At 34.0% G+C, this 90254-nt stretch carries 78 protein-coding genes and 1 riboswitch (1 of these 79 running past the window's edge); of the genes, 46 read left to right on the top strand and 32 right to left on the bottom strand.

The window, feature by feature from the left end; genetic code table 11:
* The 3 genes from RC62_RS03885 to RC62_RS22975 all read right to left on the bottom strand — a co-directional run.
* Positions 1-243: the start of an aminotransferase class V-fold PLP-dependent enzyme gene (locus RC62_RS03885; protein ID WP_055092778.1), read on the bottom strand. It extends 1239 nt beyond the left edge of the window; 243 of the gene's 1482 nt are visible here — the first part of the coding sequence; the start codon lies at positions 241-243; its stop codon lies beyond the left edge, outside the window.
* 64 nt (positions 244-307) lie between these two features.
* Positions 308-1291, bottom strand: a complete 984-nt coding sequence (locus tag RC62_RS03890) for a TlpA disulfide reductase family protein (protein WP_055092972.1) — start codon at positions 1289-1291, stop codon at positions 308-310.
* A gap of 258 nt (positions 1292-1549) precedes the next feature.
* Positions 1550-1649, bottom strand: a riboswitch (SAM riboswitch).
* A gap of 300 nt (positions 1650-1949) precedes the next feature.
* Entirely contained in the window at positions 1950-2120 is a 171-nt protein-coding gene (locus tag RC62_RS22975; RefSeq protein ID WP_167343844.1) for a hypothetical protein, read from the bottom strand.
* A gap of 306 nt (positions 2121-2426) precedes the next feature.
* Between RC62_RS22975 and RC62_RS03895 the strand changes: the two genes are divergently transcribed.
* The 4 genes from RC62_RS03895 (at position 2427) to RC62_RS03910 (ending at position 6851) form a co-directional block, all read left to right on the top strand.
* Entirely contained in the window at positions 2427-3476 is a 1050-nt protein-coding gene (locus RC62_RS03895; RefSeq protein ID WP_055092780.1) for a glycoside hydrolase family 130 protein, read from the top strand.
* Positions 3477-3555: 79 nt separating this feature from the next.
* Positions 3556-4296 carry a transporter gene (locus RC62_RS03900; protein WP_055092782.1) on the top strand — a complete coding sequence of 247 codons (741 nt, stop codon included), beginning with the start codon at positions 3556-3558 and terminating at the stop codon, positions 4294-4296.
* 35 nt (positions 4297-4331) lie between these two features.
* The gene (locus RC62_RS03905) at positions 4332-6506 is read left to right on the top strand and encodes a hypothetical protein (RefSeq protein WP_055092784.1); all 2175 of its coding nucleotides are present in this window, start codon (positions 4332-4334) and stop codon (positions 6504-6506) included.
* A gap of 174 nt (positions 6507-6680) precedes the next feature.
* On the top strand, positions 6681-6851 hold the full coding sequence (locus RC62_RS03910; RefSeq protein WP_209435087.1) for a hypothetical protein: 171 nt from the start codon (positions 6681-6683) through the stop codon (positions 6849-6851).
* Positions 6852-6944: 93 nt separating this feature from the next.
* On the opposite strand, the gene RC62_RS03915 is transcribed toward RC62_RS03910, so the two are convergent.
* From RC62_RS03915 to RC62_RS03945, 7 genes are all read right to left on the bottom strand, one after another.
* Positions 6945-7241: a hypothetical protein gene (locus RC62_RS03915; protein ID WP_055092788.1), complete on the bottom strand. Its 297-nt coding sequence runs from the start codon at positions 7239-7241 to the stop codon at positions 6945-6947.
* 142 nt (positions 7242-7383) lie between these two features.
* The gene (locus RC62_RS03920) at positions 7384-9015 is read right to left on the bottom strand and encodes a sensor histidine kinase (protein ID WP_055092790.1); all 1632 of its coding nucleotides are present in this window, start codon (positions 9013-9015) and stop codon (positions 7384-7386) included.
* A 5-nt stretch (positions 9016-9020) separates the two neighbouring features.
* Positions 9021-10034 carry a SpoIIE family protein phosphatase gene (locus RC62_RS03925; RefSeq protein WP_055092792.1) on the bottom strand — a complete coding sequence of 338 codons (1014 nt, stop codon included), beginning with the start codon at positions 10032-10034 and terminating at the stop codon, positions 9021-9023.
* The gene (locus tag RC62_RS03930; protein ID WP_055092794.1) at positions 10027-10443 is read right to left on the bottom strand and encodes an anti-sigma regulatory factor; all 417 of its coding nucleotides are present in this window, start codon (positions 10441-10443) and stop codon (positions 10027-10029) included. Before RC62_RS03930 ends, RC62_RS03925 begins: the two co-directional genes overlap by 8 nt.
* Positions 10424-10822 (bottom strand): STAS domain-containing protein, encoded by a 399-nt coding sequence (locus tag RC62_RS03935; protein WP_055092796.1) that lies wholly within the window; start codon positions 10820-10822, stop codon positions 10424-10426. Before RC62_RS03935 ends, RC62_RS03930 begins: the two co-directional genes overlap by 20 nt.
* Before the next feature lie 18 nt (positions 10823-10840).
* Positions 10841-11671: an STAS domain-containing protein gene (locus RC62_RS03940; protein WP_055092974.1), complete on the bottom strand. Its 831-nt coding sequence runs from the start codon at positions 11669-11671 to the stop codon at positions 10841-10843.
* Between the two features lie 447 nt (positions 11672-12118).
* Positions 12119-12739 carry a ferritin-like domain-containing protein gene (locus RC62_RS03945; RefSeq protein ID WP_055092799.1) on the bottom strand — a complete coding sequence of 207 codons (621 nt, stop codon included), beginning with the start codon at positions 12737-12739 and terminating at the stop codon, positions 12119-12121.
* Positions 12740-13024: 285 nt separating this feature from the next.
* Between RC62_RS03945 and RC62_RS03950 the strand changes: the two genes are divergently transcribed.
* The 4 genes from RC62_RS03950 (at position 13025) to RC62_RS23075 (ending at position 15485) form a co-directional block, all read left to right on the top strand.
* Positions 13025-13453: a hypothetical protein gene (locus RC62_RS03950; RefSeq protein WP_055092801.1), complete on the top strand. Its 429-nt coding sequence runs from the start codon at positions 13025-13027 to the stop codon at positions 13451-13453.
* A 120-nt stretch (positions 13454-13573) separates the two neighbouring features.
* Positions 13574-14137 (top strand): Crp/Fnr family transcriptional regulator, encoded by a 564-nt coding sequence (locus RC62_RS03955; RefSeq protein ID WP_055092803.1) that lies wholly within the window; start codon positions 13574-13576, stop codon positions 14135-14137.
* A 175-nt stretch (positions 14138-14312) separates the two neighbouring features.
* Positions 14313-14702, top strand: a complete 390-nt coding sequence (locus RC62_RS03960) for a RidA family protein (RefSeq protein ID WP_055092976.1) — start codon at positions 14313-14315, stop codon at positions 14700-14702.
* 642 nt (positions 14703-15344) lie between these two features.
* Positions 15345-15485 (top strand): hypothetical protein, encoded by a 141-nt coding sequence (locus RC62_RS23075; protein ID WP_245176776.1) that lies wholly within the window; start codon positions 15345-15347, stop codon positions 15483-15485.
* 25 nt (positions 15486-15510) lie between these two features.
* On the opposite strand, the gene RC62_RS03970 is transcribed toward RC62_RS23075, so the two are convergent.
* The 3 genes from RC62_RS03970 to RC62_RS03980 form a co-directional block, all read right to left on the bottom strand.
* On the bottom strand, positions 15511-17019 hold the full coding sequence (locus RC62_RS03970; RefSeq protein ID WP_055092806.1) for a glycosyl hydrolase family 32: 1509 nt from the start codon (positions 17017-17019) through the stop codon (positions 15511-15513).
* Positions 17020-17108: 89 nt separating this feature from the next.
* The gene (locus tag RC62_RS03975) at positions 17109-19289 is read right to left on the bottom strand and encodes an HAD-IIB family hydrolase (RefSeq protein ID WP_055092808.1); all 2181 of its coding nucleotides are present in this window, start codon (positions 19287-19289) and stop codon (positions 17109-17111) included.
* A 520-nt stretch (positions 19290-19809) separates the two neighbouring features.
* Complete coding sequence (locus RC62_RS03980; RefSeq protein WP_245176777.1) at positions 19810-20514, bottom strand: polysaccharide deacetylase family protein; 705 nt, start codon at positions 20512-20514, stop codon at positions 19810-19812.
* A gap of 336 nt (positions 20515-20850) precedes the next feature.
* On the opposite strand from RC62_RS03980, the gene RC62_RS03985 reads away from it, so the two are divergent.
* The 3 genes from RC62_RS03985 (at position 20851) to RC62_RS03995 (ending at position 26702) form a co-directional block, all read left to right on the top strand.
* Complete coding sequence (locus RC62_RS03985; protein WP_055092811.1) at positions 20851-21543, top strand: response regulator transcription factor; 693 nt, start codon at positions 20851-20853, stop codon at positions 21541-21543.
* Positions 21533-22900 carry a sensor histidine kinase gene (locus RC62_RS03990; protein WP_245176778.1) on the top strand — a complete coding sequence of 456 codons (1368 nt, stop codon included), beginning with the start codon at positions 21533-21535 and terminating at the stop codon, positions 22898-22900. The genes RC62_RS03985 and RC62_RS03990 overlap by 11 nt, the downstream gene beginning before the upstream one ends.
* A gap of 586 nt (positions 22901-23486) precedes the next feature.
* Positions 23487-26702, top strand: coding sequence for a TonB-dependent receptor (locus RC62_RS03995; protein ID WP_055092813.1), 3216 nt, complete (start codon positions 23487-23489; stop codon positions 26700-26702).
* 138 nt (positions 26703-26840) lie between these two features.
* Here RC62_RS03995 and RC62_RS04000 read toward each other — a convergent pair whose 3' ends face one another.
* Positions 26841-27296, bottom strand: coding sequence for a hypothetical protein (locus RC62_RS04000; RefSeq protein ID WP_055092814.1), 456 nt, complete (start codon positions 27294-27296; stop codon positions 26841-26843).
* Between the two features lie 319 nt (positions 27297-27615).
* Between RC62_RS04000 and RC62_RS23175 the strand changes: the two genes are divergently transcribed.
* From RC62_RS23175 to ligD, 4 genes are all read left to right on the top strand, one after another.
* Positions 27616-27741 (top strand): hypothetical protein, encoded by a 126-nt coding sequence (locus tag RC62_RS23175; RefSeq protein ID WP_262494058.1) that lies wholly within the window; start codon positions 27616-27618, stop codon positions 27739-27741.
* An 18-nt stretch (positions 27742-27759) separates the two neighbouring features.
* A complete protein-coding gene (locus tag RC62_RS04005; RefSeq protein WP_055092816.1) occupies positions 27760-28233 on the top strand; it encodes a hypothetical protein in 474 nt (157 codons plus the stop codon).
* A 109-nt stretch (positions 28234-28342) separates the two neighbouring features.
* Positions 28343-28825 (top strand): hypothetical protein, encoded by a 483-nt coding sequence (locus RC62_RS04010; protein ID WP_055092981.1) that lies wholly within the window; start codon positions 28343-28345, stop codon positions 28823-28825.
* Positions 28812-31364, top strand: coding sequence for a DNA ligase D (gene ligD / locus RC62_RS04015; RefSeq protein ID WP_055092817.1), 2553 nt, complete (start codon positions 28812-28814; stop codon positions 31362-31364). The genes RC62_RS04010 and ligD overlap by 14 nt, the downstream gene beginning before the upstream one ends.
* On the opposite strand, the gene RC62_RS04020 is transcribed toward ligD, so the two are convergent.
* The 5 genes from RC62_RS04020 to RC62_RS04040 all read right to left on the bottom strand — a co-directional run bounded on the left by RC62_RS04020 (position 31361) and on the right by RC62_RS04040 (position 35221).
* On the bottom strand, positions 31361-32131 hold the full coding sequence (locus tag RC62_RS04020; protein ID WP_055092819.1) for a Ku protein: 771 nt from the start codon (positions 32129-32131) through the stop codon (positions 31361-31363). The two genes, ligD and RC62_RS04020, sit on opposite strands and share 4 nt — an antisense overlap.
* Positions 32132-32140: 9 nt before the next feature.
* Positions 32141-32509 (bottom strand): STAS/SEC14 domain-containing protein, encoded by a 369-nt coding sequence (locus RC62_RS04025; RefSeq protein WP_055092821.1) that lies wholly within the window; start codon positions 32507-32509, stop codon positions 32141-32143.
* A 484-nt stretch (positions 32510-32993) separates the two neighbouring features.
* A complete protein-coding gene (locus RC62_RS04030; RefSeq protein WP_082421211.1) occupies positions 32994-33755 on the bottom strand; it encodes an alpha/beta hydrolase in 762 nt (253 codons plus the stop codon).
* A gap of 33 nt (positions 33756-33788) precedes the next feature.
* Positions 33789-34262 carry a hypothetical protein gene (locus RC62_RS04035; protein WP_055092823.1) on the bottom strand — a complete coding sequence of 158 codons (474 nt, stop codon included), beginning with the start codon at positions 34260-34262 and terminating at the stop codon, positions 33789-33791.
* 2 nt (positions 34263-34264) lie between these two features.
* A complete protein-coding gene (locus RC62_RS04040; RefSeq protein WP_055092825.1) occupies positions 34265-35221 on the bottom strand; it encodes a heme-binding domain-containing protein in 957 nt (318 codons plus the stop codon).
* A 333-nt stretch (positions 35222-35554) separates the two neighbouring features.
* Between RC62_RS04040 and RC62_RS04045 the strand changes: the two genes are divergently transcribed.
* The gene (locus RC62_RS04045; protein ID WP_082421212.1) at positions 35555-36673 is read left to right on the top strand and encodes a LytTR family transcriptional regulator; all 1119 of its coding nucleotides are present in this window, start codon (positions 35555-35557) and stop codon (positions 36671-36673) included.
* A 228-nt stretch (positions 36674-36901) separates the two neighbouring features.
* On the opposite strand, the gene RC62_RS04050 is transcribed toward RC62_RS04045, so the two are convergent.
* The 7 genes from RC62_RS04050 to RC62_RS04080 form a co-directional block, all read right to left on the bottom strand.
* The gene (locus tag RC62_RS04050) at positions 36902-39316 is read right to left on the bottom strand and encodes a TonB-dependent siderophore receptor (RefSeq protein ID WP_082421213.1); all 2415 of its coding nucleotides are present in this window, start codon (positions 39314-39316) and stop codon (positions 36902-36904) included.
* Between the two features lie 358 nt (positions 39317-39674).
* Positions 39675-40442: a methyltransferase domain-containing protein gene (locus tag RC62_RS04055; protein WP_055092830.1), complete on the bottom strand. Its 768-nt coding sequence runs from the start codon at positions 40440-40442 to the stop codon at positions 39675-39677.
* 89 nt (positions 40443-40531) lie between these two features.
* Complete coding sequence (locus RC62_RS04060) at positions 40532-41095, bottom strand: hypothetical protein (RefSeq protein ID WP_055092832.1); 564 nt, start codon at positions 41093-41095, stop codon at positions 40532-40534.
* A 10-nt stretch (positions 41096-41105) separates the two neighbouring features.
* Entirely contained in the window at positions 41106-41669 is a 564-nt protein-coding gene (locus tag RC62_RS04065) for a hypothetical protein (RefSeq protein ID WP_055092834.1), read from the bottom strand.
* Between the two features lie 177 nt (positions 41670-41846).
* Positions 41847-42656 (bottom strand): hypothetical protein, encoded by an 810-nt coding sequence (locus RC62_RS04070; protein WP_055092836.1) that lies wholly within the window; start codon positions 42654-42656, stop codon positions 41847-41849.
* Positions 42653-43735 (bottom strand): PAAR-like protein, encoded by a 1083-nt coding sequence (locus tag RC62_RS04075; RefSeq protein WP_055092837.1) that lies wholly within the window; start codon positions 43733-43735, stop codon positions 42653-42655. Before RC62_RS04075 ends, RC62_RS04070 begins: the two co-directional genes overlap by 4 nt.
* Positions 43735-44481 carry a hypothetical protein gene (locus tag RC62_RS04080; protein WP_055092839.1) on the bottom strand — a complete coding sequence of 249 codons (747 nt, stop codon included), beginning with the start codon at positions 44479-44481 and terminating at the stop codon, positions 43735-43737. Before RC62_RS04080 ends, RC62_RS04075 begins: the two co-directional genes overlap by 1 nt.
* Before the next feature lie 436 nt (positions 44482-44917).
* Between RC62_RS04080 and RC62_RS04085 the strand changes: the two genes are divergently transcribed.
* Complete coding sequence (locus RC62_RS04085) at positions 44918-45331, top strand: helix-turn-helix domain-containing protein (protein WP_055092841.1); 414 nt, start codon at positions 44918-44920, stop codon at positions 45329-45331.
* Between the two features lie 309 nt (positions 45332-45640).
* On the opposite strand, the gene RC62_RS04090 is transcribed toward RC62_RS04085, so the two are convergent.
* The 3 genes from RC62_RS04090 to RC62_RS04100 all read right to left on the bottom strand — a co-directional run bounded on the left by RC62_RS04090 (position 45641) and on the right by RC62_RS04100 (position 51058).
* Positions 45641-46912, bottom strand: a complete 1272-nt coding sequence (locus tag RC62_RS04090) for a Shedu immune nuclease family protein (RefSeq protein ID WP_055092843.1) — start codon at positions 46910-46912, stop codon at positions 45641-45643.
* A 255-nt stretch (positions 46913-47167) separates the two neighbouring features.
* Positions 47168-50533, bottom strand: coding sequence for a CheR family methyltransferase (locus RC62_RS04095; RefSeq protein WP_055092845.1), 3366 nt, complete (start codon positions 50531-50533; stop codon positions 47168-47170).
* Between the two features lie 72 nt (positions 50534-50605).
* Positions 50606-51058, bottom strand: coding sequence for a response regulator (locus RC62_RS04100; RefSeq protein ID WP_055092847.1), 453 nt, complete (start codon positions 51056-51058; stop codon positions 50606-50608).
* A gap of 331 nt (positions 51059-51389) precedes the next feature.
* Between RC62_RS04100 and RC62_RS04105 the strand changes: the two genes are divergently transcribed.
* From RC62_RS04105 to RC62_RS04150, 10 genes are all read left to right on the top strand, one after another.
* Complete coding sequence (locus RC62_RS04105; RefSeq protein WP_055092848.1) at positions 51390-52352, top strand: GlxA family transcriptional regulator; 963 nt, start codon at positions 51390-51392, stop codon at positions 52350-52352.
* Positions 52353-52427: 75 nt separating this feature from the next.
* Entirely contained in the window at positions 52428-52994 is a 567-nt protein-coding gene (locus tag RC62_RS04110; RefSeq protein ID WP_055092850.1) for a cysteine hydrolase family protein, read from the top strand.
* Positions 52995-53099: 105 nt separating this feature from the next.
* Positions 53100-53762: a 3,4-dihydroxy-2-butanone-4-phosphate synthase gene (ribB, locus tag RC62_RS04115; protein WP_055092852.1), complete on the top strand. Its 663-nt coding sequence runs from the start codon at positions 53100-53102 to the stop codon at positions 53760-53762.
* 3 nt (positions 53763-53765) lie between these two features.
* A complete protein-coding gene (locus tag RC62_RS04120) occupies positions 53766-54338 on the top strand; it encodes a Crp/Fnr family transcriptional regulator (protein WP_209435088.1) in 573 nt (190 codons plus the stop codon).
* Between the two features lie 201 nt (positions 54339-54539).
* A complete protein-coding gene (locus RC62_RS04125; protein ID WP_245176779.1) occupies positions 54540-54857 on the top strand; it encodes a hypothetical protein in 318 nt (105 codons plus the stop codon).
* 475 nt (positions 54858-55332) lie between these two features.
* Entirely contained in the window at positions 55333-55806 is a 474-nt protein-coding gene (locus RC62_RS04130) for a DUF4625 domain-containing protein (RefSeq protein WP_055092856.1), read from the top strand.
* Positions 55807-55815: 9 nt separating this feature from the next.
* Complete coding sequence (locus tag RC62_RS04135; protein WP_055092857.1) at positions 55816-58011, top strand: TonB-dependent receptor; 2196 nt, start codon at positions 55816-55818, stop codon at positions 58009-58011.
* 31 nt (positions 58012-58042) lie between these two features.
* Positions 58043-58945 (top strand): DUF4625 domain-containing protein, encoded by a 903-nt coding sequence (locus RC62_RS04140; protein ID WP_055092989.1) that lies wholly within the window; start codon positions 58043-58045, stop codon positions 58943-58945.
* 53 nt (positions 58946-58998) lie between these two features.
* Positions 58999-59802, top strand: coding sequence for a 5'-nucleotidase, lipoprotein e(P4) family (locus tag RC62_RS04145; RefSeq protein WP_055092860.1), 804 nt, complete (start codon positions 58999-59001; stop codon positions 59800-59802).
* Between the two features lie 67 nt (positions 59803-59869).
* Positions 59870-61084, top strand: coding sequence for a hypothetical protein (locus RC62_RS04150; RefSeq protein ID WP_055092862.1), 1215 nt, complete (start codon positions 59870-59872; stop codon positions 61082-61084).
* Between the two features lie 315 nt (positions 61085-61399).
* On the opposite strand, the gene RC62_RS04160 is transcribed toward RC62_RS04150, so the two are convergent.
* Positions 61400-63097 (bottom strand): ribonucleoside-diphosphate reductase subunit alpha, encoded by a 1698-nt coding sequence (locus tag RC62_RS04160; protein ID WP_055092866.1) that lies wholly within the window; start codon positions 63095-63097, stop codon positions 61400-61402.
* 16 nt (positions 63098-63113) lie between these two features.
* The gene (locus tag RC62_RS04165; protein ID WP_055092868.1) at positions 63114-64088 is read right to left on the bottom strand and encodes a ribonucleotide-diphosphate reductase subunit beta; all 975 of its coding nucleotides are present in this window, start codon (positions 64086-64088) and stop codon (positions 63114-63116) included.
* A gap of 601 nt (positions 64089-64689) precedes the next feature.
* On the opposite strand from RC62_RS04165, the gene RC62_RS04170 reads away from it, so the two are divergent.
* From RC62_RS04170 to RC62_RS04255, 18 genes are all read left to right on the top strand, one after another.
* Positions 64690-65244: a GNAT family N-acetyltransferase gene (locus RC62_RS04170; protein ID WP_055092870.1), complete on the top strand. Its 555-nt coding sequence runs from the start codon at positions 64690-64692 to the stop codon at positions 65242-65244.
* Between the two features lie 283 nt (positions 65245-65527).
* Entirely contained in the window at positions 65528-66739 is a 1212-nt protein-coding gene (hmpA, locus tag RC62_RS04175; protein ID WP_055092872.1) for an NO-inducible flavohemoprotein, read from the top strand.
* Between the two features lie 281 nt (positions 66740-67020).
* Positions 67021-68583: a sensor histidine kinase gene (locus RC62_RS04180; RefSeq protein WP_055092874.1), complete on the top strand. Its 1563-nt coding sequence runs from the start codon at positions 67021-67023 to the stop codon at positions 68581-68583.
* Positions 68584-68688: 105 nt separating this feature from the next.
* Positions 68689-71289, top strand: coding sequence for a zinc-dependent metalloprotease (locus tag RC62_RS04185; RefSeq protein ID WP_055092876.1), 2601 nt, complete (start codon positions 68689-68691; stop codon positions 71287-71289).
* Between the two features lie 25 nt (positions 71290-71314).
* Complete coding sequence (locus tag RC62_RS04190) at positions 71315-74650, top strand: SusC/RagA family TonB-linked outer membrane protein (protein WP_055092878.1); 3336 nt, start codon at positions 71315-71317, stop codon at positions 74648-74650.
* A gap of 11 nt (positions 74651-74661) precedes the next feature.
* Positions 74662-75981, top strand: a complete 1320-nt coding sequence (locus RC62_RS04195; protein ID WP_055092880.1) for a RagB/SusD family nutrient uptake outer membrane protein — start codon at positions 74662-74664, stop codon at positions 75979-75981.
* Positions 75982-76040: 59 nt separating this feature from the next.
* Positions 76041-76799: a LytR/AlgR family response regulator transcription factor gene (locus tag RC62_RS04200; RefSeq protein ID WP_055092882.1), complete on the top strand. Its 759-nt coding sequence runs from the start codon at positions 76041-76043 to the stop codon at positions 76797-76799.
* A gap of 389 nt (positions 76800-77188) precedes the next feature.
* Positions 77189-77833, top strand: a complete 645-nt coding sequence (locus tag RC62_RS04205) for a hypothetical protein (protein WP_055092884.1) — start codon at positions 77189-77191, stop codon at positions 77831-77833.
* Positions 77834-77962: 129 nt separating this feature from the next.
* Positions 77963-78415 carry a carboxymuconolactone decarboxylase family protein gene (locus RC62_RS04210; protein ID WP_055092886.1) on the top strand — a complete coding sequence of 151 codons (453 nt, stop codon included), beginning with the start codon at positions 77963-77965 and terminating at the stop codon, positions 78413-78415.
* A 110-nt stretch (positions 78416-78525) separates the two neighbouring features.
* Positions 78526-78864: a YciI family protein gene (locus RC62_RS04215; protein ID WP_055092888.1), complete on the top strand. Its 339-nt coding sequence runs from the start codon at positions 78526-78528 to the stop codon at positions 78862-78864.
* Between the two features lie 262 nt (positions 78865-79126).
* Complete coding sequence (locus tag RC62_RS04220) at positions 79127-80365, top strand: RNA polymerase sigma factor (RefSeq protein ID WP_055092890.1); 1239 nt, start codon at positions 79127-79129, stop codon at positions 80363-80365.
* 191 nt (positions 80366-80556) lie between these two features.
* Complete coding sequence (kaiC, locus tag RC62_RS04225; protein WP_055092892.1) at positions 80557-82230, top strand: circadian clock protein KaiC; 1674 nt, start codon at positions 80557-80559, stop codon at positions 82228-82230.
* Between the two features lie 6 nt (positions 82231-82236).
* A complete protein-coding gene (locus RC62_RS04230) occupies positions 82237-82533 on the top strand; it encodes a circadian clock KaiB family protein (protein ID WP_055092894.1) in 297 nt (98 codons plus the stop codon).
* A 4-nt stretch (positions 82534-82537) separates the two neighbouring features.
* Positions 82538-82837, top strand: a complete 300-nt coding sequence (locus RC62_RS04235; protein ID WP_055092896.1) for a circadian clock KaiB family protein — start codon at positions 82538-82540, stop codon at positions 82835-82837.
* Position 82838: 1 nt separating this feature from the next.
* Complete coding sequence (locus RC62_RS04240; RefSeq protein ID WP_055092899.1) at positions 82839-84095, top strand: sensor histidine kinase; 1257 nt, start codon at positions 82839-82841, stop codon at positions 84093-84095.
* Positions 84095-84499 carry a response regulator gene (locus RC62_RS04245; protein WP_055092901.1) on the top strand — a complete coding sequence of 135 codons (405 nt, stop codon included), beginning with the start codon at positions 84095-84097 and terminating at the stop codon, positions 84497-84499. The genes RC62_RS04240 and RC62_RS04245 overlap by 1 nt, the downstream gene beginning before the upstream one ends.
* 782 nt (positions 84500-85281) lie before the next feature.
* On the top strand, positions 85282-87093 hold the full coding sequence (locus RC62_RS04250) for a T9SS type A sorting domain-containing protein (RefSeq protein WP_055092903.1): 1812 nt from the start codon (positions 85282-85284) through the stop codon (positions 87091-87093).
* A gap of 45 nt (positions 87094-87138) precedes the next feature.
* Positions 87139-88635 (top strand): hypothetical protein, encoded by a 1497-nt coding sequence (locus RC62_RS04255; RefSeq protein ID WP_055092905.1) that lies wholly within the window; start codon positions 87139-87141, stop codon positions 88633-88635.
* Positions 88636-88697: 62 nt separating this feature from the next.
* Here RC62_RS04255 and RC62_RS04260 read toward each other — a convergent pair whose 3' ends face one another.
* A complete protein-coding gene (locus RC62_RS04260; RefSeq protein WP_055092907.1) occupies positions 88698-89576 on the bottom strand; it encodes an NAD(P)H-binding protein in 879 nt (292 codons plus the stop codon).
* Positions 89577-89659: 83 nt separating this feature from the next.
* Between RC62_RS04260 and RC62_RS04265 the strand changes: the two genes are divergently transcribed.
* Positions 89660-90025 (top strand): winged helix-turn-helix transcriptional regulator, encoded by a 366-nt coding sequence (locus RC62_RS04265; RefSeq protein ID WP_055092909.1) that lies wholly within the window; start codon positions 89660-89662, stop codon positions 90023-90025.
* Positions 90026-90254: the final 229 nt, after the last annotated feature.

A 90254-nucleotide genomic window follows, 5' to 3' on the forward strand; every position in this document is an offset into this window, starting at 1 on the left:
AGAAGCCTTGCCTGTTTCGCTCGAAAAAGAATGCGTATTGGCAATCATAGGCCCTATTTTATTGCGCATGATATCTTCAATCGGGGTATATAATCTTCCGCTGGCAACCCAGTCTGCATAAAGCAAATTTTGTACGCCATAAGCAGATTCAAAGGTGTGGTTTACTCCAATTGTATTTTCTCTGAATTTAGAAAAATACTGCTCTGACTGACTTGGTTTCGTTTTCTTATCTGTAGCATTCATTTCCGTATCATTTTTAAGTTAACTTATTTTTGTTGTCGTTTCCCAGAATAAATAACCTGTACGTTTATTTATTCAAAAGCGCTTTAAGCGTCGTTTGAAGTTCTTCGCCACGAAGGTTTCTTGCTACGATAATACCTTTTGAATCTACCAGGTAATTAGACGGAATTGCCCTTACTCCGTATAGTTTTGCAATCTCGCTGTTCCAGTAAATGAGCTCTGAAACTTGCAGCCAGTCTAAGTGATCGTCCTGAATTCCTTTTATCCAGTTTTCTTTCTTTTTGTCCAGGGAAACTCCAAATACATTAAACCCTTTATCATGATATTCTTTGTAGGCTGCAACGATATTTGGATTTTCTTTTCGGCAAGGCGCACACCATGAAGCCCAGAAATCAACTAATGTATATCCTTTCAGATTTTCTGAAAGACGAACTGATTTTCCTTCAGGATCTTTAGATACAAAATCCGGTGCTTTTTTACCTACTTGTAACCCGTTTAAAACTTTTACCAGCTCCTGAAGTTCTTTTACATAAGTTGTATTCTGCTGACTTTTATCTAAGAGTGCAATGTTTTGCGTGATCTGTTCCGGCGTTAATCTATACGACCAATTTCTATACAATACATATGCAGAAACTATAGAGCTGGGATGTTCTGCTATAAATTTAGTTATATCAATATCCTGGTTTTTTCTGTAAACATCAAACAAATCCTGAGATGCAGAACCTTCTACAACAGATGTGCTGTAATATTTAACCGGACTTAATTTTACCGTAATAGGCGTTTTTTCTAAAAAAATGTACAACGGATTATTTGCTGTGTTTACGCTTAAACCATACAATTCAGGAAGTTTTACTTTTGTTTTAAAACTAAATTTTCCGTCTGTAACTTTTACTGAATCTATGGTAGTAAACATCTTATTGTGAAACTTTTGCAGGTAAACATATTTTGCCACAGTATCTGTAACTGTTCCTTTTAACTGCACATTTGCTTCTTGAGCCTGAGTTGTTACTGCAGTAAGACATAAAGCCAGAATTACTATTATTTTTTTCATTTTTATTGGATTTTGATTTGATTTATTTAAAGCATAGAAATTTCCTGACCTGCAAAAATGGCCTATCATTAAGCGATAAAAAAGGGTATGGTTTAAAAAAGTCTAAGTGTATTGCATTGAGAAAACCTTAAAGTGGTTTGCTTCTTTTAAAAACAAGTTGTGTTTTTGAGTATTGTCGTGTAATAATAATTCCGTTTTCATTCTAAAAAATAAATGATTTACTAATAATGATCTTATTCAGATTTACTAAAGAAATCTTTCTTATCTGTCCGCCGCAGCGGAAGGATTTAGCACCTTATTTGGCAACAGGTTGCTAAGACATCATTGGGCCTATTCCCTCAGTCTTTCTGGATAAGTTCACGTAGATTTTTTCTACTCTGCAAATATATATATAAATTCTATGTAATTAGTATAGTTTGAAATTATTTTTAAACTATTTATTCATTAAGTGCTTAATATATAATTTGTATGAAAGCTTTTTTAACAATAAAAATCACAATTAAGCCCACATTATCAAACACTTATAAAATAACATGATTTTAAAAATAGTAAAAAGATAAAAAAAAAATTATGCTTCTATTTTAAGCAATGATGAGCAAAGCAAAAAAAAGATTATAAAACACGGGGGTTATTTCAGGATTGGTGAAGCTTTCCAGATTTATTCATCTGCGATTACAAGCTGCGATTCTGTAAATTTTCCTGTCATGATATTTCCCAATTCATCCTCCCATTGGGTAATAATATTCTCAATTAATTCCGGTTCAAAATCAATTACTTTCATAACCTGATTACCAAATTCCTGTTTTACATTTTGTCCTTTCTTAAACATAACATCAATTTTTAAATTAGAAAAATATGAAGCATGAATTCTTATTCTTGCTCTGATGGTAAAATTAAGATTAGATCATCTGCTTATTTTATACAATTTTAAAATCCTTTTATATTATTAAAATTTTGGGTTATATAACCAATAACTTATCATTAAATCAATTAATTACTATTTTTTTTAAAGGAATAATATGGTCTTAAATTTTATAAAATCTCCATTAGATTATATAAGAATTATGATTTATGAATAAGATAATTTTATACTATTCATCAAGTTCCTTAAAACAATTCTAATACAGAGACAATTATGAGTGATATAGCCCGTCGTTTTCCGGAAAATCCTTTATTAATGCCAAAAGATTTACACGCAAGCAGTAATGAATTGCAAATTATAAGTTTGTTAAATCCGGGAGCTTTTATTTTCGAAAACAAGGTCTGGCTATTGGTTCGGGTTGCGGAGTCGATTACACAAAAAGAAGGTGTAATTTTTTTTCCGGTTATTAATGCCCTGGGCAAAGTCGAAATAATAGAAGTGCCACTTAACGATCCGGATTTGATTGCCAATGATGCAAGGGTCATAAAATATAAAGGTCTCGATTATCTCACCACACTTTCGCATTTAAGACTGGTTTGCAGCGATGACGGCGTTCATTTTTACGAACCTGAAAATACACTGCCTATAATGGGTAATGGAATTCTGGAACAATTTGGCATAGAAGATTGCAGGGTAAGTAAAGTAAATGACACCTATTATTTAACGTATACGGCTGTATCTGACAATGGTGTTGGTGTTGGGCTTCGTACGACCAAAGACTGGAAAAATTTCGAATCAAAAGGAATGATTCTTTCTCCTCATAATAAAGATTGTGCCATTTTTGAAGAAACGATAAACGGCAAATTCTATGCTTTGCACCGCCCTTCAAGTCCTGAAATTGGAGGTAATTTTATCTGGCTCGCTGAATCACCGGATGGTGTGCATTGGGGAAATCACAAATGCATTATAAAAACACGTCAGGATTTATGGGACAGTGCAAGAGTTGGCGCGGGAGCTGCACCAATCCGGACAGAAGAAGGATGGCTCGAAATTTATCATGGTGCAAATGCAGCACATCAATATTGTCTTGGCGCATTTTTAATGGATCTCGAAGATCCGTCTAAAGTAATTGCGAGATCGACAGAACCCATAATGGTTCCTATGGAAAATTATGAATTAAGCGGATTTTTTGGGTATGTCGTTTTTACAAATGGTCATGTCGTTGAAGGGGACAAACTAACGGTGTATTATGGAGCTGCAGATGAATTTGTGTGTGGCGCGCATTTCTCGATAAAGGAAATTCTATCGACTTTAAAATATTAAAAAAAACATATTAAAAACATATTAAGTCCAGATTTTAGAATCCCGGACAGGATTTGTATGAGCTTAAAAAAATTAAATTATGAAAATATTCTACTCTCTTACTGCTTTGGCATTATTTTGTTTTTCTCCGGATATTCTGGCGCAGCAAATGCAAACTGACCGCCCAAATGAAACCGAAGGCCCAAATACGGTTATTGCGAAACATTTGCAAATAGAAAGCGGGTTTTCGTTTGAGCAGGATCACAGCGAACATACTTTTGAAATTCCTGAACTTGTATTGCGTTACGGCATCATTAAAAACTTAGAAGTCCGTGTGGAAACTGCTTTAAAGATATCGCATGAAGATGATGACAATGTCACTGGTATAGAACCTGTTGTGATAGGCGCAAAATATCATATTATAGATCATAAAGGAGCCGTTCCTGATGTTGGTGTTCTGGCTCGTGTAAGCATTCCGTGGATGGCTGATAATGCCTATCAGGAAAAAAAGTACAGTCCTGAAATCAGGGTTCTTGCCCAGCATGAGCTTTCAAAAGTAACACGTCTGGGGTATAATTTAGGGATTCACTGGCTTCCGGATACTTTACAGCCTGAATATGTTTATACGCTTTCTGCAGATCATTCCATAACCAAAAAAATAAAAATATTCGTAGAATCGTATGGTTTTGCTGTACCTCAACATCATGCAGAGAATACTGTAGATACAGGTCTTTTATTTGTTGTGAACAAAAATGTACAGTTGGATTTTATAACCGGAACGGGAATTATGCATGCCAACTCAGAAAAATTTGCTGAAATAGGATTATCAGTCCGCATTTAATCAGTCATTCTTTTTTATTAATTAAACTTATTATTATGAACACAGTTACACCTTGGAGCGCAACTGCGCAGGCAGATATTGAAAATAGTGAGGTATTATTAGAAAGAAAAATTTTTGATTATACCTATCAACTGTATAATACAGGAGACTCTTTGTGGATTGTCGCGCTGCTGCCTGAAAACAGAAAAATGGCATTTCGTGCCGCATTTGGAATGAACAGTTGCTTTGAAGTTGTCAATCTTTTTGATGATGGAGATACTATCGTAATTATGCTCAACTCAAGACTGGGCAGTTATGAAGTCAAAATTGATTTTCCTGACAATTATTTACATTATACAACCGCTTTTACAGCAAATATGCCCTTAATGATTCCGTTCTGGCCTCGTGATATAATGCCGCTTACCCAAAACGGAAGTGTCGAAAACACTAACGGAAAAATTCATATACACCAGAAAGGTACCAGATCAGGATTGCTTTATGCAACGATGACGAATCCTAAGAGCGGTTCGATATTTTATTTCCAAAATCTTACGTCACTTTCACCATATTGCGAGGCTACCCAAACTTCGGCAGCAGAAACTGTTGGTGGAGACTGGCCGGAAATTGGCTTTAAATTGCCTGTTACAAAAGAGCTGCCAATACCTTCCGGCAAGCCTTTTATAATTTCTGATGCGTATGTTATTTTCGAAGATACAGCGGAAGATCCTTCATTACTATGTCAAAATTTTTTAAATAATCTGAGTAAAATATATAGCGTAATTCCCCATCCAAAAATTGAATATCACAATTGGCCGGAAATTGCCCAAAAAGTATCAAAAGATTTATACCATAACAAAGGAGCCTGGACACAAACTAACGGTTTTCCATATCTCAATGCTTATTTGTGCGATTATAAAACTCCTGCAGAAAGTATGGTACAGCTTGCCGTAGCTGTTCCCTGCAAAGAATTTGAAAAATGGACTGGCGAAAAACAACCGCTATGTGTTGATCTCATTAGTGGACTTCCGGAGTTTTATGACCCAAAAATTAAGTGCATCAATCGCTGGCTTCCTGCATTATGCGATGAGCTGGACAACTCTGAGGAGCAAAAAAAAGAAATGGTTATGGATTCCTGGTATCTCCATCACCCATTAATGAATCTTGCCAGATTAGCATTGCACAAGGATAAAACTGCAGAAAAACTAGTAATCGATTCTATTGATTATGTAATTAAGGTTGCGCATCATTTTAAATATGAATGGCCGGTATTTTATGACATGGAGACATTTGAGGTTATAAAAAAAGAAACTGCACCGGGAGATGGCGGAGAAAAAGATGTACCTGGAGCATATGCACATTTAATGCTGTTGCTTTACCGCCTGACAAAAGAAAAACGTTATTTGAACGAAGCAGAAAAAGCCGCTAAAAAACTAACAGATATAGGATCTGATATTTTTTATCAGGCAAACAATACTTCTTTTGCTGCCGGCGCACTTTTAGAACTTTATAAAATAACCAACAAAAAGCTTTATTTGAATATTAGTTATACCTGTCTAGCGGGTTTGTTCAAAAACATGCAAATATGGGATTGCCAATATGGGTATGGAAAAAATTTTAATAATTTCTTTTCTGTTTTTCCGCTTAACGATGCGCCTTACACATCTGCTTATGAAGAAATGGAAGTTTATGCTGCATTATCAGAGTATTTGATTCAGGCGAAAGACGTAGCAATATTACCTTCTTTAAGAATTTTGATTCCTGAATTTATTAAATATGCGATTAATAGAATTGCTTATTATTATCCGTCTATGTTACCAAAGGAAATGCTTTCTGAAGAAGTAAAAACCGGAGAATTACAACCTGATCTCTGGATTCCACTAGAGGATTTATACAACGGCTGGGAACAGAGTGGTCAAGTAGGCCAAGAAGTTTATGGTGCCGGAATTGCGTTTGGCATCGTACCGCGACAATACATAAAAGTAAAGGAAGATTTTCTGGTTTTTGTAGATTATCCTGTTACTCATTATACACAGAAAGGAAAATCAGTAACAATAGTATTGGATGGTGATCCGGACATGCATTGCAATTTGAAAATTATTGCACTTAATACAATCAATCATAAAATAGATGTACTTCAGGATCGGGAAATCCTGAAAGGCAGGAAGAAAAATAAAAAAGTGAAAGAATACGAAGTTTCAGGAAAAGGTGTACTAAAAATACAATGGAAATAAACTAAAGCTTATTGATAATGTGATACACCTGCAACTGGCAATCTTACAAACTCTAACATCAAATCTATAAGTATTAGACACTGATATGTATTAGCCTAAATTATAAAAGATAAAAAAGAAAAACTTTTAGGCTGGCAATCACTTGATAATTCTACTATTAAGAATGTGGGAAAAGTGATTTTTAAACCAAAAGGCAAGGCTACTGAAATCGATGTAACCATTTCTTATCAGGCTCCATTGGGCATTGCGGGAGAACGCATCGCATCATTCTTTAATCCTTATTTCGAAAAATTGGTCAAAGACAATATTACTAATTTCAAATCCTATTTAGAATCAGGTCACTAATTTATGATATTAAAAAAAAGGCATTAAAAAACCTGTAGCAATTGCTACAGGTTTTTTTTGACATTAAATAAAGCTTCAGTAATTATTTAATGCCTATTTTCCTTTTGCTGTACTTGTAGAATCTGTTCGCACACTAGTGTTTCCTTTTTGTAATGTTCCTGCAGAGCCTGAACCCGTAGAACCTTCACCAGTTGCACCGGTTGTTCCGGTTGTACTTGTATTAAGATTTGTTGTGTCTGAGTTAGGAGAAATACTATCCACCGTTGTTTGAGTCGAATCGCTTTCGTTTGTATAATTATCTGCGGGAGCAGTTTCATTTTTTTTACAAGAAAAAGCAAGTCCAACAAATAGAACAAGTGCCGCCATTTTGATCTTGAATAAGTTTTTCATGATAGTTTTTTTAGTTTATAATATTAATACGAAGTTAAAACACTGATTGTGTTATAATTTACATCATTTATCAGATATGTTACACAATACGTATTATGACAGACTATTACTTTCAATTTGATAATATTTAAACCTTACATCATTATTTTTTTGGCAAATAAATATAAAACGTTGTTCCTTGTCCGGGTTGGCTTGTAAAATTAATTGCTCCGTTATGGTTTTCTATGATTCGTTTGCATAAAGCAAGACCAATTCCGTTACCGCCATATTGATCGCGTTGGTGAAGTCTTTGAAACATATCAAATATTCGACCAGAATAATCACTGTCCATCCCGATACCATTATCAGCAATCGAAATCAGGTGATATTCTCCAAACGGAATTAAATTACTGTCAGGAAGAGAATTATTAGCAGAAAAAGTTGTTGCAGTAATACTCACAGAGGGTTGTGCCGCATTAAATTTAAGTGCATTATTGACCAGATTATAAAATAACTGACGCAACTGTGTACTTAATCCGGTAACTTCCGGCAATGGACTTATGTGAATCAGGGCATTTTTTTCTTCAATAACCATGCTTAGGTCATTTAAGGTTTCTGTGATAATTTCGTTAAGATCAACCTGCGTAAGCTGATGAATTTTATTATCTATTCTGGAATAATTTAAAACGTCTGAAATCAAATCAGATAACCTTCCGGCTGCAAGACTGATTCTGTCAAAATAATATTGTTTTCGCTGTTCTTCAGATAAATGTTCTCCTGCACGCGATAGCATAATCATAATTTTACGAAGTGGTTCTTGTAAATCATGACTGGCAATAAAGGCAAATTGCTCCAGTTCTTTATTTTTAAATAATAATTTTGAATTCGCACTTTCTAATTCACGCTGAATCATTTTTAATTCAGAATTATCCTTAAGTGTTTCTACTACTGTTTTTTGAGCATTGATATCAACAAAATAAATAAGCCAGCTATTAAAAGATCCGTCTTCTGCTTTATTGGGTACAATCGAAATAAGATGCCAGACATATACTGAATCTTTTTTGATTCTGGTTTCTCCAAAAAAGTCAGATCTTGTTTTCTTTGCCTTGCTCCACCCTTCTCCTATTGCTTCAAGATCATCAGGATGAATAAAATTGCCCAACGCTTTTTTATCAAAAACTGTTAAAGGCAATTGCAAATAATTTTTAAGGGAATCATTGGTTACCAAAACATTATTTCGCTCATTCACTATACATATTAAAACCGGAAGCGTATTGGCAAGCTGTCTGTACCTGTTCTCGCTTTCTCCCAGTTTTTCTGATAATGCTATAAGCTCAATATTCTTTTTTCTGATTTCGTCATAAGGTGATAAAGGAGGTTCGTATTTAAAATAATCGACTAAACTCTTGATTTTTATATCAGACAAAAGTCCAGGAGCTAATACCGGCTGGCTCAATTTAGTCACAGATTGATTGTTTGCAAATGTATACTCGATATCGCCTGATATTTTTGCAGCATATTCAAATGCTTCAGGGCTGCATTTTTTTAGATCTACAGTATCGGTAAGTATCGCCAGTATCTCTTTTTGAGTTGGTCTGATGACGTTTATTCCAATAACTAAAACTGAGTTTTTCCCTTTGGCAATAGAACATCTGGCCACTTCAGATACGGCTGTCGAAAATCTTGTCTGCGCTGATGATGGCATACCGCACATTTCGGCAATTTTCATTGCTCGTTTATGGGCAAGAATTAAGTCCATTTCGTTATCAAGATTAATTTTTACAATCTCCTTCATAGCACTTAAATTATTTTTCCAACAAGAACTGTTGCATCATCAGTACCTCTGATATTATCTTTATATAAAGAGGAAGCGATCACACCCGGATTTTGCTTAATGATCGAAGTAAGATCGTTTAAGTTCCATCTGGTACGCAGTCCGTCACTATGCATTACTATAATCTGATGTTTTTGATAAGGTACAATCGTGCTGTTTAAGGTACGCGGAATATTATGGCCTATAATCCCATTATACGGGGTATAGGTTTTATTTTCTAAGCCGCGATAAATACGTGTATTGATATTACCAACACCACAAATGTTCCAGTTTTCAGATTTATAATCTACTGCTGCAATGGTAGCCACCAATCCCCTGCTTTTTTTTACTTTTTCGTGAATTTCTCTAAGAATAGCTGTTGGTTCATGCTCTGTCGTTTGTTTAAACGCTTTTATAGCTTGTTGTACGGCCTCATGAGCATTTGCTCCGTGACCTAAACCGTCTCCTACAAAAATGTAAAAACCTTTTTTTGAATATTTAATATAATATCCGTCACCACAAAAGCGTTCTCCGGGATAGTTTACACTAACGGCAGAAAAATTGAATCCGCTTGCCATTAATGGAATGTCAAAATCCAATTTATCACAAATTTTAACATATTGAACAGTTCCCCAATTTCTCAGGGAATAAATCTGAAAATCATTACTCAGTCTTTTTATGGCGCCTAAGCCGTGGCCAAGCGTATTGGATGAAGAATAACCGTCATTCATTATTTTGGCTATATTATCAATCCCTACTCCTTTATCCAGGCAATAAATCTCGATCTGGTTATGTCCATCGGCATGGTGTGCCCTGTATAAGAGTTCACCGCCTTGTGCATATTTAATTAAATTAGAAGTTAGTTCAGCAACTATTATATCTGTTTCTGCCGCTCTGTGAGGCGTAAATCCCAATTGAAGCGCCAAATTATGTATTTCTCGTTTTATAAAAGCGATCAGACTGCGATCGTCGATTTTATAACTCGAAAATGTATTATCCATTTTTCCATTTTGTTATGGTAACAGTTGTTCCGTTTCCCAGTTCTGTTTTAATATCAAACTCATTTACAAGTCTTTTTGTACCCGGCAAGCCAAGGCCCAAACTTTTTCCTGTACTATATCCGTCTTTCATGGCTAATGTAATATCTGGTATTCCAGGGCCATTATCAATAAAAGTAACACGAACACCATTGTCGCGCCCGTTGCTGACAGATTCTATAACGACTTTTCCGCCGCCTCCATATTTCAAAAGGTTACGAACAAGTTCACTTGTAGCAGTAATTAACTTGGTTTGATTTAAGATACTCATTCCAACTTTTACGCCATAATCCCTCACGCGGTTACGCAATGGCACCACATCCTGTTCTTTTATGATAAGTATCTCTTCTTTATTATTCGTTGTCGTCGTCATAAGTCTGCTCCTGATTATCGCCATTGTACATTTTTGCGCGAAGCAGATCCATGCCTTTTTCAACATTCAGGGCACTTATAACACCATTTAAGGACAATCCAAGTTCTACAAGGGTAATAGCAACTGCAGGCTGCATTCCTACTACCACTGTTTGGGCATCCATAATTTTAGACATAACGGCAATATTCCCAAGGATACGCCCCATGAACGAATCAATTATAGAAACTGCTGATATATCAATTAGTACACCTTTTGAGCTGTATTTATTTATAGTATTTATTAAGTCTGATTCCAGGTTTTCTGCCAGTTGATCATACAAATCTACTTGTATGGTAACCAACAAAAAATCTCCCATCTTAAGTATAGGAATTCTTTCCATGTTCTAAATCTTATTGAATTATTTTCTCTTTACCACAGTAAGCTGCAGCATGTCAAATGCTGTTTGAAGCGCACTTGCAAGTGATGCTTTTGTGATAATACCGGTAAGATCTATACCTAAATGTACAACCGTTTGGGCAATTTCAGGACGAATACCGCTTATGATACATTCTGCTCCCATTAAACGTGTTGCACTTACCGTTTTTATTAAATGCTGTGCTACTAAAGAATCTACTGCCGGTACACCTGAAATATCAAGAATAGCAATAGAACTTCCTGTATCAACGATTTGCTGTAAAAGATTTTCCATTACAACCTGAGTTCTTGAACTGTCAAGTGTCCCAATGATTGGTAAAGCAACAACACCATCCCAAACTCTGATAACCGGAGTCGAAATCTCACTAATTTCGTCAATTTGTCTTGAAATTACATCTTCACGACCTTTCATATACGCCTCAAAAGTCATGATAGTCATGTTATCTATAACGCTGCCTAATATTAAATTAGCATCATAAAGCTTTACAGGATCTCTTTCTAATTCTGAAAGAATTTGTGAAGCCGCTTCTTTAAACGAAATAAGGTATTGTGCATTTTCTCTTGGCGAAAAACCTCTTTTTGCTCTTGAACTTGAAATTCCGATAAGTAAATCATGTACTTTTTCGAATTCTTCTGATTCCTGGTTGTTGCCATTTGAGATACGTAAAGCATCCAATAACAGTGAGGTAAATTCTTTTGATTCTTCTTCTTCAGTTATCCCATCAGTTGATCCGTTTTCCAGAAGAAGTTGAGACCATATGGTTAGTAATTTGTTTTCGTGCTCTTTTAAGCTGCTTAGGACATTATTTTGCATTTGTTTTAAATTTGGATTTGGATGGAACAATATATTTGTATAGGTGTGGATTTATTAAATTTAAAAAAATGCTTTAAAACCTATCAAAAATAAAATCTTTTAGAAATTATTTTCTCAGGTTAAACTATAGCAATCTCAAAATAAAGAACTTACATTTTCAATTTTACATTAAAAAAAAATTAATCGCTAATTCTGGCTTTTAATATAATTTTATTTAAAAAAATGAAGGTCTTATACTCTAAAATGCTTATCAAATGTATATTACACGTTAATAATAATTTTATAAAATTACCTCTTAATCTTACACTATTAACATGTAAAATTAGCTTAATAACATTAAATATAAAAAACCAAATCTACTAATAATTTTCTTGCTAAAAGTAAAAAAACCTGCGAATTAAATAATTGCAGGTTTTTTTAATATAAAGAACTGATTACCAATTAATTTTACTCTTCAGTAGCATCAAAATTAATAGTATTGTAAGCCGCTTCTGTAAGAGTTACGTCTGCTTCTTTTTCTTCATTTAAAGTTTGAACTAACAATTCTACTGCTTCATCCTCTCCCAGAGTTTTTGCAAATGCAGCAAGAGTTCCGTAAGTAGCGATTTCGTAGTGCTCAATTTTTTGAGATGCAGCAATAATTCCGGCATCACGTACTGCCCCTACTTCTGTTTCTTCCATAATACCTTCACCTTCTTTAATAAGGCCTTCCATAGCATCACATTTTTTTGCTGCTGCTTTTTCTCCAATAGATGCAAAAACCTGCTCTAATCTTGTTACCTGATTTTCTGTAACTGTAAGGTGGTCATTGATCGCATCAATTAAGTTTTGAGAAGTTGCATTTTTAGCCATTTTAGGAAGTGCTTTTGTCAAAGCTTTCTCTGCCCAGTAAATGTCTTTTAATGAATCTACAAATAATTCTCTCAATCCATCTGCTGCAGATGATTTTGCTTTAACAACTCCTTTTGGTGTTGTAGTTTTTGATGTACTTGCAGTTTTTGTTGCAGTTGTAGATTTTGCCGTAGCAGTTGTTTTCTTAGCCGGTGTTTTTGTGTTTGAATCTTTCATGATGTTTTTTTTTTAAAATTTTATAAGTCAAATGTATAACTCATGTCTTATGAGAATCTTATAGAATTAAATCTCAATCTTACATCTTTTAAACCCTTATAAATCAATACATAACAAAGTTTTAATTGTATAACAAACAAATATAATTATGTAATTCGATAACAATCTTCCATCCTTACTTTTGAGTCTATTGTGGTATTTAGAGACAAGCTTAGTTTTTGTTTTTATTGCCTTAATTATAGTACTTCATTCAAATAAAAAATATTGTAAAAACAATTCCTTATTATGACAAATAATACAACAACTAAAACACAAAATTTTTTTAGAATCCTTTTAGGTCTCTTTATGATAATGGCTGCTATTGGACATTTTACTTTTCAGCGACAAGATTTTCAGGCACAAGTCCCTAACTGGGTTCCTCTGGATAAAGATCTTGTTGTGATACTGTCCGGTATAGTAGAGATTGCTCTGGGACTTGCAATGGTTTTTCTAACAAAATATAAAATACAAACAGGCCTGGCACTGGCCATTTTTTATGTCTTGGTGTTTCCGGGTAATATTGCCCAATATATAAATGGTACTGATGCTTTTGGTCTTGATACAGACAGGGCCAGATTGATCAGGCTAATTTTTCAGCCTGTATTAATTTTGGTTACATTATGGTCTACTGGTGCCCTTGATTATATTAAAAGAAAATTAGCACACGTATTATAGGCATCATCCTTTGATAAAACGAGAAAGTCCGCATTTCGATTGAATTGAACTGCGGACTTTTTATTTATAAATCATAAATACATTCTGATTCTTAAAATTTCGATAACTTTGAATTTTAATATGCCGGCAAACCTTAGAGAACATATCGAAAAAATAATACCATTGACAGATGCTGAATTTGCCTTTGTGTATGCTCACTTTACAACCAAAAAATTTAAGAAGCATCAATATCTAATTCAGGAAGGTGATCCTGTAAAATATTCCTTTTTTATAATTTCAGGTCTTTTAAAATTGGTCTATACAGATCATAAAGCCAAAGAACATATTGTTTCTTTTGCCTTAGAGGATTGGTGGGAAAGTGATTATTATGCTTTTTTTACCCAAACAGAAGCTACAATGTCATTAGAATGTCTTGAAGATACTGAGGTTCTTTGCTGTACACTTGAAGATTATAAAAAACTTTGCGATGGCCTGCAAAAAATGGAACGTTTTTTTCTGGAGAAAGCTACTTTTGGTTTTCTGGGATCACAACGCCGTATTATATCCTGGCAAACATCAAACTCAAAAGAGCGTTACGAGCAGCTTTTAAAACAATATCCGTCACTTATTCAGCGTGTTCCTAAAAGTCTTATTGCTTCATATCTGGGCGTATCGCGTGAAACCTTAAGCAGATTATCTTCCTGATGTGACATACCTCACATAAAATTCGTGAGAAATGTCAAGACTCCGTTCCGGTTGTTATTCTCAATTTTGCAGTATAAATTTTAAACTGTAATCATGAAAAAAAACAGCAAAACTTTTAGCATTTCTATTATTAATTACGATGCCAATATTGGCACAATCTAAAAAAGCTAAACAAATGGAAAAAAGAGCAATCAATCCCTGGCAATGGCAGGACCAACGCAGTTATGTACAAGCCGTAGAAGTAAAAAATCCCGAAGGAACTTTGTATGTTTCAGGACAAACCGCTATTGATGCAAACGGAATTTCAAGCAATGAAAATATGGAATCCCAGATCATTCTTGCTCTAAAAAATCTGGAACAGGTAATCACAGAAGCAGGTTATGAATGCAAAGGAATTGTAAGATTAAATATCTACACGACAAATACCAGTGAACTCTGGCCCCATTTTAATATTATTCAGGATTGGGTTTCAAAACACGGCATGAAACAAGCCACTACTTTACTAGAAGTCAAAAGCCTTTTTGAAACTTTAAAAGTCGAATTAGAAGCTACTGTGGTAAAGTAGATCGATATCTTTTTTTGGATTTTTGGATTTTTGGATTGTTAGATTGTTGGACTGTTAGATTGTTGGACTGTTAGATTTTGATTGTTGAACTATTGGATTCTTACAATTTATTTTTTATTGTGTTTTATTAATACTCATTTGTAATGATCTGTTACAAGCATTTTTTTACACCAATTTTAATCTCTCCAGATCTCATTTTTTTGTCTTGTATCTTTTATCTTTCAATCCAAAAGTCCAATAATCTAACAGTCTAAAGTCTAAAAACCAACAATCGAATAATTTTTCAGACCGTAGATTTTTCTTATAAATAATAGTGTATCAATTCGTTAGAGTGAAAAATTTAAAAATCTTACAAATATTTTTAATTTTTTGCATTATATTTCAAAACTAAAAAGTCAATTATAACGTAATTACATGAAACGATAGTCTTGTAATAAGATAAATTCAATTCACTGTTACGTTTTTGGAAAAATATTGAATTTTATCTTATTCCTGATTATCGTTTATTTTTTATTAAATTAAAGAAAATTAAGTGTGGACAAAATTAATGTACTAAGATTAAAAAAGACTTTAGCTTACCTTGAAAGCAAACAACGGGAATTAAAAAGACATAAAGATAGTGATACCCGAAGTATTGAATCAATGATAAAGTATATTAAAAAAGATATGCTGGAGCAATTTAAATTAACAGATTATGATGTTTATATAAAAGGTGAAATCAACAATACTGAAACCTTTATTCAAAGTGTAAAAAGCATTATAGAAAGTAATTCTAATGCATAAACTCACAATCTGCCAATAAACCAACCTACTGTGCTATTTTATTATATTCATCAAAAGCTTTATTAGGATCTGCGGTTGCATATTCATTTTCAGGTTCCGGAATAACGTGAATTTTTGAATCACTCAGCGATACAATTGCAGAACAAACATATACTCCAATTTTGCCTTCACTGTATTTATAGTCCAGCAAAGTTAGCTTGACGACATCATTGATCGAAAGTTCATAATAATTTCCGTAGCGAATAATCTTAAAATAAATTTCTTTGTTTTCTACTATTTCGAACTGATTGGTTTGTATATTTTCAAATACAAAATTATTTTTAACATCTTTTTCATTAAATCCCCAAGCTCTGAATTGCACAAAACCATTTACAAAATCAATTGATATATAATAGGCTGTTCCTTCTTCATCACATTCGATAACAAAACCTGTTTTTCCCATTCCTTCAACTGCGAGCGTACCTTCCCAGACAAAATTTTCTGAAGGTTTTTCGAAACAAAAAACTTCGTATCCGCTTCTGCAGCCAATGCGCCATTTGCTCTCATTTTCTACCTCAAAATTTGCCGATGGATTTCCTAAAATAGGAACCGGAACTGGTAAGTTTCTTTGGTAAATTGTCCTTTGATAAAGCGTTCGCCAATGGTGGTAGGTTTTTAATAATAGTCTGCCATTACTATCAACATCAAGCTGTTTTGGCGGCGGAATTACCCGAAGCGTGTTAACATTTCCTCCAACGAAGTAGAAATTATAAATCAAATAATATTCGCCTTCTTTTACAATTCTTGCAGCATAATTACCTTGCGGCATTAATACATTATTATGAAATGCATGATATTCTCCTTTAAAATCAGGAGAAAACCAATATCGCACTTTTATGTCTTCACGAATAGAACCCAATAAATAATGCATTCCTTTTATTTCTACCACACAAGGACATTCTATATCATCATATACATACGCGACATGCAATGGTTTTTGAAGTACAAAACCCTTCTCGCCTCTTTTTGCAACACCAATACAGCCTCTTCTATAAGTTGGTCCTACGGCACTGCGCGCACAAATTAGTAAATAATCTTCTCCTTCAAATTCATATTTATAAGGATCCCTGAAACTCAGCCATTCCCTTGGGTTATTGTCCCTGCTTTCATAATACGGTGCATCACTTCGCAACGGCAAACCATATTGATTGTCTTTTGTCCAGTGAATTAAATCCGGAGAAACTGCCCGCCCTACTTTTTGCGTAATTCCTTTGTCCTGACGTTTTAAGCCTGTATAATACATTTCGTAACCTTCTCCCGCAGAATTTTTACTCACATGCATTGTCCATAACATATCATCATCCCACTCGCCGGGATCTCCTACAAACAAAGCATTTTTTACTCTTTTCCAAGAAAGACCATCTTTTGATACTGCATGTGCAATATAATCGTGATTAGGAATAATAAGATGAAATAGATGATGGACTCCGTTTTCATCGATAAATACATCAACGTCTCCTATTTCCCAATTGCTAAATCCTGAACCTGAATACATATTCTATACTTTTTTATTTAATTTGTTGAGTGTAATTTTTTCTAACCACCAGAAACATAGGTTATATATTAAATTCTCCTCAACAAACTTTACTTAATTATTTTATAATGTTTTAGCCCTTCCAGAATACCGGACGAAGCAGCATCTTTTGCCACATAAATACTTTTTGTAGTTTCATAATTGGCCAGTTCTATACTTCGGTTGCCTACAATAATTCCTTTTATAGAACCTCTGAACATATCGATATCGTTTCCTGAATCTCCTGCTGCGATAACATTAGATAACGGAATAGACCACTTGCGGCATAAAAATTTAATTGCATTTCCTTTTGATGCTCTTTTGGGAATAAAATCAATAAATTCTCCGTGACTCGGAATAATGTTTACTTTATACCATCCTACACCCAAAACAGCAATTAGTTGATCATAATCGTAATTTTCTTTATCATAATAATAAGATATTTTATAAGGATTTTGGGCTTCTTCTTCCTGCATTCGCAACCACGGAATCTCTTTTAAACGATTTACAATATCGTCTCTTTTCCATCGACCGGCTAAAAATTTTGCCCAGCCTTTGTCTAAGATGTACTCTTTTCCGTTTGTATAATAAATTTCGGTACCCACAGAGCAAATAATAAAATCCGGAACCGGAAATTGTTCTTCTTCAATAACTTGCTTAACCAATGCTAAATTTCGTCCGGATGCCAGGGCAAATGCCATTTTATCCGTACGGTTAACTAAATGTTCTTTTAACTCTATAAGTCCCGGATTATTTAATTTTGGTTCTATTAATGTACCGTCAATATCCGACACAAATAAATGCGCCACTTTTCTTTTTAACCGTTCGATATTAATATTAGGATAATGCTGCTTTTTTATTCCTGAACCGGAAGATGCTGATAAGTTTTCATTTACCAACTCAACATATTGATTAACGTGGCTTAACCAGCTGTAATGTTTCTGGATATTTATGGCGCCGTTATTCGAGTAATATTTCCATTGGTTTTCATTGGTCAAAATATTTCGCAATGCTTTTTTGATTTCATTTTCATCCAGTGGATTTACCAGTTCTCCGTTCTGGCATGTTGGAATAATTTCAGATGGACCTCCGTTTTTAGTTACTACAACGGGCAAACCTGAACTTGCAGATTCAATTACGGTTAAACCGAAATTTTCATGCAAAGCCAAATTCACAAAAACACCTCTTTTTTCTGCTGCATAACGATAGATAATCGAAACTTCATTTTCGACATCATGTTTTTTAGGAATAGCCATTTTACCGTACAAATCATATTTGTCCATTAGCAACAAAAGATCTGTCAGAACATCTTTTTCTGATTCAGGCATTTTCGAAATATCCTTTCTGATTCCGGCAAAAATAACCAGATTGGCAATACTCTGCAGTTCCTTGTCCTTGCCGTAAACCTCGATAAGTGTATGAAGGTTTTTATGACGATCAGGTCTTGAAAGCGCCAGAATAAATGGTTTATGCGGATTGATTAAAAATTTAGAAATGGTTTCTGCCACCCAATATTTTCTCTGCTCCTCTTCCATTTGTTTGTCAGAGTCTTGTTCCCTATGATAGTAAGGAACAAATTTGCTGGTATCGATTCCAGGAGAAATGGCGTGGTATTTACCCAAATCGAAGTTTAGGTAAGGTTTATAAGTTTCGATTTCCTGCTCTGTAGAAGTTACAATAAATTCAGATAATTCTAATGTTTTTTCCTCGGCAGCAATTCTTTGCTTAAACTTAAATTTCTTTTCAATTTCTTCTTCACTTATACCGCTTTCGAGCAGTTTTTTCTTTTTATGAAAACCAAGTGAATGTCCCGTGTGGGCAAATGGAATATTTAAGATTGTTGATAATTCACTGGCAACATATCCTGCGTCTCCGTAATGTGAGTGAATCCAGTTTGGAAATATATCATGAAGTTTGATATGCTGGACAATTCCGTTTACAAAAGTGTCTAAACCGTCCCATAATTGTTCTTTAGGCTTGTATTTTTTTCCTAAAAAAGGAATGCGCCTTATGTCTAATTTATCATTAATGATTTCGATTGGTACGGCATATTCCGGCGAAAGATTGGGATCGTCAATTAATCTTGTAAATACATGAACGTGTTCGACATCTTCATGTTGTGATAAAAACTCAGCAAGTTCATATACATATTTTGTTTGTCCGCCATTATCAGCATCTCTACCAATCTCCAAACCTGAACCTTTAAGCAGTCCATGAATGTTGATTAATGAAATTCGTAATTTTGTCATCATTGTACTTTATTTGTTAGAAATTTTAAGGTACGAAAAATCGAGCAGTTTTGCCCGGGCTAATGAAAAAAATAACAGGATTCTTAACATTTAATAACAAAACTGTAAGAATGATGGTGGTCGCGAAGTAAATTTTATGATTTTCGAAAAACACGAAAAAAAGGTTTTGCCACAGATTAAAAGGATTGAAATGATTCAATAATATGTGGGTAATTATCCGTATCATTTGTCATTTCGAGGAACGAGAAATCTCCGTGAGTAACTCTACAAAGATTGGGATTTCGTTGCGGAGTTTCTGGTGGAGATTTCTCGTTCCTCGAAATGACAAACTAAATGAAAATAGTATTATGAAAACGATTGTCCTAGCCCCGATAGAAGTGGAAATCCTTTTGTGCCGGTCCCGAGGCTTCGGGAGGCACAAAAGATTGTAACGGATAGCGGGAATTAGCTCCTGAAAAAAAAGATTAATTTTTATCGAAAAAATCCAATGGAAGTTATAAAAAACGTCTTATTATGGTTTACTTTATTCTTCAGGCAGTAAATCATCTAAGTCAGATAACTTATAAAACTTAAGATCATTCTGTTTCATATACCTACAAATAAACTCCAGGGTTTCAATTTTTGTCTGATAATTTTCGGTTACATTTTTAACCGGTTTATGACCGCATAGGAGTAAAATTTTATGATGCTTTTTAGCATAATCCAATAATTCTAAAACATACGGAATACTAAAATGAATGTGACTGTTGTCGATATCAAAAGCAAAAACAATTTTAGAATTATTAAAAAAGCTATCTTGTTTTTCAGGTGCTTCACCTCCAAAAGCTCTTCCTCTTATGATTTTAAAATCCTTGGATAATTCTTTATCCAAAGCCTGAGATCTTTCGCCATAAGGATAAGCAAATGAGGTAACATTAAAATTAAGTCTTTTCATTGAAACAATCATAGGATCTATTTCCTGTTTCATATAAGCATCGATCCCATGCTGCTGAACAAACTTCACGGCATTATAATGATGGTATCCATGACCTGCAATTTCATGTCCTTCTTTTTGCATTTCAAGAAGTTTTTTTATTTGGGGAGCTCCTATAGAATCTATTCGGCACACATTGAAGGTCGCTTTCCATCCGTATTTTTTCAAGGCCTGATCAGCTTCGTACCATTCATCGACATAAGCATCATCAAAAGATAAAAGCACGCCCGCTTTATAAGGTTTGGGTTCTGGCATTTGCTTTTTGGTTTCGCAGGAAAAAAAGGTTAAGAACAGTAAAAAAAGTATTGCTTTTGTGTAGAATAGCTTCATATAGTACTTGTCGTTTAATAGTTTTGGCTCTTAAAAAAGTATTTTTCTACTTCAAATATATAACATTCCAATACAGCATTTATTCTTGTTTCAGTAATTTTTTAATATCAGCCAGTATTATATTCCCGCACCATTTTTTTGCAATAGCGATTACTTTTTAATTACTTTTATAACGACAAATTTCACACAATGCGCTGGGTTTACAGACGATTTTGCAAATGGTAGAAAATCCACTATTAAAGATTCCTATTATATTTGGTTATGAATAAAGTATTATTAGTTGAAGACGATCCCAGAGTTGCTTCTTTTATTACAAGAGGACTTGAGGAACATTTATATGAAATCAAAACAATTGCAAAAGGTTTTGAAGCTATAAAAGAGGTTATGGAAAATGACTATAATATCATTATTCTCGATATTATGCTTCCTGATATAACTGGATTTGAAGTTTGCGAAGTACTAAGAAGCCGGAAAATAATAGTTCCAATATTAATTTTGAGTGCGCTCGATACACCACACGAAAAAGTAAAAGGTTTACAAGCCGGTGCCGATGATTATCTGGCAAAGCCTTTTTTGTTTGAAGAATTATTGGCCAGAATAAACGCCCAGCTTCGTCGTGCAGAGTTTAGCACCGGAATTCTGGATTTTCAGTCGTATGCCGGAGTCCAAATTAATATGAAAGAACAAAGCGCGACAAGAGATGGAAAAGAACTTAACTTATCTTCCCGGGAATTAAAGCTTTTGATTTTTTTTATGAAAAACCGCGAAAAAGCATTATCTCGAATCGCTATCGCACAAGCTGTATGGAATATCGATTTTGATACTACATCAAATACTGTGGATGTTTATATAAATTATTTACGCAACAAAATAGATAAAAACTTCCCTACTCCGCTCATTCATACTATCAAAGGAACGGGATATATGCTGAAACAAAAGAGTCATGAATCTTAAAAATAAATTAGCGGTTAATTCTACTTTGCTGTTTGCTTTTATAGTGGGATTGCTTATGGCGGGTTCTTTCCTTTTTTTTAGAAGTCATATGAAAGACCTTTATTTTGACAATCTGGAAGATCATGCGATGACAACAGCATTATTTTATTTTGAAAAAGATGAAATAAAAGAGATGAACAGCTCGCGATATAAACAAATTGAACTTCAGTACAAACGAATCAATAATGAATCTATTCGGGTTTATGATGCTAAAACAAGTAAGATTTATGTAAATGATACTGTAGATTTTGCTTTAAGTGATAAAGACCTGAAAAGTATTGAAAAAGAAAAACTGCAAACTTTTACAAGAGGCAAAAGGCAATTTGTAGCATTATTTTATAAAGACAATCAGGGCGATTTTATCATTGTCGTTTCAGGAATCGATCGTGCGGGTAACCGACAGCTTGAGATTCTTGGATGTATGTTTATTCTGTTTTATCTGGCGGGAATTCCGTTAAATTATCTTTTAGGAACATTTCTGGCAAAGCAGACTTTTCGTCCGTTTACAGAAGTTATTGAAAAAGTAAATACTATAACAACACAAAATCTTCATTCCAGATTAGATGTGCCTAACAAAAATGGTAAAGACGAAATTAAAGAACTCGTTACTACCTTTAATTATCTTCTGGAAAGATTAGAAAGCGGCATCATGATTCAGAATAATTTTCTGAAAAATGCTTCACACGAACTAAAAACCCCGCTTACCATTATTATTGGAGACATTGATGTATCACTGCAGCAGCCAAGAACAAACGAGCAATACGAGCAAATATTAAAATCTCTTAGAAAAGATACTTTACATCTCAAAGCTACACTTGAAGGCCTTCTTGTATTATCAGGACTTGAATTGTCTGAACCTCAGCAAATGGAAACCGTAAGAATAGATGAAATCTTATGGAATGTTCTCGAAAAGAAAGCCATAGAATATCCGGAATCTAAGATCTCTGTGAATCTCGATGCTATTGCCAATCAGGAAGATTTACTTTCTGTCTCTGCCAATAAACACATGCTTTTTATAGCGTTGTACAATATTGTGGATAATGCCGTAAAATTCTCCTTTGCTAAACCAGTAGAAATATTTGCACTTTCAGACCAAAATAAACTGGTAATTAAAATTACAGATTATGGTTCCGGAATTTCAGAAAATGATCAAAAATCTATTTTTGATCTTTTTTACAGAAGCGATAATACGCGCCACATTCAGGGACAGGGATTGGGTCTTTTTATCACGATGCAAATACTCAAACTTCATCATATTAAGTTAATAGTAGATTCAGATTTAGGAAAAGGAACTTCGTTTTCTTTGGTGTTTCCTTGAATAAAATAGCTTTCGAAGGAACGACATATATTTATTATAAAATCGATAAATATGTCACCCCGATGGGGCTATTTTGAAATATGGATATTTAATTTTCTATAAATATATCGTCCCTCCGGGACTTTATTAACAGCCTAAAAAGAGAGCTCCGGAGGAGCCTAATATTTATAGCAAATATATACCCGCCCAATTCTAAGCTCCAGCGGAGCGATATATTTTTATTATCTAATTCTTAAAAATGTCACGATAAGGTTTTGTTTAAATATTTTTAAATTACACTCAGCACGTTAAATAATCATTTATTTTCATTAGGATACTTCTCCCTTAGATTACCAATTTTTGCGATCGGTAACATTTGCTTAACACTCTAATCTTTTTCTAATCTACTTTAAATCTAGCTTTAATCTACTTATTTTTAGCTTTTTACACAAGTAGTTGATTTTAAAGAGCTAATTCCTTTCTCTTGAAATAACATCTTGATAATCCTAAGTTAACAATGAATTGTTTTATGATTTTAAGTTAACAAAAGCGTTAAATCTGATCGAAACAAAGGGAGTTTCTTTGTCAAATAAAAACTAAAAACAACATGACAAAACTAAAACTCTTTTTTTCGGCGGTAATGCTTCTCGTAATGGGAAACATTTTTGCCCAAATTACAACCTCATCCTTATCTGCAAAAGTAAATGATGGTACAAGCCCTCTTAACGGAGCTGAGGCTACATTAACACATTTACCTACCAATTCAGTTTACACAGCTGTAACTGATAAGCAAGGCAGATTTAGTTTCGAAAATTTAAATGCCGGTGGTCCTTACCAATTAGAAATTAAAAGTGCGGGCGCCAAAGATTACTCTAATGCACAAATACATTTAGCGCTTGGCGATAACGATTTGCCTACAATTGTGGTTAGTAAAGCAGATGACAATGTTTTGGAAGAAGTGGTAATAACAAGTTCTAAACCGTCTTCTAAAAACAACGGTACAAGTATTAATGAGAAAAAAATTAATGGTTTACCGCTAATCAACAGAGGAATTCAGGATGTTACAAAACTGGTTCCGCAAAGTTCTAACAACTCATTTGCAGGAACCAATTTCAGATACAACAACGTAACTATTGACGGTTCGATAAATAATGATGCGATTGGTTTTAGTCCTTCTTTAGGAGGGCAATCCGGAACATCAGGAATGCCGGGAAGCAGTACACGCTCGAATTCTATAAGTTTGGATGCAATACAGGATATTCAGGTTTATATTGCTCCTTATGACATTAAATTAGGTAACTTTTTAGGAGGAAGCGTAAATGCCGTTACCAGAAGCGGTACAAATGAAGTAACCGGATCTATTTACAGTTATGGAAGAAATGCTGCCATGACAGGTCCTAATAACGCAGGTGATGGTTCTAAAATGCCTAAATCTTTTGGTGATTACCAAGTTGGTTTTAGATTAGGTTTACCAATTATTAAAGACAAATTGTTCTTTTTTACCAATATGGAATACGCAGAACGAACAGATCCTTTGTTTTATAATGCCGGACAAACAGATTCTAACGGAAAATTAACTTCATTGGTTGATAATGCTACGGCACAACAAATTTCGAATTTCGTTAAAACAAATTACGGATTTGATCCGGGAAGTTATGGCGCATACAACAACTTTGCAAAGAGCCAGAAATTCTTCAATAAATTAGATTGGAAAATTAATGACAAACATTCTCTTTCGTTAAGAAACAATACGGTTATTTCTCAGGCTTCAAACTTAGAGCGTGATGCAGCAAATTTCAGGTTTTCAAGCATGGATTTCACTCAAAAAAACCAATCCAGCAGTACGGTTTTAGAATTAAAAAGTCATTTTAACAACCAATGGTCCAACTCTTTTATTGCAAGTTACTCCGCCATTAAAGATTACCGTGATCCAAAATCAGGCAATGCAATGTTTCCCCAAGCAGAAATTGGTTATAACGGAGGAACTATTTTCTTAGGAAATGATCGTGAAGCAACTGTTTTTAACATGAAACAAAATACAGCCGAAATCACAGACAACCTTACGTATAAAACAGGAAACCACACTTTATTGTTTGGTACACACAACGAATTCTACGACATTAATTACGGATTTGTAAATGCCCTTAACGGAAGAGTTTCATACAAATCCCTGGCAGATTTCTACAGCAAAACCCCTACCCGAGTTCGCGGAACCTATCCTTTTGACGGTTCTACTAGAGATGAGATTTTTAATAATCCATATGCTAAATTCAAAGTAAATCTTTATAGCGTTTATGTTCAGGATGAGATTAGAATTGGCAACAAATTAAAAGTTACTCCGGGTGTGAGAGTTGATTATACAGATTTGCCAAATAAACCAAAATTAAGTCCACAAGTTCAAAATTCTCCTGCTGATCCTAATTATGGCACTACATACAGTTATACGCCATTAAATCAAATTAGCAACAACTTTTTTACAACTGCATTAGTTTCTCCAAGAGTAGGATTTACATATAATGTAGACGAGGATAAAACGCTTGTTTTAAGAGGCGGATCCGGAGTATTTACAGGCAGGATTCCGTTTGCATGGTTAGGATATGCCTACTATAATGATGGTGTAGGTTACGGAAGTTATGACAAAAATAACCTTACTCCTGCTCAGGTTGCAGCAGCAGGTGATCCTTTGGCAACGAATGGATTAAACGGATATCACGACGCAACGCCAAAAGTACAGGCAGATTTAGTAGATAATAAATTTAAAATGCCGGCAGTTTTAAGAAACTCATTGGCTATTGATAAAATCATTAACGGGTATAAATTTACAACCGAAGGTATTTATACTAAAGTAATTCGTGATCTTGAATTTCAACAAGTAAATAAACTGGATAATCCAACTTATTTCTCTTATGATACCAATCACCAAATGCCAATTTATGCAGCTAATATCAATTCTGCTTTCTCAAATGCTTATTTGTTATCAAATACAAGCAAAGGATATAGATACAGCATTACAGAGATGATCTCAAAATCATATGATTTTGGTTTTAACTTTATGGTGGCGTATACTTATGGAGATTCTCGTGATGTAACAAACGGAATTCGTAATTCTATGGAAAGTAACTTCCAGATGAACCAGTCTTTGACGCCTAATGATCCTCAATTGGCAACTTCAAATTTTAATATCAAACACAGAATCGTTTCTAATGTAGGATATGCAGTAAAATTAGCTGATAACAATACTTTCTCTGCCAATGTATATTTTAATGCACAATCAGGAAATCCGTTTTCATGGGGATTTGTAAACTCTACAATTGCAGGAACCGGACAAGCAGGAGGATTAGCTTATATTTTTAAAGATGCAGCAGAAGCAGCTAAATATATTGGGGTAAATGCAGCGGGAGTTCCATCAGCTACAGCAGCTCAACAAGTGGCAGATTACGAAGCTTTCATCAACGGAAATGACTATCTAAAAAGCCGAAGAGGAACCTTCACACAAAGAAATGGTGATACGACTCCATGGAACATTCAGGCAGATTTGAAATTAATGGATGAAATAAAAGTGGCAAAAGTGGGTACATTTCAAGTTTCATTTAGCATGGCAAATATTGGAAACCTTATCAATAAAGATTGGGGAAGAAGTTATTTTGTTCCCAATACCTATAACTCAACAGCAAACCTTGGTTTAACAAAATCAGGAAACTTAGGCGGAGTTGCTACTGGCGACCCAACATATACTTTCCAGAAACCTACGGCAACACCTTATACTATAGATCAATTAGCCTCAAGATTTCAAGGACAACTTGGCGTTAGGTATTCTTTCTAAAGATTGTGTTTTTATTTTTTTACTATCCCCCAGTTTCATGCGGTTTGAAACTGGGGGATTTTTTTTATGAATTTCTCCCTAAATATCTTCCTGATAGTCAAAAAAAAAGATACCATTTACGATATCTTTTTTCTTTGACTATTCAATTTTCACTGACTTAATCTCTATTTTATTATACTGGGCAATAGATTTTGGCTGGCTCCAGTATTCTATAATGGTCTTGATTACCTGCTTGAATTTAACATAATCAAAAGGCTTCACAAAATAGCTGTGCGTAGGCAGCGAATAGGGATCGATTACAAAACTCTGCTCAAATAATGTTGTAAAAAACAAATACGGACAGTTAAACATCGTTCCTACACCATTATCAGGGTTAGTTTCCATAACCTTGTAGTTCATAACATTCAGCAAAACAATATCAGAGAAAACCAAAAAAGGTTTTATTTTATTGCGCAACATATAATTGCAGGCTGCTTCGGCAGTATTAAAATATATAATCGAGTTGGCGTAATTTAATTCCATAAAAACCTCAATAAATAACTTTCGGTCTTCTTGTTTATTCTCGATTATTACTATAGGTCCTTTTTTATTCATAGTAATAAGTTTAAATTCTTATTTAAAATGTGCCGTAATTAAACGCACAAATTCTATGTAAATATTTTAAAATAAGCGCAGAATAACTTACAAAATCCTTTTTTCAAATTATATAATTTTCATTCTATACCCTTTTTATAATCTCTTGTCGTAATATGCTGAAAATTATATAATTACTCTACAAAATCGTATAATTAAATATGTATGTGTTGATATTAATTTTGATTTAACCTTTTAACATTCAATGAAATGAATTTAACATTCGATGAAATGAATTAAAAGGAATTTTATTTTATCTATTAATTTAACATCTAACATTATGAACACTTCAAACCACAAAAACAGCAGTACTACGAGTACAAAATCAACAGATAAAAAAACAGGTACTTCAAAAAGTACTACAAAATCTGCCGATACTAAAAAGTCTCCAATGACTAAAAAGTAAACCTTTAATTCATTATATATGATAATAGGAAATAGTGAGAATTACGGTCGGGATGACCGTAATTTTTATCATCCAGAAGATGATGTCCGTCAGAATCCTGATAAAAAAGAAAACGATCTTTATGCTGTAAGTCACAATAATGACGAAAGTTATGTTGATGAATATCAAAAAAGAAACGATGAAGAATACGAAGACGATGAGGAAATCTTTAATCAGACTGAAGATGAAAACCAGGATGATTTAGATCAAAATTTCTCTAATGCTCTTGACAGGGAAAACGAAGACGACGATTATGCTGAAGATGATGATCTCGATGAAGACCTTGATGAAAGTGATTTAGATGATGATCTTGTAGAAAATTATGATGAAAATGATCGCGATCCTGACAGTTTTGCTACAGATAACCTGAAGCAGGATGAACTGGACCAGGAATACGACATTGATCAGGATCTTGAAGAAAAAGATCCTGTAAATAATCCCAGAAAATTTTAAGCATTGCGCTTTAAAAATAAACCATTCGCAACGAATGGTTTATTTTATTTTACCCCAATTACAGACCAAAATCAGATTCGCAAGTTATCAATGTACAAATCAATTTACTATGGATATTTATATTATTTTACAACTAATAATAGTTTCGATCGCAGCCACATCGGCGATGACGTTATTTAGCTATGCAGCATCAGCAAGCTTTCGGGAATTATATAAAGAACCTGTTTTGCTGACATTCATGCTAACCAAACTTCATATGGAATTAGCTCCTTTGACAAAATCAATATTAGCCTGGTTACTTCATTATTTTATAGGTTTACTTTTCGTGCTGGCGTACTATTTTTTATGGGTAAGGAATATTTTACCTGTTTCGTTCCTGAGCGCATTTTTACTGGGATTTATAAGCGGCATTATTGGCATTCTGGGCTGGATGATCATGTTTAAAATGAGTGATCATAAACCTGAAATTGATTTTAAAGGCTATTATTTTCAGCTGCTGTTGGCACACATTATTTTCGGTCTTATTGCAACCGCAGTTTACTCCCTTTCAATAACTATATTAATATTAGCAAAATCATATGTCACTGTCTAAATACAATCAAAAAAGAGATTTTAAACAAACTAAAGAACCCAAAGGTAAAGTCGAAAAATCAGCAAGCGAATTGATTTTTGTAGTTCAAAAACATGCTGCTTCACATTTGCATTATGATTTTAGGCTTGAGATGGATGGGGTTCTTAAAAGCTGGGCAGTTCCTAAAGGTCCGTCGATGAATCCTGATGATAAACGTTTGGCGATGATGGTAGAAGATCATCCCTATAGTTATAAAGATTTTGAAGGAACGATTCCTGCCGGAAATTACGGTGCCGGAAATGTTATCGTTTGGGATAATGGTACTTATACTCCGGATGAAAAAATGGCAAATCCTGAAAAAACTTTATTGGCTGGTCTTAAAAAAGGACATTTAAGTTTTAGTCTAAAAGGAAAAAAACTCAAAGGCGAATTCTCACTGATAAAACTCAAAGGAAAACAGGAAAATGCCTGGTTACTTATTAAAAAAAGTGATCCGCATGCATCTGAAAGTGATGTATTGAATAAAAACAAATCAGTACTTTCTGAGAGAACATTAGAGGAACTCGAAAAGAATTCTAAAAAATTAAATAAAGAGATCACGGAAAAGAAAAGTACAAAAAAAGAGAATCATTCATCTCAAAAACCGGCTGTTTTTATCAAACCTATGCTCGCCACTATACGAGAAAAAGCATTTGATGATGCTGACTGGGTTTTTGAAAACAAATATGATGGTTACAGGGCAATAGCTGTAATTAATCCTGGTGATGTACAATTGTTTAGCCGAAATGAATTGTCTTTTAATACCAATTTTAAACCCATTGCAGATGAATTGCATAAAGTAGATCATATTGCGGTGTTAGATGGCGAAATTGTTGTTGAAGAAGAAAATGGAAAAGCGAATTTTCAGCTGCTTCAGAATTATCTTAAAACAGGTTTGGGTACTTTGAAATATTATGTTTTTGATTTGCTGAATTTAGACGGAAATCCAATTACGGATTTATCACTTCTGGAAAGGAAAGAATTGCTTAAAATTCTGTTCAATAAATATGATTTTAAAAATATTTTTTACTCGGAACATACTGTTGAAAAAGGTCTTAACCAATTTGAACTTTCGATAAAAAGCAAAGACGAAGGTATAATTGCAAAAAAAGCCGACAGTACTTATATTTCTAATAAAAGAAGCAATGACTGGCTTAAAATTAAAACTTCGAATGCAGAAGAAGCTATAATTATTGGAATTACTGAACCTAAGAAATCCAGAAAATACTTTGGCGCAATTTTACTTGGGCAATATTATGGAAAAAGACTTCAGTTTATTGGAAAATGCGGAACAGGTTTTACAGATCCTACACTTAAGGAATTGTATACGACCTTAAAGCCCTATTTTGTAAATGAATCTCCACTTAACGAAAAAATTGCGTTAAAAGATGAAATTCAGTGGGTGAAACCTAAATTAGTGTGTCAGGTTAAGTTCTCAGAATGGACAAATGACAAACATTTGAGACATCCTGTGTATTTGGGTTTGCGAATTGATAAAAAACCAAATGAGGTTTTTGTGCCTTCGAACATTAAAGCAGATGTTACACCAAAAACGAAATTCAAAGAAGATACAATGAAAGAAAAACCAACTCAGAAAACTGAAAACGATTATGATTTGAAAATAGGAAAAACCACTTTGCACCTCACCAATCAAAACAAAATTTATTTTCCTGATGATGGTATTACCAAGGGAGAAATTGTGCAATATTATAACGAAGTGGCTGATTTAATCCTTCCGTATCTCAAAGACCGCCCGCAATCCATGAATCGTTTTCCTAACGGAATTGACGGTTCTAGTTTTTATCAAAAAGATGTCGATGTAGATAAAGTACCAACCTGGTTAAAAACAGAAAAAGTTTTTTCAGAATCGAATGAAGAATACCTTAATTATTTGATTTGCAATGACAAAGCAACACTACTTTATATGGCAAATTTAGGCTGTATTGAAATGAATCCGTGGAATTCTACTATAAAACAGATCGAAAATCCGGATTGGCTGGTTATAGATATCGATCCTGAAAAAGATAATTTTGAAGAAGTGGTAAAAACGGCTTTAACGGTAAAAGAAGTTCTGGACGAGCTTGAAACCGAATGCTACTGCAAAACTTCGGGCGCCACAGGATTACATGTATATATTCCGCTTGGAGCGCAATATGACTACGATTCTATCAAAATTTTAGGTGAATTACTGGCAACAGAAATACAATCGCGATTGCCAAAAACAACTTCTCTGGAACGAAGTATCAAGAAAAGAAAACATAAAATATACATTGATTATTTACAAAACCGACGCGGACAAACGCTCGCAGCACCTTATTCTGTAAGACCTAAACCTGGAGCAACGGTTTCAACACCACTAGAATGGAGCGAAGTAAACCTGCAATTGCATCCATCACAGTTTACGATTAAAAATGTGATGAAACGTTTTGAGAAAAAAGGAGATTTATGGAAGCCTGTTTTAGGAAAAGGCGCTAATATTAAAAAAATATTACACAAACTGGAAAATAGAAATCCCCATTAAGAGGATTTCTTTTTTTCCAGACTTGCTTTTAGCATCGCCATTAAATCATCGTTTTGTTTGTGAACGACTTTTAATTTTGGAGCGGTTTGTTTTTTGCCTTTTGATTTATTCTTAATGATTTGCAAAAGTTTGGCGGTATATTCGTCTTTATAAGCGCTGATATCAAATTTTTCAGTAAGCTGATCGATTAACTTTTCGGCCATATCCATTTCCTTAGTGGCTTTTTTTGAAGCCGCAGGAAGTTTTAAGTCAGATGTGTCCCTGATTTCCTGTTCAAACCTGATTCGGTTTAATAAAATCACGTTTTTATATGGTTTTAAAATCGCCAGGCTTTCTTTGTTACGCAATACAAAACTCGTTACCCCTACTTTACCGGATGCTTCAAGCGCATCACGAAGCAAAGCATACGCATTCATGGCACCTTTATCAGGCTCCAGATAATACGGTTGTTCGTAGTAAATACTATTGATTTCGCTTTCTAAAGCAAAACTCTGAATGTTGATAGTTTTCGTTTTTTCGGCATCGGCGGCTTCAAAATCAGCATCTTCAAGAATGACATATTTATCATCAATTTTATAGCCCTTTACAATATTGGCATAAGAAACTTCTTTGCCCGTATTTTCATTCACTCTTTTGAATTTAATGTTGGCATGATCCTTTTCATCCAGCATATCCATATCGATACTGCTTTCCTGCACGGCAGAAAATATTTTAATGGGAATATTAATTAACCCAAAACTAATTGATCCTGTCCATATTGCTCTCATAACTTTATTTTATAAAATTGAATTTCCTTCGACCCATTTTAAGGCTTTATTGAAAGCTAATTTTTTAAAACCACGTAATTCACCTGTACTGTTAAATGTAAATCCGTCATTAAAATTAATTTCTTCAGAGTCAGAAACAATGGCAACCCTGTTCCAGTTGTCAAATTGCTGTAATCCCAGAACAGCATCCTGAAACCATACATTTTCAGTAAAATTCTGAACATCCGTATCCAGTGCAAACAAAAAATTAATTTCATTTGATTGTTTCGATAATCCTTCTAATTCAGGCAAAATGACGCTTTTAAAATCATCTGTTGTAACCTGACCAAGTGCTCTAAAAGCAATTAAATTATTTGCTGTTTCTATTTTATGTATCATATCGATTATGGTTTAATATTGTATCTAATAAATTCTTTTTCAGAAGGTTAAAATTACTTTACTTCTGATCTTAAAATTTTACACGATTATGAGCGGATATTACAAAACTTCAATAATGTATTTATCAGTTAAAACAACGCAAGATTTTTTCACGCAGATATAGCAGATACAGCAGATTTTATTTAAATAATAATCCGCGTGAATCTGCATAAGTCCTTTTAAATCTGCGGGAAAACTTTATTAAAAAAACATTCCGAAATAAAACTTCAATAATGTATTTATCAGTCAAAACAACGCAAGATTTTTTCACGCAGACATAGCAGATTACAGCAGATTTTATTTAAATAATAATCCACGGGAATCTGCATAAATCCTTTTAAATCTGCGTGAAAACTTTATTTAAAAAAACATTCCGAAATAAAACTTCATAAAAAAAGCTCCAAATCAAAAAGACCTTGGAGCTTATAATTAAATTTAAAAAAAATTATTTCTTTGCTGTAGCTGCTTCTTCAATAATACGCAATACTTCTGTTGGGTGCGAAAGCATTACTACGTGGCTTGCTTCGATTTCTGTAGTTTTAGAGTGCGCTCTTTTTGCCATAAATCTTTCTAATTCCGGGCTTATTGCTTTATCGCTTTTTGCTAAAATATACCAGCTTGGTTTTGTTTTCCATGCAGGTTCACCACTTTTGTCTGCAAATACACCTTGCGCTGCAGGAGTTTGTGTTGCATGAATCAGGTTTTGATCTTTTTCTTTAAGATCCTGTGCAAAAACGGTTTTCACACCTTCTTTAGACAAATAAATAAAACCATCAACCGGTTCCAGATAATTACTTAAAGTAACTGCCGGACCTTGCGCAGATAATGATGGAAGTGTCTCTCCTAAATCAGGAACTAAAGCTGCTACAAAAACCAAACCTTTTACCTTAGGATCATTTCCGGCTTGTGTAATGACAAAACCTCCCCAGGAATGCCCTACTAAAATCACATTTCCTTTTGCCTGAGCAATGGCTCTTTTGGTAGCAGCAACATCATCAGCTAATGAAGTAATCGGGTTTTGAACTGAAATTACCGGATATCCTTTTGCCTGCAAAGCGACAATTTGGTTTGTAAAAGAGGATCCGTCAGCCCAGATTCCGTGTACAAAAATAATAGTTGGTTTAGTAGATGATGCTTCTTGAGAATACATTTTAGTAGTACTAAAAGAGACCAAAAGTGCGAAAGCTAAAATTTTAATTGTTTTCATTTTTTAATTATTTAGTGTTTAATTTATTTATAGTTATGGCAGGATTGCCATTTTTTGTTTAAGTATTATTTTAATGCTGTGATCGTTGCCAAGCGTATCATTTTTAAGAGACATTCTATTTCCTTCAAATTTTTGATAATTGGAATTTTGATTTTTCGGCAGCCATTCTAAAATTTCGAAGGCTATTAACTTTCCGGAAATAATTGCCCCAATCCAGTTAGGATCTGATTGTTGCTGCCAAGTAATCCGTACTAATTTCTCTCCTTTCTTTAGATCCGTTTTGTTAGCTCTGATTCTTTCTATTGCAATTTGATTTCCGTACAATAATGATGTTGTATGTTTTTTATTATTGATCGAAGAATTAATAACATGCAGACCTGAAACCTTATTCAGTAATGCATCCGGAAGTGAAGCCTCGTTATTCAAACCCTTATCACTCGTTTTATCTGAGCAGGCAAACAGAAAAAATAAAGAAAGAATTGCTGTAAAATATAATATCGTTTTCATATTTATTGACGTATTGGAAGTGTGAATACATAATCGTTTTTCTCCATAGGTTTATGGCAATTCATGCATTCAATAACAAAATCAGCACTTTTACCATACGGAATCAATTCTGTTGTTTTGAATCTCGAAAATCCCCAACCATTTGTTTTCTTGTATTTATTATGATCCTTAATCATAAATTCTACTTGTTTAAAAGCGCCCTGAGAAATATTTCCATCTTCATCTTCAATTTCATCATACGCAGCTTTGGCTATAATAGTACCATCCGGCCACGGACTAATTTTCTTTTCCCTGATTGCTTTTACGGCGATATCATTACCAAAAATTATACGCATTGTACCATTATCAAGACGTTGCGTTGTACTTATCACCGCCCAGTTTTTATAATTGGCTATATAAGCGATTCCGTTTGGAGCTTTTGGTATTTGTGCCAGTTTTTGAGTTTTCTTTATAGCTTCTGTCTGTTGATGCAATGCATTAATTTTTGCAGTATCCTGAGGTTTATTGTTTATCCTTAAACTCCAAATATAATTCTGAAGCACTTTCAGGTCTTTTTGAGATACTTTTGCTTCAGGATGTGCAAAGGTGTAACTCTCTAATGGCATTGCTCCCTGAGAAACCTGATTGACAGACTCCCATAGTTTTGCTTTTTGATCTGCCGGTGATAATTTATCCCATTCAGAAAAATTAAGTCCGTTTCTGCCATCTTTTATATGTTGTGCTACCAACCAGTAAGCCGGAACTACTTTATCATACCAACTTAAATTAGTTTCATTAGAATGACAATCGTAACAAGAGTTTCTCAAAATAGTTTGTACTTCATGAGGTACTTTTAAATCTCCTGTAACTGGTGGATTTGTAATTTCAGGATGTATAAATTGTATTGCCGCAAAAATCACAACCAATATGGCTAAAGGAATCATGATGACTTTTCTTTTGTATATTTTCTGCTTTTTCATATCGTTGGTTTTTCTGTAATCACTAAAATTGGAACTTGATTTAACCTGTAAAAATCAAAATCAGAGAGAATAAAAATAATCTCGTTTTGAAATTTGATACTGCAAATGAACGACTGTTTACCGCCTGAAATCAAAGAAAACTGCGCGAAAGGGAAAAAATGAACTTAAAAGGGAATAAAAAGAAGGGAACAGAATTTGGCCTTATCCTCAAAATAATAATTCATGAAATTTTAATCTCTCGTTTGAAATTTTTGCTGCTTTTTTGTCTTAAAAATAATTGTATCCAACCCATTATTATTAATTAAATTTGGCTGTTGAATACAAAACCTTCCCATGAAAAAAGACAAACTTTATCTTTTTACTTTTTTATCCTTACTCGTTGTCGTTTACATCTGCGGTTATTTTAGCATGAACTATCTCGTAGGTTTAAGTACAGAACAATTTTTGAAAATACAGATCGAATCCAGTAAAAGAGAAGCCAAAGAAATGGCAAATCTGATTTCGTATCAGGCACAGCAAAACAAAGATAAACAAGTCATTATCAATAACGTACAGAAAAGCATTGAAAAAACCGACATGCAAACCGGATTTATCTGTATGTTTGACCAGAACGGCAAAGAAATTTGTCATCCTGATCCGGCAAGAATTGGCGCCATGACATTGCCTAATGAATCGTATATTTCTAAAACACACAACGAAGTAAACTCTGAAGACTTTTATACCTATTTAAAAAATAAAACAGAAGGCGGCGGTGTCAGGAATTTTAATAATCCTGAGATCGATTCTGAAATTATATATCTCTATCCCGTTAAAAATACCGATTGGATTATTGCCTCACACGCTAATCTGCAAAGTATTAACAAACAAGTCCAGGATTTAAAATTCTACTTTATACTCGTTTATATTAGTACCGGAGCTTTGATCGTTTTACTTTCTTTTTTTATGATCCGCCTTTTTGGAAGCCGTTACGAAAGAAAACTGGAACAGAAAAACGAAACACTTTTTAATGAAGTATTAAGCCTTTCGAAACTGAATTATGACCTGACGAGTTACAAATCGAAATTAGAATCGAATGAACACCTAAAAACTACGGATATCTCTGCTCCTGCTTTAAATAAAAAACGGATCCTAACGAACCTGAAAAATGAAATCGTTACGCTCGAAATAGAACAAATCGCCTATATCTACATGGAAAACACGATCACTTACGTGAAAGATATAAACGGAAAAATTTCAACCAGCAACAATAGTCTTGAGGAAATTTACAGCGAATTAGACAACACGATCTTTTTTAGGGCCAACAGACAATTTATTCTGGCTATAAAATCGATAGACAAGATTTTGAAATATGGCAACAATCAACTAAAAATTGAAGTCGTACCAAAATCTGCCATCGATGTAATTATCAGTAAAAACAAAGCCGCCGAATTTAAAGCGTGGTTAAATAAATAGAGAAAAGGAATATTTCAAGTCCCACACGGACGACATATTTGTAGAAAATAAAAAATCATAATCATTTTCTAGTCCCAGAGGGACGACCTATTTATAGAAAATTGACCCACACACACAGAGCCCCAGCGAGGCGAAATATTAAATTCAAAAAATAGAAAAGGGAATATTTCAATTGTGAAATATTCCCTTTTCTTATAACTCCTTGATATTTATCTACAATAAATGATCTTAGAATTTAAACGTTACGTTTGCCGTTATACGCGTTGGGTTTTGAGCGGCAAGTCTATAAGACCAATATTTTTCATTCGTTAAATTATCTACTTTAAGACCAATTCTGTACTTGGGCTGATCGTAAAAAAGTGATGCGTCTAATACGGTATAAGACGGAATAGAAAATTTGAAAGTCGTAGTATTCGTCTGGTAATATTCGCTGCCATAAATACCTCCAAAACCAAATCCTAAACCTTGCGCAGTACCATTTACAACCCTGTAACTTGCCCATAAGTTTGCTGTTCTTGGCGAACCTGCCGTTGTGGGACGTAAGCCCTGAACACTTGCATTACTTTTTTCGTATTTGCTGTCGTTGTACGTATAACCCGCGACAATATTTAATCCGGAAATTGGGTTGGCGATCAACTCGGCTTCAAAACCTTTACTCACTTGCGTTCCGTCCTGAATTGAGAAATTTGCATGATCCGGATCATCACGTGTAATTTCTGTAACACTAATATCATAATAACTAAGCGTAGCCGATATTTTGTTGAGATCAAATTTAAAACCTCCTTCTAACTGATTTGCCTGATTGGGTTTGAATGTGTTTCCGTTAAAATCTGAACCGGAAACATTACTGAATCCGTTCATGTAATTACCAAAAACAGAGATTTTGTCTTTCATGATTTGATATACCAATCCAAATTTTGGTGATAATGCCGTTTGATTGTAGTTTCCTGCAATCGAATCCTTGCTTGGATAATACGTTCCTTTATTCTCATAACGATCCACACGAAGACCAGCCATTGCCAGTAATCTGTCTGTTACATTCAAAACATCAGAAACATAAGCGCTATAGGTATTTTCATCATTAGATACAAAATTATTGAATTTGGCATTCGCAAACATTGGCGCCACTTTTTCCAGATTGAAATTGTTGTAAGCGTCACCCGGTTTTTTATAATTCAATGCAGGCATATTTACAATTGCATCGTTACGTGTCGCACGCAGACTATAAAAATCTAATCCGGCTACTACCCTGTTTTTAAGTTTCCCAATTTTAAAATTTCCAATAAAATTTTGTTGGATATCCGTTCCGTAAAAAGGAGATTCCTGATACGTAACCTGTTGTCTTAATGTTGTTGCAGACATCATTTGTAAAGCCACAACATACCCATCAGAGGATGATCTTGTTCTGGACAAAACAGTTTGAGACGTCCATTGCTCTGACATTTTATATTTTAACTGCGCAAAAATATTGTATTGCTGGCTGGTATAATTGATCGTATTATTAGCAAAAGATAGTTTATACGGAATCTCCAGCTGCTCAATACTGCTTTCTGTTCCTTTTACCACAAACGGTGCCAGTCTGGTTGGCGAAGTTGCTTTATAAATACTAAATTCAGCATCGATCAAAAGCGTTAAACGGTCGTTTATTTCATAGGAGAAACTTGGAGCAAAAGAAAAATTTCTATTAAATCCCGCATCCTGAAAACTTCTCTCGCTATGCAAAGCCGTATTAATTCTTAACAAAGCAGTTTTATCGGCGTTTATTGGTGTATTAATATCAGCGGTCAATCGGTTTAGATCCCAACTCGCGGCTGAATAGGATATTTCACCCTTAAAAGTATCAAAAGGTTTTTTGGTCACACGGTTAAACAAACCTCCAAAAGACGATAATGTACTTCCAAAAAGTGTTGCCGATGGTCCTTTGATTACCTCGATACGTTCCAGATTTGATGGATCGATTGTAGTATACGTAAAACTTCCTACCCCATTTCTAACCACTTGTGGCGTTGGGAAACCTCTTGAAATAGAAGTCGTACGACCTTGATTTCTGACCTCTGCAATTCCGGCGCCGGGAACATTCTTAAAAGCACTATTATAATCCGTGATTACTTGTTCCTTCATTAATTCCTTGCTTACAATGATATAAACCTGTGAATTTTCGATATTCTTTAAAGGCATTTTAGCCACATCGATACTTTCTTTCTTTGCAAATCGATTTCCTCCTGTTCGAATTACAACATCTTCAAGATTCTGAACAGATGAGTTTACCCTTATATCTACAACAACTGACGAAGCTTGTGCCGTAAGTTCAGCCGTTTCTGTAGAAGACGCGTATCCTGACATCGTAACTTCAAGCGTATAAGTTCCCAATGGCACTTTTTTAAACTCATAATTACCGGATATGTTCGTTACAGCGCTTTTATTAATCTCGATTAATTTTACAATAACGCCCTGACCTGCGTTCCCGTCATTGGTTATAATACTTCCCGAAATTTGTCCTGTTGTTTCTGTTTGAGCCTTTACAGATCCTGCGCTTAAAAGCAAAAATAGGAGTATGATAAAAGCGCTTTTTTGTTTTAAAGCAAAAATCCTCTGAACAAGTGTTCTTCTAAAAAAGACTTTTGATTGTAGTATTGTTGTCATGCAATTCTTATTTAAACTAATTCTAAATTGAAGCGCAAATGAACAATATTTTTTCTTATGTATCAACTGTAATTGTGTAATTTTTGAAGAAAAATTACATTTAAAGAAACGTTGAAACCAAACTCAAACAAGTATTTAAGAATTTTATTACTTTAATAAGAGATTGGTCTGTGATGAAAAGCTATGTTTCTATTTAATTATTTTCTCTCGCAGATTTGGCAGATTAAGCAGATTCTTTTTTCGCCTAAAAACACAATACCCTATGCGGTATTATTACAAGTGAAACACCTTTTTTGAAACATTCTTAAAAGCTATGTCTCTATGTGTTAAAAAAAACTCACACATTAAGCAAGAACCACTATCGTTTCCTGCCATAAAGCAAAATTCTCTTAAAAGAATAAATCGCCGGAAGTTTTGGGAAATGCGTTGCGATTCGCTCTTTATAAATCTTAATAAAAAGCTCTTTGTTTTCACCCTCCAAACGCTCTATATACGGAATCAAAGCCGAGCCCGAAATAAAATTGTAAAGCGTTTCGTGATCGTTCGCGATTATAGGATATACTTTTTGCAGGATCTGAAGATTTTCCAGTCCGCCATCAAAGAGGATTTGTGCGTATGCGTCGATGCTCAAAACCGGTGAATCTCTTTTGTAACCTTTCAGATAAGATTTAAAAGGTTCTTCATCAACCAGATCAGCCAGTATTTTATTAAGTATATTTTCCGGCTGAACAGGCATTTGAACTGCAAATTGCCCTTTTGGATTAACCAGTTTTATCAATTCTGTAAATAATGTTTCATGATCGTCCGACCATTGCAAAGCGGCGTTACTAAAAATTAAATCCCATTTTTCACCAGATGCTATTATTTCTTCTGTAGTTGCTTTTCTAAAATGCAAATTATCCATTTCTAAAGCCTTTGATTGTTCCAGCATTTCGACCGAAGAATCTACGCCCAGAAAATTAGCATCTTTGAATTTATCAGCTAAAATTGCCGTTTGTTCGCCCGTTCCGCAACCCAAATCAATTGCTTTCATTCCGTTTACGGGCTCAATAAATTCAGCCAAATCATAAAATGGCTTATAACGTATATTTTTAAACTTATTATATATTTCAGGATTCCAAGGCATTTGTCTCTATTTATATTTTATTTTGATCTGATAAAAGTTCCCGATCAAGCAAAATTGGGTTAATATGACTAAGATACAAAATTTGTTTACTATCTATCTTGTCCTGTAGCTTTCAAATAATCTTTAAACTGTTGTTCCCAAATTGGGCTTTCATAACTAATGCCTCCATAGAGATAGTTGGCATCAGAACTTGATTGTAATCCAAAACTTTTTTTACAAGTGTTATTTATCATTATATTATTATATCCTTTTCCTTTTATAAAATTATTTTTGTTCTCATTTTTTTGCAATAATTTTAAAACTTCATTATAATATATTGGTCCTTTTCTAAAATTTCCTATATTCATCTTAAAAGAATAAGCCATAATAATATTATTTTTAAATTTTAGATTGTATTCAACTATTCTTTTTTGTTTAATAAGGTTAATGTGTTCATTAAATGTTACTATTTCGATCCCGTAGACGGTTTCTTTCTTAAATTTTCTTTTTAATGATTTACTTTCTTTTACAAATTGGGTATAATTTGACCCTAATATAAAGTCTCTTATACCTATTTCTTTAAAGAATAATTGACAACTGTCTTGCTTGACGTTTTGTGAAATTGCTGGAAAACAGAATAAACTTAAAACTATAATAATTGTTTTTAACTTCATGATCAGTTTACTATTTGTCTTGTACTGTAGCTTTCAAATAATCTTTAAATTGTTGTTCCCAAATTGGGCTTTCATACCTAATGCCTCCATATATTGATTGAGTTTCATTTTTACTAGAAATAATATCAAAAAATTTTGTGCATTTTTCAGTTTTTTTCATAAAAGAATATCCTCCTTTTTTAATAAAATAATTTTTGTCATTATTATTAATCAATTTTAAAACTTTTTCATAATAATTAGGTGCCTTTCTGAAATTACCAATATTAATTTTGAAGGTGTATGCCATTAGAATATTATCTTTAAATTTTAAATTATACTCTACAGTTTTTCTTTCCTTGAGAAGAATAATATTTTCATTAAAAGTTACAATTTCGATTCCATAGACATTTTCTTTCTTAATTTTTTTTTTCAAGTCTTTAATTTCATTTACAAATTGTTTGTAATTTGAATTCAATATAAAATCTCTTATTCCTATTTCTTTAAAGAATAATTGACAGCTGTCTTGCTTGACGTTTTGAGAAACTGCAGGAAAACAGAATAAATTTAAAACTATAATAATTGTTTTTAACTTCATGATAAGTTTACTTTTTGTCTTGTTCTGTAGCTTTCAAATAATCTCTAAACTGCTGTTCCCAAATTGGGCTTTCATAGCATATTCCTACATATAAATCTGTCTTCCTTATGATTACTTTCTAATCAAAAATTTTTGAATTCTTTTGTTGTTTTCATATAATAGTAATCAAATATTCCATTAAAGTTTATAAAACCATTTTGAGTTTTTTCTATCAAATAAATCATAAAGCATTATAATACCTGTTTCTTTTACCAACTCTGTTTGTTCTTTTGATTGCTTTAACTTCACATAATGCTCTTTATCAATTTCAAATTTATCATTCCTTAAAGAATGTAAAGTGATTTTTCTTTTATTGAAATCCCAATTCATATAATCTAACAAACCATCATTATTAAAATCTCCAAAACAATCATTATTCGATGTATATCCATCAATAAAAGCAAAAGAATTTACAATGTCTTTATTTTCTACCTGTAATAAAATCCAATAATTTCGTTGTAAGTTTCTAAAAAATCTTCTATCTTTTGCTGATAATAAAATAAAATCTTGTCCATTAAATTTAAAGAAATCAATGCTACTTGTAAAAACAATATAAACTTCATTTGAGTTTATTAGTTTATCTAAATTCATTTTTAAAAGTGAACTGATATTTATTTTTTTATCATAAAATTGAATATATTCTCCATTTCCGACATCTACGCTATTTGGAATAGAATCATAACAACCATGGTATATTGGGAAAGTGTTACTTATTTTTATAGAATAAATCTTAGATCCAATATTTTTAGCCTCAACAATAGCTGAAATTCGATCATCGTAAATTTGATATCCATTTCCTAAGCTTATATCTTTAAATACTATTTTCTCATTTCTTAACTTGTCAAAACTAAATTCCTGATAATATTTGTGTTGAGTAAAATTGCTAAAAAAAAATATAAAAATTAGACTTACTAATACATATATTCTCTTTATATTAAAATCTTTCATAATGTTATAATTTTAGCTTGTCCTGTATATTGTTTTTTTAATTTAAAAAATCTATGCCAATACTTTGATCCTATAGGCAGATTTAATTGCATCTCGCCAGAACCTTTTCCTCCGCGCCATTGGTTGGAACCATTTGTTGGATCATTGTCAGGCTGTAATTGTGTTTTGAATACTGCCGCAATTTCTCCAATCATATCAGAAGTCATTTTTGAAAGATCTTTTCTTGTATCCCAAAATGATTTACCACTTTGATTTTCATATCCTCCTGACAAGTACTTATCTTTATCTAATCTTCTTACTTTTTGTGTAACGGGATCAGTATCTTGCATACCGTAGAAATACATGTTTTTTTCACTTTTGGCTACTTTCTGGAAATTATTCATTGCATATGCATAATATTCTGGTATGTAACCTTTTCCTTCTGCGTAGGCCCAATTTGCCCTATCTAAAAGCTGAGTATTATTCAATCCATATTTTTCAGTGAAATAAATGACTTTTTCTTTCTCAACATTCTTTCCTTTTTCCAATTCTAAAAATGATAATTGATCCGTAATATAAACATTTTCACCTGAACTTATTTTACCTAAATAAATTCCATCGTTACTATAAAAATATCCATTTACATATACTATCGGTGTATATTCAGGAACCGGCGCGCCCAAGGTATCCAGATTTGTAATTACATTTCGTTGTCCGCAATCCCAAATGGTGATATCAACTCCTCCGTATTCACATTTTATGGTGCTGCGTAAAAGTACTGCCAGTTCATCCTGAAAATAAACCGTTCCGGGATTTTTCCATTCTCCCAGTTTCATTACAGAGGCGCAAGGACTTAAATTCATAAAGCTTTTTTTGCAATTTCCCTTAAAGATCAAACTTCTCATGTCTTTCTCAACCACTGTAACAACACGTTTATCCTGTATACTTGCTGTATCATAATTTGCTTTTAAATCTCCATCAGGAATGGTGCATGAATTGCATCTAATTTTGGCGCCGTCAATAACAAATTTCAATCCATTTTTAGCTTCCTGCTTTTCCTCTCGTTCTTTTCGTCGTAAACTATTATCCCGTTTGTCCATTATAGTGCTGTTTTGTAAATGTTATATATAGTGGTCGAGTTTTCTTTTTCTATTTCTATTGTGGCTAAATCTATTTGGTCTTCCCTGTATTCGATAATACCTTCATATTTTATAAAATCATTGTTTTCACTGCTCTCTACCGGAATTCCTTCTAATATATAAGTGCTGAATTTTTCATCTTTTGGATAAAAGCGCTCTGTTATCATTGTTTTGCCACAATCGATTAGTTTTCTTTTTCGCTCGATATCGTACGAGTTTCTGTATAGGCTGGAAAAATATAATCCGAAGATTTTATAGTCTGAAAAAAAGGAGATCAGTCGTCGTTCTTCCTTTAATAAATCTGTAATATTTTGCATATAGACTTCTACAGTTCGACCTTCGTTATCGATTACCAGTTTTGCTTGCATGGTTTTCCATCGATCCTGCAGTTCCTTAAAATTTAAGATGTTGATGATCTTGCCGTAATCATTTATCTCAACTTCTACTTCGTCAAAGACAGATCCTATTTCTTCAAGAAAAAAAATGTTTTCTATAGATAAATTGCTTGTGATCTTTATTTCAGAAAGAAACAACTCAAATAGCATATCGTTTCCGTCGCGTTTGAATCTGGTGATAGCGACTTTCTTTGTATAATTTATTTTTTTTGCTTTTTTGGGGTTCGAAAAATCTGTTGTAATATTTTCAAATAGAAAATTGTTCGTTTTACCAGGTTCCGGAAGTATAATATTGTAGTCTAAATAATTCATCCTTTTGTAGTTTTTGATCTTTATACTTTTTTACTTGTATGATGACTATTTTATCAGGATCATTTTTACAAATAAGAATCTAGTAAATCTCAAAAAACACAATATCTCAATTGACCTAAATAAGTTATATAAATAACAGAATAAGGTATTTTTTTATAAATAGAATATTAGAAATAAGTTATTAGAAAGACTTTTTAAAACCATAGAAGTGTATTTTGGTTTTAACGGAAAGTGCAGCACGCAACTATTTAATCGATTTGATTTTAAATCGATTCATCAGGATATTTTTTTGCTTTTAACCATTTCATGTCTCAAAAATCGTACTTTTGTTTAGCAGAAAATTGTGATTGTACCAAATCATTTTGCTTGTATCATACCCGGCAAAATATGTTTTTTATATATTGCCTGTTATTACCCTTAATATTATCTTTGAATTATGAGCACACTAACAAAACAAAATCATATAGGGCGAAAAATTAGCCGTATTCGTGAACTTCGTGACATGAAGCAAGAAGCTTTGGCACAAGCTTTAGGAATTAGCCAACAGACGATATCTGCTCTGGAAAACAGCGAAACCATAGACGATGATAAACTGGTAGATGTAGCAAATGCTTTGGGAGTAAGTGTTGAAGCGATTAAGAATTTTTCAGACGAAGGAATAATTAATTATTTCAATAGTTTTAATAATTTTACTGATAATACTACTGCAACATTCAACAATCATTGTACATTTAATCCTTTAGATAAATTGGTTGAAACTTACGAAGAAAATAAAAAACTTTACGAACGTTTAGTTCAGGCTGAAAAAGACAAAGTTGAATTTTTACAAAATATATTAAACACTAAATAATACTTTGTAAAACATATATAAAAGAAAAAAAGAGACTTGTGGGTCTCTTTTTTTTTATGTAGGATTGTTTGATTTGGTTTTTGGGGATGGATTGTAAGTCTGGGGTATTGGGATGTAGAAATTAAAGAAAAACTTTGTCCAAAATATATCTACTTCGGATGCAAAATCAGCAAATAATAAACTTCTACTTAATTTGTCATAAATAAAAATGCTTTTTCGATAATCGTTTCGAAAAATGTCTTTTTCATAAGAAATGTAATAATACCAAATACAATTTATGTCATCATAAGACTTTTCCCCAGTAGTATCCTATTTATTTTTTTTATTCAATACTTTTTGTAAACTTTCAATTTTATTTTGAAGTTCATCAAAAGTTAAGATTTCTACATCTCTGCTATTACTACGAAAAAGTTCAAATGAGTAACTTTGATTTTCGTCCAAATCCTTAGTCGAACCAATTAAAACTACACACTTGGAATTAAAAGTCTCAAAATTTTGTTTGTCTTTATTTTTACCTTTTATTGCATAAAATTCTTTCTGGAAATTATCACGTTGATTTAGTACTTGAACTATACATCCCGTAAGTTCTTTGGTTGCATTATAAACATCATCACCCCTATATTTTGAGCTATCAAGGAGCTTTGTTTTATGTGTTTTTATTTCTAGAAATGAAACATTGTCGCTTAAACTATTTTTAATCAAGAAATCGTTGAATTTACCATTTTTATTATCAATATTTTTACCCCCAACATATGCTTCTCTTTTATATAAAATGACTGGCTGTGCAAATATTGAAGAAAATATCCAGCTATTATCTTTTAGAAATTCTTGCCATTGCTTTTCTAAACTGTCACCATCAGTTTTCAGTCCCATTAGTATTTTATATTTTTTTAATGTTTCTTGTATATACTTATTATCAACTATTTCTTTAGTTTTTGCAAGTGCATCTTTTGTTAAAAAATCAGTTCCAATTGATAATTTATCAAATAGTTCTTTTATAGCATTTTTATCATCGTCAGAAAATTCATCAATAGAATTCCCCCAAGATGATAAAGACGAAGCTAATGCATTTGCAATATAGGTTTGTTCTGGTTTCGAAATTACAGAAGGAAAAAGATTATATAAATTTGTATTTAATACTAATTCAATTTCTGCTTTATTCTTCTTAAAAATTACATTAAATGACTGTAATAGAATTTCTAAACTTACTTCTGATAAATAGAGCTTCTTATTTGCTACGTCAAATGCTACTTTTCCTCCTTTTTCAATTATTACTTCTTCAAAATTGCATTTATTAATATAATCGGAAAATGGATAAAGAGGTTTAGTAAAACCCCAACCGTATGTTACAGACTTAAATACACCGACCGGTAATTTTCCATTAAATCCTCGAAAAATAAACTTTCTAATTGTTTTATATTTTTCGCCACCTTCAAAACCTCTCGGATAATGAATTATTTCATCCTTATTTTTAAATACTTCTCTTGAAATTTGTTTAATTTTATTTTCTGTATCGACATACTCGTAAACCTCTTTTGTCTTTAGGTCGTTTATAAGTTTTTCACCTTTGAAATCTGACATAATAAGTTTTTTTTATATTAATCAAATAGTTTAATGTATTATATAAGATAATCATTATAAATAACAAATATCAGCATTCACCAATTCCCTACTTTACGGAAATCCATAATCCGCTAAAATTTATTTTAAGCAAGTATAATAACTAAATAAAAACCTAACAATACGTATAAATACCTGTTTTAAAAGTCATAAAAAAAAGACGATACACCATTAGGCATATCGTCTTTTAATTAATTAACAAAATAGTAAAATTCTTTAAACAGGTAATATGATATGAAACTCGGCACCAATATTTTCTTCGGCTCTGGAGAAGATGATGCCTTTATGGTTTTCTACGATTTTCTTGCCTATGGCCAGACCTATTCCGGTTCCGGTGTAGACTTCGTTGTTGTGCAGGCGTTGGAAAATGGTAAAAATCTTGTTTTCGTATTCTTTGTTAAAACCTATTCCGTTGTCTTTTATAATGATTTCGCAATATGTTAAAGCGGGATTCAATGACGGATATTTTTTAAGCTGGGCTGTTGTCATTTTACTCGAGTTTATTTCGACTGTAGAAATAGAACCGTCGTTTTTATAGAACTTAAGTGCATTACTGATTAAATTATAAAAAAGCTGGTTCATTTGCAGCGGAATCGCATTGATAACAGGCAAAGGCCCAACTTTTATTTCAAGTTCGCGTTCTTCGATCAGTAGCTCAAAATCAATCAGGATATTGGCTAAAATAACATTCAGGTCTGTGGCCACAAATTGCCTGTCGGGATTATTAAGGTACGAATACGCCAGTAAATCCTTGATAAGTGTATTCATGCGGACAGACGATTTGCTGATTTTTCCGATGAGCATAAATGCTTCGGCAGAAAAATCTTCGTTCATTTCCAGAAGTCGGCTTATAAACATCAATATTTTACGCAATGGTTCCTGCAAATCGTGACTTGCCACATAGGCATATTCCTGCAACTGCACATTGGCGCCATGCAAATTAATGTTGGAACTTTCGAGTTCCTTATTTGCAGTTAACAAATCTTCAGTGCGTTCTTCTACTTTTGCTTCTAGTTCGCTCGATAATACTTGCAGTCTTTTTTCGATGATCCGGCGTTCTGTTATGTCTTCAATGGCCAATAAAATCAGTTGTTCTTTACTGTTTTCATTGGTTACCTGCCTGGCATTTAGCAGCATAATACTTTCTCCATACGGCAACAGGTTTACTGAGATCTGATAATCGTCGAGCTGTGTTTTTTCGGGCAATATTTTTTCAAGCATCGCACGCATTGGGATATTATCAAAAAGATGGTTCTGAATTTCATAGATCAGTTTTCCCGTTGCTTCTTCTTTTGTAATATTGTATTTTTTAGAGAAAGCCCTGTTGATGTTTTTTATTCTTAAACTGGTATCTAAAACCACAATAGGTTCCCTGAGTGTTGCTACAATAGCCTCTGTATAATTTTTAGAAATATTTATTTGCTGTTGTTTGTTCAGGAGTTCCTGATTAATCTGCAAAAGCTCTTCGTTGCTCGATTGCAGTTCTTCTTTAGAGGTTTCTAGTTCTTCATTGAGGCTTTGCAGCTCTTCGCTCCCACTCAGCAATTCTTCATTGGCACTTTGCAATTCTTCGTTTGATGCTTCCTGTTCTTCGCTAATGGCGTTTACATCGTCATGTATTTTGGCAAGCTCTTTTTCGAGTTGTGCAATTCGTCTTAAATTAATATTCTCGCGAATTTCGTCTGCTGTAAATTGAGATGAAGAGGCATCTTCTTTTTTAATAATACTTTTATAGAACACGACTAAAAAATAAGGTTCAAGCGTATCTTCAAGCAAACGTATTTCGATCGTAATCTCGCTAATTGTTCCTCTGGTTTTGACCTGAATTCCTTCTTTTTTTATGATCGAACCGGCTTCTTTGGCTTTATGCCAGGTATTTCTAAGTTCAAAAGCCAGTCCTTCGCGGGCCATTTTGAGAAGATTGAAGGTAGGTTTTCCTGCCGAAAGTTCTATAAACTCGGCTATGGAACCATTGATGTGTACGATGTCCATTTGTTCGTTTACAATGACACTTGCCGGAGTATAGGAAGAAAGCAAAACAGCATCGGCACTTTTTCTAAAGTCTTCTTTTACAATCTCTTTTCTTGGTATATTATTTTTTAATGTTTTTAATTTATCATTCGATTCCATTCCGGAATGTACAAATCTGCCGGAAACCTGTTTGCGGGTATAAATTTTACCTGCTTTCTCAAACGGCTGAAAAAGTTCTGCGGCAGGAACCGCGGTTTCTGATTTTCCTAAAAGCAGAAATCCGTTTTCTTTTAAGGCATAATGAAACGTGGTGAGCGATTTTTTCTGCAAAAGCGAATCCATGTAAATAAATACATTTCTACAGGTAATTAAATCCATTCTGGCAAAAGGCGGATCTGTTAGAAAATTATGAACGGCAAAAATGCATAAATCCCTAATTTGTCTTTTTATTTTATAGCCGTTTGTGCTGGCCGTAAAATATTTGGTCAGGATGGTTTCAGAAACATTTCGCATTTGCGATTTTCGGTAAAACCCAATTCTGGCTTTGGCTATGGCAATTTCTGAAATATCCGAAGCAAAAATCTGAATCTCCTTTCCCTCCAGGTTTTCGCCCAGATATTCATGAAGCGCAATCGCGATTGTATACGCTTCTTCGCCGGTAGAACATCCTGCAATCCAGATACGAATCGCATTTTCGTCGGTTATTCTGCTTGTCAGCAACGGAAAAACTTTTTCTCTCATTGTCTGAAATATCTTCGTATCCCTAAAAAATTCAGTTACAGGAATCAATAAGTCATTGAACAAATCCTCAGGGGCAAGTTTATCACTCTGAAGTACTTTTAGGTAATCTCTTAAACTCGCTATTTTACTCAATGCCATTCGTCTGGCAATACGTCTGCGTATGGTGGTTTGCTTGTAATACGTAAAATCTACACCGCTGTGATGGCGCAAAATTTTAATGATTTCCTGAAATATGACTTCATCATTTGGGTCATTTTGTTCGGTATAATGATCTTTTGCTTTGGTAATTTCTATTAGTTTCAGGACGATTTCTGCGGGAGATAATACATAATCAACCACTCCTGCATTTATCGCATTTTGTGGCATTTCGTTATTAGCGGCATTAATATCCTGGGCAAAAGTAATGCCTCCGTGTTTTTTGATGGCTTTAAGACCAATGGTTCCATCAGATCCGTTTCCTGAAAGCAATACGCCATAGGCCAGGTCAAGATGAACCTCTGCCAGAGAATTAAAGAAAACATCTATCGCCTGGTTTTTAGTGTCTTTTACTCTGGGGCTGAGCTTTAAAACGCCATCAAATGAGGTGAGCATTTTATTCTCAGGAATAACATATATATTATTGGGGGCCAGATGAATATCATCTGTAATTTCGTTTATGGGAATCCTGGCTACAGAGGACAAAAGTTCTGTAAGCATACTATCATGCAATGGGTGCAGATGTTGTACAATGACGAATGCCATTTCAGAATGTAAAGGAACTGCTTCTATAAACTGTGTAAAAGCTTCCAGTCCTCCTGCCGAAGCACCAATACCTACAATGGGGAAATCCTGGCGGGTAGCCTTTGGCAAATCTTTATTTTGTTTATGCATGATCTCATTTTTTAAAATATTAAATATTATCAATCATTGCATAATATTACAATTGTATCCTTTTATGAAAAACTAAAGGCTAATGACAAAAGATTCTAATTTTACATTTTGAATTCTCTCGTTCCAGTCAATTTCAATAACTTTCTTTAATAATTTTTTTAAATCACCAAAAGCGATGGGTTTTACGATGTAAGCATTGGCGCCTAACCCAAAGGTGTTTTTAACACCATCTACAGTCGCCGAAGTGGAATAAATCGCAATTACCGGAATATTTTCAAATCGAATGTCTTCGCGAATTTGCTGCAAAGTTTCGAAACCTGATAAAATAGGCATGTTAAGATCCAGAAAAATAATGTCCGGAATATCCAAACTTTTATCGCCAAGACGTTCCAGAAGTTCGATACCATTTTTACAAAATTCGACAGGATGACTCAAATGAAGATCTTCTATTGCCTCTGCAAAAAAATCCCTGTCATCTTCATCATCATCCGTGAGTAAAATCCTTATATTCGCGTTAACGTTCATTATTGAGTAGTGTTTATCTCAAATGTACACTTAAATAAACACGAACTGCAAAAACATCATAATTTACTTATTTTTTTGCCAACCGGATTTTTATTTTATTTCAAATAAAGGTTTAAAAATCACTGTACCAGTGATAAATACTTCTGTTAAGCAAGTACAAATAATTTTTCAAAAAAAAATAAATTTAAATAGTATTTTAGCTACATAAATTTCAAGTAATTATAGTTTGATAGTAAATCATAATTCAGGCAGAGTCAGGGCTGTATTTGAAGCTTTAAAATAAAATTAAACCATTATTTTTGTTACACTAAAAGCATTTAGAAACTCTAAAATGGAAAAAGCGATATCTACGGTTTATTTTTACATTCCCAGGCAAGTTACATTACTTGATTTAAGTGGCGTTTTGCAGGTATTTCAGGAAGCAATACTTTTAGGATTCAAATATAAGCTGCAGTTTATCAGCAGTCAATCGTCTGTAATTTGTTCTTCGGGATTAGAGTTGGCTTCACTTACTCACTTTTCTAAAACGAAACCGCAGAAAGATGATATTATTTTTATTTCGGGATTTAGCACGCATCAAATCGATTTGGATCATGAAGACGCTTCTTTTTTTGAATGGCTTCAGGAAATAAATATCAATCCAACCACGATTTGCAGTATTTGTTCCGGAGCATTTCTTTTGGCAAAAGCCGGACTTTTAGATCATAAAAAATGTACAACGCACTGGAAACTGGTTGATAAACTCCAAAAAGATTTTCCGCTTACACAAACGCAAAGCAATACTTTGTTCTCGCAATCCGGAAATATGTATACCAGCGCCGGAATCACAACCGGAATCGATCTGGCTTTGCATATTATCGAAGAACGTCACGGAAAACAAACTGCCGCAATAATTGCCAAAGAATTGGTGGTGTATAAACGAAGACATGCAAATGACGAACAGGAAAGTGTTTATTTGCAAAACAGAAACCATCATGACGAAAAAATCCATATTATTCAGGATTGGATTATCTCTAATCTGGATAAAACATCTACAATCGATTTTCTTGCTGATTTAGTACACATTGGTCCCAGAAACCTAACCCGAATTTTCAAGAAACAAACCGGAATTACAATCGCCGAATACCGAACGAAACTAAGAATCGAAAAAGCAAAAAGCCTGCTCACCAATACTGATTACAAAATAGAACATATCGCACATTTATGCGGTTACAAAACCTCTAAACAATTGCGCATTGTTCTTGAAACTCATCTAGATGCTTTGCCTACAACGATCAAAAACAGGTTGTCCTGAAACGACTATTGTTTGTCCTTTTTTGATTGGGTATACAACGGTAATTTTGTATCTAACAATCTAATTTATAAAAAGATGAAACTTAGAGACCAAAATACAGCCTTGATTTTAATTGATGTCCAGAAAGGTTTTAATGAAGAAGATTTTTGGGGCGGAAACCGAAATAATAAAGATGCCGAAACCAAAATGTCCCAAATTCTGGAGCAATGGAGAAAACTGAAATTACCTGTTTTTCATATCGTTCACAGTTCCATACATCCAGACTCAAAACTACATCCTTCGCATCCGGGATTTGAAATAAAAGACGAAGTAAAACCTGTTACCGGCGAACCTGTGATTACAAAAAATGTCAACAGTGCTTTTATAGGAACTGACTTAAAAGAAAGATTAGACATATTAGGGATTCGCAAACTGGTTATTGCGGGTCTTACCACGAATCATTGCGTTTCGACAACGACCAGAATGGCAGGAAATTTAGGGTTTGATGTCTATTTAATTGCTGATGCAACGGCAACTTTTGACCGAATTGGAATTAACGGCGAAAAATATGATTCAGAGTTAGTGCATCAAATATCTCTGGCAAGTTTGCACAAAGAATTTGCAGAAGTTATAGCTACCCAAACACTGCTGGAATTAGTATAAAGACAAAAAAATCAAAAGCTCATTTATTGACCTATATCAAACTTTTGTGTGTGAAACAACTTTAGATTTGCCGCTTATTAATTTCAAAAAAGTATTCAAAATAAAATGATAAGCACACTAACATATCCACTTGAAAAATTTGGTTTAACCAGCATAGAACGTGTAGAAAATGCATTAAAACATTTACAAAACGGAAAAGGAATTTTATTGACCGATGATGAAAACCGCGAAAACGAAGGCGATTTGATTTTTTCTGCGCAGCATATAACTGTTCCCAATATGGCGATGATGATACGCGAATGCAGTGGAATTGTATGTCTTTGCCTCACAAACGAAAAAGCAGATCAACTGGAATTGCCTTATATGGTCAAAGAAAACACCAGCAGTTTCCAGACTCCGTTTACTATTACAATCGAAGCAAAAAATGGCGTTACAACCGGAGTTTCTGCAGCAGATCGAATTACGACTATCAAGACGGCTTCTGCTGTGAATGCAAAAGCATCAGATTTGGCAAGACCGGGACATATTTTTCCGTTACGGGCTAAAAATAATGGTGTTCTGGAACGTAACGGACATACTGAAGGCAGTGTAGATTTAATGAAATTAGCCGGTTTACAGCCTGAAGCTGTTTTATGTGAGTTAATGAATGAAGACGGCAGCATGGCAAAACTGGACAAAATCATTAGCTTTGCACAAGAACAGGATTTGGTAGTATTGTCTATAGAAGATATTATTTACTACCGCAAATTTGTGAGAGATTATAAATAACAAATGATATACGAACAACTTGGTGATTATATAAAAAATCGTATTGAGGTTTCTGATGAAAACCTCAATACGATTTTATCTTATTTTAAACCTTTAAAACACGATAAAAACGAACTACTGGTTTCAGCCGGACAAACCAGTCAGAATACTTATTTTGTGGGTAAAGGCTGTTTAAGGATCTATTATATCAACGAAGAAGGAAAAGATGTAACCCGATATATTGCTTTCGAAAACCAGATTGCAACAGCATTGGTGAGTTTTATTACTAAAGCGCCTTCGGCAGAATATATTCAGGTGATCGAAAAATCTGAACTCTTGTATATTAGTCACGAAGATTTTAATCACCTGCTTCAAACCATTCCGGAATGGATGCCCTTTTATTGTCGCTATTTAGAAAGGGCTTATGTCAATAATACCAACAGGCTTATGTCATTTACCACAATGGATGCTTTAGAACGGTATCAGTTATTACTTAAAATAAATCCAACAATTGTAAAGCGTTTGCCTAATAAAATTGTGGCTTCGTATATTAATGTCTCACAAGAAACGTTGAGCAGATTAAAATCAAAAGTTTGAGTTTATAATTCGTGCCGTTAGGCACATCTCAGCTTTTGATTTACCTAAATTAATTTTTCAACTATTAATTATTAGATTCAGAATTATTTTTAATGAAACAATGTTGCATTTACAAATAAGAATTTTATATTTGCAACAACATTGCATTATCAATGTCAATTCATCAGAATGAAAAAGAAGTTTAAATTCCTTAATCTTTTTATGCCGCTAATAGTAGTATTTGCTATACTATTTCCGGTATTACATTCGTATGAACACATACAAGGCCATAATGCTTCGCACAAAAGTATAAAGCAGGTTTATCATTCTGATAAAAGCGAATTTAAAATACTGGATCATTCAAATGAAGAATGTGCCATTTGTCATTTTAAATTTAGTCCTGTTGGAACTTTTTCTTTTGAAACTTTTCAGTTCTACAAAAGCAGTTCTTTAATATGTTCTGTACATTTTTACTCAAAATCACTTTCTGAGTTTTTTAAAGGTTCTTTATTTTCCCTTCGAGCACCTCCTATTTTCTAAAACCATAAAAAGTAAATCAATTCAATTTTGACTTGATGTGCATTTATATATTTTAGATTTAATAATGTAGAAAAAGCAATTCGCTTTTTCCAAATCCATACTATTTAGTTTTCTCGCAATTATAGCCTGAAAAACAGCTTTTTCTTTTTCTGATACTGAAAGTTTTTCCCTTTTCGGAATAAAACTATTGTGCTCAAAATCAGATCAAAAACTTTAGTATTACACATTACTTTCTATCGTTATTAAATTCAATATCAACAACTTGAACCTTTCCAAACGACAGTTCTAATCGTCTTGCATTTTACTTTTTACATTTTTACCTCTTTCTTATTTACTATCTCAAATCGATAAAAGAAAATTCCTTTTCTGACCATTTTCTGTGCATTAAAGTCAATATTCCTATGTCATTTTCGATATAAAATCCCTTGTTTAATAACCCAATTTTTACATATGAATCACATCAAAATCAAACAAAATGAAGAAAACTAAAATTCTCTTTACCGTTCTAATCCACGTTTATATTCTGGCATCCTGCAGCAGCGACCATAACGAAATTGACACAGAATATCCTGTTATCGATATTTCGGCAACAAATGCATTTCCCATACAATGCAGTGAAATTATCCGTGGACAAAAAATCACGTTTCGGGCAAAATTTACAGATAATGTTGCTTTAGGCTCCTACAGTCTGGACATTCACCACAATTTTGATCACCATACACACAGCACCGAAGTCAATAATTGTACAGCCGATCCTGTAAAAAAACCGGTGAATCCGCTGTTGTATATTAATTCGGTTACGATTGTAAATGGAGAAAAAAATTACGAAGCAGTTCAGGAAATTAATATCCCTGCAGATATTGATCCGGGCGATTATCATTTCATGATTCGTTTAACCGACAAAGAAGGCTGGCAAACGATTAAAGGTTTAAGTATTAAAATTTTATAGTTGGTTTTGATGAACAAAAACAAACCGAATCGATTACGGATTTTTTTCCTACTGCTTTCATGTTTTGCTGTAATCACAAGTGTTTCGGCGCAATCTGATGCAAAAGAATTGCAGGAAGTTGTGATTAAAGATGATTATGAAAACCGTCGTAAAAAAGAAGAATCCCTCAATATCGAAACCGTCAACAGTGGTTTTATCCAGCGAAATCTTGGCGGAAGCCTGATGCAATCGTTGCAAAGGCTTCCTGGAGTTAAAACTATTTCGATAGGTTCCGGAGGTTCGAAACCTTTAATTAGAGGATTGAGTTTTAATCAGGTTATTGTTGTAGAAAACGGCATTAAACACGAAGGCCAGCAATGGGGCGCAGATCATGGTCTTGAAATCGATCAATATGCCGTAAACAGGGTTGAAATTATCAAAGGTCCGGCTTCGTTTGTTTACGGATCTGATGCCATTGGCGGTGCCATTAATATTAAGCCCGTACCTTTTCCTGCTCAGAATATCTTAGGCGGAAGTGTTGATTTTACAGGCAAAAGTAATAACGAACAATATGGAGGATCGTTTAATTTATTTGGCCGAAGTAAAAAATGGTTTTTCGATTCCAGAATAACCGCTATGGAATACGGCGATTATCGTGTTCCCACAAATATGGTCCATGTTTACAACTACGCCGTTCCTTTATACAAAAATCATTTGCGCAATACTGCAGGAAAAGAACTGGATTTGCACGGAAGTTTGGGTTATGTTACAGATCGCTTTAAATCGGTTTTTTATGCAAGTTCTGTTTATACCAAAAGCGGCTTTTTTGCCAACGCCCACGGGCTCGAACCCCGAAACGTTGATATGGAACTTCATGATAAATCGAGTCGTGATATTCTCATGCCTTTTCAGGAAGTTACGCATACTAAAATAAGCAATACAACTTCGTTTTCTTTAGGTATACACCAACTGGAATCACAATTGGGTTTTCAGAAAAATTTTCGTCGTGAATGGAGCCATTATGTCAATCATGGCTATATGCCGCCTATTTATCCGGACGATATGTATGCGCCAGAAGATTTAGAAAGACAATATGATAAAGAGGTTTTTTCGATTGCAATAAAAGATGTGTTTTCGTTAGGTCAGCATCAATTTACAGCAGGTTTAAATGGCGAGCAACAAGAAAATGCCATTAATGGCTGGAGTTTTCTGATTCCTGCTTTTAAGCAATCGAATGCCGGATTGTTTGTTTATGATAAATTTCGGGTAAATGATTTGTGGCTGGTTCATGGCGCAATTCGTCTGGATTATGCCAGAATCGAAATGAAACAATATACAGATTGGTTTCAAAGCGAAATCACAGAAAACGGTCAGACTACCCAGCAATTCTTAAAACGATCTGAAGAACTTACCAGAACATTCGACAGTTTCAACTGGTCAGCTGGCGTCAATTATACGCCGGGACAATGGTCGCTTAAAGCCAATCTGGGAACGAGTTTTAGAATGCCAATTGCCAAAGAACTGGCTTCAAACGGTGTTAATTATCATTATTTCAGATTCGAAAAAGGAAATCCCAATTTAGCAGCAGAACGTTCGTATCAATTAGATCTGGGCATGGAATGGCAGGAGAATAAATGGTTTGTACAAGTGAGTCCGTTTTTTAATTATTTCCCTAATTACATTTACCTCAATCCTACTTCGCAACATGATATTTATTACGGCGCAGGTAATCAGGTATTTGAATATGAGCAAAGTAAAGTCATGCGTTATGGCGGTGAATTGCAAGCCCGCTACAATTTCCTGAAAAATTTAAGCGGAGAGATTCTGGCAGAATATCTATACTCAGAACAATTATCCGGAAGCAAAAAAGGATACACACTCCCCTTTTCTCCGCCTGCTTCGGTTTTATTTGGTTTAACCTATAATCCCGAAATAAAGCACTTAAAAGACACTTATTTCTCACTGGATTATCGCTATACGGCTGAGCAAAATCAAATCGTTCCGCCAGAAAAGAAAACCGCCAGCAGTAATGTCTTCAATCTCGCAATAGGAACCAAAGCAAAAGCCGGACAACAGGATTTTATCATAAGCCTGCAGGTTCAGAATTTGTTTAACACAAAATACCTCAATCATACCAGTTTCTATAGACTGATTGACTTACCTGAAGCCAGCAGAAACATTATTCTATCCGTTAAAATTCCCTTTTTAATACATAAATCAAATTAATATGAATTCAATTACCAAACCCAAATTCCTTATGAAAAAAGCAAAATTATTTTTTCTGTTTTTTGCTGTCACCGCTCTATTTACGGCTTGTGACAACGATGACAACAACGAAGTTTTAAAACCAACTGCCACAAATGTCGAAATTGGAACGGCCAATAATAAACGGGCTTTAATTGGCCGTGATTTTCATTTTAATGCTGATGTTATTGCCGGTGATAAAATTACCGATGTACAAATTAAAATACTTCCTAAAAAAGGAGATACTTATACCAAAGACTGGAAGTTCGAATTCTCTTTTGCAGAATACAAAGGAGTAAAAAACACAAACGTACACAAGCATTTTAATATTCCTGCCGATGCTCCGGAAGGTAAATATGATTTCTCTTTTATTGTTTTGGATGAAAACGGATCCCAGCTCGAAATCAAAGAAGAAATTACCATTACAGATCCCGCAAATATGCCTGTTGATCCGTTAATTGGTCGTGATATGCTTTCGCGAAATGATGACTTGATTTACTATATGGAAACCTGGACAGAACCGGAATTAATATTCAAAAAGGGTGATAAAATAACGGCTCACGCTCAAGTAAGCCAGATTATGGGCGACGGAATTCTTTTTTCTGTGTTAATTAAAAAAAGCCTCAATTATCATCCGGAAAGCATTGATAATCTTGACCTTAAAAAAGTTATCGTGATTACAAAAGTAGAACACAAAGGACTTTCTCCAGCTTCAAAAATTGCTACGTTACAAAAGATCAATGATGTTTGGGGAGGCGAAAGTATTGTTGTTGGCGCTGAAAAAGATGCAGACGGAAACCCAACAACAGCAGATAAATCTTGGCAATCCGGACAATACAATTGGGTAATTCTCTATAAAAACACGACGTATAATATGAGTGTTTACAAATCAATGCCTATTACTATTAATTATTAATCAGTACACTTTTTCCTGCCGGGAATTCAAAAATCTGATAAAAAAGTTTGATTATGAAAACAAAAAAAATGATTCCGTTTTATTTTAAAGCGATAATTCTTTTGTTGTTGCTAAGTTCAAAACAAAGCTTTGGACAGCAGCAAATACAAGAAACGAATATAAAAATATTGCCTGTTTTATGGCAACAAACCTCAGCAGAATATCGGGCATTATGTTATCAGGCTTTTAATTTAGCTTCGCTTCGTCTTAAAGAAATTCCCAACCAACAAATTAAAAAGCGAAACTTAGCCATTATCACTGATCTGGATGAAACGATACTGGATAACAGTGGTTTTGAAGCGCATTTGATTAAAGAAAAAATACAAATCAGCGATCGTGAATGGAATCTCTGGACAGATCAATCAAGAGCATTAGCAGTACCCGGAGCTGTATCTTTTTTGCAGGAAGCCAGCAAAATGGGGATTACTATTTTCTATGTTTCAAATAGGGATACAAGTGCAGTAAAGAGTACTATACTTAATTTACAAAAACTCAAATTACCAAATGCAGATGCCCAACATTGCCTCTTTAAAAAAGAATCATCTTCTAAAGAAGAACGGCGATTGGCAGTTGAAAAAAACTATAATCTTATCATGCTTCTTGGTGATAATTTAAATGATTTTACAGCTGCTTTTGAAAAAAAGAATATTCCGCAACGCCTCACGGAAACGGATAAGGAACAAAATCAATGGGGCAAAAAATTTATTGTGCTTCCAAATCCTGTTTATGGTGAATGGGAAAATGCACTTTATAATTATGTCCAAAATAAAATAGAACCCGAAAGAGAACAAAATCGTCTGAATCTTCTTGTAGAATAATTCGGCATTTAAACTATTGTTTTCAAAACAATATCCATATTTTTTTAACCATTAATTTCAATTTACAATGAAAAACAATTATTTCAAACTGATTTTCCTATTTGCTTTAGCAACTTTTGCAGTTTCGTGCAGTAATGACGACGATAATACTACTGAAACACCTGAAGAAACACTTACCGAATACAAATATTTGAGAGTATTGCTTTCTGATGAAAAAACAAACGAACTTACGCTTGTAAATCCTGTTGATGCAACAACAGCATCTTTTAATGCAAAATTTGCCAAGTCAGCTCTTTATACAACAGAATCAGGTCGATATGCAGGGATTATACACCGGGCAGATAATACGGTTGAAACTTTTGACAGCGGATTCGAAAGTCACGGCGATCATGTTGACGTAGACGGAATTCCGAAATTTGGTGCCTTAACTGGTCAGTCACTTTTACCTACCCATTTTAAAAGTAAAATAGGAGAATTGATGACTTTTAATGACGGAGATGGTACTTTATCCGTAGCCAAAGAATCTGAAATCAATACCGCCGGAGCTAAATTTAAAACGATAAATGCCGGTTTATTAGCGCATCACGGTGCTATGGCAACTTTCTCGAACGGAACTTATGCCATTACCCAAAAAGACAATTCGGTTGCGGGAACGTTGCCGGAGAAAGTGAAAATAATTGATAACACGGGTAAAACACTTTTTGAATCTACTGTAGCCACAAAAGGAATCCACGGAAATGCTTCTGACGGAACGTATGCCGTTTTTGGCTCTGCAAGTGGTGTTCTTGTGGTAGAAAGCTCCGGAAAACAAAAACTGATCGCACTTCCTGAAGATTTTGGAACGGCATGGTTTGGCAGCATTTTAGAAACTAAGGCCAAAGGAAAATTTATAGGATTCACTGCCGCAAAAGGAGCTTATTTAATTGATGTTCTAAATGCAACCATAAAACCAATTTTGCAAAGCACTACCATTACACAATGTAAAGTAAGCTACAATGCCAGTAAATTAGGAATTTTATTGCTTTCAGGTGATTTTAAAGTTTTTAACCTAACCAGTTTACAGCTAGAAAAAGAAGGAAAAGTAATTCCGGAAACTGCAAGCGATGCTACTTTGAAACCTCAAATTCAGTTAACAGAGAATTTTGCCTACATCACTTCACCAGCCACAGGAGAATTATTACAGCTTAATTTATCGACTATGACAATTACAAAGAAAATAAAAGTTTCAGCTACACCTTATATGATTACTATTCTGGGTTTTGAGAATAGTAAAGGTCATTAAGATTTTGGGAGGTTGTTTATTAAGAGGCTGTCCGTAAAAAGGCAGTCTTTTTTTCGTCGTATTTGTAGCATAATGTTTGTCATCTCGACCAAAGGGAGAGATCGCATTAGCAATTCCTTAAAGAAAATCGCCAATCTTTGTCGAGTTTCGAGTGTGATATCTCCCTTTGGTCGACATGACAAGATTGCGGATAACAACTTTAACAAAGATAACAATGCATTAAAAAAAACTAGTGAAAACCCGTATAATCCGTATAATCAGTGGGCAAAAATTACTGCATAAAAAAAGCCGGATATTATCCGGCTTTACTATTTTTTATGATTCGCAACTACTGCAAGTTACTAAACTTGTAACAAGTTCTTTAGAGACACTTTGACTGCGTTGGTAATACAAACTCTTGATTCCTAATTGCCATGCTTCGATAAGCAAACGATTTACTTCTTTGATAGGTAAGTCCGAAGGAATATTCAGGTTGATACTTTGTCCCTGATCGACATATTTCTGACGGATCGATGCTTGCTGCACAATCTCTAACTGACTGATTTCTTTAAAGGTTTTAAAAACATCTTTCTCATTTTGACTCAATTGGCTCATGTGTTGCACACTTCCTCCATTAAGCATAATTTCTCTCCAAACCTCTTCATTATCAAGACCTTTTTCTTCTAACAATGTTTTTAGGTATTTGTTTTTACGCATAAAATTACCTTTGCTCAATCCTGCTTTGTAGTAATTACTGCTAAAAGGCTCAATTCCAGGCGAAGTTTGTCCTAAAATAGCCGATGATGATGTTGTAGGAGCAATTGCCATTGTGGTGGTATTACGTCTTCCGTATCCTTTTAGCAATTCTGGTTCACCATAAATTCGGGCTAAATCCTGCGTTGCTTTATCGGCTTTGTCACTGATGTGTTTGAAAATTTCTGTTGTTTTCATTTTGGCTTCAAGGCCTTCAAACGGAATCATATTTTTTTGCAGATACGAATGCCATCCTAAAACTCCAAGTCCAAGTGCACGGTGTCTTTTTGCAAAACGATTGGCAGCAGACAGGTAATAATTACCTTCTGTTTTTTCTATGAATTCCTGTAATACAGCGTCAAGAAAAAAGATTGCGAGTTTTACGGCTTCAGTATCTTTCCATTCTTCATATAGTTCCAGGTTCATTGATGATAAACAGCAAATAAATGATTCATCAATACTGGATGGCAACATAATCTCACTGCAAAGATTACTGGCATTAATGCGCAGGTTTTTATCTTTATAAACTTGTGGTTTGTTCTTGTTTACGTTGTCACTAAAAAAGATATAAGGCAATCCTTTTTGCTGACGGCTTTCTAGAACTTTTGCCCAAATTTGTCTTTTATCACTATCTCCGTCAATCATTTCCTGCATCCAGTAATCCGGTACACAAATTCCGGTAAACAGGTTTTGGATTGGATTTCCAATGCTTTTTATCTTCAAAAATTCTTCGATATCCGGATGGTCCACGTCTAAATATGCAGCAAAAGCTCCTCGGCGAACGCCACCTTGCGAAATAGTGTCCATAGTGGTATCAAAAAGTTTCATAAAACTTACCGCTCCACTACTCTTTCCGTTATCGGTTACGGCGCTTCCTCTTTCTCTCAATTCACCAAAATATCCTGAGGTTCCGCCACCAATTTTGGTTTGCATGATTACCTCACCCAATTTATGTGTGATTCCTTCAATTTCATCCGGAACGTGAACATTAAAACACGAAATTGGCAATCCGCGTTCTGTTCCCATATTTGCCCAAACCGGTGAACTGATACTCATCCAGCCACGTTCGATCATTTCTACAAAAGAATCTTTTAATTCAGGTTTATATAATCTTTTTGCTGCAGCAGTACAAATTCTGTCAATTGCACCTTCTACAGTTTCACCTTTTAAAAGATATCCACGATTTAAAATTTGCTCACTTTCAGAGTTTTTCCACCACATTTTATTATCTGCTTCGCTCAAAGGAGCGCTATTTCCTGAAATTGTATCTATTGTATTCATACTTGTAATTTGCTGTTTAGAAAAGGTCGTTTGCCGTAATACTTTTATCGTGTTTGGTATATTCTACCGGTCTTTTCGCAAAGAAATCATCCAGACTATTGGCAAAAACCTCTTCTTCAAACCATGCCATTGCCTTATAATCATCAGCAGGAACATTAAATACGGTTTCAATGCCTATTTGGGTTAAACTTTCGTCTAATCTAAATTTCATAAAATTCACCAAATCTGCTTTTTTGATACTTTCGATTTCACCTTCTTCAAATATCCAGTCTAATATATCTGCTTCTACAGCTATAGAATGCTTTACGGTTTCCCTGATAAGAGCCAACGTTTCTTCATCGAAAAAATCAGGAAATTCTTCTCGTATTTTATTGATGATATAAATTCCTCCATTAGCATGAATTTGTTCGTCTATCGAAGTCCACGCAATAATATTGCTTACATTTTTCATGTATCCTTTAAATCTTGTAAAAGACAATAAAATCGCAAACTGACTAAAAAGCGATACATTTTCGATTAGAATACTAAACAATATAAGGGAAACCACATACTTTTTATTGTCTTGTGATTTTGTATCCTTTAGTACATCAGATAAATAATCAACACGTTTACGGATCACCGGAATGTCCATTAATTTTTCGAATTCATCATTATACCCTAATACTTCCAAAAGGCGTGAATAAGCCTCGGAATGCCTGAATTCACATTCGGCAAAAGTACTCCCTAAACCATTGAACTCCGGTTTTGGAAAATGCTCATAGATATTACCCCAAAAACTTTTTACCGCTACTTCTATCTGTGCAATTGCCAATAAACTATTTTTGATAGCCGTTTTTTCAGCAGCATTCAAATGCGAATGAAAATCCTGAGTATCAGCTGTAAAATCAACTTCAGTATGAACCCAATACGCTTTATTTATAGCTTCTGTAAATTGTAATACCTCCGGATATTCAAAAGGTTTATAATTGATTCTTTTATCGAAAATAGACATATGTATAGTATTAAATGGTGACGTGTTATGAATAAAAATGAGACATTTATTTGGGGGATTTTAACGTCATTTCTATAACTGCAAAATTAACCCACTGTTCTTCTTTTGACCAAGATTTGGTGTTAAAAAACCATGCAATTATCAACAGGTTGCAGACTGTTAAAATCGATCTGAAATTCATTTTTATCAACACCTTTATACTATTCCGTAATCATCGACGCATCAGCTATTTGTACTAAATCTAAATAGAGTTATCAACATAAAAAAGTACTCGAATATCCTTTTGCAAAAAAACAGTTATCAACAGGTAAGTTCTAAAAATTAATCTTTTTACTACAAAATCATTCAGATTAAAAAAATAATTATCGCTTAATCATCCATTTTTTAAATGATGCCATAGAATGCAAAATCGATTTATTTTTTACTTTTAAAATTAAATAAAAAACTGATTTAAAGGCATTTAACTTTGTAATTTAATCTCTTTCAATTGCTCTCATTTTGACTAAAATCTAAAAAAAAGCACTATTTTAAGCATTATCTCAATGAAAATCGCTCATAATTAAAAGTTACCGTAATTTTGCACAACTTAAAAAGAGAAATTATGATTATCAGAAAAGCAACAATTGAAGATTCAGAATCGATAGCCGCACTTTTATTGTTAGCGATGGAAGAAATTATCTATAAATTCATTGGCGAAAGAGACCCTAAAACTGCCTATTATTTTCTGCTTCATTTTGTTGAAACCGAAAAAAACCAATACTCGTATCAAAATTGTTTTGTGGCCGAAGATGGTGACGAAATTGTAGGGGCAGTTTCTATATATGAAGGAGGAAAATTACAGGAATTAAGAGAACCAATTGTACACTATGTACGTCTAAATTTTAATCCTGATTTCGACCCTGAAGATGAAACCCAAAGTGGTGAATTTTACATCGATTCATTGGGCGTAAGCCAAAATCATCAGGGAAAAGGTATTGGATCTAAAATATTGCACTTTTTGATTGAAGAATTTGTAACCCAAAATAATCTGACTTTGGGTTTATTGGTCGAAGAAGAAAATCCAAATGCTAAAAAATTATATCAAAAACTAGGTTTTAAACCTGTTGGAGTAAAAACACTGGTTGGGAAAAAACTTGAACATCTTCAGATTTCCTGATTTATTTTGTTTCAGGTTTTAGGTTTGAAATGAGAAATTGGAACCTAGAAATAAACCCGACAGTTTTTTAAAACCTGTCGGGTTTATTGCAGCGAAAAATTAAACACACTTATTAAACTATTAAATCTATTTTTTATGTTTAATAATGACGCTCAAACAGACAATGTTTTTATTTTATCTCTTATGATTTGAATCATAAAACATAGCTTTATACGAGGTTTAAATTTGTGAAAAATAAATTCTAAAAGAGTTTATACACACTTAAAAATTTAAATCCAAATAAATGAATCCACATCAAAAAGAACTCATTAAAGCCACTATTCCTATTTTAAGATCCAATGGCGAGGATCTTACCACTTATTTCTATGCCCGCATGTTTAAGAATCATCCTGAATTGAAAAACATATTCAATATGGGAAACCAGGCAAACGGAAGACAGAAATCGGCTTTGGCAAATGCTGTTTTGGCTTACGCCGAAAATATCGATAATCCAGGCGTTTTGATTCCGGTTTTAAAAGGAATAGGAACCAAACACAGAAGTCTTAATATCCAGCCGGAACAATATAAAATTGTAGGTACTCAATTGCTCGCATCTATTGCCGAAGTCATTGGAAAAGCAGCAACACCAGAAATTCTCGAAGCCTGGACTGTTGCCTATTATCAACTTGCGCAAATTATGATTGATATCGAAAAAGAAATGTATCAGGAAAATGCTGCGAAATCCGGAAGCTGGAATGGCTGGAGAAATTTTACAATCAAAAAAATAATAGCAGAATCAAGCGAGATCAAATCGTTTTACATGTATCCGGAAGATGGAAAAGAAATCACCAATTTTTATCCGGGTCAATTTATAAGTCTTCAGGTTTTTGTTGAAGAATTAGGGCTATTACAACCCAGACAATATAGTTTATCGAGTGCTTTTAATCCTGAATATTACAGAATCTCGGTTAAAAAAGAAACAGGAATCGCTTCAAACCCATCGGGATTGGTTTCGAATACACTTCATTCAAAATCCGAAGGCGATGTTGTTGCCATTTCTGCTCCGGCGGGATTATTTCACTTAGAAAAAGATACTGAAAATCCGTTGGTATTAATTAGTGGCGGTGTGGGTTTTACGCCAATGCTGAGCATGCTGGAAACGAATCTCAATACGATTCGAAACAAAAAAACAATTTGGGTGCATGGTTGCAGAAACGAATCGGTTCATGCTTTTAAAGATCAGATTGCTGCCTTAAAAAAAGAAGTAAAATGGCTTGAAACTTTTACTTTTTATGATACAGTAGAAAATCCGGGAAATCCTGCAAACCAAATTATCGAAGGCCGCGTTGACCTTGCAAAATGCAAAGATTCAATTTTATTAGAAGATGCCAAATTTTATATCTGTGGACCGGAAGTGTTTATAAAAACACAATATCAAGCTCTTATTGATCTAAAAGTGAATCAGAAAAATATATTTTATGAAGAATTTGGACCACAGCTTATTCATCTAAACTGATTTTTGTTTCAGGTTTCAGGTTTGAAATGAGAAATTGGAATCTAAAAAATAAACCCGACAGATTTTAAAAACCTGTCGGGTTTAAAAACATGAAACCAGAAATAAATTTAAACCCTTTTCCCACTTAACAAGATTTTTACTAAACGCTTCCTCGAAATTTGTGTTAACTTTTCATAACTAAAAGGGTATCAGACAAAAAGTTTTATATTTGCACTCGAAAAAAAATAAATACCACATTGTAATAAGGGCTGAAATGCTTCCTTATTTTTTAATTATTACCGTTGAAATTTACTTTTAAAAATACCTTTTCCGGCAGAAACTTCTTCATTTTAGGAATCATTTTCGTTGTTCTTACCCTTCTTTCTATTTATATATTGAGCGGTTTGATGACTCAAATCACTGAAAAATCAAATACGGCTATTGAGCAGCGTGGCTTTTTTAAAAAACAGGAAGTGATGGCGCAGGAATTGTCGCGATTTCTTGAAACTCAAAACGAGCTAAAAAGTGTTGTAGAAATGAGCAATACTAAAAATTTGTCTGAGAATTTGAAGGTTTTAAGTGCAATTCATGGCAATGACAACCTCGTTAAAAATAATTGGTTTCAGATTAATAATCAAAAAATAGAATTTACAGCTTCGGCTAAAAGCAAAAATTTAGAAACTTCGATAAACGAATATATCCTGAAAAACGGAAATCTAAATCAGTCTAATAGTATTGTCGAAGACCATCAGAACTTTTTCTGGCGCATTTACTATAAATATGTTGCTCAAAATGGTACTGTGATTCGCTACGGATATGATATTGATCTGCAATCGTTACAATCTTATTTCTCTACAATTGACCAGAAAGCGCCCAACTATGCTTTTGTGTTTAATAAAAAGGGAACTATTATTTATCATCCTGAAATAAAATTATTGAAAAAGAATATTTTTAAACTTACGGATCTATCGGCCCGAGATACCACTTTTACAGACATCGACAGCTTTAGCCGAAAAATAGCCCTTTCAGAATATTTAAGTCTTGACATTGTGCGATACACGAAACGGCTGAATATAAAAGGTACAGATTGGTATTTGTGTGTCAATTTCCCTAATAAGGTTTCAACGGAAGATGTAGATGCCGTAAAAAAGTATGCTTCGTTGATTTACTTTATTACAACAGCCATTTTAATTGTGTTCTTTTATTTGTTTACCATTTTTACCCGAAGAACTTTTCAGGAAAAAGAAATCTTATCGCAGGAAAAAAACAAGCTTCTCTTAGAAAACGAAATGATCAATAAGGAGAAAGCATTAATTCAGCTGCAACAATTAAAGGAACAGATAAATCCTCATTTTCTTTTTAATTCCCTCAATTCGCTTTATATGCTTATTGATAATAATACCGGAGTAGCCAGAAAATTTACATTGAACCTTTCTAAAATTTACAGATATCTTATCAATCCTCCGTTGAACAATATTGTTACGGTTCAGGAAGAATTGCTTTTTATAGAGAAATATATTTTTCTCCAGCAAACCCGATTTACTGAAGAGTTTGTTTTTACTATTACTATCGAAGATGAAAGTATACTGGCGAAAAAGGTACCTTATCTGGCTTTTCAGATTGCGGTAGAAAATGCCATTAAACACAATATTGCTTCTGAAGAAAGTCCTTTAAAAATCACAATTGACATTAAAGAAAACGTTGTAATTATTACCAATAATTTAAACGAAAAGCAAAACTTCGAGAAAGAATCCAAGTTTGGTCACAAATACTTAGAAAGTATCTATAAATACTATTCTAAAAACAATTTTAAAACCTATAAAAAAGACGGTGATTTTACTTGCATTTTACCATTAATTGGATAAAAAAAAACATTCACTCCCGAAAAAAAGCCACTCACTCCATTTTGCTTTTTTTAACGTAATCCCTGCAATATTTTTAGCAAAAAATTAACCTAAACTTAACTTTCTATGAGAGAAAAGGCAATGTTGAGAAGTCTGAAAAATATCGCTTTATTGATATTGGTACTGAATACGAGTACTGTGATTTCTCAAAAAAAGAACAAAAAGAATAAAGAAGACAAAACAGAACAAGTTAAGGATTCAATAAAAAATTCGAAAGGACAAAAATACGACGATCTTATAAAAAAAGGAACATTCAAAAAAGGATTGTTCAATACCATTCAGGTAAAAACAGATCTGTATCTGGAAATCAATGATTCGCTTTTTCAGAGAGAATTTCTGGTTGTCAATAAAATTTCAAACGTTCCGTTGCCGGTTAATGATGCGGGATTAAATAAAGGAATGAATTATGAGAATAAGATCATCACCTTTCATAAAGATCTTGTTGCTAAAAAAGTGTGGGTAAAATCATCTGTACCAAAGGTTTCATCGCCAATTGGCGATGCTATTACTGCATCAGTAAACAATAACTTCTCTGAATCTATTATTGAAGTTTTTGATATCGAAACCAAAAATAATGATTCGACATCTGTAGTAATTAAAGCCAATAAAGTTTTTGACGGGAAACAAAAAAGCTTCAATGATGTTTTGAGCAATATTGGTTTTGGAGGATCTGTAAAATCGGAACTATCGTATATAGAAGGAGTGAAAACTTTTCCTAAAAATATTGTTGTTAAATCTCAGCTTACCACATCTGTTAGTGAGGGCGGTCCTTCCTTATCGGTTACCCTTGGGGTAACTTCTAATATTATTTTACTGGATAAAGTTCCTATGCAGGCTCGTTTTGCTGACAAACGAATTGGATATTTCTCAGAAAAACATTGGTATTTCAGCGACAGCCAACATGCAATGTTAGAAAAAGAACTTATCACCCGCTGGAGATTAGAGCCGAAAAAAGAAGATATAGAAAAATACAAAAGAGGCGAATTGGTAGAGCCTAAAAAACCTATTGTTTATTATATCGACCCATCGACACCCAAACAATGGCGCTCTTATATTATTGAAGGTGTTCGCGACTGGCAGGCTTCCTTTGAAAAAGCAGGATTTAAAAATGCAGTTATTGCAAAAGAACCTACTGAAGAAGATACAGATTTTGATATTGATGATGTTCGTTACTCGGTCATTACCTATGTGGCTTCACAAAAATCGAATGCCATGGGACCTGCGGTTGTAGACCCAAGAAGTGGTGAAATTATTGAGTCTGATATTATCTGGTGGCATAATGTAATGACGTCATTACAAAGCTGGATGCGTATTCAGACCGGAGCAATTGACCCAAAAGCGAGAGGAAACAAATTTAGTGATGAACATATGGGAGAAGCAATTCGGTTTGTTTCGTCGCATGAGGTTGGACACACTTTTGGTCTGAAACACAACATGGGCGCTTCGTTTGCTTATCCGGTAGAATCATTAAGATCACCTGCTTTTACAGCAAAAATGGGCGGAACTGCTCCATCAATCATGGATTATGCGCGTTACAATTATATTGCACAGCCTGAAGACAATGTAGAAGCAATTACCCCAAAAATTGGCGAATATGATAAATATGCTATCGAATGGGGTTACAGATGGTATGCAGATCAAACCGAAGAGCATAATGCATTGAATGCACTAATTGCAAAACACCAAAATGATCCCATTTATTTTTATGGAGAGCAACAAGATGGTGACAGCACGATAGATCCGCGCTCACAATCTGAAGATTTGGGTGATGATGCCATGAAAGCCAGCGAATACGGACTTAAAAATTTAAAAAGAGTTGTTGGTAAAATCCTGGAATGGACGTATGATAAAGACGAATCTTATTACCAAACCGGTAAACTTTATATTGGTGCAATTGGGCAATGGAATCTTTACAATTACCATGTTTTAAGCAATGTAGGCGGTATTTACCTCAACAACACTGTTCACGGTGATAACAAACAAAGTTATGTTGCGGTTCCGGCTGCAATCCAGAAAAGAGCGGTTTCGTACTTATTAAGCAATAGTATTAAACTTCCGGAATGGCTGTTTTTTAATCCAATTCTGGATAAGACCAATCCGTTAAAAGATTCTCCTCTTGGGCCTTACGAATATACACCATATACGCTTGCGAGAGAATTACAATACGGGGTTTTATATAGTTTATTGAGTGATGACCGCTTGCTGAGAATTACTGAAAATGAATTGTTTCAGCGCAACGAAGCGAAGGAAAATGTGTATACGGTAACACAGCTTTTCAAAACAATTCACCAAAGCATTTTTGCTCCTACAATCCAGAACAAATCACTTACGATTATGGAACGTATGACTCAGAAAAACTATGTCGATGTATTGATTGTTTCTACCAATAAACTTTTTGAAAAAACAGATGTTAAAAAAAGTATTCAGTTAGAAGAAACTTTAAGTATGCCTCATTTATGTGATTATCTCGAAGAATCTAAAATGGCGCGCAACATCAATCAGTCTTCCCTAAAAAGAGTTTCTGAAGTTACTTCTGATAAAAAAGGAGAATTGAATCAGATTTTACAATTATTGAAGACGAAAAGAAATATTGGAAATCAGGAAACCAAAAATCATTATTTCGATTTGATCCAGCGTATCGAAAAAGCCTTAAACAACACATTATAATTAACACAAATCCAAAAACAACCCAATGAAGAATTTATTTTACATGCTGAGTTTCCTTCTTACCCTGTCCGGGTATGCGCAGGAAAGGACTATTAAAGGAAAAGTACTCGATGCCAAAGACGGACTGCCAATCCCGGGAGTTACCGTTTTTCTTGAGAACTCTTCTGTATCAAACAACACACAACAAAAAGGAGTTATTCAAAGTGCGAGCCTGGGAACCGTAACCGATTTTGATGGCGCATTTGAATTTAAAATAAACAGTAATGTCAAAAGTCTACGTGTAACTTATATGGGTTACCTGCCTTATACAATTGATATTACGGCACAAAACAATTATACTATTTCTTTAAAATCTGACGTAAGCGAATTAAAAGAAATTGTAGTAACCGGTTACCAAAAGATCGAAAAAAGAAAACTGACATCAGCTGTTGCACAAGTTGAAATGGCAGATATTAAACAAGCAGGTGTTGCGAGTTTAGATCAAATGTTAATTGGTCAGGTTGCGGGTGTTGCCGTAACACAGCAAACAGGAGCTCCGGGAACAATATCAAAAATCAGAATTCGTGGTACTGCATCTCTTAATGGTGCTCAGGATCCGTTATGGGTTCTTGATGGTTTGCCTCTTGAAGGAAATGATGTTCCTCAAAACTACGACAAAGACAATATTGATGTATTAAGTAATTTTTCTATCGCGGGCTTAAATCCTGAGGATATCAAAGATATTACCATATTAAAAGATGCTGCTGCCACTGCAATTTATGGAGCAAGAGCTGCAAACGGAGTTATTGTGGTAACTACTAAAAAAGGAAGAAAAGGAAGCATGAAAGTAGATTTTAATGTGAATACTTTCGTGACCCAAAAACCTGATTTTTCTAAATTAAACCTTTTAAATTCTTCTCAAAAAGTAGATTTTGAACTTTCGCTGGCTTCAAGAGAAGATTTGACTTACAGAGACACAAACGGAGAAATTTCCCGTATTCTTAATCAGGCTAATGAATTAGGAGCCTATAGAACGGGAGGTTTTTCGTCTCTAAGTCCAGCAACACAAAATTCGATCAATACTTTGAGAAACAACAATACCAATTGGGGTGATTTATTGTACCAAAGTGCAATCAATAAACAATATTCATTAAGCTTATCCGGTGGTGGAGAAAGATCTGATTACTATTTCTCTTTAGGTGCATATGATGAAGAAGGTGCTACTATTGGGACTGGTTTTAAAAGATATAACCTGACTTTGAAAAACAATTATGATGTAACAAATAAATTACGTGTAGGTGTTGGAATATTTGGTACGCAAAGCAAAAAAGAGTCTTATATTACAGATGCAGATGCTTTTACAAATCCTTCTAACTATTCCAGAAATGTAAACCCATATTTAACGCCGCTAAATGCTGACGGAAGTTATAATTATGATAAAGATATTAGTGGATATGCCGGTAATTATGTTCCTTTTAATATTCTGGAAGAAAGGGCAAATACCAATTACGAATTAACAACAAGATCTATAAAAGCGTTGCTTGATATTGATTACAATATTACAAAAGGCTTAAAAGCGAGTACACAAATTGGTTTGCAGTTTGATAATAACTCATCTGAAAAATATGCTGGTCAGGAAACGTACTTTACCAGAAAAGAAAGAGAAAAATCACGTGTATTTATTGATGATGTCGATACTTATTTTCTTCCTGCAGGCGGAATTATTCAAAATTCAAACACAGACTTTTTTCAATACAACTGGAAAACTATGGTAAACTATAACACTACTCTTGGAGGAAAACATGAGATAGAAGTTATGGCTGGTAATGAATTACGAAGAAACAATAGTACCTCTATTGCAACAAAAGGTTTTGGTTTCGACCCAAAAACACTGACTACGACCCAAATTATTTTTCCTAATGCAAATACAGCAGCAAGTGCAAACTGGAGAACGTATATGAAAAGTGAAAATGAAAATGCATTTGCTTCCTTTTTTGCAACAGCATCTTATACTTATGACCGAAAATATACTTTCTTTGGAAGTGTTCGTTATGACGGATCAGATTTATTTGGTGTAGACCCTAAATACAAATACTTACCATTATGGGCAGTTTCAGGTTCATGGTTAGTATCTGAAGAAAATTTCTTAAAAGACAGTTCGGTTATCTCTAATTTAAGATTACGTGCTTCATACGGTTTACAAGGAAATATTGATAAAAATACTTCTCCGTATGTAGTTGGGGTAAATCAGACAACGGTTATTTTACCGGGACAAACAGAGCCTGTTATTTCTGTATCATCACCTCCTAATGATAAATTAAGATGGGAGAAAACAACGAATACCAACTTTGGGATGGATCTTGGTTTGTTCAACAATCGTGTAAACGTTGTAACAGATGTTTATGGAAGAAAAAGCACGGACTTAATTGGTTTACAGTCGCTTCCTCTTGAAAACGGATTTGAATTTACAAATGCTAACTGGGCGCAGGTAACTAATAAAGGATATGAAATTGCTTTGTCTACACGAAACATTGATCATCCAAATTTTAAATGGAATACAACGATTAATTTCGCTCACAATAAAAGTACTGTAGACCGTATTGAGATACGATCAAACAGCTATTTGCCTTCAAGACAAGGACTCCCGGTTAATGCGGTATTTGCATTAAAAACTGCAGGAATTGATGAAAATGGATATCCTTTATTTGTAAATAAAAAAGGAGAAACTGTAAACTCACAAACCTTTTTTGCCCTTTACGACCCATATGCAGATTTATTTCCGGGAGTACTTTCTACAACAAAACTTACAGATGCTGACACAAGAGATTTGTTTACATATGCAGGAGATTTAGATCCTAAATTTACCGGAGGTTTTACCAACACATTCAAAGTTCATAATTTTGATCTTACAATTGCTACTACGTTCAACATCAAGCAAACTGTGGTCGAAAAACCAACTTTTAATGGTACAATTTTAGACCGTGGTCAAAACTACACTACAGATGCTCTTAATGCATGGTCACCAACAAATACAAGTTCAAACATTCCGGGAATCACAAGTGAGACTTCAGGAACAGGAGATTCATGGATGGCTTACCAATGGTATTCAGGCGGAAACCAAATTCAAATGTATAACTACCTGGATACATGGGTTCACGAAATGAGTTTTATGCGTTTAAGCAGTGTTCGTTTAGGATATTCGTTACCTAAAAAAGCAACAAATACCTTGTTTATGGATAACGTAAGATTTAGTATCGAAGGCAGAAATTTATTTGTAATCAGCTCTGATTATAAGGGTTACTTTGATCCTGAAACATACGGAAATATCTATGCACAACCAATCCCGAGATCAATTTCTTTAGGATGTAACCTAACTTTTTAAACTGATTTAAAATGAAAAATATATTAAAATACGTATTCTTTGCCAGTGTAGCCATCACTGCCGTAAGCTGTGATCATTATCTTGATGTTCAGCCCGTAGGTAAAGTAATTCCGGAAACCTTAACAGATTACAGAGCAGTATTAACAAAAGGATATTCTGCTTATCAGAGTCATAAATCATTATCTGCTTTAAGAGCCGATGAATTATTTTTGAATGAAGACAATGATAATTCTGTTTTCTATAAAGATATTTTTATCTGGAAAGATGCCAATCCTGATAAGCTTACAAACGTTTTTCCGTATGCGGGATTATACAACAGGATTTTTTATACGAATGTAATCATCAATGAAGCAAGTCAAAAATTAGCTCCTTCTGCAGAGAAAGATCAATTAATTGGAGAAGCTTATGCCTTAAGGGCCTTAACTTATTTTGACTTGATTAACTTGTTCGGGAAACCTTATAATGCTGCAACAGCTGCAACAGACAAAGGTGTTCCTCTAGCTTTAAAAATTGATTTAGAACAGGCTTATGTTCCGGAAAGTGTCGCTGTAATTTATGATCAGATTGTTTCTGATAATGAGCAAGCTATAAAATTGCTAAACTTAGACACTCAGGCAGCCGGTATGAATTACCGTTTCTCGAAAGTTGCCTTATATACTATGGAATCTCGTGTTTTCCTGTACAAAAAAGAATGGGCTAAAGCAATTGAAGCAGCTGAGAAAGCAATGACTTACAAGAATACTTTAACCAACCTGAACACAACAGCGGTTTTACCAAACTTATATAATGGCGCAGAATCAATATTAGCACTTGAAGATACCTTTATCAATCTTCTAAAAGGGACTTCATATGTATCACCGGCATTAATTGGTGCCTACGATAAAACAAACGATTTACGTTTTGCATTGTATTTTCAGGCAAGCGGAAGCAGGTTCAGATTTAAAAAAGGTGGCGATATCAATCAGAAATGTACGTTTAGAACCTCTGAATTATACCTGACAAAAGCAGAAGCATCAGCCCGGTTAAGTGATCTTGCAACGGCAAGAACAACCGTATTGGCTTTTATCAAGAACAGATATAAAGCTGTAGCTTTTAATCAATTAAGCACATCGATTGCTGCTATGACACAAACACAAATTCTTGATTTTATAGCTCAGGAAAGACAACGTGAGTTTGTTATCGAAGGTCATCGTTGGTTTGATTTAAGAAGAAACAATCAAAAACAAATCATTCATACCTTCAAAGGTGAAGATTACACCCTGATAGAAAATGATCCGCGTTATACGCTGCCATTTCCCCAAGAGGCACGTTTAAACAACCCTGAATTGTAATTGAATCAGCTCCGTTTTTTAACGGAGCTTTTTTTTAACTTTACTGAAAATTAAATATAATGAAAATAGTTATTATTGAAGACGAACATCTGGCTTCAAGCTATCTCAAATCAATATTAGAACAACAAAACATAATCTCCATAAGTAAAATAACAGTACTGAAATCCGTAAAAGATTCCGTTGCTTTTTTTACGAAAAACAGTGTTGATCTTGCCTTTATGGATATTCATTTAGGAGACGGTAAAAGTCTGGATATTTTTGAGCAGGCAACCATTTCATGTCCCGTTATTTTTATTACAGCCTATGATTCATATGCCGTAAAAGTCTTCAGGCATTTTACAATAGATTATCTTCTAAAACCTTATGAAGAAGAAGAATTATTAGAAGCTTTAAAGAAATATAAAAACATCAAAGAAACTTTTAATACAAATTTAATTGTTGAATCTCTGGTCGAAATCGAAAATCAAAGCACTATTCAGCATCATTTTTTGGTAAATCACAGAGATAAACTCATTTCTATAAATGACACTTCTATCACTTATTTTTTTGCCACAGGAAAGCATATGTACATTTACACCAATTCCGGAAGTAATTATTTATACAACAGCAATCTAAAAGATTTAGTTAATAAACTGAGCCCAACACTTTTCTTTAAAATAAACCGAAAATATATCATCAACCGTCATCACATTCAGGAGATTATCAAGCATTCGAGCCAGAAAATCGAAATCCTTCTAAATGTTGCCGTTCCTGATTCGGAACCCATTATTTTAAGCAAAAAGGAAATTAATAATTTCAAGAATTGGCTGGATTCTTAAGATTTTGTGTTTGATATATTTCAATACACAAAAATATCGTTATGCAATATATGTCGCTCCGCTGGAGCTTTAACAACAATTGGATTCTTATTTGCTATAAATATAATGCTTCTCTGGAGCTTTCTTTTTTTAGGTATGCTAAAAAAGTCCCAGCGGGATGTAATATTTATAGATAATTTAATATCCATATTTCAATAAGCCCCAGCGGGGTGAAATATTTATTAGCTATTCTTCTTTTTTTATTCTTTTCTCTCGCAGATTTAGTAGATTTTTTTTAATCCTTCTAATCCTTTACCCGATAGCTATCGGAGGTGGTATTATTTTTTTGCAACTCTAATCAAAAATTGTTGATATTTGTAAAAGCACTTCTCTCCTACTTTCAAAAACAAATGAAAAAAATAATCCTAATTTCCGTTATTACATTAATCGTTTTTTATATCATCAAAGAAAAGGTTTATAAACCTTATATGTGGAAAAAAGCAATCCATACAAAAGAACATCAACTACAAGTAGGGAGTTTTATTTTTAGCAAAGAAACAGGCATTAACGGAAGCCAGAGTTACCAAAAATATTATTTTGTATTCAAGGTTATCGAAATCAATGGCGATTATGTCCGACTGTCCGTAATCAGGCAATTGTCTCAAAAAGATAATCTGAAAGAATCTGATTTTTCTACCACTTCGGATCAATACAAAAGTTTAAAGCAGAATATTAAAAATCTGACTATTACTCCTATTTTATTCGAAGATTTATACAAAGGTGATGGTCCGAGATTCACTTTAAATGATTATTTACTGAATAAATATCCTCTTTTAAAACAATCCACCTATTATTACGAAGATATTCCTGAAGAGTCCAAAAACAAGCCAATACCGGAAAATCCAAATGATTTAGAAATGTATTTTAGTATGGTTTATTCTAAAAAAGAAATTATTGAAAAAGGACAACTTGTGCCCTGGACCATGACCAATAGTTTTAATAATAAACCTTTATTGTCTAACTACTCTAAAAATATAGATTTAATTCTAAATTAAATCTCACAAAAACCCAGTAATATCAAGGGTTTTAAAAATACTTTAAAAAATTTAATATTTTTTTTCAAAAATTTGTCCAATCTCGAAAGTTCAGTTGTCATTAGGGTATAACATTAAAAATTATACATTATGGAAACTAGAATCAATGCATTCGAAAAAGGTCAAAAAGCGTTAAGCACTTTATTTGCAATCACCGGTTATATCAAAAAATCAGGACTTGAAAAATCATTACTGGATTTAGTCGATTTTAGAGTATCACAAATCAACAGTTGTGCATATTGCTTAGACATGCACTCAAAAGAAGCTTTGGCAACCGGTGAAACTCCGCAGCGTTTATTTGGTTTAAGTGCCTGGAGAGAAACCCCTTATTACACTCAAAGAGAGAGAGCAGCTCTTGCCTGGGCTGAAGCCGTTACCGCTTGCGAGGTTCATGATGAAGTTTATGCCATTGCAAAAACCGAATTCTCTGATGAAGAATTAATCGATCTTACGCTTGTAATTACAACCATCAACACGTGGAATCGCTTTAATCTTGCTTTTCCTAATACTCCGGGAACTTACCGAGTAGGACAATTTGGATAAATAATTCAGGCTGTTTTTTATCTGAGGTAAAACACTAAATTTATATCTCAGATAAAAAATGGCTTTTTGTTGGAATAAACAGCAATCAATAACTTTTAAGAGATAAAATAATGAACGAATTTATATTAATTTTCAGAAGAGATTTTACAACCAAAGAAAATCAACCTTCACCTGAAGAATTGCAGCAGCATTTAAAGCAATGGCAAAACTGGTTTGGAAGTCTGGCTGCACAAGACAAACTCGCAAGACCTTTGCAGCGCTGGGATGGACAGGGAAAACTGGTCAGCAAAGCCAAAGGAGTTACAGACGGTCCTTTTGTAGAAATAAAAGAATCTATTGGCGGATTAATAATCATAAAAGCCAAGGATTACGACGAAGCAGCCGAAATTGCACAAGGATGTCCGGTCTTGAATTTAGGCGGAAATGTAGAGATACGCCAGGCATTGTAGAAGTGTGAGAAAAGAAAATAGAGGAAAGAAGAAAGAGGAAAGAAGTAAGAGGAAAGAAGTAAGAAGAAAGATTTTGTTATGGATTTTAAATCTTAGATTTTTCATGAACTATTTTTATACAATATTTATTATAAATTATTGACGATAAAATCTTTCCTCTTGCCTCTATATTCTATAATCTTGCCTCTTGCATCTAATCTCTAAACTCTTGCCTCTTTCTTCTAAACTCTTACCTCTTTCTCCTAAACTCTTAACTCAATTTATGAACCAGGAACTACTCCCCAACTTATTCAGGAGCGAATATCAAAAAATCGTTTCGGTTTTATGCAATCTCTTTGGTATTCATCATATTGAGATTGCGGAGGATATTGTAAGCGATACTTTTTTGACAGCATCAGAGACCTGGGCGATTAAAGGGATTCCTGAAAATCCAACGGCCTGGCTTTATACTGTGGCTAAAAACAAAACCAAAAACTACTTTAAACGAAATGATGTTTTCGAAAAGAAAATTGTAACCGAAATAAAATACAATTCCACATTAAGCAATCCGGAGATTGAAATAGATATGTCTGATAAAAACATTACAGATAGTCAGCTTGCGATGCTATTTACGGTTTGTAATCCTTCCAATTCTGACGAAGCACAAATTGCCCTTGCATTAAATTTATTATGCGGTTTTGGAATCAGTGAGATTGCCGATGCTTTTTTATCGAATAAGGAAGTGATTTACAAAAGAATCAACCGTGCCAAAGAGAAACTCAAAGAGGAAAATATCAAGATTCAAAATCCAAATCCAACAGAAATAAAAGAGCGAATCGATACGGTTCTTAAAACTATTTATCTTTTATATTCTGAAGGCTACTACTCGACTTCACAAAACACAACTTTACGAAAAGACCTTTGCGCAGAAGCCATGCGTCTTGTTTATTTACTGATTCAAAATCAAACTACCAATTTACCTGCAACAAATGCATTAATGGCTTTGATGTGTTTTCATTCGTCTAGATTTGATGCCCGAATAACTCAAAACGGTGAAATTATTTTATATCAGGATCAGGATGAATCGCTTTGGAATCAGGAATTAATAGACAAAGGAACATATTTCCTGAGCCAGTCCTCTAGCGGAAACACACTTTCTAAATACCATCTTGAAGCCGGAATTGCCTATTGGCATACCCAAAAAAAAGATACACCTGAAAAATGGCAGCATATTTTAGAATTGTATAATAACCTGATTATTTTAGAATACTCTCCAATTGTGGTTTTAAACAGAACTTATGCTTTATCTAAAGTAAAAGGAAAACAAGAATCAATCTCTGAAGCCGAAAAACTGAACCTTACAAACAATCATTTTTATTACTCTTTACTCGGCAATTTATATTCCGGTTATGACAATAAAAAAGCCCTGCAGCACTTTCAAACGGCACTTGGCTTAGCCAAAACTACTTCGGATAAAAATGTTATAACTAAAAATATAGACCGGCTTTGTTTAAAGGACTAAGAAATCTTTGGTTATAACCAAAAACAGCTATTTAATTTTTTGTCTTTATTTATCAATATTATGCTGTTTAGCTACAAAATCTTTCAAAAAAAGATTTAAAATTTATTTGAACAGCTGTTAAATCTTTAATAAATATTAATTGTTAATATTCTAGGAAAACGTATATTTGAGTAAACAGAATATTAAATAGCGTGCAAGAACAATCAAAATCACATAGTTTTATATTTCCCAAAACTCCTACAGGAGTAGACGGCCTAGATGAGATTACTGATGGCGGATTTCCGAAAGGACGGCCTACATTAATCTGCGGCGGTGCCGGCTGCGGAAAAACATTGTTATCAATGCAATTCCTCATTAGAGGTATTACAGAATATAACGAACCCGGGGTCTTCATGTCATTTGAAGAACCATCGGATGACCTTACTCTTAATGTTAAATCACTTGGCTTTGACCTCGAAAAGCTTAAAGCAAATAAAAAACTGGTCGTAGATCACGTTAGGGTTGAAAGATCTGAAATAGAAGAAGCCGGAGAATATGACCTTGAAGGTTTATTTATCAGGTTAGGTCATGCAATAGATTCGATAAAAGCGAAACGTGTCGTACTTGATACGATAGAATCTTTATTTTCAGGCCTGGATAATCAGGCAATTCTTAGAGCAGAGTTGCGCAGATTATTTCACTGGCTTAAAGCAAAAGGCGTAACAGCAATTATTACAGGAGAACGCGGCGAAGCAACTTTAACCCGTCAGGGATTAGAAGAATATGTTTCTGACTGTGTTATCGTTCTGGATCACAGAGTTATAGAACAGGTTTCTACGAGAAGACTTCGAATTGTAAAATACAGAGGATCTACTCATGGTACAAACGAATATCCGTTTCTTATTGATGAAGACGGTATTTCGGTATTGCCTATTACCTCATTAAAATTAGATAATGAAGTTTCATCAGATGTAATTTCGACCGGAGTTCCCGGACTAAACGAGATGTTTCAGGGTGGCGGATTTTATCGCGGAAGCAACATTCTCGTATCCGGAACTGCAGGAACAGCCAAAACTACTATTGCGTGTTATTTTGCCAATGAGCAATGCGAAAAAAATGAAAAAACAATCTATTTTGCTTTTGAAGAATCACCACAGCAGTTGGTTCGAAACATGAAATCAATAAATGTTGATCTTCAAAAACATATCGATAAGGGAACTTTACAAATACATTCCTCACGTCCGTCATTAAACGGTCTGGAATTGCATTTGTTAACGCTTCGCAAATTAATCAGGGAATTTAAACCTACTACGATTATCATTGATCCTATTAGTAATTTGATTACAGTAGGAAGCGAACACGAAGTGCGTTCGATGCTTGTAAGACTTATTGATATGCTGAAAGCAAATAATATTACAGCACTTTTTACCTCCTTAAACAAGCAAACAGATAACCTTAGACCTGATCTTGCAGAAGAATCTGTATCATCATTGGTAGATACCTGGATTACGGTTCGCGATATGGAAGGAATTGGCGAAAGAAACCGCGGAATTTTTATTGTAAAAGCCCGTGGAATGGGACATTCTAACCAGGTTAGGGAATTTGTAATTACAGATAACGGGATATCATTACTGGATGTAGAATTGGGACCACAAGGAATCCTTACTGGTGCTGCAAGAAAAACATATCAGTTCAAGAAAACAATTTCGGATATTAAGCTTCAAAATGAAATAAGCAGAAAAGACAGGGAAATTGAGCGTAAACGAAAAGTTCTTGAAGCAAATATAGAAGCGCTTAGAAATGAATTTGAATCTGCAGAGGAAGAATTAAGTATTTTGAAAGCTACAGAAGAATTACAGGAAAAGCTGTCTTCTAAAAAAAAATAGGATAAAATGAAAAAAGAAGCTGTAGCCGAATGGCAATTACGATTGTATATTGCAGGCCAAACGCCAAAATCAATAACGGCGCTGGAGAATATAAAAAAATATGCCGAGGAACATTTAAAAGGAATTTATAGTATTGAAATTGTAGATTTGCTTAAAAATCCGCAATTGGCAGAAGGGGACCAGATTTTTGCTGTACCTACATTAGTGAGAAAATTTCCAGAACCTATCCGCAAGATCATTGGTGATCTTTCGAATGAGGAACGAGTACTTGTCGGGCTTAATATAAAACCCTTAAACTCTTAAAAAAATGGATGACTCATCTGATGGCTCAAGTACAACCAAACATAAATTTATGCTTTTTGTTTCGGGTATGTCTGTTAAATCAGGTCATGCTATCGAAAACCTTCGTAAAATCTGCGATCAGTATCTAAAAGATAATTACGAATTAGAAATCATAGATATTAGCCGGGATACAGAACAGGCTCTGATACATCAAATAGTAGCAATACCCACATTGATAAAAACAGATCCTGCACCAAGGAGAATTATCCTGGGCGATTTATCAGACAAGGAAAAGGTATTAAGAATCCTAAACATACGCGAATAATTTGAAGGACAATAATACAAATATAGAATCCCTAAAAGCTGAAATAGCTTCCTTAAAAGAGCAACTTTACGAGTCTAATAGTATTGTTGATGCTATAAAGGAGGGGGATGTTGACGCATTAGTGGTAAATGCAAACGGAACGCCGCAGCTTTATTCGCTTGAAACCGCAGATTATACGTTTAGGCTCCTGATAGAAAAATTTGGACAAGGGGCATTGAGTATTTCCAGAAATGGACTTATACTATATTGTAATGATTATTTCTCTAAACTTATAGGCATACCTGCCGAAAAAATAATTGGAAATTACCTGTACCAATACTTTAATAGTATGGACAATTTTGTGCCCATTATAGAAGCTTTGAAATATGGTATTACCACGCACGAAATTGTTTTTAAAACGCAAACGTACAGAAAAACTTTTCCTGCCTATATTGCCGTTACAGATCTTGAACCGGCCGTTCAGGGTATTGGGATCGTAATTACAGATCTTACAGAGAAGAAAAAACACGAAGATGCATTAATACAGCATCAGAAAGAACTCGAAGAAAAAATTCATGAGTTAAATAGAATAAACGCTAATCTGGAGGAATTTATTCATGTAATATCACATGATCTTAAAGAACCACTTAGAAAAATTGTGATGTATAACGGAAGAATAGATGCAAGTTATCTATCTGAAGCTGATGCCAAATCTATGAATGTGATGAAATCAGCAGCTTTAAGATTAAATTCACTTGTAGATGATCTCGTTAGTTATTCATCGCATACGGCACAGGAAGAACGTTCAGAAATTAATCTGGTAGATGTAATTAGAGAAGTTACGGATGATCTGGAAATTATAATATCCGATAAAAAGGCAGAAATCAAAATAGGAAAACTGCCTACAATAAAAGCTTCAAGAGTACAAATGCGCCAACTTTTTTCTAACCTTATTTCAAACGCCATAAAATACAGCAAGAAAGATAGTTTTCCTCTTATTGAAATTTCTCAAATTGATACTTTTGAACCTGAAATTCAAAATCAAAACCATCAGTTTATTAAAATTCAGATAAAAGATAACGGTATCGGGATGGAACAAAACCATCTTCTTAAAATCTTTACCATATTTCAGCGCCTGCATGCCAAAAATGAATATTCCGGTAACGGAATTGGCCTTGCGATTTGTAAAAAAATCATGGAAAATCATTCCGGAAATATTACTGTGGTAAGTAAACCGAATGAGGGCACCACGTTTAACCTTTATTTCCCAATAGTATAATGCCAAACTTAAATAATCTACATATTATTATTGCCGAAGATGATATCGATGATGCAGATATAATCTGTCATACCTTTACTAAAAACCCTGATTTTGCAAAAGTAAGTCTTGTGGGCAATGGTGAAGAACTTTTAAATTATTTAGAAGATGCCTCAAATGAAACTCCGGACATCATTCTTACAGATATCAATATGCCTATACTGGACGGTATTGAGGCATTGCAGCAAATTTTGAATAATAACGATTTAAAAACAATTCCGTGTTTTGTATACTCAACCAGTATAAATCCGGTTTATAAAGAAAAATGCGACATGCTGGGCGTAAAAGCCTACCTAATAAAACCGTATTCTATTGAAGGTTTTGACGAAATTCCTAAAAGTATACTTTCGATTATCGAACAATAATACTGAAATAAATAACTACATAATAGCAAAAGAGCTGGTCTAACGATCAGCTCTTTTTTTATACCTCCTCAATTTTTAGTTATTCTATACTAAAACTACAATTTCACTATGTTTTCTTCAAAATCCAATCTCGAACAATTTACTATGCTAACATAGGAAATTACTTAAATAATTGTTTGCTATTTTAAAATAAATAAGAATTTTTTCAATATATTTAGTAAAATATCTTACTTATACTACAATGTTGAGTTGTTAAAATATTGCGGAATATTCAATTTAACACAATTCACAAGGTAAAATTTGTAAGATTATTTATGATTTAACACATTGTTCCATTATTATTTCGAAGCTAAAAAATTTCATATTAACCTCATTTCCATCAAAATACATCATTAATATAAATACGTTCTTATATTTTATAAAATTATTCTTACCTGTTGATTTTTAATTACAGTAAAATAAAATCGTTTTATGAATTTTTATTCCCCAATCTAAAATTATCATATGAAAATCAGAAAGTTAAAATTACTATTAGCCTTATTTCTTTGCATGGCTTTTAAAAGTTATGCCGCGCCTTCTCCTCCACGACCACAAGCAATTCCTCCTCCGGTAGGTGATCCGGCGCCCATAGACAGCGAAATTTGGATATTATTCGCAAGTGGTCTTTTGCTCGGCATATTTTTTCTGTTTAGAAATTCAAAATCGACAGCATAACTATCACAAATGTAAATTAAGATGAACCGCAAAAATCCAAATCTATTACTACACTAAAAGTGAAAGTTATGAAAAAAACAACATTACTTATTTTGATACTGGCCACTACAAAATGTATCTCACAAATTTATTTTAGTCCTAACGCAAGCATGTACGTAAAAAACGAAGTATTATATGTACAGCAAAATATAAATTTAGACGCTACTTCAAATTTATATTTAAGAAATAATTCACAATTGCTGCAAGGATCTGCCGGAACTTCAACCAATCTTGGGACGGGTACTCTCTCTGTTTATCAAGAAGGTACATCAGACAACTTTGATTATAATTATTGGTGTTCTCCTGTGGGAAATGCCTCTGCTACTCCGGGAAATGAAAACTTTGGTATTACAATGTTAAGCAGACCAACAAATTCAACTGCTTCAACAACAGCAACTATTCTGGTCGCAACTAATTCAAACGGAACTTCAAACCCGCTTGCAATTGCTTCAAAGTGGATTTATAAATTAATTAATGCCAATAATTATTCGCAATGGCTTTTTGTTGGCGGAGCTACAACCCTGGCTCCGGGCGAAGGTTTTTCTATGAAAGGCACAAGCGGTACAGATGCCGTCGATCCGGAAGGAACCGGTGTTACCAATAATCCCGGAAGTGCCCAGAGATATGATTTTAGAGGAAAACCAAATGATGGCAATATCAGCATTACTCTAGGGATTAATAATGCCACATTAACCGGAAACCCTTATCCCTCAGCTTTACATTTAAATGCTTTTCTTTTAGATGCTTCTAATACCGCAACCGGAGGCGTAGCTTATTTTTGGCAACAGGATAAAACAGTAAATTCCCATACTCTTATAAGTTACAAAGGAGGATATGGATCTTATTCTCCGGTAGATTTGGTTTCTCCTGGTGTATATGTGCCTGCCTTTTTTAGTTCTTATAATGCAGATGGTTCCGTAAACAATACAGGATCCTCATCCGGAATTGTAATCAACAGACAATATTCTCCTATAGGTCAGGGATTTGTGATTAGTGCCACTGCCAACGGAACTGCAACTTTTAAAAATAGTCACAGGATATTTATGAAAGAAGGTTCAGGATCATCTCAATTTGAAAGACAAACTCCAAAAGAAAAAACGGTTCAAAAAGAAGATTCTGCTGAAGCAGCTACAGAAGAAGTTGTAGAAGAAGTTCCTCATTTTAAGTTAAATACGATCATTAACAACGAATTTACAAGACAACTGGCTTTGGCTTTTGTACCACAAGCTACGGATGGAATTGATATAGGTATTGACGCCTTAAACATGGATGATTCAGTGCCAAATGATGTGACTTTTTGGTTAGAAAACGGAAGTTATGTAATTCAGGGCGTTAATTTTGATGAAACAAAGAAAATAGCACTTACTGCAAAAGTAGCGACAAACACTACTTTTAAATTCTATATTCCCGAAGTGGTAAATTTCGATAACTCGCAAATGATTTACCTGTATGATGCTCTTGATAACTCTTATCATGATATAAAAAACGGAACATATGAAGTTGCCGTTGCTCCGGGCGTATATCCTGACCGATTTAAAATCACATTTAAAAGCGAACAAACTCTTGGTACCGGCAGCCAAACCTCTAAAAAATTCTTTATTATACAGGATAATGCCAATAGTAAATTAAAAGCTGAAAACCCTAATAATTTAGCCATCAAATCATTTAAGTTATACGATGTTCTAGGAAAAGCTGTGTTATCTAAAAAAGACCTTGGAACAGATGAGAATTTTACTTTTTCGACCAGCGGGTTAAGTAACGGAATTTACATTGCCGAATTCTTAACAACCAATAATGAAAGACTTACTGAGAAAGTTGTAATCTCAAATTCAGGCAAATAATTATATCCTTTAAATAAAATATACACCAAACTAATATTAGAAATTATGATCAACAAACCTACTCTTCAAAATCATAAAAAATTACTATTGCTGTTTTTAATCCTTTTAAGCTTAACAGTAAATGCACAAATAGGAATTGGGACCACAACACCAAATGCAAGTTCTATTTTGGATGTTACTTCAACAACAAAAGGAATGCTGACGCCCAGAATGACTACTTTACAAAGAAACGCCATAACAACTCCCGCAGACGGATTAATGGTATATGATACTGATTTAAAAGTCTTTTACTATTACTCAGCAGGGACCTCAACATGGTTGCCAATTGTAAGCGGCGCTCCCGGAAGAACTAATTTTAAACGTATAAAATCGACAGATGTTTTGGCAACTGTTTTAGCTACTGAACTTGCTGCCGGCGGCGGATCAAAATATGTTCTGAATACTAACACTTTATATGAAATTAATGGTATAGTACCTTTTAATTTTCCTATTGATTTAAATAATGCCTATGTACAAGGCTTAGATGCAAATGAAGATGTTATTATAAGAGCTACAGGTAATATTTTCGAGGGAGCAAATGGAGGAAGTATCAGGGGGGTAACTCTTATTGCTACAGCCGGAAGCGTATTTAACCTGAGCGGTGCAGCAACTCAAAATTTAATTTTCAGGGACAGTGTTGTTGCCAACTCCAATTCGGTTGGTACAGTTTCAGGTTTTGGACTGGTATTTTTAAGTATTGTTAACTTTTCAGCAAATACAAACGGAATTACCTATAATAATATTACACAATTATTACTTAGCAATATGGGATGGTTTGGTAACAATACCGGAACGTATGAAAAACTGACCGGAAACTTTACATTGGTCGAAAAACAAGGTGGTTTTAGTCAGGTTGATGGCTCTGCTATAGGTTTTGATGTATCAGGAAATCCTACAATCAGTGGCGATGCAGTATTAGAATCAGTTGTATTTACCGGTACAAATCCAACAGGATATGTTAAACCATATACCGCAGGAGGAATTTATACGGGATATAATTTTACAAATAGCTGGAATGTGAGATCTGCCGGAATACCAACAGAAGCAGATGCAAGTGCTGTTGGAGATTTTTCTATGGATTATACTGTTGGTTCTGGTGCCAGTACTGTATTTAATACCTCTAATCCCAGTAATATTACAAAAGTTCTTGGGGTTTCAGCATCGTATAATTTATTCAGATTCGCGCTGGATGCAATTCCAAACGCCAATAACAGATTACGATATATGGGTAAAAAGAAAAGAATTTTCCAGCTAGCAGGTTCTATCTCTTTTCAGGTTACAAATGCAGGAACTTATATCATTTATGTTGCTAAAAACGGAACTCCGTTAACACAATATAAAATCTACGGAAAAGGTTTGCAGGCACTTGATATTGTTGTACTTCCGTTGAATGCATCATTTGAATTATCAAATAATGATTATATCGAAGTATATGCACAGCGATATACCGGAGGTACTGCAGATGCTATTATAACTCCAAATATGACGGTGACTATTAAATAATATTTACGATTCAAAAGATAAAAAATAAAAAAAGCTGATTTTACAATCAGCTTTTTTTTAAATTAAAATTTCGCAGCAAATTCTTTTGCAAAATCTTCCAGTTTAATCTTGCCATCAACGGAGAAAGTATTGCTTAAAAAATGTTCCTGAATTTTACCGCTTCTTAATCCTGAACCCATTTCCTGATACAATCCAGCGATTTCTTCCGGTAATCCGGCTTGTTGCATTCCGCCAAAAGATTGCTCATCCGTAAATTCAATCCAGGGTAATTCCGGTTTCTCAATTGCTTGACCTAAATTTTTTGCCACATCACCAGCTGTACGAACGTCACTTACAATGTAACGTACATTTTTACCAGAAGGTGTTTTTTGCAATTCTTCAGCCGCCGCAATGGCAATATCTTCCGGATGTACAAAAGGAATCGTAGCTGTAGCCGGATAATTAGATCCAATAATTCCCGCGCCTTTTATCATAGGGACATCATTGTACAAATTGGTGTAGAAAAATCCCGCACGTAAAAAAGTAATCGACACGTTTTCTAGTGTTTCATATATTTTCTCGATATTGTAAAGTCCTGCAATCGGACCGTTTCCTGTTGGTAAATCTGCACCAATACTACTTAGCATTACCACACGCTTTACTCCTGCTGCAGTTATAGCTTCTGCTAAAGCTTTACCTGCAGTTGTTGTATTGGCAATAATATTCGATCCTCCTAAATTTGGCGGAGTCATTGCAAAAACAGCATCTGCTCCGGCAAAGGCATTTTTTAAAAAAGCAACATCATTTACCGAACCTATTACGGCTTTTGCGCCTAAAGCTTCAATAGCTTCAACTCTGTCATTATTACTGCTAATAACGGTTACATCATGTCCTGATGCAATTAATTTTGTGGTTAAAGGTTTTCCAATATTTCCTAATGAACCTGAGATTGTAATTTTCATATCTAATTTATTTTTTTATTAACTGTAACAAAGGTATATTTGTACTTACTTTTATACAAGTACTTACCCTAAAGTATGCACAAATGACAGCAATCAAAGAATCATCAACAATACAGGAAAATAAGCAGTATGCCTTAGAAAAATGTCCTGTAACCTATGTAATGGAAAAAATTGGAGGATACTGGAAACCCATTATTATCTACCATCTCTCTGGCGGAAGCAAACGCTATAGTGAACTTAAAAGAGCAATTCCTGCAGTAACAGAGAAAATGCTGATTCAGCATTTAAAACAACTCGAAGCAGATAATCTTGTTATCAGAGAAGCAAAACCTGTTGTTCCTCCTTATGTAACCTATAGATTAAGCAAAGCCGGAAATGGTCTGATGCCGGTTATTGAAGCAATGGCAATCTGGGCTTTTAAGGATAAAGAAGACGGATTTAGTAAATAATCCGGGTTTTACTATTTATAAAACCAGTTCATTAAATTACCCAATATCTTTCTATTTTTACGTAAAAATATATCCACATGAAAAATATATCAATACCACAAGCAGGTCTGATTTTACGAATAGTTTTGGGCATCACAATGATTTCAGCCGTCGCAGATCGTTTTGGACTTTGGGGCGCTCCTGGCGATCCGGGAGTAGCATGGGGAAATTGGGAAAATTTTATTGCCTA

Origin of the sequence: Flavobacterium aquidurense (assembly GCF_001404985.1) — a bacterium.
GTDB lineage: Bacteria > Bacteroidota > Bacteroidia > Flavobacteriales > Flavobacteriaceae > Flavobacterium > Flavobacterium aquidurense_B.

Excerpts from the sequence above, each read along its gene's own strand:
- RC62_RS03890 (WP_055092972.1), bottom strand. The coding sequence starts at position 1,291 with ATGAAAAAAATAATAGTAATTCTGGCTTTATGTCTTACTGCAGTAACA.
- RC62_RS22975 (WP_167343844.1), bottom strand. The coding sequence starts at position 2,120 with ATGTTTAAGAAAGGACAAAATGTAAAACAGGAATTTGGTAATCAGGTT.
- RC62_RS03895 (WP_055092780.1), top strand. The coding sequence starts at position 2,427 with ATGAGTGATATAGCCCGTCGTTTTCCGGAAAATCCTTTATTAATGCCA.
- RC62_RS03900 (WP_055092782.1), top strand. The coding sequence starts at position 3,556 with ATGAAAATATTCTACTCTCTTACTGCTTTGGCATTATTTTGTTTTTCT.
- RC62_RS03905 (WP_055092784.1), top strand. The coding sequence starts at position 4,332 with ATGAACACAGTTACACCTTGGAGCGCAACTGCGCAGGCAGATATTGAA.
- RC62_RS03915 (WP_055092788.1), bottom strand. The coding sequence starts at position 7,241 with ATGAAAAACTTATTCAAGATCAAAATGGCGGCACTTGTTCTATTTGTT.
- RC62_RS03920 (WP_055092790.1), bottom strand. The coding sequence starts at position 9,015 with ATGAAGGAGATTGTAAAAATTAATCTTGATAACGAAATGGACTTAATT.
- RC62_RS03925 (WP_055092792.1), bottom strand. The coding sequence starts at position 10,034 with ATGGATAATACATTTTCGAGTTATAAAATCGACGATCGCAGTCTGATC.
- RC62_RS03930 (WP_055092794.1), bottom strand. The coding sequence starts at position 10,443 with ATGACGACGACAACGAATAATAAAGAAGAGATACTTATCATAAAAGAA.
- RC62_RS03935 (WP_055092796.1), bottom strand. The coding sequence starts at position 10,822 with ATGGAAAGAATTCCTATACTTAAGATGGGAGATTTTTTGTTGGTTACC.
- RC62_RS03940 (WP_055092974.1), bottom strand. The coding sequence starts at position 11,671 with ATGCAAAATAATGTCCTAAGCAGCTTAAAAGAGCACGAAAACAAATTA.
- RC62_RS03945 (WP_055092799.1), bottom strand. The coding sequence starts at position 12,739 with ATGAAAGATTCAAACACAAAAACACCGGCTAAGAAAACAACTGCTACG.
- RC62_RS03950 (WP_055092801.1), top strand. The coding sequence starts at position 13,025 with ATGACAAATAATACAACAACTAAAACACAAAATTTTTTTAGAATCCTT.
- RC62_RS03955 (WP_055092803.1), top strand. The coding sequence starts at position 13,574 with ATGCCGGCAAACCTTAGAGAACATATCGAAAAAATAATACCATTGACA.
- RC62_RS03960 (WP_055092976.1), top strand. The coding sequence starts at position 14,313 with ATGGAAAAAAGAGCAATCAATCCCTGGCAATGGCAGGACCAACGCAGT.
- RC62_RS23075 (WP_245176776.1), top strand. The coding sequence starts at position 15,345 with ATGATAAAGTATATTAAAAAAGATATGCTGGAGCAATTTAAATTAACA.
- RC62_RS03970 (WP_055092806.1), bottom strand. The coding sequence starts at position 17,019 with ATGTATTCAGGTTCAGGATTTAGCAATTGGGAAATAGGAGACGTTGAT.
- RC62_RS03975 (WP_055092808.1), bottom strand. The coding sequence starts at position 19,289 with ATGATGACAAAATTACGAATTTCATTAATCAACATTCATGGACTGCTT.
- RC62_RS03980 (WP_245176777.1), bottom strand. The coding sequence starts at position 20,514 with ATGCCAGAACCCAAACCTTATAAAGCGGGCGTGCTTTTATCTTTTGAT.
- RC62_RS03985 (WP_055092811.1), top strand. The coding sequence starts at position 20,851 with ATGAATAAAGTATTATTAGTTGAAGACGATCCCAGAGTTGCTTCTTTT.
- RC62_RS03990 (WP_245176778.1), top strand. The coding sequence starts at position 21,533 with ATGAATCTTAAAAATAAATTAGCGGTTAATTCTACTTTGCTGTTTGCT.
- RC62_RS03995 (WP_055092813.1), top strand. The coding sequence starts at position 23,487 with ATGACAAAACTAAAACTCTTTTTTTCGGCGGTAATGCTTCTCGTAATG.
- RC62_RS04000 (WP_055092814.1), bottom strand. The coding sequence starts at position 27,296 with ATGAATAAAAAAGGACCTATAGTAATAATCGAGAATAAACAAGAAGAC.
- RC62_RS23175 (WP_262494058.1), top strand. The coding sequence starts at position 27,616 with ATGAACACTTCAAACCACAAAAACAGCAGTACTACGAGTACAAAATCA.
- RC62_RS04005 (WP_055092816.1), top strand. The coding sequence starts at position 27,760 with ATGATAATAGGAAATAGTGAGAATTACGGTCGGGATGACCGTAATTTT.
- RC62_RS04010 (WP_055092981.1), top strand. The coding sequence starts at position 28,343 with ATGGATATTTATATTATTTTACAACTAATAATAGTTTCGATCGCAGCC.
- ligD (WP_055092817.1), top strand. The coding sequence starts at position 28,812 with ATGTCACTGTCTAAATACAATCAAAAAAGAGATTTTAAACAAACTAAA.
- RC62_RS04020 (WP_055092819.1), bottom strand. The coding sequence starts at position 32,131 with ATGAGAGCAATATGGACAGGATCAATTAGTTTTGGGTTAATTAATATT.
- RC62_RS04025 (WP_055092821.1), bottom strand. The coding sequence starts at position 32,509 with ATGATACATAAAATAGAAACAGCAAATAATTTAATTGCTTTTAGAGCA.
- RC62_RS04030 (WP_082421211.1), bottom strand. The coding sequence starts at position 33,755 with ATGAAAACAATTAAAATTTTAGCTTTCGCACTTTTGGTCTCTTTTAGT.
- RC62_RS04035 (WP_055092823.1), bottom strand. The coding sequence starts at position 34,262 with ATGAAAACGATATTATATTTTACAGCAATTCTTTCTTTATTTTTTCTG.
- RC62_RS04040 (WP_055092825.1), bottom strand. The coding sequence starts at position 35,221 with ATGAAAAAGCAGAAAATATACAAAAGAAAAGTCATCATGATTCCTTTA.
- RC62_RS04045 (WP_082421212.1), top strand. The coding sequence starts at position 35,555 with ATGAAAAAAGACAAACTTTATCTTTTTACTTTTTTATCCTTACTCGTT.
- RC62_RS04050 (WP_082421213.1), bottom strand. The coding sequence starts at position 39,316 with ATGACAACAATACTACAATCAAAAGTCTTTTTTAGAAGAACACTTGTT.
- RC62_RS04055 (WP_055092830.1), bottom strand. The coding sequence starts at position 40,442 with ATGCCTTGGAATCCTGAAATATATAATAAGTTTAAAAATATACGTTAT.
- RC62_RS04060 (WP_055092832.1), bottom strand. The coding sequence starts at position 41,095 with ATGAAGTTAAAAACAATTATTATAGTTTTAAGTTTATTCTGTTTTCCA.
- RC62_RS04065 (WP_055092834.1), bottom strand. The coding sequence starts at position 41,669 with ATGAAGTTAAAAACAATTATTATAGTTTTAAATTTATTCTGTTTTCCT.
- RC62_RS04070 (WP_055092836.1), bottom strand. The coding sequence starts at position 42,656 with ATGAAAGATTTTAATATAAAGAGAATATATGTATTAGTAAGTCTAATT.
- RC62_RS04075 (WP_055092837.1), bottom strand. The coding sequence starts at position 43,735 with ATGGACAAACGGGATAATAGTTTACGACGAAAAGAACGAGAGGAAAAG.
- RC62_RS04080 (WP_055092839.1), bottom strand. The coding sequence starts at position 44,481 with ATGAATTATTTAGACTACAATATTATACTTCCGGAACCTGGTAAAACG.
- RC62_RS04085 (WP_055092841.1), top strand. The coding sequence starts at position 44,918 with ATGAGCACACTAACAAAACAAAATCATATAGGGCGAAAAATTAGCCGT.
- RC62_RS04090 (WP_055092843.1), bottom strand. The coding sequence starts at position 46,912 with ATGTCAGATTTCAAAGGTGAAAAACTTATAAACGACCTAAAGACAAAA.
- RC62_RS04095 (WP_055092845.1), bottom strand. The coding sequence starts at position 50,533 with ATGCATAAACAAAATAAAGATTTGCCAAAGGCTACCCGCCAGGATTTC.
- RC62_RS04100 (WP_055092847.1), bottom strand. The coding sequence starts at position 51,058 with ATGAACGTTAACGCGAATATAAGGATTTTACTCACGGATGATGATGAA.
- RC62_RS04105 (WP_055092848.1), top strand. The coding sequence starts at position 51,390 with ATGGAAAAAGCGATATCTACGGTTTATTTTTACATTCCCAGGCAAGTT.
- RC62_RS04110 (WP_055092850.1), top strand. The coding sequence starts at position 52,428 with ATGAAACTTAGAGACCAAAATACAGCCTTGATTTTAATTGATGTCCAG.
- ribB (WP_055092852.1), top strand. The coding sequence starts at position 53,100 with ATGATAAGCACACTAACATATCCACTTGAAAAATTTGGTTTAACCAGC.
- RC62_RS04120 (WP_209435088.1), top strand. The coding sequence starts at position 53,766 with ATGATATACGAACAACTTGGTGATTATATAAAAAATCGTATTGAGGTT.
- RC62_RS04125 (WP_245176779.1), top strand. The coding sequence starts at position 54,540 with ATGCCGCTAATAGTAGTATTTGCTATACTATTTCCGGTATTACATTCG.
- RC62_RS04130 (WP_055092856.1), top strand. The coding sequence starts at position 55,333 with ATGAAGAAAACTAAAATTCTCTTTACCGTTCTAATCCACGTTTATATT.
- RC62_RS04135 (WP_055092857.1), top strand. The coding sequence starts at position 55,816 with ATGAACAAAAACAAACCGAATCGATTACGGATTTTTTTCCTACTGCTT.
- RC62_RS04140 (WP_055092989.1), top strand. The coding sequence starts at position 58,043 with ATGAAAAAAGCAAAATTATTTTTTCTGTTTTTTGCTGTCACCGCTCTA.
- RC62_RS04145 (WP_055092860.1), top strand. The coding sequence starts at position 58,999 with ATGAAAACAAAAAAAATGATTCCGTTTTATTTTAAAGCGATAATTCTT.
- RC62_RS04150 (WP_055092862.1), top strand. The coding sequence starts at position 59,870 with ATGAAAAACAATTATTTCAAACTGATTTTCCTATTTGCTTTAGCAACT.
- RC62_RS04160 (WP_055092866.1), bottom strand. The coding sequence starts at position 63,097 with ATGAATACAATAGATACAATTTCAGGAAATAGCGCTCCTTTGAGCGAA.
- RC62_RS04165 (WP_055092868.1), bottom strand. The coding sequence starts at position 64,088 with ATGTCTATTTTCGATAAAAGAATCAATTATAAACCTTTTGAATATCCG.
- RC62_RS04170 (WP_055092870.1), top strand. The coding sequence starts at position 64,690 with ATGATTATCAGAAAAGCAACAATTGAAGATTCAGAATCGATAGCCGCA.
- hmpA (WP_055092872.1), top strand. The coding sequence starts at position 65,528 with ATGAATCCACATCAAAAAGAACTCATTAAAGCCACTATTCCTATTTTA.
- RC62_RS04185 (WP_055092876.1), top strand. The coding sequence starts at position 68,689 with ATGAGAGAAAAGGCAATGTTGAGAAGTCTGAAAAATATCGCTTTATTG.
- RC62_RS04190 (WP_055092878.1), top strand. The coding sequence starts at position 71,315 with ATGAAGAATTTATTTTACATGCTGAGTTTCCTTCTTACCCTGTCCGGG.
- RC62_RS04195 (WP_055092880.1), top strand. The coding sequence starts at position 74,662 with ATGAAAAATATATTAAAATACGTATTCTTTGCCAGTGTAGCCATCACT.
- RC62_RS04200 (WP_055092882.1), top strand. The coding sequence starts at position 76,041 with ATGAAAATAGTTATTATTGAAGACGAACATCTGGCTTCAAGCTATCTC.
- RC62_RS04205 (WP_055092884.1), top strand. The coding sequence starts at position 77,189 with ATGAAAAAAATAATCCTAATTTCCGTTATTACATTAATCGTTTTTTAT.
- RC62_RS04210 (WP_055092886.1), top strand. The coding sequence starts at position 77,963 with ATGGAAACTAGAATCAATGCATTCGAAAAAGGTCAAAAAGCGTTAAGC.
- RC62_RS04215 (WP_055092888.1), top strand. The coding sequence starts at position 78,526 with ATGAACGAATTTATATTAATTTTCAGAAGAGATTTTACAACCAAAGAA.
- RC62_RS04220 (WP_055092890.1), top strand. The coding sequence starts at position 79,127 with ATGAACCAGGAACTACTCCCCAACTTATTCAGGAGCGAATATCAAAAA.
- RC62_RS04230 (WP_055092894.1), top strand. The coding sequence starts at position 82,237 with ATGAAAAAAGAAGCTGTAGCCGAATGGCAATTACGATTGTATATTGCA.
- RC62_RS04235 (WP_055092896.1), top strand. The coding sequence starts at position 82,538 with ATGGATGACTCATCTGATGGCTCAAGTACAACCAAACATAAATTTATG.
- RC62_RS04245 (WP_055092901.1), top strand. The coding sequence starts at position 84,095 with ATGCCAAACTTAAATAATCTACATATTATTATTGCCGAAGATGATATC.
- RC62_RS04250 (WP_055092903.1), top strand. The coding sequence starts at position 85,282 with ATGAAAAAAACAACATTACTTATTTTGATACTGGCCACTACAAAATGT.
- RC62_RS04255 (WP_055092905.1), top strand. The coding sequence starts at position 87,139 with ATGATCAACAAACCTACTCTTCAAAATCATAAAAAATTACTATTGCTG.
- RC62_RS04260 (WP_055092907.1), bottom strand. The coding sequence starts at position 89,576 with ATGAAAATTACAATCTCAGGTTCATTAGGAAATATTGGAAAACCTTTA.
- RC62_RS04265 (WP_055092909.1), top strand. The coding sequence starts at position 89,660 with ATGACAGCAATCAAAGAATCATCAACAATACAGGAAAATAAGCAGTAT.